This is a genomic window from Methylorubrum populi, assembly GCA_036946625.1.
In the GTDB taxonomy this organism is placed as follows: domain Bacteria; phylum Pseudomonadota; class Alphaproteobacteria; order Rhizobiales; family Beijerinckiaceae; genus Methylobacterium; species Methylobacterium populi_C.
Map to the genome: position 1 here is coordinate 508133 of JAQIIU010000002.1, position 112300 is coordinate 620432.

Sequence of the window (112300 nt, forward strand, 5' to 3'; positions counted from 1 at the left end):
GAGCTCGTGCTTTCCGGAGCGGTAAGTATTTGATCTCGCCCAAGAGAGACCGGGCACTTATCGTCCGGATCTTGGTACTTTTCGTCCGGAGCTACAGATATGCGCCTGTTTCACAGAAAAATAGGCCGGTCGACCAACACTAGGTTGGCCGCAAGCTTGGCCGTTGCTACACGGGTTGCCTACCGGCCGATCACGCGGCCGCCGTGATGCATGTGACCGCATGAGTGCCGACCATCGACCGGACATCATCACCCCGGCGCTCGCGAGGCGACGTTCTGGCCCCTCGCTGCCCCAGGCACGCGTCGTAGTGGCTCCGGAAGCAATCTGCCGGCGTCGGACCGCGAGATGATCACCGACCAAACCTTCGCCCACCTGTCCGACTTCAGAGCCAAGCGGGAGGCATGGATCGAGGCCGCCCATCCGCTGTACCGGGCCGACATCGATGCCGACTGGGGCTTCGACGACGCCGCCTTCATCCGGAACTACAACCTGGGCACGTGCATCCTTGGCGCATGCCATGCGCCGCAGATGAGTTCCGAGCGTACCCTGGAGCAGATCTCCAGGCAGGCCATCGACCACCTGTCGTTCCGCGTCTTCCTGGCCGGCGCCTCAGACCTGCACGTCGACGGCCGGGCGCTCGACATCCGCGCCGGTCACCTGCAGGTGCTGGACATGGCCCAGCCGATGCGGTCGCACTCGCGCGGCTCGAAGCCGGTGATCCACCTGATCGTGCCCCGGCGCGCCTTCGAGCGCCGCCTCGGCGACCTGGCGTCGTTCCATGGGGCCATGCTGGATCCCGCCGGCAGCCCGGTGACGCGGCTGATGCTGGACCACATGCGCAGCCTCGCGTCCTGCATCGATGCCGCCGATGAGGGCCAGCGAACCGCGCTCACGGCGGCCTCCATTTCAATGGTGAACGCGGTCCTCACACCCGCCGGCGGCGACAGCCCGTACACGCCGGCATCCGTCCAGGGCATCGCGATCCGACGCTTCATCGAGGACAACCTTTCGAACTTCGACCTCGGCGTGGACATGCTGCGTGTCCGCTTCGGCCTGTCGCGCACGACCCTGTACGAGCAGTTCGAGGCGGATGGTGGGGTGGCGAGCTACATCCGCGACCGGCGCCTCGCCCGGGCCATGCGCATCCTCGCCGGTTTGGAGGGCGAGGGACGCCGACGGATCTCCACGGTTGGCTATGCGGTCGGGTTTGGCACGGAGAAGCAGTTCAGCCGGGCGTTCAAGCGCAAGTACGGCGTGAACCCGAGCGAAGTCGATGCCGGCTACCGACCACAGGCACGTCTCGAATACGGTGCGACACTGATGTCCTGGATCAACTCACTCTGACGGAGGGCCTTGATGTCGGAGATGCGCCCTGCCGTCCGGAACACCGCAATCGACCACGCCCGGACCGCGAGCGAAGCTCGCCTGGAAATCGCCGGGCGGATCCTTCTCGCGACCGGGGAGGAGCTGCCCTGTCTCGTCCGCTGCATCGCCGGGGATTCCTTCGAGATCACGGGCGTGGGACATGTCGCGGTCCAGGGCACCCGCGTGGTTTGCCGGACGACGGCGCTTGGCACGGTGGCAGGCAGCGTCCGCGATGCGTTGGACGACGGGTTCCGAATGGAGGTCATCGGTGGCCCGCACCTTCGCGCGCGCCTCGCCTCGCGCCTCGCCTGGCACCTCAAGGCGTCCTGTGGCGATACCGACCTTCGCAGCGACGCTCGCATCATCCCGAACGCGCGTGCCGTACGGGTTCGCACCCAAGACGGCGTGGAGGCGGACGCGGAGCTGATCGACGTCTCGTCGACGGGCGCCGCGCTCCGCATGTCGCGACCGCCGCCGGCAGGCAGCCGGATCACGGTGGGTAGGCGGAGGGCGGATGTGGTGCGCCACCTCGATGGAGGCATCGCCGTCCGCCTCGTGTTGCCCCTTCGCCCGGACGACGTCACCACGGACCTCGTGCTGTAACTGGGGCCGCCTGTCGGGGTTGCCGCGACAGGTCCGCTCGGGAGCCGCGACGCCCCGCGGTCCTAGGCGCCGCGCCTGGACATCGTCCAGGCCAGGAGGCGGCCGACCTCCCACAGCAGCGGGTCGGTCAGCGCGCGGAGGCGCGACGAAGAAAGCGTGCGCGCGATCTCGCTGGCCGCGATGACGTGGTCGGCGAGCATGGTCACCTCCCGCGACAGCGCCGCGTCGGGCACCCGCGACGCGGCCACCTCGACCGCGGCCTCGGCCGCGTTGCAGGGCCGGGTGCGGGTCGCGTCGATGACGATGCCCTGGCCACGCATCGGCCTTCCGTGCCCATCAAGGGAGAAGCTGCCGTAGTCACGGACGAAGCGCACGCCATCGCCGGTCCGCACCCGATACTCCAGCGCGAAGGGCATCCCGCGCCGGCTGGCGCCCTCGACCTCGGCGCAGAACCCGCCCCGGTCCGCGGGATGGATGGCCTCGACGTACGCGGCCAGGGGATCCCCGCTGCAGGCGTCGGCTCGCACGATGCCGAACAGGGAGGCGACGTCCTTGTCCGCGACGATGCGGTCGCTGGCGACGTCATGGGTCCAGGCGCCGACGACGCCGGCGGCCGCCAGGCAGTCGGGAAGGTGGAGCCTCGCCCGTTCGGTCGTCATCCCCATAGGCGCTCCGCTCGCTGTCCGTTCCAGGAGGATCGATGCAGGAAGCCCGAGAGTGGTCGAAGTCGACCAGCCACGCAACCTAAGGGCGAGCGACCGGCAGCCGCATGCACTACGTATCCTGCAGGCGACGAGCGAGGGTGAGCACCGTCGCCCGGCCTTCCGTGTCCAGCTTCGAGTACAGCCGGATCAACTCGGGTATGTCCTCGCCGGGTGGCGGGGCATCTCCGCCTCGGCCGGTCCGGTCTGCGGAGCGGAAGAAGGCCGCGACCGGGACGTCGAGACGGCGCGCGATCCTGGCGAGTTGGCCGGACGTGCCGGCGGGCAGTCTCCAGGGTTCCTCCTCAACCGATGCACGCACGGTGCAATCTCCATGTCAGCGCGGCCATGACACGACGGCCTTGGCGCCAGCATCGACAGGACATCGGCCGAAATGGGACGGCGCGACAATCGGGCATTGCGGCCTGAGCCGAAGCCCGTGGATTGGCGCGAATCGTCAGGCTGATTCAGAATCCCCCGGCCAAGCCTTGGCGTGGGGACACGGGACGGATGTCGACGGCATTGATTTCGGATCGTACCCTCGGGCAGGTGCTTGCCCTCGCGTCGTCCGACCAGGACAGGACCCTCGCGCATCTCCTGGAATGGTGGAACCTGTCGCGCGAGAGCCGAGGCGCGTCGGCCGACCACTTGGCCATCTACATCGCGAAGGCCGGCGGATCCTGGCGGAACGCCCTGCGGGACGATCCCACGTCGTACCGTATCGCGTGGCTGGAGGCTGGGCGGTCCTGCGTGCGCTGGCAAGACGTGATCTTCGAGTTCAGGACGCTGCTCACGGTGGATGGCCGCTCGCGTTCCTACCCTGCGGCAGCTCCCGACGAGCACTACCTGCTGATCGAACCCTGCGATGCGTACGAGTGGTCCTGCAGCGCCCTCCGCGAGGCCGTGCGGCACCTCGGCCTTCCCATGGCCGGTTAAGCGGCCTGGGCGGTCAGGCAGGGCCGGTGAGGAAGCAGGCCAGGCGACCGTCATCGACATGGAACAGCGTCGCGTCGCCGGGATCCTGCGTGCCGAGGAAGAACAGGAGGATCTTCTCGCCGGCACCCTCGTCCCTCATCGCCATCTGGCGCTCCTTCGCGCGCCTGAGTTCGGCGAGGAAAGCCACGCGACGTCGGTCGGTCCACCCGTGCATGTCGAAGTGAACCCTGAACCGCCCGGCGACCGCTCTCCTGCCGTTCTCGACGTGTCGATAGGCGCTCGGCCCCAGGAGGACGTCGATCTCCATCATCGCGTCGTCGACGTCGTACCTCTGGAACGAGATGGCATCGTAGTAGACCTTTCGCTCGTACGCCTGACCGGCGTTGGCCTCCAGGAGTTCGAACAGCCCGCGGTAGGTTCCCGGGACGCATCCTGGCAAGGTTAGCGGAGGGTCCTCATCGTCGAGCAGCTCAAGGAAGCATTGCGCGATCCTGTGCAACGTTCTCGCCACGTTGTCCTGGCGTTCCGGACCGGCCTCGCCGCCAAGACCACCGACCGCGTGTCCCTGTGCGGCACCGGGATCCTCGGGCCCTACCCCCAGTCCAGCCTGGGGGTTCTCGTTGGCCAGCATGAGCCGCGTGGGCGTAAGGCCCGGCTGGTTTCGGCGGGCCTGCCCGTGCCGGCGCGCGGCGGGAGCGGCGACCGGCGTGCCGTCACCGTCGCAGTCGCCGTCGTGCAGTCCGCGGACCCGGAAATGCGGGGCCACCCAGTACGCCTCTCCCGGTGCCACGGCGACCGGCCGCATCTCCGCGGTGCAGCCGACGCAGGTGAAGGCATCCTCGCGGATGTCCTCCCGGATGTCGCGCTCGGCCGCGGAGCAGATTTCCCCCGTTCGAACGTTCCTGGCGATGTCCGTCATCAATCGCTCCGAGATATCGTCACGGCCTCCGATCACGAACCGAGGGCTGAGGCAAGCTGCGTCTGGCGAGCGGGTCTCCCGGTGGCAAGAAAGCAGGCGGAGCCCTCATGGACGATGTCCGCGGGGGACACGGCGGTCCGCGAGCGACGGCTGTCGAAGGGCCCGTACCAACCGGGCCGTTGCGACGGGACAGAGTTGGCGTCCTCACAAGGCAAGCGCGCTACGTCAGCGGCAGCCCCCAGATGTCCGTCAGGCCCCACAGGGCCCAGGCTCGGTCACGATCCCTGGCCGCCGCGGCCTCGATGCGAGCGACGGCCTCCCGGGCACGCATGGCGGCCGCTTCATAGCCGGGTCCCGGACGGAGCTTGTTCAGACGCCGGCGGAGGATAAGACGCTGGTCGGGGCCACTCGCACGCAACCGCTGCAGGGCATCGCCCGGAGCGTCGTCGCGACGTCCGCCACGGCCTCCGTCAGGTCGGCCAGCGTCTCCACTAGGTCGTCGTACCCCGTCCCCTCCGAATCTGTCGGCTCCGGCGCCAGCGCGCCGACGATGAGGTGCAGGAGCCTCTCCTGGGCGTCGAGGCGCCGCACGATTTCGCTCACGTCCATGCGTCGCCTCCTTTGATGCCAGCGCTGCGAGCCGTGCGTGGACGTCCGCCGCGAGAATTCGTTGGCCTTCGAAGCGCCGGGCGGCCGCACCCACGACCCGGGTGGCGAGATGGGCCGTCCCCCGTCCATCCACGATGACGGCCCCCACCCGCCCGGCACGAAGCTCGTACCCGCGGTCGCGCAGGGCGGTGGCGAAACCCGGGCCATCGTCGGAAGCATGCCATGCTTCCAGGGCGGCCCGCCGCATGCCGTCCAGGGACGCCCCGGTTCGTTCCTGTATCGCCCGCTCGCGTGGCGTAGAGGCGGCGATGGGCCGGGGCGCCGCCATCGTACCTGACCGCTCCAACCAGTCGGCGACCTCGACATGCCCTTCAGCGCGCAGGCGGCGCTCGACGGCCCGGGCATGCTTCGACGCGACCGGTCGCATGCCGAACTCCGCTTCGACGATGCGTGAGCACTTCTCCCTGCGCGCGTAATCCCAGGCCAGGTCGGCCACCCCGCCAGAAGGGAGGACCAGGGCGTAGACCCGGTGTTCGTGGGCTCGCCCGCGTTTCACGTGCTCGACGCCACAGTACGGCTGGCCCGACAGTCCGAATTCACCCTCGAATAGGGTCCACCACCGAGTCCGAGCCGCTGCCTCGTCGACGATGCCGGCGTCGGGATCTAGGTGGACATGGTAGATGGGCCGGTCCGTCCGGCCGCCGGCGGAGAGGGCGACGAGCTCGCGAACCTGCTCGACGAGCTCCGCACTGCCCAGACCACGCGCCGGGATAACCGTCACGGTCTCATTCTCGGCCTTGAGCAGGTGCAGCGCGAGAGCGTCGCCGACGCCCTGGCCGCGCGTGGCACCGGAGATCACTCCGGCCGGCGGACGACCAGGGGGATCAGGAGCCCCCGGGCGCGCTGCAGGGCGTCCTGTGCCGCGGACCGGTTTCCGACCGACACGGCGCCGCTCACGTCCGCGAGATGGCGAATGGCATTCGAGATCGCGACGACATCCTCGGCGGCCCGTCGGACGGGCCGGCCGCTACGCTCGTCGGATGGCGAGATCATCGCGAAGCGGTCGAGCAGCAGGCGACGGACCCAGGCCGCCGCCGTGATGCCGTCCTCCTTCGCCGCGGCCGCGATGGCGTGGTTGAGGTCGACGCTCATGCGCGTGACGAAGCGCACCGGCAGCCCGCGCGGGGCCACGCGGCGCATGCCGGGTTCCGGAGGCGGGACGCCGGCGTCCTCCCGCCTGGCTGCCATCGGCACTGGGTGTGGCTGGTTCATGGATCGCTCGTTCGACCTTAGGGTAGGGGCCCGGCGATCAGACCGGCTTGCCCGGGAATGGCGGGCGCGCCACCCCGTCGCTCGGGACTGGAGCGGGGCCGGAGCCGCCGTCGCCCGGCCGATCCCGCCTCCGCGCGGCCCGCTCCAGCGCCGCCTGCAGGCGTGCCTCGATGGCACCCTGGACGGCGACCGGCAGGACGAACGGCGGCGGGGCCGGCCTCCCGTTTCGCCGGGCCCTCTCGATGTCGGCCTGGTAGGCCGCGATGGCCCGTTCCCAGGTCCCGACGTCCTGCATCATCTCGCGGTCGCCCCTGCTACGCTCGTGCCGCTCGTCCAGGCCTGGGGCGGCCCGCCACGGGGGCTGGCCGGTCAGGCGCCTGGCATACTGCCAGGCCCAGAGGTCAGGCCCCATGGCGATGGAGAGCAGCGCCACGTCGCGCGGCCGGCGTCGGGCGAAGGTCCCGTCCGCGACGGCCCGCGCGTAATCCCGGGTCGCGGACGCGAGCGAGGGCACCGTCGTGCCGCCGCCGGCGGGACCGGGGGCAGGTGTCCGCGCCGGGCCGTTGTCGTTCGCCGGCAGCGCGGTAGGTGCCGGCGAGCCGACCGACCAAGGCACCCATCTGTACAGGCGACCGAGCATAGGAATCCCGATGCAAGCCGAATCCGCCGGCTGCGCAACGGCGATTAGAATCCCATAAAAAGTCTATTTCCAGTGGGATGCCAAGTTTTCTTGATCGGCATGCCAAGTCGATTTGTTTAGATCAAATGCAAGATAACCATATCGACCAGTCTATCTTGCAACAACCTGTGGATGATGCTTCGGATAGCGTTGCCTGCCCCGCTGCCGGCTCAAGGTCGCTCGTGAAAAAATCTTGCGATGCAGTCGAGATCGATTCGTCGTCAAACGGGGGGGGGAGGCTTGCTGGCTGCCATGGAGGGATGCCAGCCATGGCCTGTGTCGGCACCGTTTTGCGGCACGGAGTGGGCAAGGTTTGGCCGCCCGGCCTGTCGGGAGAACCATGGGGTCCGATACGAACGGGACCGGATCCATGCGTGCAGCGCTCGACTACCTCCTGAGAAAGGCCGGCATCGTCCGGCGGACGGCCCTAGCGCCGGTCAAGCCGCAGACCCAGATGCCGGCGTCCGGCCCGGCCTTCGTTGCCTCGGAGCCAGCGCCGCCCACCGGGGATGCCAACGGGGACACAGGAAAAGACGAAGAGCCAGCCATGGCCGGCATCCCGGAGGATGCCGTCCAGATGCCGACGCCGGCGGCGCCGTCACCAGGGCTGCCGCCCGTGGACCCGGTGGAGGAACGGAAGCCGTCCGTTGCCAGGACGCGGGGAGCGAAGGTGAAGGCGCCGTCATCCCGGCGCAGGAAAGGCGGCCAGTCCGATCTGGTCGGCCGCAGGGCGCCCCCAGCCGGCCTCCGCAACTGGCAGGATGCCAGGTACCGCGTCGAGGACTGAGGGGTTCGGGCGTTGGCTTGGGGCATGCTGGCCGGGGCGGCTTGCCTGCACGGGATCCCCGCCCATGCACATCGGGGGACATGCCGGCGTGGCGAAGGGGACTGGCTCGCCATCAGCCACTGGCAGCCCCTCCCGCGCATCGGAGGCCGGCGCGGCCTTGCCTCGGTCCGTGTTCGAATTCGTCGGAGCCTTCATCCGTTGCCGGCTGGGGCAAAGCCCCGGCCGGCGATGACGGCGTCCTAGCGAACGCCTGGCCGGTTCTCCGCCGGGACGGGCAGTTCGTCATCAAACGCCTCGTCGATGCCGCTGCCCAGCGAGACCTTGCGTCCGACTTCCCTGATGGCTTCCGTCGTGAAGCGGCCCAGGCGGCTCCTCACGTCCCGGATGTCGACGGCATCGCCGAACTTGTCCGCGATCAACTGGGCGACCATGTCGGCCATCGCCAAGCGGATCTTCGTGTCGGCGTGCTCGCGCACGCTCCTGATGTTGTCGAGGTCGACGTGGATGTTCATGACCTTTCCCTCTCTCTCCACGACGTCGCTGGCGCCTCTCAGTTCCGCGAGGAACAGCAGGCGCCCGTAGGCGCGCTCGACCGCATGTTGGTCCAGGCCGTCGAGCCGCGCCAGGATGCGGAGTATTCTAACGGGTGCCGTGCCATCGCGGCAGAGGATGGCGAGGATGGCATCGCCCATGGCCTCGCCGGCAAGCAGGTGATCGGCGTCGATGGAGCGGACGTCGATGGCGGCGTAGCCATGTTGTAGCGAGTGTGTCCTTATTCCGTCGGGCATGGCCAGGCGGTCGCGGCCACGTAGACGAGCGTCGAACGGATGTCCGGGGAGACCGGTGGCTCCTTCAGCCGCTTCTGCTTGACGCGTGCCCGTGCCATCTCGTCCTGCATGACGCGTTCGCCGATCTGGCCGGCGTAGATCAGCATCCGCACGCTCATGAGCGTGTCGTTCCCGACCTGGAACTCGATGTGGTAGACGATGCCCGTCCTGGCATCTCGGCCCACGTAGTCGACTTCCCGTGCGGACACCCTGGGGATCTTGATCGGAAGGGGTTTGGCGTCATGGTGTATGCCGAGCTCATCCATGAACGTGGAGCATCCCTCGTTCAGGATCGTGCGTATGGTCGTGTCGTACTTTCCCACGGGCGCCTCCGTGGTCGAGGAGACCGTTCGCGCGCGCGACGCACGAGCCTGGCCTGGATCGGCCCCGCTTCCGACCGGCCGGGCCGGGGGCCGCGGTGACGGGTGCGGCGAAGGGCGATACGCCGCTCGATGCGGTGGTCCGGTTCCTCGTCAGCGAGACCGCCTTCGTCGGCATCGGGCCGGCGAGCGCCCACCGTCTTCGCGATGGGCTGGGGGATGACCTGCCGCGTGCGCTGGCAGACGGGGACGTCGCCGCCCTTGCGACGGTCCTCGGGGAGGGACGCGCCGCCGACCTCGCGTCGGCTTGGCGGGAGCGCCAGGGGCTTGCGGACATCGTCCTCTGGCTCGCGGAGGCGGGGTTCGACCGGCGGCTTGCCGGGCGCGTGCTGGCGCTGTGGGGCGCCGGTGCCGCCCGCCGGCTGCATGGCCGTCCCTACGACCTGATGGCCCTGGCGCCCTGGGCGACAGTGGACCGGGCGGCCCGGCGGATGGGCGTGGGCCCGCGCGCTCCGGAGCGCCTGGTCGCGTCCGTGGAGGGGGTACTCTACGAGCGCTTCGAGGAGCACCACACCTGGATCCCGCGCGCCGCGCTCCTCGCCGAGGTCGCGAGGCGGCTGGGCCCGAAGACGAACGATGCTGCGCGGGCCCTGGACCTCGCCCTTTCGGAAAAGGCGGCGTTCGAGGTCGACGGGGGCTACCAGCCCGGCGGCGCGTACATGATGGAGCGCTACGTCGCCGACCGTCTCCGGAAGATGCTGTCGTCGGGGGCCGGCGGGGATCTCGTATCGAGGCCGGTCACCGACGCCGGCATCGACGCCTGGCTCGACGGTCCGGAGGCCTCGGACGTTCCCGCCCTCGATCCCGAGCAGCGACGGGCCGTGCTGCTCGCCCTGCGGGCGCCGGTGGGCCTGCTCGTCGGCGGCGCCGGCGTCGGGAAGACGACGGTGCTCCGCGCAGTGTGCGGGGCGGCCGCGCGCCATGGCCAGGCCGTGCACCTGATCGCGCTGGCCGGCCGCGCCGCCGTCCGCATGGCCGAGGCCACCGGGCATCCCGCCTCGACCGTCGCCGCCTTCCTCGGGCGAGTGGAATCGGGCGAGGTCACCCTGGGCGGCCAGTCCCTGGTGGTGGTCGACGAGGCCTCCATGATCGATCTCCCGACCTTCTACCGCCTGCTCAGGCGCATGCCCGGGGGATGCCGCCTCCTGCTGGTCGGAGACGACGCCCAGCTTCCGCCCATCGGCTTCGGCCTGGCCTTCCACGAGCTCGTCTCGTTCCCGGACATCCCGAAGGTCACGCTCGTCAGGGTCCATCGGCAGGCCGAGGCCACCGGCATCCCGCAGGTCGCCGCGGCGGTCCGGGCCGGGACGCTGCCGGCGATGGGGCGGACCCTGGAGGGGCCGGGCTTCGGCGTCACGTTCCTCGACGGATCCGCCGGCGGGGTCGCGACGCTGGACGACGTCGTGGATGCAGTCGCCACGTGCGGCGGATGGCGGGATGACCTGCGCATCCTCTGTCCGACCAAGGGCGGGACCGTCGGCGCCGACGCGGTCAACGCGCGCCTGCACGCCCTCCTGACCCACGGTCGCGAGCGCATGCCGGGACGCGGCTTCGCCGTGGGCGAGCCGGTGATGTTCCTGCGCAACGACTACCGCCTCGGGCTGCGCAATGGCTCGCTCGGGACCGTGACCGGGATCGCCGACGGGATCCTGGAGGCCGATTTCGACGGCGTGACGCACGGTCTCACGGGGCCGAGCCTGGACGACACCGCGCTCGCCTACGCGGTGACCGTCCACAAGGCCCAGGGCTCGGCCTTCCGCCGGGTGGTCGTGCCGGTGGCCCAGACCCGCCTGCTGGACCGGTCGCTGGTCTATACGGCCATCACCCGCGCCCGCGAGCAGGCCGTTCTCGTGGGCGACCGGAAGGCCTTCGCGAGGGCCGTCACGTCGACCGCTCACGCGCATGCCCGCATGACCGGGTTGCGGGCTGCCCTGCTGGCGTGAGGCCCGACCGTCGGCGACCGCTGGCTGCCGTGCAGGTACGGACCCCACTGGCGGCGATGGCGGCTAGCGGGGCATCGGGCCGGCGGTGAAGCCTGTTCAACGTTGTCCGTTGCATGTCGACCTGTAGGATCGACCGACATAAGGTCGTTCTGCCGGCGGGCGGATTCGACCGTGTTGAAAACGGTGCCGGTCCCGGCGCCGTCCGGCTTACTCGCGCGTTCTCCCTGGGCCAAGCATCGCCGCGAGCTCGCGGCCGCAATTCCGAACCTCACCGCGCCTGAACGATGACCTCATCCCCGAAGCCGAACTCACCAGCCGAGAGGCCCGAAGCGAGGTCCGGCGCCACGAGCGCGTCCGACGTCTCTCCGCGTTCGAAGGAACTCGTGATCGGAGTCGTCGGCTTCGCCGGCGCGGGTTGCTCCACCGCCGTCAAGAGGCTGCGCAACCTCCTGGCCAAGGCCGGTTACGAGGTTAAGGTCGTCAAGCTCAGCACCCTGATCGCCCGGCGGTTCGAGGGCGAGCCCGTCCCGGCGGTCTCGGACGACGAGAGGGAGGGCCAGTCGAAGTTCGACCGCGTGACCGTTCTCCAGGACCTCGGTGACAGGCTGCGCAAGGACTTCGGCCACCATGCCGTCGCGTCCCTGGCGGTCAGGGAGATCCTGCGCCTTCGCGAGGACGCGGCCGCCGGCGAACGGAAGATCGCCGTCGTGCTCGACTCGATCAAGCACTCGGAGGAGGTCCTCCTGCTGAGGCGGGTCTACGACCAGTCGTTCCGCCTTGTGGCCGTCCATTGCGAGCACGCCATCCGGGAGGGCCGCCTCATCGGCGACCTGACGAGCTCCAGCAAGTACAGCGGCGTCGAGCCCGCCAGGGTGCTCGCCTACATGGACCGGGACGAGAAGGACCAGGGCAGGAAGCACGGGCAGCAGGTCCGCGACGCCTTCTACCTCGCCGACTTCTTCATCGACAACAATGCCCACAGCAGCGGCGGCGAGCACCTGAACGACGACCTCGGCCGGTTCCGCGACCTGCTGCTCGGTACGGGCCTGGTCCGCCCGAACAGGCACGAGCGGGCGATCTTCCACGCGCACGCCGCCTCGATGCAGTCGGCGTGCCTGTCGCGGCAGGTGGGCGCCGCGCTGGTCAAGGACGGTACGGTCGTTGCCACCGGCACGAACGACCCTCCGCGCTTCGGCGGGGGCGTCTACGAGGAGGACCATAGGCCCGACCGCCGGTGCTTCGCCTGGGAATGGACGGACGGGAAGATCACCTTCACCGGCTGCCACAACCAGCGCAAGAAGATCGGGCTGCGCGAGGACATCGCGAGGTGGATGGCCGCGCGCCTCAGCCCGGGGCTCGCCGCCGCGGTCCATCCCGTGAAGGACGGCGACGCGGGCGAGTCGGCCCGGGCCAGGGAGGCCGCGGAGGCGGCGATCCGTGACTTCTTCGCCGGGGAATCGGCGCTCATGGAGGAGATGCCCGGGGTGAAGGACATCATCGAGTATTCCCGCTCGATCCACGCCGAGATGAACGCGCTGTTCTCCGCCGCCCGCCAGGGCGTCTCCCCGGTAGGGTCCACGCTCTACTGCACGACCTATCCCTGCCACAACTGCGCGCGTCACATGGTGACGGCCGGGGTCAAGAGCGTCCAGTACATCGAGCCCTACGTCAAAAGCCTCGCCATGGAACTCCACTCCGATGCCATGGCCACCGTGCTGCCGGGTGTCGACGCCGAGGGCAAGCCGCTTGCCCAGACCCACATGACCGTAGTGCCGTTCACGGGCGTCGGACCTAGGATGTACGAGGATTTCTTCGTTAAGCGGAAGGAAGTGAAAAAGGCGGATGGGACGTTCGACCCGCCCGTCGGGGGCGTGCCCGACTTCGCCGTACGCCTCCTCGACCTGAGTTCCGTCGAGGTCAACGCAGCCGAACTCGTGCCTGAGCAGTCCGATGCCTGAGACGAAGATCCTGCCCTTCCCGGGCACCTACGAGGGTGGTTACGGTGCCGGGATGCCCGGCGTCGACGCTGGCGTCGGCCATCTGGCATGCCGCGGCGGTCGCGGGCTCGTCGCCTACGTCGATGTCGCGACGCTGGACGAGGAGAGCCTGCTGGCCTTGGTCTCGGAGAATCAGGTCAAGGCGTTCGTGGACGCCCGTCCCTGTCCGGTCTTCGCCAAGCCGCGCTTCCGGCACAAGGAGGTCGTGTTCTACCTCTTCCACCGCCGCATCCCTTACATCGAGATGGCCATGCTCTCGATATGGCCGGCCAGCGAGCGCCGGCTGGGCACGTTCATGCAGTCCGAGACCTATTCGGCGCTTGAGGACGGCCTCGGCCGCGGCTTGACGGTCTGCGTCTACGACGACGACGCCCGGGAGGACGGCTGGCTTGAGGAGACCCGCAGGATGATCCGTCATTCCCGTGGCTACGTCGCCGAACTCCTGCCGACCGCGCTGACCGGGCAGGGCTGACCTTCGGGCGCCGGCCGTCGCCGGCACACGTGGTCCGGGCGCTTCGTGGAACCCGCCTTCGCATGCCCCGGGGCGACCGCGTCGTGCCGCGTGGCCACGCATTGCGTACGACAGCGTCCGCGGCCTCGCCTTGGAAAGGGGACGCTGGCGACCGGTCCGCGGCTCGCCTATCTGTCGGGGCCAGGCAGACGGCACGAGGGCTACCATGGACGACGACCGCAAGGCTCCGGACGCACCGAGGCCTCCTGCCGCCGCCTCAGCGGAATCGGAGGTAAGAGGGCGCGGGAAGGCCGCTCCCAAGCCCCCGTCGGGCGACTATGACCACTTCCTCCTGGGACGGCTGTACCCGGAGGCGCACAACGTCTTTCAGCCAGCGGCGGCGCTCGATCCGACCTCTGGCGACGTTCTGATCGCGCTCGACACCAACGCCCTGCTGCTGCCCTACCAGATGGGAAAGGGCGACCTCGCCGATCTGGCTGGCGTCTACTCCCGGATCGCGGGTGAAGGGCGGCTGTTCATACCGGAGCAGGTCGCCCGGGAGTTCATCAAGAACCGGGACCGCAAGCTCGCCGACATGGTCCACGCCCTCGACGAGCGCATCTCCAAGATGACCGGCTGGGACGCGCAGGTCAGCCCCTTGCTGTTGGAGGGGTTCGCGGATGGAGATGCGCTCGACAAGGCGGCCGCCGGCCACCGCGAGGCCGCGAAGGCCTACTTGGAGCAACTGCGCCGCCTGACGGGGCACATGAAGGGCTGGCGGGGCGATGATCCAGTCACGAGGCTCTACGCAGGCGTCTTCGGGAGCGGGCAAACCGTGGCGCCGGCCGAGTCCAACGAGCAGGTCATCGAGGAGCTCGAATACGGCATCCGTCATAGGGTGCCGCCAGGGTACAAGGACGCGGCCAAGGAGGACCAGGGCATCGGCGACGTGCTGATCTGGCTCTCCCTCCTCCATCTCGGGCGGACGCAGAGGAAGGATCTCATCTTCGTCACGGGCGAGGAGAAGGCCGATTGGTTCGTGCGGTCCGGTGGCAAGCGCCTCTATCCGCGGCCCGAGCTCGTCGACGCCTACCGGCGCGTCTCCGGCAGGTCCCTTCGGTTGTCGAGCCTGCACGACCTCCTGAAGGAGATGGCCGCGCCGGCAGGGCTCGTCGCCGACGTGGCGGACGCCGAGGCAACGGCCAACAGCGCGATCCAGGCGGCGGCCGTATCGGCCCCCGCCTCTTTCGCGACCACGGCGCACGCAACGGTCCGGCCGGCCCCGGTCCGGTTCGCCGGGGGCGGGACGGCCATGCCGACGGGCCGCAGGTCCTTCGACTACTCGACGCACAACGGCATGTTGCGGGTGGAGGCGGGCGGACAGGCCGTCGATATCGCCTTCTCCAAGGCCAGCGATACTTCGATCCATCTCTACAGGCGAGGGGCGACGCGTCGGATCGCCCGGGTCAAGGGCCTGGAGACGGGCATGTTCACGTCCATCGACGCCGTCGACACCACGTCGGATCACTACGTCATCCAGCTCGGGGAGGGCTTCCTCGTCGAGAACGAGGCCGGCAGCGTCCTGGCCTGCCGGATCGTCGGCATCCTGGACGACACCCGTGGGGCCGAGCGGGACGAGGTGACCTTCGAATGGGTCCTCAATCCGGCCGGCGACAGGGTCTACATGCCCTGACCATCGGCTCCGTCAGGTTTGCGCCGGAGGGGGGCGGCGACCTGCATGGATGGGGCGATTCGTAGGTTCAGGCGCTCCAGCCTGAGCCTCACGCCACGGAGGCTCCCCGCAATGTGGCCTTCCGCGGTCGCCGGGATTGTCCTTCGCCGGCATCGGTCTTCCAATCAATCCATGCGAGATCGGCCCGGGGAGGGCCGTCCAGGGACCAGTTAACGTGGCTATGAGCGTCCTCCGGAAAAAATTCTTGGGTGACAGTGGTTTCACACACACACTTGGCTTTCATGCCCAAGATAAACAGTTCTGAGATGCGGGCCCCTTCCGACAGCGCCGGAACGCGGGACTGGGCGGATTTCGCGCGCCGGTTCGTCCGAATCGGCATCGGCCTGCTCGCCGGCTATCTCGCGCTCGCCGCCCTCGTCGACCCCTACGACAGCGGTCGTTCGACGCTGCTCTCGGCCGGCGCCGTGCGCCCGCAGGGCCCGCGCACCGCCGCGGCCCTGCGCGGCCGCGATCCGGCCTTCGAGGCGGCGGTGTTCGGCAATTCGCACATCCAGTTGGTCGAGCCCCCCCGGCTCGGCGCGGCGACGGGCATCTCCTTCGTGCAGCTCTCGGTGCCGGCGACCGGACCGGGGGAGCAGCTCACCCTGCTCGCGTGGTTCCTGCGCCATCACCCGGCGCCGAAGGCCGTCGTGCTCGCGGTGGACGACCTGTGGTGCACCGACGATCCGGCGCTGCCCAACGACAAGCCGTTCCCGTTCTGGCTCTACAGCCACGATCCCCTCGCCTACCTGCGCGGCCTCCTGCGATTCTCGGTCGCCGAGGAGGTCGTCGGCCGCCTCGGCTGGTTCCTCGGCCCGCGCCGCAAGCGGTCGGCCGCGGACGGCTGGTGGGACTACGAGCCGGATTATCTCAGGCTCGGCGAGATCGACGACGAGCGCTTCCGCGCCGCCCGCGAGACGCCGGTCCCCGACGAGGCCGCGCCCGGCAAGGCGGGGCCGGACTTTCCCGCCGCCGGCCGTCTCGGTGCCGCCCTGGCCGCGCTGCCGCCGCAGACCGCCGTGGTCATGGTCTTCCCGCCGGTCTACGCCGCCGGCCTTCCCCGCCCCGGCACGCCGCGCGCCCGCGCCGAGGCCGCCTGCCGGGGGGCGATGACCGCGGCCCTGGCCCGGCACGGGCGCAGCGCCGTCATCGACGGGCGCCGCGACCGGCCGGCGCTGCACGACCCCGGGGGGTTCTTCGACCAGACCCATTACCGGCACGCCCTGGCGCGCCCGCTCGCCGATGCGATCGCCGCCGCCGTCACCCGGCTGCGCGGGACGCCCTGAGCGCCGACCGGGAGGGCCACCTGAGCGTGTCGTCTTTGCCGCATCGCGGCAGCTTTTCGCACGAGTGTGTGCAAGGCGGCATCCGCGCGTTGTAGAGCTTGCCCGGCTCGATTATAGCCTCGCGCAAGATCGCCGCTGACCGGCAGGGAGCGCGAGGACAGACAATGGCGAAGGTCACGATCGAGGACGGCTACAGGCCCTCCGACGACGAGCCCTTCATGAATGAGCGGCAGCGCGAGTATTTCCGGCGCAAGCTGCTCAGTTGGAAGGGTGAGATCTTGCGCGAGGCGCAGGATACTCTGACCGCTCTTCAGAGCGAGAACGAGAACCACCCGGACCTCGCAGACCGCGCCTCGTCCGAGACCGACCGGGCGATCGAGCTGCGGGCCCGCGATCGCCAGCGCAAGCTGACCGGCAAGATCGACGCGGCCCTGGCCCGGCTGGAGGACGGCTCCTACGGCTTCTGCGAGGAGACCGGCGAGCCGATCTCGCTCAAGCGCCTCGATGCGCGGCCGATCGCGACCCTCTCCCTGGAAGCCCAGGAGCGGCACGAGCGCCGCGAGCGTGTCTACCGCGACGACTGATCGGACTTTCTGGAGCATCGTCTTTTCAGAGCCTGTTTGACCGGCCGCCGTGTCTTCGTCAGGCCACGGCAAGGCGAGAGGAAAGCCCTGCTCCCCTCCCCACCCTCATCCTGAGGTGCCGGAGCGCAGCGGAGGCCTCGAAGGGTGCTCCAGATCCCGCGCGATTCCTGGAGCATCCTTCGAGGCCGCTCACGCGGCACCTCAGGATGAGGGTCGAGATGGGAGCACCGCAGTCAAACAGGCTCTCAGACAAGCCGGCAACCGCCTTTCGGGACGCTGCGCTAGCGCCGGCCCGCATCGATTCGGACGAAGCTGCGCACCGGCCCGACATCGGATTCGCTGCGCGTATCGACCGAGATGCGGCCCTGCACCGGCGCTGTGGCGCGGCCCGCGCCCACATCGACGCCCGCTGCGACCCGGCCCGACAGCCGCAGGCAAGTCGCCGTGCCGGGAATCCGGACGAAGCCGGCTCCCTGACTCGGGCACGGCTCCATCGCCGTCTCGGACGGCGACGGGGGGCGCTCGAACGCGCCCGCGGAGAGCGGCGCCAGCGCGATCAACGAACCGAGAATCCGTACCGCTCGCCTCATCCCGCCCTCGTTCCACCCCATGCGCCGCCGACACGCTTCGGCTCACGCGAGCATGACCCCGGTCCGGGTCAGTAATGCGGCGGAGGCGGTTCCGGTGCGCCGCCGGCCGCGCGGAACGCGTTCTCCTCGACCTGCTCCTGCACCCTCGCGAGCTGCCGGGACAGCCTGTCGATCACCGTCCACTGCGCGGTGATCGCCGCGTTGAGATCCTCGATCACCGCCTCCTGCTCCGTCAGGCGGATTTCGAGGCGGGCGATTCGGTCGGCGTCGGAGGGCGTCTCGCTCATCCCCCGACCATGCCCGGCATGCCCCGAACCTGACAACCGGCCCCGGCGCGCCGTCTTCGCGGACGGGCCCGCGATCGTGCCGGGCCGACGGCACACCGGGACGCGAACGCGATGACGCTGCTCAGGCCGTCGCAACGCGGGCGCCCAGGCTGCCCATAGCATGAACATGCGGCTGGAGGGCCATGTTCTGACCGCATCCCTCATCCGTCGATCGGCGGACATCAGTCCTCGGATCGGGTTTTCGCGGCGGCAGCCTTGAACCGACGCTGATTTTCGCCTCGGCTGAAGTAAGGATCAATGCGGAATTTTTCTCGATACTTTTTGATTTTCATAAATATCGAGCGGGACCATGGGAGCATCGCGGCCGATCGCCGAAAGCTGCCGGACATCGGGGCTGTATTCTCCGGCCTGGGCGGTGAACGCGCGAGGCCGAAATTCACCCGGCAAAATATCGAAAAATCGAGGGATTAAGTCCGGCTTCCCTTCAGGGCTGCGCCGCCAAGGTCGCGCAAAGACGATACGTGCCCTGATGACCGAGCGACGCGCACCCGACCCTCGAACCGTCTTCCTCCCGGCCCTGTGCTGGGGTCGGCATCAACCCGACTTCTATGCGGTCACGCAGGAGATCTCTCGGAACGGCATCGCTCTCCGCTCGGCGGTCGAGCCGGAGATCGATCAACTGCTGACCTGCAGCATCCGCTACATCGGCATGCTCGAAGCCCGGGTCGCCAGCACCGAGGACAACCTGTTCGTCATCCGTCTCCTCGTGTCGCCGCAGCGGGCGGCCGAGGTCGCCCAGACCATGCTGGCGCTGGCCCGGGAGCAGGGACGCACCTTCGAGGCGGCGCGGACCCATCCGCGCATCAGCCCGGCGCGCAAGGATGTTCTGGTCACCCTCGAAGACGGGCGCGTCCTGCCGGGCCGCCTGATCAACGTCTCGGCCTCCGGCGCGGCGCTGGCCCTCGACCATACGCTCGCGAGCGGAACGCCCATCACCATCGGCACCACCCCCGCGCGGGTGGTGCGCATCTTCCGCGACGGCATCGGCGCCGCCTTCGCCCTTCCCCTCGACCCGGCGCAGGTCCATGCCGGACTGAGGCTCTGAGAGCCATGCCTTTTAAGGTGTTTTCTTAGCCATTAGCTTGGCCTTTTCGAGGACCCTGGCGGTGGCGACGTGTTTTCGGGCCGTAGCCGCCGCTACATAGGGCTTGTCGACCTTGCGCTTGGGACCACGCGGGCTGGTTGCAATCCGCCCTGGGTCGACCCGCTCCGCCAAGGCGAGCAAGCGGGCCGCGACGCTCGCCGCATCCTCCTGGCCCGTCAACACAGAGCCGTGTCCGAGCGCCACCATCAGCCCCTCGTAGCCGGCACCGATCTGACGGCTCAGGTGGAACACCGAGACCCGCGGCTCGGGCCCGTGCACCTGCTCGATGCACGCGCTCAGCAGGCTCAGCACGTTGTGGGCCAGAACGGCAGCGGCAAACCCCAGCAGGGCCGCCCGCGGACGACCCAGGCGACCGGCCTCGCTGTGCAGCACCCGTTCCATCTGCAGGAACAGACCCTCGATCCGCCAGCGTCGCCGATACACCTGCGCGATCTGCGCCGCACTGACGCTCGCCGGCAGGTTGCTCCACAGCCAGATCGTCCGGTCTCCCTCCGTCGTTGGCGCCGTCAAGCTCAGCGCGATGCGCCGCCACGCATCGCCGCTCCCCTCCAGCGTAATGCTCTGCTCACACAGTGTGCCGGTCTCGCAGGAGCCGCACGCCTGCCAATCCCCCTGCGCGCCCAGGCGGGGATGGTTGCCGTGCCGACGCACCACGAAGTGGCTGCCTGCCTCAACCAGACCCTGCAGCCAGGTCCGGACACAGAAGTGCCGATCGGCGACCCAGACCTGACCGGGCGCGGCAGCGTCCAGGAGGGCCCGGGCCAGCGCCCGTTCGTCGGCATAAGCATCTTCGGCCGCCACCAGATCGACGGCCAGGCCGGTATCGGGATCGTAGACGACCAGGGTCTGCCCCGGCAGGGCGGCGCCGCGATGCGCGCGCAGAGGCTTCAGGCGCTTGTCGCTGCCGGGCAGATGGTTGCCGTCCAGCACGCGCAGTGCGTAGCCCGGCAGGCTCGGATGGCCGGTGCCCGCCGCGGTCATCACCGGGGCCAGTCGGGTCGCGCTGCCGCGCACGAGGGCGCGCAGCAGGTCGGGCTCGGTGCGGTTGACCTTGTCGTAGAGGGCGGGCAGCGAGACGGTCAGGTCTTCGGCTTCGCGCGCAGCGGCGTGCAACGACGAGCGCAGGCCGAGAGCGACGAGCATCGTCAGCCTGACGACAGTGGAGAACAGCAACTCCCGCGTGTATTGCCGCTGGCGATGCTGCTCGAACACCTCGTCGATCCAGCCGGCCGGCAGCGCGTGTTCCAAGGCCGTGCGGGCCATCAGGCTCGTCGGCGCATAGTTCTCGAACCGTTCAATGACGGCAGACCAGACTGGATCGGATCCTTGCAATGCTTCGCTCATTGCAAGGATATAGTTAATATAAACGAACCTTAAAAGGCATAGCTCTCAGAGCCTGTTTGACAGCGGTGATCCCATCTCGCCCCTCATCCTGAGGTGCCGGAGCGTAGCGGAGGCCTCGAAGGGTGTTCCAGGGATCGCGCGGGATCTGGAACACCCTTCGAGGCCGCTTCGCGGCGCCTCAGGATGAGGGTGGGGATGGGAGTTATGGCTTTCCTCTTGCCTTGCCTTGCCGTTGCCTGACGAAGACACGGCGGCCGGTCAAACAGGCTCTGAGGCATCCTCGGCCCGCGGGGCATCCCCTCGCATCCTGGCCGCCGAAGGTCTAAGTCCCGGGTGAACCCTGCCCCGTTGACGCGGCCGAAGGCCTGCCCGTGACCGACTACATCAAGAAGATCCTCTCCGCCCGCGTCTACGACGTGGCGATCGAGAGCCCGCTCGATCCGATGCCGCGCCTGACCGAGCGGCTCGGCCGTCCCGTGCTGCTGAAGCGCGAGGATCTCCAGCCGGTGTTCTCGTTCAAGCTGCGCGGCGCCTACAACAAGATGGCGTCGCTGCCGCGCGAGCAACTGGAGCGCGGCGTGATCTGCGCCTCGGCGGGCAATCACGCGCAGGGCGTGGCGCTCGGCGCGGCCAAGCTCGGGGTGCGGGCGGTGATCGTGATGCCGCGCACCACGCCCGCCATCAAGGTCGATGCCTGCCGGGCGCGGGGCGCCGAGGTGGTGCTGCACGGCGACGCCTTCGACGAGGCGCTCACCGAGGCACGGCGCCTCGAAGCGCAGTGGGGACTGACCTTCCTGCATCCCTTCGACGACCCGGAGGTGATCGCCGGCCAGGGCACGATCGGCATGGAGATCCTGCACCAGCATACCGGGCCGATCGAGGCGATCTTCGTGCCGATCGGCGGCGGCGGGCTCGCCGCCGGCATCGCCACCTTCGTCAAGTACCTGCGGCCGGAGACCAAGGTGATCGGCGTCGAGCCCGAGGACGCCGCCACCATGGCCGAGGCGATCCGGGCCGGCGACCGGGTGATGCTGGGAAGCGTCGGGCTGTTCGCCGACGGCGTCGCCGTGCGGCAGGCCGGCGAGGAAACCTTCCGCCTCTGCCGCGAGCATCTCGACGCGGTGATCACCGTCGACACCGACGCGATGTGCGCGGCGGTCAAGGACATCTTCGACGACACCCGTGCGATCTCCGAGCCGTCGGGGGCGCTGAGTCTGGCCGGCGCCAAGGCCTGGGCTGCGGAGAATCCCGGTGCGGGGCCGCTGGTGGCGATCTCGTCCGGCGCCAACCTCAACTTCGACCGCCTGCGCCACATCGCCGAGCGGGCGGAGATCGGCGAGGAGCGCGAGGTGCTCCTCGGCGTCACCATCCCCGAGCGGCCCGGCGCCTACCGTGCCTTCATCGGCGCGCTCGGCCCCCGCGCGATCACCGAGTTCAACTACCGCTACGCACAGGGCGGCGACGCGCGCATCTTCGTCGGCATCAACCTTCCCGGCGGGCGGCCCGAGAAGCGCGACCTGATCGCGGCCCTGGAGAGCGCCGGCTACCGCGTCGCCGACATGAGCGACAACGAGATGGCCAAGGTCCATGTCCGCTACATGGTGGGCGGGCGCGCGGTCGGGCTCGCCGACGAGCGGCTCTACCGCTTCCAGTTCCCGGAGCGGCCCGGCGCGCTGATGAAGTTCCTGGAGGCGCTCGGGGACGGCTTCAACATCAGCCTGTTCCACTACCGCAACCACGGTGCCGATTACGGCCGGGTGCTCGCCGGGATCGAGGTGCCGCAGGCCGAGCGCGCCCGCTTCGACGCCGCTCTCGACGCCCTCGGCTACCCGTTCGTGGACGAGACCGACAATCCGGCCTACCGCCTGTTCCTCGACAACGGCACGGGGGCCGGGTCGGGCCATCGCTAGGACGTGTTCCGGCGCGATAGCGCGTGACGACGGCATGCGGACCGCTTCCGGTCGCTCCGCGATGCGCCGGCGTCCGAAGCGCACCGTTCCGACACGGGCGATCCCCCGGGCATCGGATCGGCCGATGAGCGGGGCGCGTCAGGCCACGGTCGCGGGGTGGCTGCGGAACAGGGCGGTGCAGCCGGCATCCCGATGCATGCTCAGGATCGAGGCGCGGTCGATCTCCGAATGCTCGCCGAGAACGCGGCGCACATCCTCCACGACGCACGCGTAGCGGTGCGCGTCGTAGTTCTTCTCCAAGGGGCTGACGGCGATGTAGGTCTCGACCACGAGGACTCGCTCGGTGCGGTCCTGTGTGATGTCGACGGCGACCCAGGCGGCTTTGATCAGGCGGTTGGCTGCGAGCACGGGACGATCCTCCGATGCCGCCGCGTTGCCCGGCGGCTTTCGTCAGGCAAACATGAACCCGGCCGAAGAGGTTGCCAAGAGATAAGGCAAGAGATTCCGGCCGGTTTCCAAGAGAAGCGCCGGCAGCCTCGGCCACGAATCACATGAACGTCCGATCCGTGTCGAGCACGACTGATGAGGCGATGCGCGTTCCTTGCCGGACGCCGGCCTCGACACGGCCGACGCCGGCGCGAGCCCGGTCAGGTCTCGGACACGATCCGCAGGCCGGTGAAGCCTTTGGGCCGGGTGCGCTCGGCCGGGCCGGGCCCGCCGTCGTCCGTGTCCGTGTTCTTGGGGCCCCCCTTCATCAGGGTCGGACGCGCGATCCAACGCACCACCTTGTCGCCGCCGTAGCGGCCCGCCCGCCGCTCGTCCCTGCGTTGCACCCAGCGCGGATGAACCGCTCCGTTCCTGACCATGACTATTCCCCCCTCGATGGGGCTCACGGCCGGCATCGGCGCTTCGCTGGCGCCCCGCAGCCCGTGTCCCCGAGGGCCGAGGAGGCAACGGATTCGAGCAAATTGCATCCTCCAAATTAGGGATATTCCGCATGTTTTTATCTTAAGTAGCCGATGGAATCCTGAGCGTGCGGTCCGTTCCGGCCTCAGGTCCCGGTCGCGGCCGGAGCATCGTCCCGAAAGGTGGTTGCCGGCTTCCGGGAAAAGGCGATGCGTCAGGCAAGTCCTCCGACGATGCGACGCCTCGGCATGACCGTCCGCTCGCCCGAACGGACCCCGAAGCGGCGCGGGAGCGGAGGCCCGCATCGCACTTGACGTCGGCGCCGGCTTACGCGCACGAGGGGGCATGCTGACGCTGGTTCGCCTGATGGCGTGGATCGTGGCCCTCGGCCTCGTCGTGGTGACGCTCTCGCCGATCGAGGCCAGACCCGTCCTGGCCTCGCCCAACCTGGAGCGGGCCGGCGCCTACATGCTGTTCGGGTTCCTGCTCGCCCTCTCCTATCCGCGGCGCTGGGGACTGGCGCTCACGGTGGCGGTCGTCCTCGCGGGGACACTGGAAGCGGCGCAGGGCCTGACCGCGAGCCGGCACGGCCGGGTGTTCGACTTCCTCGTCAAGGGCGGCGGCGCCGTGATCGGCGGCATGGCCGCCCACGCTCTCCACCTCCTGCTCGCCCGGCGCGCGGCGCGCTGAAGCCGGTTCAATCGCCGCGGCGGGCCAGGTCGCCGACGCTGCGCAGGCCCTGGCGACGGGCATCGTCCGGCGCGCGGACGCTGCGCAGATCGACCAGTACCGGCGCCCGCATCACGCTCTTCAGCCGGGCGAAGCGGGCGCATTCGGATGAACCGTCAGAGCCTGTTTGACCGGCCGCCGTGTCTTCGTCAGGCAACGGCAAGGCGAGAGGAAGATCCTACTCCCATCCCCACCCTCATCCTGAGGTGCCGGAGCGTAGCGGAGGCCTCGAAGGGTGCTCCAGATCCCGCGCGGAACCTGGAGCACCCTTCGAGGCCGCTCACGCGGCACCTCAGGATGAGGGGCGAGATGGGATCACTGCAGTCAAACAGGCTCTCAGACACGAATACGATGCTGGGGGCGTGCCGCGAAAGCCAAAGGAAGCGGAGCGGTTTCAGCGCATCGTCCCGGATGCGCCGGAGCCGGCGAGGCTCACGAATTCCCGTAATATTCGAGGTACCACTTCACGAAGGCGGGGATGCCGGTCTCCAGCGGCGTCTCGGGCAGGCTGCCGACGAGGTCGCGCAGCAGGTCGGTGCTCGCATGGGTGCGGATCACGTCGCCCGGCGGCAGGGGTTTGAGCACGCGTTCGGCCCTGCGGCCGAGAGCCGTTTCGAGCGCGCCGATCATCGCGTCGAGCCGCACCGGCCGTCCGCCGCCGATATTGACGAGGCGGTAGGGCGCGACCGCGCTCAGGGTGTCGGCCTCCGAGACCGGTCCGCCCTCGGACGGGCGCGGCGGCGGGCGGTTCGACAGCGCCGCGATCGCGTCGATCAGGTCGTCGATATAGGTGAAGTCGCGTTCCGCCGCGCCCGCGCCGAACACCTCGATCGGCTCGCCCGCCAGGATCTTCCGGGTGAACAGGAACAGGGCCATGTCCGGCCGCCCCCACGGCCCGTAGACCGTGAAGAAGCGGAAGGCGGTGGTCGGCACGCCGAACAGGTGGGCGTAGGAATGCGCCATCGCCTCGTTGGCGAGCTTGGAGGCGGCGTAGAGGGTGAGTGGCGAGACCGCGCGATCGGTCTCGCGGAACGGCAGGCCGGCATTGCCGCCATAGGCCGAACTGGTCGAGGCCACCAGCAGGTGCCGGACCGGATGGGCGCGCACCGCCTCCAGCAGGTTGGCGAAGCCGACGAGGTTCGCCTCGACATAGGCGCCGGGATCGATCAGGCTGTAGCGCACGCCGGCCTGGGCGGCGAGATGGAACACGCGATCGGGCTTCGCCCGCGCCATCGCCTCGGTGAGCGCACCCGGCGTTTCGAGCCGCGCCTCCACCGCCTCGAAACCGGGATGCCGGGCGAGGTCCGCGTGCCGGGCCCGCTTCAGGGCGACGTCGTAGTAGGACGACAATCCGTCGAAACCGGTCACCTCGTGGCCCGCCGCGAGCAGACGGCGGCTCAGCGCATGGCCGATGAAACCGGCCGAGCCGGTGACGAGAGCGCGCATGCGGGGTCCGGTGCGAGGATTCCTTCGAAGAACAGCCGGATACTCTTGCCGCACCCCCGTCGCAAGGACGGCCCGTCACCGGACGGCAGGCAGGGGTCATCCACGACATCGGCGAGGCATGATCCCGACATCGAACGTCGCCCTCGCAAGAAAAACGGCATCGGCCATCCGCTCGGCGGATGCGGCAAGCCTGCTTGCAGCGCGCACCTGTCGCGCCGGCTCGGGGCTTGTTTATCAGGGAATCGGGTATACTTACGCCGGACTATCAGCCGATCTACGCCTTGTGCTTGCCCGCGCCGCCGGTTCCGTCGTCCCGTCGGGGCCGGATGTCGTCGCACCGGCGAGACATGAAGGCAAGGCCGGCCGAGACATCCATCCAGGCCCTGGGCGCCGTATCGCCCCTCGCTTGGGTCCAGCGCGTTCGAACACCGAGTGTCCGCCCGATGAACCAGCTTTTCCGCCTGCCGCAAGTCGGCGAGGCCGATGCGATTGCCGAGCCCTCCGCCGATCTTCGCGTTCCGTTCGCGCAGTCCGGCACCTTCGTCTGCAAGTTCATCATCGGCGAACCCAACGATCAGGCCGTCTGTTGCGGTGCCCCGGTGGCCGACGGCAAGAGCTGGTGCGCCTATCACCGCCGCGTCGTGTTCGAGCCGGCCCGTCCCGGCCGGATCCGCTGAACCGGCGACACACGCCGGTGTGATTCGGTGTTGCGCGAGGCGTCGGACCGGGTCGTCCTGCGATTTCGTGAAGAGCCCGGCATCGAAAGCGGTGCCGGGTTTCCTTTGCCGTCGGATTTTCTCGACTTGGACGGCACGCCTTCATTCGTCCTCGAACGCATCGGGCGGGGCCGGTTCGGCGATCGTGTATCCGAACGGCAGGATCGGTCCGCGCCAGCGCATGACGCGGGGGCCCTCCGGCTCCGCGCGGACGATGCGGTAGGTCGGTCCCATCGCCGAAGGGAGGCCGAGGCCGCCCGGCCCGCTCCCCACCGTTCCGAAGCGGCGCCGCGCGTAATAGGCGGCTGCCGGCGCTTCGGGCTCGATATAGCCGTAGACCGGGCGCCAGCCGCCCATCCGCCCACCCGCCTGTCGCGGTGGGGCGGCGACGCGCGGCGGAACCCGCGCCGCCGCGACCCGACGGGTCTTCGGCTCCGAGACCCTGGCCTGCCGAACGGCATGTGCGCGGCTCGCCGTCTTCCGGATTTCCTGGCGCCTCAGCTTGGCCGAGCGCCGGACCGATCGGTGATCCGCGCGCTTGGGTCCGGTGGGCTCATCGATCTTGGCGGGTGTCGAGACCGGTCGCGGGGCGGCGGCGTTGGTCGGTGCGGGTTCCGGCCGGACGGGCGGATCGGTCCAGTTGCCGGACGCCTTGGTCTCGGACGGTTCGCGGGGCTTGCCGCCCGGCCCGTCCTCGGCCGCGGCGGGGCCGGCGGCCAGGATCGTGCCGAGAAGGACGAGAACGGTTCGGATGCGGCTGCCGCTCGACATGGGAATTCCCCTCGGGATCGGAGAAGGATCAAGCCCGCCGTCGGCTCCGTTTTCGGGCGCATTCGAGCACCGCGCGGAAGCCGAGGGTGAGGTTAACGGCCTCGGTCCGACGCGTCCATAGATCCTTGTATCCCGGATGTGCGAAATCGAAAGCGTTCCGCCGCACGATCCGCTTCTCCTCGCACCGCACAGCGGTCCGGCCGGAGCCGCTTCAACCCCGACACGGCGCGCGCGTCACTACGAGCGCTGAAGCGGGCGGCGGCAGGCGGCCTCTGCCCGTCACTCGGCGGCGGGCGGCCTGCGCGGCAGGGTGCGATAGCGCCGGTCGGCGTAGAGCAGCCCATGGGCGTCGCTGGCTTCGGCGAGCGCCACCACGGCGCCGATCAGCACGTCGTGGGTGCCGATCGGATGGCGGTCCACGATCCGGCAATCGAAGGCGATCAGGGCGTCCGGCAGGATCGGGGCGCCGGTCCGCAGGCGGTTCCAGCTTCGGCCGCCGAAGCGTTCGGCCGGCGGCAGGCGTCCGGCGAAGTCGGCGGCGAGGTCCGCATGCGCGTCCGACAGCGTGTTGACGCACAGGACCCCGTTGCGGAGCAAGGCGGGATAGGCCGACGCGTTGCGGTTCAGACAGACCAGCAACGTCGGCGGCCCGTCGCTGACGCTGCACACCGAAGAGGCCGTCAGGCCCGCCCGGCCGCCGGGCCCGTCCGTGGTCACGAGATGCACGGCGCTCGCGAGCCGGGACATCGCCTCGCGGTAGGCCGAGGCGGAAACGGCGGCCTCGGTATCGTGTGCGGTCATGGCAGTCGCCTCTCGGGGCCGGCTCGGGTCCCGATCGTTGGGTGGAAAGTCGTCGGGCCGGGGTGAACGCTCACGAAGTCCGCACGGCCCCCGTGGAAGTCCATCGCGCGGGTGCCACGCAAAGTCCATCGAGGCCGACATCCGCCCATGGGGATGGACCGGAGGTCGTCGAACGCGGTGGGTGTTCGTGCGGCACCGGTCAAGACGCGACGGGCCGTCGATGGCTTCATCGGACGCCGGGCATGCCGACAATCGGTGCGGGATGGCACCGCAGGGCAATCGCTTTCAAGCGATTGCCCTGGTTTTTGCCGGCCTCATACGCCATCCGGTTGATGAGTTCGGCCTCTCCTGCGTCATCGCGAGGCGAAGCCGTGGCGATCCAGGGCGCGCCCTTTCCGGACAGGGCGCGCCCTGGATCGCTTCGCGGCCGCTCGCGATGACGGAGGGGGGCCAAACCCGAAGCCATCAAGCGGAAACGGCCTCAGTCGCCGGCGCCCGCCTCCGCGGACATCTCGGCCCCTTGGGCTTTCGCTCCGCTCGATGCTTCTCAGGACCAGGGTCCTGAGAAGCCCGCTCCGCGCGGCGCTCTTGGCCGTGTCCCTTGGCGCCGCGAAGCCGCTCGAGCGGCTTCGAGCGACGGCTCTGGGATGGCACCGCGCCCGCTCCCTTGCGGACCGGCCGGCCGCTGGCCGATGAAGCTCGGACGATCCATCCGAGGCCACGCCATCTCCGCCGCCGATCCGCTCCGCCTTCCCCCGTCCCGTCAGCGCTCGCACGGTGCGGTGCGCCTGCGCGTCGCCCCGGCCGGCGGCGAGGGCGGCCCGACGCGGATCGTCGATCTCGCCGAGAGCGGCCCCTTGCGCCTGCGCCTGCCCCGCCAGGGGGCCGAGCCGATGCTGGAGGGCGTCCTCGTCAACACCGGCGGCGGCATCGCCTGCGGCGACGTCTTCGAGGTCTCGGTCGTGGTCGATCCGGGCGGAGCCTGCCTGCTGACCACGACCGCGGCGGAGAAGGTCTACCGCTCGGACGGGCCGCACGCCGAGATCGTCAACCGCGTGACGGTCGCGTCCGGCGGGCGGCTCGACTGGCTGCCGCAGGAGACGATCCTGTTCGACCGCGCCCGCCTCGTCCGCCGCCTCGAGGCGGATCTCGCCCCCGGCGCCGCGCTGCTCGTGGCCGAGATCGCGGTGCTCGGCCGCGCCGCCCGCGGCGAGAGCCTGGAGGAGGCCTTGTTCGAGGATCGCTGGCGCATCCGCCGCGACGGGCGCCTCGCCTACGCCGACACGCTGCGTCTCGAAGGGGCCGTCACCGCCGTCATGGCCCGGAAGGCGATCGGCGGCGGCGCGCGGGCGCTCGCGACGATCCTCGATCTCTCGCCCGGCGCCGAAGCGCGCCTCGACGAGGCCCGGGCCCTGCTCGACCCGTTGCCGGCGGGCGTCGAGGCCGGCGCCAGCGCCTGGAACGGCCACCTCGCCGTGCGCATGCTGGCCCCGACGATCGCCCCCTTGCGCGCGGGCGCCGCCCGCTTCCTCGCCGCGTGGCGCGGGCGGCCGATGCCGCGCGTCTGGCAGGGCTGACCGGCTTGACCCGCGCCCGCGCATGATCCTTGCTCCAGCGCACCACGTTCGAGCGCAACGCCTTCGACCGACCCTCATCCCAGGACGCGTCCCTTGCTCCTCACGCCCCGCGAGAAAGACAAGCTCCTCGTCGCCATGGCGGCCCAGGTCGCCCGCAACCGGCTGGCGCGGGGGGTGAAGCTCAACCATCCGGAGGCCGTGGCCCTCATCACCGACTTCGTAGTGGAGGGCGCCCGCGACGGGCGCTCCGTCGCCGAGCTGATGCAGGCGGGCGCCGCCGTGCTCGACGCCTCCCGGGTGATGGAGGGGGTGCCCGAGATGATCCACGACATCCAGGTCGAGGCGACCTTCCCCGACGGCACCAAGCTCGTCACCGTCCACCATCCGATCCGCGGCGCGCCCTCGGCCGACGTGCCCGGCACGGTGACGACGCGGCCCGGCGAGATCGTCTTCAACGCCGACGCGCCGCGGACGGTGATCGAGGTGGCCAATACCGGCGACCGGCCGATCCAGGTCGGCTCGCACTACCACTTCTTCGAGGCGAACCCCGGCTTGCGTTTCGACCGCGAGAAGGCGCGCGGCCGGCGCCTCGACATCGCACCGGGCACGGCGATCCGCTTCGAGCCGGGCTCGACGCGGGAGGTGACGCTGGTGCCGCTCTCGGGTGACCGCACGGTGTACGGTTTCCGCGGCGACGTGATGGGTCGGCTGTGACGCTCGCGCGCCGGGATGTCCGCTTCTTCGTCAACGCGGTCGTCCCGGTCGAGACCGTCCGGGTGCTGGCCAAACCCCTTGAAAGGCGCGAGGCCGGGTTTTCCGATCACCCGATCGGCACGATCGACCGGCTGCAAAACCACGCCGACCTTCGACCGCAAGGCGATCATTCGGCGAACTTCACTGGCCTGAGCGGGAAAGCGTGAGGCACATGTCCGACACCCCCAAGCCCGCCGCCCTCCCCCGCGCCGCCTATGCCGACATGTTCGGCCCGACCACCGGCGACCGCATCCGGCTCGCCGACACCAGCCTGGAGATCGAGGTCGAGCGCGACCTCACGGTCTACGGCGAGGAGGTGAAGTTCGGCGGCGGCAAGGTGATCCGCGACGGGATGGGCCAGTCGCAGGTCACCAATGCGGAAGGCGCGGTCGATACCGTCGTCACCAACGCGGTCGTGCTCGACCACTGGGGCGTGGTGAAGTGCGATGTCGGCCTCAAGGCGGGCCGCATCCATCGGCTCGGCAAGGCCGGCAACCCGGACGTCCAGCCGAGCGTCGACATCGTCGTCGGCCCCGGCACCGAAGTCATCGCGGGCGAAGGAAAGATCCTCACCGCCGGCGGCTTCGACAGCCACATCCACTTCATCTGCCCGCAGCAGATCGAGGAGGCGCTCTGCTCCGGCGTCACGACGATGCTCGGCGGCGGCACCGGGCCGGCGCACGGCACCTTCGCCACCACCTGCACGCCGGGACCCTGGCACATCGCCCGGATGATCGAGGCGGCCGACGCCTTCCCGATGAACCTCGCCTTCGCCGGCAAGGGCAACGCCTCGGTGCCCGGCGCGCTGGAGGAGATGGTCCGGGCCGGCGCCTGCGCGCTCAAGCTCCACGAGGATTGGGGCACGACGCCGGCGGCGATCGACACCTGCCTGTCGGTGGCGGACGCCCACGACATCCAGGTCATGATCCATACCGACACGCTCAACGAGTCGGGCTTCGTCGAGGACACCATCGCGGCCTTCAGGGGGCGCACCATCCACGCCTTCCACACGGAGGGCGCCGGCGGCGGCCACGCGCCGGACATCATGAAGGTCGCCGGCCTCGCCAACGTGCTCCCGTCGTCGACGAACCCGACGCGGCCCTTCACGAAAAACACCATCGACGAGCATCTCGACATGCTGATGGTGTGCCATCACCTCGACCCGTCGATTCCCGAGGATCTGGCGTTTGCCGAGAGCCGCATCCGCAAGGAGACCATCGCGGCCGAGGACATCCTGCACGACATCGGCGCGCTCTCGATGATGTCCTCGGACAGCCAGGCGATGGGCCGGGTCGGCGAAGTGGTGATCCGCACGTGGCAGACGGCGGACAAGATGAAGCGCCAGCGCGGCGCCCTGCCGGGCGATGCCTCCGGCAACGACAACCTGCGCGCCCGGCGCTACGTGGCGAAGTACACGATCAACCCGGCCATCGCCCACGGCGTGTCGCGCCACATCGGCTCGGTGGAGCCGGGCAAGCTCGCCGACCTCGTGCTGTGGACGCCGGCCTTCTTCGGGGTGAAGCCCGACCTCGTGCTCAAGGGCGGCATGATCGCCACCGCACCGATGGGCGACCCCAACGCCTCGATCCCGACGCCGCAGCCCGTGCACTATCGCCCGATGTTCGGCACCTACGGCCGCGCCCCGTTCGCGACCGCGCTCACCTTCGTCTCGAAGGCGGCGATCGAGGACGGCCTGCGCGCGCGGCTGCGGATCTCGAAGGAACTCGTTGCGGTGGAGAACGTGCGCGGCGGCATCTCGAAGAAGAGCATGATCCTCAACGACGCCACGCCGGTCATCGAGATCGACCCCGAGACCTACGACGTGCGTGCCGACGGCGAGCTTCTGGTGTGCGAACCGGCCGAGGTCCTGCCGATGGCGCAGCGCTACTTCCTGTTCTGAGCTATGATCGGCCGCCGAAAGGAGGCGACGCGATGACCGAGGCCGCGCCGAAGCCGCCGCTGGCGGCCGATCTTCATGAGATGGATTTCCATGCCTGGGCTCGCAGGCAGGCCCAGGCCATGACGGCGCGCGAGCCGGGCGCGCTCGATGTCGCGAATCTGATCGACGAGGTCGAATCCTTGGGGCGGAGTCAGCGGGCGGCGATCGAGTCGCATCTGAGCGTGTCGATCCTCCACCTGCTCAAGTTCCGGGTCCAGCCCGGTCGAGCCACCGTGAGTGGGCACGTCACCCTGCGGAACCAGCGGCGGGATATCGGGCGTCTCACCACGCGAAGCCCGAGTCTGCGCGGATATCCGGCCGAGATCCTGGCTGAAACCTATCGCGACGCGAGGCGCCGGGCGGCTCAGGAAACCGGGATGGACGAGAGCGCTTTCCCGGACGGTCTGCCCTTCACCCTGGCCCAGATCCTCGACCCGGATTTCGTCCCCTGATGTCCCGACCCGAGTCCACGCCGTCGGACACGCTGTTTTCCGCCGATCTCGCCGCCTGGGCCGACGCGCAGGCGGAGGCGCTTCGCGCGCAGCGCCTGGATGCGCTCGATTTCGACCATCTGTCCGAGATCATGGATGAACTGGCGGTCGAATATGAGAACGAGTTGCGGGCCCGGCTCGGTGTGTTCCTCACCGGACTCCTGCGCTGGGCCGAGCAGGTGGACCTGCGCGGCCACTCCTGGGCCGCAACCATCGACATCCAACGCCTTCGCGTCGAACGCCTCCTTACGGAAAGTCCGAGCCTGCGTGCCGCCTTGCCGAGGCTGATCGCGGCGACCTATCCGGAGGCCAAGGCGCGTGCCGTCTTGGAAAGTGCCCTGTTCGACGACAGCTTTTCGGAGTCCAGCCCCTTCACGGAAGACGAGGTTCTGCGCAGCGGCTTCTTCCCGGACCCGTACGGTGACGATGCGATCCGCGGCGAGGGATGGTGGAGGCGTGCGCCATGATCCGCGCCACCCGCGTCATCCGCCGCGACCGTCTCGGCCCCGGCGAGATCGTCGACCGCGTCGTGCTCGATTCCGGCGACCGGCACCGCCGCCGGATGGCGATGCGCGGCGTCGGCGGCACCGCGTTCCTGCTCGATCTGGCCGAGGCGACCGTCCTCGACGACGGCGACGCCCTCGCCCTGGAGGACGGGCGGCTCGTCTGGGTCGAGGCGGCGCCCGAGGCCCTGCTGGAGATCCGCGCGCCCTCCCCGCTCGCGCTCAAGCGGCTGATCTGGCACATCGGCAACCGGCACATCCCCGCCGAGATCGGCGAGGCGGCGGTGTGGATCGGATACGATCACGTGCTCGCCGAGATGGTGCGGGGCTTGGGCGGCAGCGCCGAGCCGGTGACGCGCCCGTTCCGGCCGGAGGGCGGCGCCTATGCCGGCGGCCACTCTCACGATCACGCGCATGACCACGGGCACCCTCACCACCATGATTGACGCCCTGCGGCTGATGGCGTGGCTGTCGCCGACCTACCCGGTCGGCGCCTTCGCCTACTCGCACGGGCTCGAAGGGGCGGTGGAATGCGGCGACGTGCGTGACGCCGCCAGCCTCGCCGAATGGCTCGCCGACGTGCTGGAACTGGGGGCGGGCCGCAACGACATGATCCTCTGCACGTGCGCATACCGCGCCGCCGCCGCGGGCGACGCGGCGGATCTCGCCGGGATCAACGACCTCGCCCTGGCGCTCAGCCCCTCGCGCGAGCTTCATCTGGAGACGAGCCAGCAGGGTCGCAGTTTCCTCGACGCGACCCTCCATGCGTGGCCCTGCTCGACCCTCGCGGGCGCCGCGGCCCGGCTCGACGGTGCCGTGGCCTATCCCGTCGCCGTCGGCGCGGCGGCGGGCGCTCACGGCGTCGCCCGCGAGGCGACGGTGGCGGCCTACGGCCTCGCCTTCGTACAGAACCTCGTCTCGGCCGCGCTTCGCATCGCGCCGATCGGCCAGAGCGCAGGCACGACTGTGCTCGCCGGGCTCACGCCCCGGGTCGCGGCGCTGGCCGAGTCCTTGCACGGGGCCGGTCTCGATGCGCTCGGCAGCGCGACCCTGCGGCTCGACCTCGGTTCCTTCCGGCACGAGATGCAGTATTCCCGCATCTTCCGCTCCTGAGGATCGTTTCGCAGTCATGGCATCCCTGAACGGCCCCTTGCGCGTCGGCATCGGCGGACCCGTCGGTTCCGGCAAGACGGCGCTGATGGAGCAGCTCTGCCGCCGCTTCCGCGACCGTTACGAGATCTGCGCGATCACCAACGACATCTTCACCAAGGAGGATGCGCGCATCCTCACTGTGGCCGGCGCCCTGCCGGAAGAGCGCATCCTCGGCGTCGAGACCGGCGGCTGCCCGCATACTGCGATCCGCGAGGACGCTTCGATCAACCTCGCGGCGGTGGCCGAGATGCGCCGCCGCTTCCCCAGGCTCGATCTCGTGCTGATCGAATCCGGCGGCGACAACCTCGCGGCGACCTTCTCGCCGGAACTCGCCGACCTCACCCTCTACGTCATCGACGTGGCAGGCGGCGAGAAGATTCCCCGGAAGGGCGGGCCCGGCATCACCCGCTCGGACCTGCTCATCGTCAACAAGACCGACCTCGCCCCCCTCGTCGGCGCCGACCTCGCGGTGATGGAGTCCGATACGCAGCGGATGCGGGGCAGCCGGCCCTATGTCTTTGCCTCGCTGCGCGAGGGGCACGGAGCGGACACGGTTGCCCGCTTCATCGTCGAGGCGGGCGGGCTGGCGTGAGCGCCTCGTCCCCTTCCTCCCGCAAGGGGAAGGAGAGACGCGCACCCGTTCCGTCGCGGCCTTTTCTCGCGCCGCCGAGAGCATCGTCCCGAAGGGCGGCTGCCGGCTTGTCTGAAAAGACGATGCAAAGACAAGGGTCTAGAGCATCGTCCTGGATCCGGTATCCAGGACGATGCTCGAGCGGCGGAACGCGTCGCGCTCTTCCAGCGCCTCGATCAGGTCGAGGACGTGCACGACCTGCCCGGAAACATCCCACCACGACGGCAGGCGGCGCCGGGCCGGCACCGGGTGATCGAGCACGGCTGCGACGAGGAAGGTCGTCTCCGGCAGCGGCGGCGCGGCGAGCCCGGGCGATCGGAACACCGGCAGGGCCGCGCGGGCGAGGAGCGCGGCCTTGCGTCCACCGTCCACGCGCGCCCGGCGGGTGATGGAATCGAGATCGTTCGCCTCCACCGCGCGGCCGATCTCGGCGTAGATCGCGCCGGCGGCGCGGATCGCCGGGCGGCAGGCGGGGGGAAGCGCGGCGATGCCGGGTTCGGCGCGGGCGTAGAGCCCGTCGGCCGCCGCGAGCAGGCGGGCCACGACCCGTCGCAGACCCGGACCGGGCCGGGGATCGCTGAGGAAGGCGCGCGCGTCGATGCCCTCCGCCGCGAGCCACGCCCGCGGCAGGTAGAGGCGTCCGGCGCGCGCATCCTCGCCGACATCGCGGGCGATGTTGGTGAACTGCATGGCGATGCCGAGATCGCAGGCGCGGGCCAGGGCGTGGCCGTCACGCACGCCCATCGCCAGGGTCATCATCGCCCCGACCGTGCCGGCGACCCGGGCGGCGTAGGCGGCGAGATCGGAGAGCGTGTCGTAGCGTCGGCCGCGCGCGTCCCAGGCGAGCCCTTCGAGCAGCGCCCGCGGCAGCGCCTCGGGGATGGCGTGGCGGGCGAGCACCTCGGCCAGCGCCCGGTCGGCCGGGTGGTCCTCGGGGCGGCCGGCGCAGGCCGCCGTCAGCCGCCGTTCCAGCCGTGCGAGCGCCGCGGCGCGGTCGCCGCCGGCCTCGTCCACCGCGTCGTCGGAGAGGCGGCAGAAGGCGTAGAGGCCGTAGGCCGAGCGCCGCACCGAGGGCGGCAGCAGCAGCGAGGCGGCGAAGAAGCTCTTCGAGCCGGCGCGGATCGCGGCCCGGCAGGCGGCGCGATCCGCCGCCGAGGCGTGCGGCGGGTCAGGCGGGAACACGGGCATCCGGCACCACGGAATCGAGGACTCGGGCCGAGGACAGCACGCCCGGCAGGCCCGCACCGGGATGCGTGCCCGCACCGACGAGGAACAGGTTCGCCACGTCCTCCGAGCGGTTGTGCGGGCGGAACCACGCCGATTGCGTCAGCACCGGCTCCAGCCCGAAGCCGGAGCCGCGAAAGCTCAGGAAGTCGGTCTCGAAATCCTGCGGCGTCGTCACCTTCGAGGTGACGAGGGCGTCCGTGAATCCCGGCAGCACCGAGCCTTCGAGGACGCGGGCGATGCGCTGGCGGTACGGTTCGGCGAGCTGCGCCCAGTCCTGGCCGCCGGCCAGGTTCGGCACCGGGGCGAGCACGTAGAACGCGTCGCAGCCCGGCGGCGCGAGCAGCGGATCGGTCGCGGTCGGGCGGTGGAGGTAGAGGCTGCAATCCTCCGCCAGATGCTTGCGCTCGAAGATGTCCCGCAAAAGGCCGCGATAGCGCGGGCCCATCAGGATCGTGTGGTGATCGACCGCCGGGTATTTCCTGCGCGTGCCGAAATACCAGACGAACAGGCCCATGGAGGAGGCGGCCCGGGCCAGGCGCCGCGCGCTCCAGCGGCGGGTCGTGCCGCCGAGCAGCGTGCCGTAGGTGAAGGCGGAATCGGCGTTCGAGACGAGGATGTCGGCGGGAATCGTCTCACCGCCGGCCAGGATCGCGCCGGTGGCGGTTCCCCGCTCGACGCGGATGCGCGCGACCTCCGCCCCGCAGCGGATCGCGCCGCCCTGCCCGCGGATCAGCCCGACCAGCCCGTCGACCAGCCGCCCGGTGCCCCCCATGGCGAAATGGACGCCCCATTGCCGTTCGAGATGGGCGATCAGGCAGTAGATCCCGCTGGCGCGGAACGGGTTGCCGCCGATGAGCAGCGGGTGGAAGCTGAAGATGGTGCGCAGGCGCTCGTCGCGGATGAAGCGGGCGACCACGTCGTAGACGCTGCGGTGGCCGGAAAGCCGCAGCAGGTCGGGCGCGATGCGCAGCATCGCGCCGAGGCTGTCGAAGGGAACGTGGCCGAGTTCCTCGAAGCCGACCCGGCACACCGCCGCGCTGTGCGCCATGAAGCGCTCGTAGCCGGGCACGTCGTCGGGCGCGAACCGGGCGACCTCCGCCCGCATCGCGGCGCGGTCGCCGCTGTAGGCGAAGCTCCGGCCGTCCTCGAAACGGATGCGGTAGAACGGCTGCATCGGCACCAGGGCGATGTCCTCACGCATCTCCCGCCCGCACAGGCGCCACAACTCCTCGAACAGGAACGGCGCGGTGACGATGGTCGGCCCGGCATCGAAGGTGAAGCCGTCCTGCCGATGGACCCGGGCGCGTCCGCCCGGCTGGCCGAGCCGTTCCAGCACGGTGACGCGGTAGCCGCGGGCGCCGAGCCGCACGGCTGCCGCCAATCCGCCGAAGCCGGAGCCGATCACGACCGCGTGCGGCCGGCGATCCAGTTCCGGCACGTCAGTCGGCTTGACGGCGAGTGTCAACATGACTTGACACTATGGACGGGATTTCCGGCGGCGCAAGAGGCGTCCCATACGGTATGTGCTTGATCGCCTCTGTCCCTCCCCATCGTTGCGAGGCGAATGGCGAAGCGATCCGGGAGCGGGACGCAAGCCGGTTCAGGCTTTCGCGGTCCGGCACCATTCGCCGGCCGTATCGCGAAGCCGAAGCGCTCCAGGTCGCAGCCCTCTCCGGACCTGTCGCGCCGCTGGATCGCTTCGCTGACGCTCGCGATGACGGCGTGTGACACGATCCGAGGTGATCGACCGGAGCCCGATCAGGCTGGTGAAGCCTGCCCCGCCCCGGCTTCCGCGAGAATGATCTCCGCCACGCGCTCCGGCGCCTCCTCGTGGGCGAGGTGGCCGAGACCGCGCAGCAACTCGACGCGGGCGCTCGGAAGACGGTTGCGCAGGGCGAAGGCGTCGTCCGGCTTGATCGCCTTGTCGTCGCCGCCGACGATCAGCAGCGTGCGGGTCGTCAGGCGCGGCAGGTCGCGGGCCAGGGCCGGCAGGTCCCAGTTCGCCATCATGCCGAGCGCCCCCGCGACGTGTCCGGCGCGGGTGAAGAGGCGGCGGTAGAGATCGAGCCCCTGCGGGTCGAGGCGCGAGCCGGTGCCGTCGATGAGCCGGCGCACCGCGGCCCGGTCGGCCCCCCAGGCAAAGAATTTCGGCGTGACGGGGTTGAGGAACAGCATCCGGGCGATGCCGGGAAACAGGATGCTGGCCACGCCCGGAAACGGGGTCAGCGCACCGTTCAGTGCCACCAGCAGGTCGGGCGCGATCCGGCGGTCGAGGCACATCCGGGCGAGCAGGGCGGCGCCGGCCGAATGACCCACCGCGAGGCGCGGGCGCAGGCCCAGGTGGGCGGCGAGGCCGGCGACCGCCTCGGCCATGCCCGGCAGCGAGAGCCGCCGGGCGGGCAGCGGATCGGTGAAGCCGTGGCCCGGCAGATCGGGCGCCACGACCCGGAACCTTTGCCCCAGCAGCGGCGCCAGCCCGCGCCACGAGTGGGTTGCGGCTCCGGTGCCGTGCAGGAGCAGCAGGCCGGGCGCCTCGGCCTCGCCGAATTCCTGCATGTGCCAGCGCAGGCCCGCCACCTCCACGAAGCGGCTCGCGGCGTGGTGCGGCCAGTCGCGGCCGTCGCGTTCCCAGTCCGGCCGGTCTTCGTCGAGGAGGGGCACGAGCAAGGGGCCTCAGGCTGTGGCGGCGCGCACCGCCGCGCTGACGCTGCCCGCGTCCGCATGGGGCAGCGGACAGTAGCGTGCCCGCGCCGCTTCGGCGAGGCGGCGGGCGCCGTCGGGCCGCGCCCCGGTATCGATCACCAGGGCGGGCAGGCTCTGCGCCCGCAGCAGGCGCGCGGCGGCGAGCGCCTCCTCTCCGGCGAGCGCCCTGCCGCCGAGACCGGAGCGCGCCACGTTGGCGCGCCCATCCGTCAGCAGGACGATCACCGGGCTGCCGCCGGCCCGGCGCACGCCGAGGGCGAGCGCTGCGGCGGCGTCGAGGCCGGCGGCCAGCGGCGTGCCGCCCCCGCCCGGCAGGCCGGCGAGCACGCGCTTGGCCCGCACCAGCGAGCGCGTCGGCGGCAGCACGGTCTCGGCCCCCGCGCCGCGGAAAGCGACGAGGGCGATGCGGTCGCGGCGGACGTAGGCCTCGGCGAGCAGCAATTCGACCGCGCCCTTGGCTTCGGCCAGCCGCTCCAGCGCCGCCGAGCCGGAGGCGTCGACGCAGAAGATCGTCGTCGTTTCGCTGCGCCGCTTCAGCCGGCGGATCCGAAAATCCTCCGGCGCGACGCGGATGCGGCGCGTCTCGCCCCCGCCCCGGCGCAGGCCCTGCCAGGGTGCTGCGGCGCGCAGGGTCGCGATCAGGTCGAGCCGCCCCCGGCGCGGATCGCCGGGACGGCTGCCGACGGGGCGACCCGTCAGGGGCGAGGCCGAAGCCGCACCCATCCGCCCGGCCGCGCCGGCACGAAGCGGCGGACCGCCGGCAAGCAGCCGGGCCAGCAGATTGTCGGGGAGTGCGGCGCGGACCGCATCGAGCACGATCTCATCGGGCCTTCGTGAGGCGTCCGCCGGTTCGGCCGCGGCATCCGGCGCCGCGCCCGGTTCGCGCTCGGGCCGCGCCTCCGGCGGCGGGGGCTCCGCGGCGTCCGCCTCCTCCGGTTGCGGCGGTCCGGGCAGGCGTGTCGCCCGGGGCGCCAGGACGAGGCGGGCCGCCTCGATCAGGTCGGCCTCGTCCGGCTCGGCGCGCCCCGCCCCGGCCGCGATCCGCCGGGCGACCCGCAGGGCGAGGAGCGGCGCCCGCAGCGAGGCGATGCCGAGCGCTTCCGCGACGGTCGAGAGCGTGGCGGCGGGGTCGGGCGCGGGCCGGTCGGCACGAAGAGGAGCGAGACCTGCCGCATCACCACCGTTCCCCTCAGCGAAGGCAGGAGAAAAACCCCGCGCATCCCGCAGGCTCACGCCGGTCAGGTCGATGCGGAAGGCCAGCCGGTCGGCGAGCGCCGTCGGGACGGTCTCGTCCTCCTGTCCCTCGTCCTCTTGCCCCTCGTCCAGCAGCACGAGCCCGAACCGGGCGGGCAGGCGGGCGGCGAGGCCGTCGCGTTCCAGCGCCAGCGTGCCGGTATCGAGGGCGGCGGCGAGCCGGGCGACGGTGCCGCGTTCCAGCCGCTCGGCCATCGGCACCACGACGGCGCCGCCATCGGCCTCCGCGAGCAGCCCGCGCTGGATCACCGGGCGGCCGGCGCGCAGGGTCGCGGGCAGGTCGAGCCCGCCGATCAGCCGGTCGTCGGCGATGCCCGGCGGCATTCGCCTCACCGGGCCGGCGAGGTTCTCACGAAGCGCATCGAGCCAGAGGTCGCGCACCGGGCCCGCCCCGGCCCGCAGGACGAGGCCGCCGAGCCCGTGCGGATCGGCGGCGAACAGGGCGGCCGCGCGCAGGCCATCGATCCAGGCTCCGGCCGGATCGTCCCGTGCCGGGGCCATCGCGGTCGTCAGCGCCTGAACATGCCGTGCTCGACCCGGTCGCCGGCGCGGATGCCGAGCTTGGCAGCGGTGCCGGCGTTGAGTTCGAGCACCGCGAGAACCGGTTCGCCCGAGGGGATGACCTTGGTCGAGAGCGGCTCCGTATCGGCGGCGATGCGGGCGACCGTGCCGTCGGAGCGGATGAACACCATGTCGAGGGGCAGGTAGGTGTTCTTCATCCACATGGTGACCGGCATCGGCCGCTCGAAATCGAACAGCATGCCGTGATCGGCCGCCATCGAGCGGCGATACATCAGGCCGCGGGCGCGCTGCGCGTCGTCGCGCATCACCTCGACCTGGAAGGGGTGGCGGCCGTTCTTCGCGACGATGCCGAGCGGCTCGGTCGCGGCCTGGGCGGCCGGCGCCGCTCCCTGCGCCCGGACGGACGAGACCGGGCCCGCCGCCAGGACGACGAGGCAGGCGGAGAGACGCAGCAAGAGACGCAGCAGCTTGGACACGGGCACGGGGGTCACCGTCAGTGGGAGGCCGGAAGCGCCCCGTCGACGAGGCGGACCTCCGCCGCCATAGCACCCTTCGAGCCGTCGCCGTAGCGCACCAGCACCTGCTCGCCCGGCTTCAGCTCGGCGATGCCGTAGCGGCGCAACGTCTCCATGTGGACGAAGATGTCCGGCGTGCCGTCGCCGCGGCTGAGGAAGCCGAAGCCGCGCAGACGGTTGAACCACTTCACCACCGCGACCTCCAGGCCGCTCGTCGGCGTCACGCTCTCGTGGGTGCGCGCCACCGGCAGTTCGGAGGGGTGGAGGGCGGTGGACTGGTCCAGCGAGATCACCCGGAAGGCCTGCCAGCCGCGGGCGCGCTGCACCGCCAACACCACGATCCGCGCGCCCTCGCTGGCCGCTTGGTGCCCGTCGCGGCGCAGGCAGGTGATGTGCAGCAGCACGTCCGCCGCGCCGTCGTCCGGCACGATGAAGCCGAAACCTTTCGAGACGTCGAACCACTTGATGCGGCCGGCGATCTCCACGAGCTCGGCCGGTTGCTCGCTCTCGCTCTCCATCGCGCGGTCCCGCGTCCCCGCGGTGCGAAACCCGACGGGGCTCAGTTCGTAATCGTTCGACATGTAAGCAACCCGTGCCGAATCGCGCCGCGCAATTCCGGACCTACGTTAACAAAGTCCCGATTCCCGGGAAGCCCGTTTGACCGGCAATGAGACACAGCGGGGGAGCATTTTTTCAGCCGGCATGGCGTGGAAGCCGCAGGGCCGAACCGGACCCGGCCCCGCACGGATTTCCAGTGTCGCCCTTCCAGCGTCGCCCTTGCCGCGGAAGGGTGGTAGGGCGCGGCCATGCCTGCTTCCTCGCCCGTCCTGCCGCCCGCGCCGAGCCGGCGGATCGATGCCCTCGACCTCGCCCGCGGCGCGGCGCTCGCGGCGATGGCGGCCTACCACGCCCTGTGGGATCTCGGCTTCCTGCAGCTCACGCCGCAGAACCTCGCGCTGACGCCGCCGGGGCGTCTCGCGGCCCACGGCATCGCCGGTTCGTTCCTGCTGCTGGTCGGGATCGGCCTCGTGCTCGCCAACGGGAACGGCGTGCGCTGGCGCCCCTTCGGGCTTCGCCTCGCGCGGATCGGCGGGGCGGCCCTCCTCATCACGGCGGCGACCTGCGTCGCCTTTCCGCACAGCTACATCTTCTTCGGCATCCTGCACTGCATCGCCGTCTCGAGCCTGCTCGGATTGCCCTTCGTGTTCCTGCCGGTCCCGGTGACGGCACTGGCCGCGGGCGCCGTGATGCTGGCGCCACGCGTCTTCGCCCATCCCCTGCTCGACGCGCCGCAACTCTCTTTCCTGGGCCTCGGCCGAGGTCTGCCGGACACCAACGATTGGGTGCCGCTGTTTCCCTGGTTCGGGCCGGTCCTGGTCGGGATCGTCCTCGCCCGGCTCGTCCGGCCGGCGCTGGCCGGCTCGGCCCTCGCCCGCTGGAGGGCCCGGAACGCGGTCGCGCGCGGGGCGGCCTTGGCCGGGCGGCACAGCCTCGCCGTCTACCTCGTGCACCAGCCGGTGCTGCTCGCGCTGTTCACCGGCCTCGTCGCGCTCACCGGGCCGCACCCGAAGGCGGGGCTGGCGGGCTTCCGCAAGGACTACGCGGCGAACTGCACCCGCACCGGCGGCGAGGCGAACGCCTGCCGCATCGCCGCCCGCTGCACGGCCGACGCGCTTCGCCGCGAGGGCTTGTGGGGCTCGGGCAAGCCCTATTCCGGAGAGGAGCGGGTGAAGGCGCAGAACCTGTCGCAGCTCTGCTACGAGGCTGCGGAAGGCACCGCGGCTGCGCCGTGAGGCGGTGGGCGGGAGATGCGCGATCGGACGGAAAAATCTCAGTCCTTGGCGCGCTCCACGTAGGAGCCGTCGGCCGTCATGATGACGACGCGGGTGCCGGTGGTGACGTGCGGCGGCACCGAGGTCTTCAGGCCGTTCGAGAGGATCGCCGGCTTGTAGGAGGAGGAGGCCGTCTGGCCCTTGGTCACCGGCTCGGTCTCGACGATCTCCAGGGTCACGCGCTGGGGCAGCTCGATGGCCAGCGGCACGCCGTTATGGGTCGAGAGGGTCACCGCCATGCCCTCCTGGAGGTAGGGGGCGGCGTCGCCGATCACGTCCTCGGGAACCGCGATCTGCTCGTAGTTCTCGGGGTTCATGAAGTGATACCCCTCGCCGTCCTGGTAGAGGAAGGTGTGCTCGCGGTCCTCGACGAAGGCGCGCTCGACCTGCTCGGTGGTGCGGTAGCGCTCGGAGATCTTCACGCCGTCGGTGATCCGGCGCATGTCGAGCTGGGTGACCGGCGTGCCCTTGCCGGGGTGGATGTTCTCCGCGGTCAGGATGACGTAGAGCTTGCCGTCCTTCTCGACGACGTTGCCCTTGCGAAGGGTACTGGCGATCACTTTCACGAGCGTGGACCTTGGCTTGACGAGAACGGCGGCTCTTTCCCGGCGCATCGGCCGGACGAGCGGAATCATCCGCGAGGCCCTACCCTATCCGCGGCCCGGTTGCCAGCGGGAGGCTGGTTTCGCGTGAGCACCGAAACCTCGCCCTGGTGGCATCCCGGCATCCACGCGGATCGCCGGCCCCTGCTGCTCACCCGCAACCGCATCCTCGCGAGCCTGCGTGCGTGGTTCTCCCGGCACGACTTCGTGGAGGTGGAGGCCGCCGCGCTCCAGGTCTCGCCCGGCAACGAGGCGCATCTCTCGGCCTTCGCCACGGAGGCGATCCTGCCGGACGGCGGGCGCGAGCCGCTCTACCTGCACACCTCGCCGGAATTCGCCTGCAAGAAGCTTCTGGCGGCGGGCGAGCCGCGCCTCTTCAGCCTCGCCCACGTCTTCCGCAACCGCGAGCGGGGCGCGCTCCATCACCCCGAGTTCACGATGCTCGAATGGTACCGGGCGGGGGAGACCTACGACGCGCTGATGGCCGATTGCTCCGCGCTGCTGGCCCTGGCGGCGGACGCGGCGGGCGCGAGGCGGCTGACCTTCCGCGGGCGCGAGGCCGACCCGCTCGCCCCCTTCGAGCGGCTGACCCTGGCCGAGGCCTTTCGGCGCTACGCCGCGATCGATCTCCTCGCCACGATCGCGCCCGACGGCACCACCGACCGGGACGCGCTCGCCGACGCGGTGATGACCCGCGGCCTGCGGGTCGCGCCGGACGACACCTGGGCCGACCTGTTCAGCCGCGTCCTCGTCGGGCTGATCGAGCCGCATCTCGGGCAAGGGCGCCCCACCATCCTGTGCGAGTATCCGGTGAGCGAGGCGGCGCTGGCGCGGCCGAGCCCCCGCGACCCGCGGGTCGCCGAGCGCTTCGAGCTCTATGCCTGCGGCGTCGAACTCGCCAACGCCTTCGGCGAACTGACCGACCCGGCCGAGCAGCGCCGCCGCTTCGAGGCGGAGATGACGGAGAAGGTGCGCGTCTACGGCGAGCGCTATCCCGTGGACGAGGAGTTTCTCGACGCGCTCGCGGTCATGCCCGAGGCGAGCGGCATCGCGCTCGGGCTCGACCGGCTGGTGATGCTGGCGACCGGCGCGCCGCGCATCGACGACGTGATCTGGACGCCGGTGGCTCGGGGCCGGTCGCGGTGAGCGTCGCCCTGAAGAGCCCCGCGGCGCTGGCCCGTGCCGGGCTGGCGGAGGCCGCCGCCCTGCCCGCTTTGGAGCGGGTCGCGGCGCGCTACGCCGTTTCGGTGACCGCCGACATGGCCGAACTGATCGATCGGGGCGACGCCGACGATCCGATCGCCCGCCAGTTCGTGCCCCGGGCGGAAGAACTGGAGACGCAGCCGCAAGAGCGCGCCGACCCCATCGGCGACGACGTGCACGCGCCGGTGCCCGGCATCGTCCACCGCTATCCCGACCGGGTTCTGCTCAAGCCGCTGCACGTCTGCCCGGTCTATTGCCGGTTCTGCTTCCGTCGCGAGCGCGTGGGGCCGGAGGGCCAGGGCTCTCTGAGCGAGGCCGAACTGGCCGGCGCCTTCCGCTACGTCGCGGAGCATCCCGAGATCTGGGAGGTGGTGGTGACGGGCGGCGATCCCTTCGCCCTCTCGCCCCGGCGCCTGGCCGCCATCGCCGAAGCGCTCGGCGCGATCCCGCACGTGCGCGTGCTGCGCTTCCACACCCGCGTCCCGGTGGTCGAGCCCGCGCGCGCGGATGAGCGGCTCGTCGCGGCCCTGAAAAGATTTCCCGGCGCGGTGTTCGTGGCGCTCCACGCCAACCACCCGCGGGAGTTCACGCCGGCCGCGCGCGCGGCGATCGCGCGGCTCATCGATGCCGGCATCCCGATGGTGAGCCAGAGCGTGCTGCTGCGCGGCGTCAACGACGATGCCGAGACGCTCGAAGCCCTGATGCGCCGCTTCGTCGAGAACCGGATCAAGCCCTACTACCTGCACCACGGCGACCTCGCACCGGGCACCGGCCACCTGCGCACCGGCCTGCCGGAGGGACGGGCGCTGATGCGCACCTTGCGCGGCCGTCTTTCCGGCCTCGCCCAGCCGCTCTACGTGCTCGACATCCCCGGCGGTCACGGCAAGGTGCCGGTGGGGCCGGGCTATCTGGAGGAATCGGGCGGCGCGTGGCGGGTGACCGATCCGAACGGCGCGGTTCACGCCTACCCGCCCGAAACGGACCACGAGGACAAGCGATGACACGCAGGCTGTGGGGACGGGCGAGTTCCGGCAACGTCCAGAAGGCGCTCTGGGCGCTCGACGAGCTGGGCCTGCCCTACGAGCCTATCGAGGCCGGCGGCGCCCACGGCATCGTCGGCGATGCGGCCTACCGCGCGCTCAACCCGAACGGCCTCGTGCCGACGCTGGAAGAGGACGGCTTCGTGCTGTGGGAATCGAACGCGATCCTGCGCTACCTCGCCCAGACCCATGGCGGCCCCTTGGGCCTGCCGGAGGCACCGCGCGCCCGTGCGCTGGTGGATCAATGGCTCGACTGGCAGGCCACCGCCTTCACCCCGGCGATGCGCGACGCCTTCCTCCAACTCGTGCGCGTCGCCCCCGGCAAGCGCGACGCGCGGGTGATCGAGGCCTCGCGGGGCCATTCCGAGCGCTGCGCCGCCCTGCTCGATCGGCACCTCGCCGACACGCCGTACGTGGCGGGGGAGACCTTCTCCATCGCCGACATCGCCGTGGGACTCGCGGCGCATCGCTGGTTCCAGTTGCCGCTGGAGCGGGAGGAGCGGCCGAACATCCGGCGCTGGCACGATGCGCTCGCGAAACGATCGGCCGCCTCGGCCGTTCTGTCGCTGCCGCTCACCTGAGCCGTTTCCGGCGGAGGTCGGACCGTGACGGACGCCGTGCCCGCCCCCGGACGAAAGAAGACGATGTTCTTCCCGCTCTCGAAGCTGATCTTCTTCATCCTCACGCCGTCGAACTTTCTGATCCTGCTCGGGCTGCTCGGCTGCCTGCTGCTGTTCACCGAGTTCGGACGGGGCTGCGGCCGCGTTCTCACCGTCGCCGGCTTCCTCGGGCTGCTCGTCGCCGGGCTCTCGCCGCTCTCGGCCTGGATCCTGATGCCGCTGGAGAACCGCTTCCCCGCCTTCGCCGATGACGACCGGCCGGTCACCGGCATCGTCGTGCTCGGCGGGGCGGTGGAGGCGGATACATCCGTCGGCCGCGGCCAGATCACCGTCAACGACGCGGGGGAGCGGGAGATCGCGCTGGGCGACCTCGCCCGGCGCTATCCGCAGGCACGGCTGGTCTTCTCGGGCGGTGCCGGCAGCACACGGGCGGATGCGGTCTCGGAAGCCGATGTCGTCAGCCGATATGCCGATACGCTCGGCGTGCCGCGCGACCGCCTGATCCTCGAACGGCAATCGCGCAACACGCATGAGAACGCCGTGTTCTCCGGGCGCTTGGCGCAGCCGAAGCCGGGGGAGCGCTGGCTGCTCGTCACCTCCGCCTGGCACATGCCGCGGGCGATCGGCTGCTTCCGCAAGGCGGGTTTCTCGGTGGTGGCCTACCCGGTGGATTACCGCACCAACTGGCCCCGCGACGCCACCCGCTTCGCCAGCTTCGCCTCGGACGGCCTGTCGGAACTCGACATCGGCGTGAAGGAGTGGATCGGAATGATCGCCTACAGGATCGCCGGCTACACCGACGCGGTGATGGCGGCGCCCTGAGGCCGGCTCACGCCCGCGGCAGGCTCAAGCGGTAGATCCCGCGGAAATCGTCCGGGTCGGCCACCGGCTTGCCTTTCCGAAGGATCCGGACGCGGCCCGCCTTGGTCAGCTGCACCGCGACGCGGCGCACCGGCTGCATCAGCGGCCCCCAGCCGTCCGGATGCGGACCGCCGAGCGCGCGGGCGACCTCGGAGGGGCAGCAGGTTCTGTCCGCCCCGCGCTCGGTCACGAGGCGCAGCATCGTTTCTTCGATCGCGGCCTCGTCGGCCCGGTTATCGGCCATGAGAATCCTCCTCGACGAGCAGGAAGGCGCGGATCCGCGACGAGAACTGGCGCCGCCACATCACCCAGACGACGCTGGCGGTGGCGAGCATCAGCACCGGCGCACTCACGAACCAGCCGAGATAGGCCAGCGCGAACAGGAAGGCACGCTGGCCCTTCGCGAAATGCGAGCCCGCCGCGACGTTCATGGCGCCGGCCCGTTCGGCCGCGCGGAGCATCACCGCCTCGGAGGCGCCCGAGCCCTTGGGCGGCACCGCGCCGATCAGGATGGCGCCGTAGTTGAACAGCCGGTAGGCCCAGGCGAACTTGAAGAAGGCGTAGACGAACACCACCGCCAGTCCGGCGACCTTGATCTCCCAGGTCTGGCGGGTGGTGCCCGCGCCGAAGGGCAGCGCCGAGAACAGGTTCAGCACGTCGTCGCCCGAGCGCGAGAGCGTCAGCACCGAGCCGAGTGCGATCAGCGAGGTCGAGGCGAAGAAGGCGGTGCCGTTCTGGAGCGAGGCGTTGATCGTCGTATCCACGACGCGGTTGTCGCGGGCGATCATCTGGACGGCCCATTTGTGCCGCTGCCGGTTCATGATCTGGCTGAGGCTCAACCGGGCGCCGCGCCGCCGCTGGACGGCGAAGCTGTAGCCGACCCAGGACGCCACGAAGAAGACGAGGGCCGCCAGATCGAGCGGGGAGAAGGCGCGGATGTCCCACATGGTCAGGGGGTCGCCTCGCCGGTCGGTTCGAAACGCATGACCGGCGGCTACAGGCGGGAGGCCCGGCGGGCAAGCCCCGGCGGTTTCTACGCGCGGATCTCGAAACCCGCCCCCGGGGCCGGCTCGGCTTCCGTCACGTCGATGCCGTCGACCCGGGCGGCGAAGGGACCGCGCCGGCACTCGGCGAGCAGGGCGTCGACCGCCTCCGCCGGGCCGGAGAACAGGGCCTCGACGGTGCGGTCGGGCCGGTTGCGGACCCAGCCCGCGACGCCGTGGCTGTCGGCCCGCTTCTTGGTCCAGGCGCGATAGGACACGCCCTGAACGCGGCCGCGGATCACCGCGCGGATCGCTTTCGTCGGATCGGTGCTCAAGGCGGACCGGGCTCCCAGGTTCGGATCGAACCGGGAGCCCTGTCGCTCCCGGCTCTCGCGCATCGTCTTGGAAATCGGCTCCAGGACGATGCGCTCGACTCTTGTTCTTGCATCGTCTTTTTCCGAAAGCCGGAGGCCACCTTTCGGGACGATGCACTAGCGGGTGGCCATCGCGGCCGGGGCCGGCGTGGCCTCGGCGCGGCTCGCGGCAGCGGCTTTCGGCCGGTAGGTGAGGTACCACGCCAGCGAGATGAAGAGCACGCCGCCGACGAAGTTGCCGATGGGAGCCATGGCTTTCCTCTCGCCTTGCCGTGGCCTGACGAAGACATGTCGGCCGGTCAGACCGGCTCTCATACCGTTTCCGATTGATCGCTTCGGGTTTCGCCCCCCTCCGTCATCGCGAGCGGCCGCGAAGCGATCCAGGGCGCGACGGGTCCGGAAAGGGCGCGCCCCGGTTTGCCACGGCTTCGCCTCGCAAGGCCGAACGCATCAACTGGATATCGTATCAGTGCCAGGGCATTGTCGGAGCCCTGCGGCAAATGCGGGTCAGGCCGGAGCCCGGCGCTGCCATCCGCGAATCTCCTGAAGGTAGGGACCGGGCAACTGCGCCGCCTGCCCCGCCGCCAGAACGGCTTCGAGATAGCCGGGCCGCGGCAGACCGCCGGCTTGGCTGCGGCCGAGATAGATCAGCGCCCGCTTCACGCCCGCCTCCGTGACGATCGGCTGGCAGGCCTTCAGGTAGAGGCCGCCCGCGACGCCCTCGTAGCGGTCGAGCGTCGGCACGTCGGAGAGCGCCAGCTCCCACAGCACGCCCCAGACGGTGGCGCCGGGCGCACGCACTACCGAGGCCCAGCCCTCCTTCATGATGATGAAGCGGTGCCGCGGCAAGCGTCCGCGCCCGATCAGCCTGGAGGCCGGGCAGCGCAGGGCCATGGCGGCGGCGTCCATGTTGGCGCCGTAGGCGAAGTAGAGCGGCATGTTCGGAGGGGAGCGATCAGCGGAGTCTGCCAATCGTGGCAGGCTGGATTGCCTTGGCTGTCGCCGCGCGACGACGAAGAGGCAAGCTCTGTTGCCAGCCGGCGATGCGGGCCGCTCGTCGTCGGCCGGTACGATCCGTCATCGCGCGGGAGAGCCGAGACTGGCGGCGAAAGACGACGGACCGCTCGAACGTGTCCTCCGGCTCTCGTCGCGCTCCGGGTTGCTTCGCCTGACGGCTCGCAATGACGGTGTGAGACGACATCCGGTTGATGTCTTCGGCCTCTCCTGCGTCATCGCGAGGCGAAGCCGTGGCGATCCAGGGCGCGCCCTTTCCGGACCCGTCGCGCCCTGGATCGCTTCGCGGCCGCTCGCGATGACGGAGGGGGGCCAAACCCGAAGCGATCAATCGGAAACGGTGTGAGCGTCCCTCTTCGTCATTGCGAGGCTCGGCGCAAGCAATCCGGAGCGCCGTCGTCTCCGGAGAGGGTGCGCCGCCGGATCGTCTTGCGTCGGTCCGCGAAGATCGAAGCACCGCGTCGATCAGGCGAACTCCATGATCACCGCGTCGACCGCGAGGCTGTCGCCCTCCCTGGCGGCGATCTTCGAGACGGTGCCGTCGCGCTCGGCCCGCAGCACGTTCTCCATCTTCATCGCCTCGACGATGGCGAGCGGCTCGCCGTTCTTCACCTCTTGGCCCTCCGAGACCATGATCTGCTTGACCAGACCCGGCATCGGGCAGAGCAACTGCTTGCCGGAGCCGGCGCTCTCCTTGATCGGCATCAGCGCGGCGAGGTCGGCCTCGCGGCGGGTGAAGACGCGGGCTTCCGCCGCCGCGCCCGCGTGCTGCAGGAACACGCCGTTCAGCAGCGGGCGCACCTGGATCGCCACGGCGTCGGCGCCGACCGTGCCGGTCCAGACCGGCTCGCCGGGCCGCCAGCCGCTGCGCACCGGCACCACGGTGCCGTCCCCGGCCGTCACCAGCAGATCGTGGCCGACCGTGTCGACGGTGACGTCGAAGCGCTGGCCGGAGAGCACCACCACGCGCTCGCGCTGGAAGGTCAGCAGGCTCGGGTCGCGCATCTGGCCGGAGATGCCGCGCTTGCGGATGTTGAGCTTGTGGTCGATCGCCGCCGCCACCGCCGCGAGCCGCAGGGCGACCGGCCCCTCGGGCCCGGGCGCGGTGAAGCCGTCCGGGAACTCCTCCTTGATGAAGCCGGTCGAGAGCCGGCCCTCGCGCCAGCGCGGATGGGCCATCAGGGTCGCGAGGAAGGGGATGTTGTGGCGGATGCCGTCGATGGCGAAGGCGTCGAGCGCGGTCGCCTGCGCCTCGATGGCCTCCAACCGGGTCGGCGCCCAGGTCACGAGCTTGGCGATCATCGGATCGTAGTGGATCGCGATCTCGCCGCCCTCCTCCACGCCGGTATCGTTGCGCACGATCCCTGCGCCGAGCGCCCCCTCCGCCGGCGGCAGGTAGGTGGTGAGCCGGCCGATGGAGGGCAGGAAGTTGCGGGTCGGGTCCTCGGCGTAGACGCGGCTCTCCACCGCCCAGCCGTCGAGCTTCACGTCCGCCTGCGCCAGCGGCAGCGCCTCGCCGGCCGCCACCCGGATCATCAGCTCGACGAGGTCGAGCCCGGTGATCATCTCGGTGACCGGGTGCTCCACCTGCAGGCGGGTGTTCATTTCGAGGAAGTAGAACGACCTGTCCTGGCCGGCGACGAACTCGACGGTGCCGGCGGAATCGTAGTTCACCGCCCTGGCGAGGGCGACCGCCTGCTCGCCCATCCTGCGCCGGGTCTCCTCGTCGAGGAGCGGCGACGGGGCCTCCTCGATGACCTTCTGGTTGCGGCGCTGGATCGAGCACTCGCGCTCGCCGAGATAGATCACGTTGCCGTGCTTGTCGCCGATCACCTGGATCTCGATGTGGCGCGGATCGGTGATGAACTTCTCGACGAACATGCGGTCGTCGCCGAAGGAGGACGAGGCCTCGGACTTGGCGCGGGCGAAGCCCTCCGCGACCTCGTCGGCCGATTCGGCGATGCGCATGCCCTTGCCGCCGCCGCCGGCGGACGCCTTGATCATCACCGGATAGCCGATCTCGTCGGCGATCTTCACGGCGTGCTCAGGGCTCTCGATCACGCCGAGGAAGCCCGGCACCGTCGAGACCTTCGCCGCGGCCGCGGCCTTCTTCGATTCGATCTTGTCGCCCATCGCGGCGATGGCGCCGGGATTCGGGCCGATGAAGACGATGCCGGCTTCCGCCAGCGCCTTCGCGAACGCCTCGCGCTCGGACAGGAAGCCGTAGCCCGGATGGACCGCCTGCGCGCCGGTCCGCTTGCAGGCGTCGATGATCCTGTCGATCAGAAGATAGGACTGCGCGGCCGGGGCCGGGCCGATATGCACCGCCTCGTCGGCCATCGCCACGTGGACCGCATCGCGGTCGGCGTCGGAGTACACGGCCACCGTCTTGATGCCCATCTTCCGGGCCGTCTTGATGATACGGCAGGCGATTTCGCCCCGGTTGGCAATCAGGATTTTTTCGAACATCGCAGCCGCTTCTCGAGGGGACCGTTCCGGCCCGCTCCTCCCGAAGGCAAGCCTGATCGCATCCCGATAAAGCAGTTGTGCGGGCGACGGAAGCTGCGCCGCACCCGCCGAAAGGCCGGCTTCGACGAAATTCGATCGACGGCTCCTCGATTCGGATTTCGGTCCGGCCCGTGCCGTCCCCTTCCGTCGAGATCCGGCCCATGTCCGGTCTCGACACCGAATTCATCATGCAGCGCAGGGCAGGCGTCCGGTGGGAATCTCGATCGGCTGGCGGGCCGTGCTCCTGGCCCGCAGGGCGAAGGCGATCAGGGTCTCGTCGCTGGTCTCGGCCTCGCGCACGATCTCCATGGCGATGCGGCTGCCCAGCGCGGTCGGGCCCTTGCGGCCGGCGATGGAGGCGGAGAGCCAAGCGGCCATCTCGCGGGTGACGATGCCGGTGGGCCGCTCGCCGTAGACGGCGAAGTTCACGACTTCCGCCGTGACGAAGGCGGAAAAGCCCTCGTGGGTGTCGGCGACCGCCCGGTCCAGCGCCAGCAGCAGGTCGGCGTCTTCCCGGCCCACGATGCCGTCGGGCAGGATGTCCCGGGCGAGTTCGCGGACATCGTCCTGGTTCAGGCAGCCGGCATCGACGATGCGGGTGCAGAACAGTTCAAGCGCAGTGTTCGTCATGGTTCGATACCTCCCCGGCCCGATGTCGCCGGTGTTTGTCCGTGTCTGTACAGACATTACGGACCGACAACGCCCAAACAGGTTAATGGCCAAATCTGAACCCGTGTTCAGGTAAACGCGTGCTCACGAATGAGCCTTTCGAAAAGCTTGCCTTCGAGACGTAAGACTCTCTTCATCGCACCAGCACCCGCGTCCCGACCGGCACGCGCTCGTAGAGGTCCATCACGTCCTCGTCGAGCTTGCGGAGGCAGCCGGCCGAGACCGCCTGTCCGATCGTCTCCGGCTCGTTGGTCCCGTGGATGCGGTCGAGCGAGGGAAACCACCGGGGGGGAACCCGGTTCGGCCAAGCTTGGGCCGTGCCTGCCGCAGCCGAGTGGGGATTCGGCCGTCTCGGGGCGTCGTCTTCGCCTGCCCCGTTGCGCGCGGGCGACAAGATCGACAAGTTCGAAAGAAGAACGTCGGTGCGTCCGGCCGCGAGCCGAGACGGGTGCACCGCCGCAGCGCGGCGTCACCGCGCCCCGCGCATCCGGGAGGAACGGCCCTGAGCACCCTGTACGTCACGCATCCGAGCGCGCTCGAACACGCGGTCCCGACCGGCCACCCGGAGCGGCCCGCCCGCATGCAGGCGGTCGAGCGTGCCCTGGAGGATGAGCGCTTCGCCGCCCTCGTCCGCTGCCACGCCCCGAAGGCGGAGGCCGCGACCGCCGAACTCGCCCACCCGGCGGCCTATGTCGAGACCATCGTCGCGGCCTCGCCCGACGAGGGCTTCTTCCAGATCGACGGCGACACGCTGATGTCGCCGGGCACGCTCGACACCTGCCTGCACGCGATCGGCGGATCGATCCACGCGGTCGATGCGGTGATGAGGGGCGAGTGCGCCAACGCCTTCGTCGCCATGCGCCCGCCCGGCCACCACGCCGAACTCACCCGCGCCATGGGCTTCTGCCTGTTCAACCACGCGGCGATCGCCGTGCGCCACGCGCAGAAGGCGTTCGGCGCCGCGCGCGTCGCGCTGGTGGATTGGGACGTCCACCACGGCAACGGCTCGCAGGACATCTTCTGGGCCGACCAGTCGGTGATGTACGCCTCGACCCATCAGATGCCGCTGTTTCCGGGCACCGGCGCGGCGGGCGAGCGGGGCGACCACGACACCATCGTCAACGCGCCGCTCGCGGCCTTCGACGGCAGCGCGGCGTTCCGCGAAGCGTTCGAGGCGCGGATCCTGCCGCGGCTCGACGCCTTCGCTCCCGACCTGATCGTGATCTCGGCCGGGTTCGACGCGCACAAGCTCGACCCGCTCGCCAACATCCAGCTCGAAGAGGCGGATTTCGGCTGGGCGACGCGCCGGCTGATGGAACGGGCCGACCGCCATGCGGGCGGGCGCGTCGTGTCGATCCTGGAGGGCGGCTACAGCCTCGACGGCCTCGGCCGCTCGGTCGCTGCGCACATGGATGCGCTGATGGGGCGGTGACGGGCACCGCCCCGCCTATCGGTGGGTCAGGATCAGGGTGACGCCGCACGGCGGCGGCGCTCGGAAACATCACGCTGCCGAGAATCGCCCCGGTCGCTGCGTTCACGGACACGTCGGCTCCGGCGACGCGGCCGAGGGCCGACGCGACACCGTGCCGGTCCGGCTGATGCGAGGGATGCCCGCAAGGCGGGCAGGCGACCGCCTTCTCGGAGATGCGGTGTTCGCAGGCAGGACAAGCAGCGAGAACCATGCGCGCTCCCTTTCCTCATACGCCATCCGGTCGATGGGTTCGGCCTGTCCTGCGTCCTTGCGAGGCGAAGCCGTGGCAAACCAGGGCGCGACCTTTCCGGACCCGTCGCGCCCTGGATCGCTTCGCGGCCGCTCGCGATGACGGAGGGTGGCCAAACCCGAAGCGATCGATCGGAAACGGTCTCAGAGCCTGTCTGACCGGCCGACGTGTCTTCGTCAGGCAGCGGCCAAGCGAGAGGAAAGCCCTGTTCCCATCCTCATCCTGAGGTGCCGGAGCGCAGCGGAGGCCTCGAAGGGTGCTCCAGGGATCGCGCGGGATCTGGAACCCCCTTCGAGGCCGCTCACGCGGCACCTCGGGATGAGGGTCGGGATGGGATCACCGCAGTCGAACAGGCTCTCAGAGGCGGCCGGGGGACCGCTTCACGAAAAAACTGGGAACGGCTGCGCTTGCCCGCAAGGGCCTCAGCCCTCCAGGGGCTCCTCGCTGACGAGTTCGATGCCGAAGCCCGACAGGCCGACATAGGCGCGCGACGAGGAGGACAGATTGCGGATCGAGACCACGCCGAGGTCGCGCAGGATCTGCGCGCCCAGCCCCACCTCGCGCCACTGGCGCACACGCTGGGCCTCGGCGCCTTCTTCCGCGTAGCGGTTGAGCGGCACCCCGGCGGTGCCGTCGCGCAGGTAGACGAGGATGCCGCGGCCCTCCTTGGCGAAGCGGCGCATCACCGCCTCGATCTGCCCCCCGCCCTCGATCACGTCGGCGACCACGTTCGAGCGGTGCAGCCGCACCGGCACGTTGCGGCCGTCGCCGATCGCGCCGTGCACGAAGGCGAATTGCTGGATCGGCTCGAACGGCGTGACGTAGGCGTAGCCCGTCATCGCGCCGAACCCGGTCTTCACCGGGAAGGAGCCGACCCGCTCGACCAGCCGGTCGCGGGCCTGCCGATAGGCGATCAGGTCGGCCACCGAAACCCGCTTGAGGCCATGCCGCTCCGAGAACGCGTCGATCTGCGGCCCCTTCATCACGGTGCCGTCATCGTTGGCGAGTTCGCAGATCACGCCGACCTGCGGCAGTCCCGCGAGCTTGCACAGATCGACCGCGGCCTCCGTGTGGCCCGAACGCATCAGCACGCCGCCGTCGCGGGCGATCAGCGGAAAGACGTGGCCGGGCCGCACGAAGTCGCCCGCCCCCATGTTGCCGTTGGCGAGCGCGCGCACCGTGTTGCAGCGCTGCTCGGCGGAGATGCCGGTGGTGAGGCCGTGGCGCACGTCCACGGTCACGGTGAAGGCGGTGCCGAGGGGGGCGTCGTTCGAGGCCACCATCGGGTCGAGATGGAGGCGGCGCGCCTCGTCCAGGGTGATCGGCGCGCAGACGATGCCGCAGGTGTTGCGGATGATGAAGGCCATCTTCTCCGGGGTGCAGAGCGAGGCGGCGACGACGAGGTCACCCTCGTTCTCGCGGTCGTCGTCGTCGGTGACGACCACGATCTCGCCGCGGGCGAAGGCCTCGATGGCTTCGGTGACAGAGCTGTTTGACACCTTCGTCTACCTGTATGCTAGTGATGCTAACTGTGATCGATAATCGGATGCAAAAGCAAAAACTGGGTCTGCATCGAAGAAGAACACTTGCGCATCGATGCCTTGCTCGTGTGTTAAGTTGCAGGCCTCAAGTACTTTCCTCATGTCATTTCTCGACATTTGCCGAGACCATCCTGGAAATCCAATTTTGCAAACCCGTTGCGAATCGCTAATTCGTACTATATCTGCATAGTTTCTATCTGGATTTGCAATTGAAAACCCGTAGTTATGCAATCTTCTATCAAGCTCTCGATATGTAATAAAATAAGTCCTTTTGTCGATCGGGCGTGTGTTTTTGCGAAAGTACTCTGCTAAAAAGTGTATAGGCCCATCATCCAAATCTTCATACTCAGCAAAACTATCAATCAGATGAAGCTTGTCATCGGCAAGGTAGACAATTATATCCTCAAGATCCGATTTATCGGCCACAACATACATACCGAAGTAATAAAAGGCATATAGTAGGACGAGGAGTGCTGTTCTTTTGTTTGCGTCATGAAATGGATGATTTTTGACTATTCCATATACGAGTGTTGCGATTTTTTCATGATTTGTAGGCCACTTGAATTGTTGACCAAGGGAAACGGACTGTCGATCAACGGCCGATACAAGTAGATCGAAACTTCTTGGACCAACTCCCCCGATACCCTCACCTATTCTTTCAGAAAGGCAAAAATCAACTACGACGTAATGAGCCCGTAAAATATCGATTGGATCGACGGCCTCAACGTTATCTGACCCCTGATAATTGATTAAGGATCTGGCATCTCGCTCATAGTCTTTGACCAGTTCGGGAGAAATGGTAGGAATTTTCAAATCCGAGTTCATTGCCCCTGTTCCTTAAAAACCGACCTGTCCGCGATGGCGGAGCGTGTGATCGGCCAGCACGCAGGCCATCATCGCCTCGGCGACCGGCACCGCGCGGATGCCGACGCAGGGGTCGTGGCGGCCCTTGGTGACGAGGTCGATGTCTTCGCCCCGACGGTTCACGCTCCGGCGCGGCGTCAGGATCGAGGAGGTCGGCTTCACGGCAAAGCGAACGACGACCGGCTCGCCCGACGAGATGCCCCCCAAGATGCCGCCGGCATGGTTGGCGAGGAAGCGCGGGCGCCCGTCGTTGCCGGCGCGCATCTCGTCGGCGTTGTCCTCGCCGCGCAGCGCCGCCGCGGCGAAGCCGTCGCCGATCTCGACGCCCTTGACCGCGTTGATCGACATCATCGCCGCGGCCAGATCCGCATCGAGCTTGCCGTAGACCGGCGCGCCGAGGCCGGGGGGCACGCCCTCGGCGATCACCTCGATCACCGCACCGACCGAGGAGCCGTCCTTTCGGATCTCGTCGAGATAGGTTTCGTAGAGCTGCGCCGCCTTCGCATCCGGGCAGAAGAACGGATTCCTTCCGACGTCTTCCCAGTCCCAGTTCGCCCGGTCGATGGCGTGCGGGCCCATCTGCACGAGGGCGGCGCGGACGGCGATGCCGGGGATGACCTTGCGCGCGACCGCGCCCGCCGCGACGCGGGCCGCGGTCTCGCGGGCCGAGGAGCGCCCGCCGCCGCGATAGTCGCGAAGCCCGTACTTGGCGTCGTAGGTGTAGTCGGCGTGGCCGGGGCGGTAGCTGTCGCGGATCTCCGAATAGTCCTTCGAGCGCTGGTCGGTGTTCTCGATCATCAGCGCGATCGGCGTGCCGGTCGTGAACGGGCGCCCGCCGGTGCGGTCGTCGGCGAAGACGCCGGAGAGGATCCTGACCTGATCCGGCTCGCGGCGCTGCGTGGTGAAGCGCGACTGGCCCGGCTTGCGCCGGTCGAGCTCGGCCTGGATCTCCTCCGCGTCCAGCGGAAGGCCGGGCGGGCAGCCGTCCACCACGCAGCCGAGCGCCACCCCGTGGCTCTCGCCGAAGGTGGTGACGCGGAACAGATGGCCGAAGCTGTTGTGGGACATGGCGCGTGTGCCTTAGCGCGGCTTGGAAGTCGGTACAAACCCGAGTGATCGTAGGCCGGCCGGAAGGTGCAACGGGGCGCTGTGCAACGACGCGGGAAGGAACGACAGGAAGGAACGGAGACATGACGGAGACCGGCCCCTACGATTCGGCCGAATTCCTCGACAGCGGAGGCCGTCGCCGCGTATCTCGCTGCGGCTATCGAGGAGAGTGACGCCCTGCTGTTTCGCCGGGCGCTCGGCGTGGCAAGCCCACACGCCGGCCGCATAACGGTTGCTTCAGCATGAGGAACGCCATGGGTGCCATGATCGGTCGATCAAACGGGCTGCAATACCCGGATTTAAGCCGAGCCATCGAGCCCGCCCCGTGCCTTCAGCGCCCGGTAGGCCGCGACGCCCGTGGCGAGGTCCGCGCGCAGGCGCCGCTCGTCGCCGAGCGCGTCGAGATCGTAGGTCACGCCGAGGATGTGGGCGGCCTCGTAGCCCTCGGGGAGTTCGCCCGCGCTGCCGAGCGTGATCGACGCCTCCGGCAGGTCATGGGCGAAATCCGAGAGGCGTTGCCGCAGGTGCGCGCCGCTCGCCCGCAGGTGCGCCCCGGCTCGGGGCCCGTGCTCGCGAATCGCGGCCACGGTCCCCTGCGCCAGCGAGAGATGCACCGCCTCCCGATGGGCCGGAAACAGGTAGACGAGGTAGAAGCCGCGCGTCGCGCTCGTCGTCACGGCGGGATCGAACACCGCGAGCCAGGGCACCGCCGCCCAGTGGCTGCCGCGGCCCGGGCTTCCCTTGACGAGGAACGGGCCGCCGAGGGGGTCGAGCGCCCGGCGCAACTCGTCCGGCGCGCCCCTGCGGATCACGTGGGCGAGCGGATGCCCGGCCGGCGGATCGAGCCGGGCGAGCGGATAGTCCTCGACGATGCGGCGCAGGGCGTGGCCAAGGCTCACAGTCGAGACTCACGGTCGAGGCTCACGGCTCGGAGACGATTCCACCCGAAACGGGTGTGCCGACCCCGGTCGTGGTCGGATAGGTCAGCGGCAGCCCTTCCAGCGAGCGGAGTGCGAGGTAGGCGAAGGCCTGCGCCTCAAGGAAATCCGAGGACCAGCCGATCGCGTCGGCGTTCATCACCTCGACCCCGAGGAGCCGCTCCAGCATCGCCATCAGCGTGCCGTTCTTCGCACCCCCGCCGCCGACGATCCAGCGGCTCGGCGGCTCGGCGGCGAAGGCGAGGCTGCGGGCGATCGCGTGGGCGGTGAAGGCGGTGAGCGTCGCCGCGCCGTCCTCCACGGTGAGATAGCCGGCGAGCCGGTGCGAGAACCAGTTGCGGTCGAGCGACTTCGGTGGCGGGCGCAGGATCAGCGGGTGGCCGAGCAGGTTTTCGAGCAGCGCCTCGTCCACCGTCCCGCGGGCGGCGGTGGCGCCGTCGGCGTCGAAATCCTGTCCGACGCGCTCCTTCATCCAATCGTTGATCGGTCCGTTGCCCGGGCCGGTGTCGAAGGCGAGCACGCCGCCCTCCGAATCGATCAGGGTGACGTTGGCGAGGCCGCCGATGTTCAGGATGGCGAGCGGCCCGAAATATCCCGCGGCCTCGGCCAGCGCCTTGTGGAACACCGGCACCAGAGGCGCGCCCTGGCCGCCCTGCGCCACGTCCGCGGCGCGCAGGTCCGACACCACGCGGATGCCGAGGCGCCGGGCCAGGGCCGCGCCGTCGCCGATCTGCACGGTGAGGCCGAGCCTGGGCCGATGGATCACCGTCTGCCCGTGGAAGCCGACCACGTCGATGTCGTCCGGCCTCAGGCCGTTCTGCGCGAGAAAGGTTTCGATCGCCTCGGCATGGGCGCGGGTGACGAACTCTTCCGCCTGCACCAGGCGTCCGGGCCGGTCGGAGCGGGCCCGGACGCCCTCGGCGTCGCGCGTCGCCTCGCGCAGCAGCGCCTTCTCGGCCTCGCCGTAGCTGCGGTAGCCCGTCGGCCCGAGCGGCGCGACGAAGCCGTTGGCGGACTTCACGACGCGCACCTGCTCGCCGTCGCTCTCGATCAGCGCCACGTCGATGCCGTCGAGCGAGGTGCCGCTCATCAGGCCGATCGCGCGCCTCATCGTCATGGCCGCCCCACTCCCCGTGCCTTTCGCGGTTCGCCCTGCTAAGAGCGCGCGAGCGCTTCCCCCGCCCGGGATAGCATCCCGGCCGCGCCCTTGTCGCGCCGCTGAAAGATCCGAGACCGAGCCCGACCATGACCGCCGAGAGCTTCGCGCCGAAATCCGATTTCATCCGGGTGCTGCGGGAGCGCGGCTACATCCATCAGGCCTCGGATCTCGCCGGCATCGACGCCTTGGCGGCCGAGGGCGGGCTGACGACCTATACCGGCTACGACTGCACGGCGGCCTCGCTCCATGTCGGCCACCTGCTCTCGATCATGATGCTGCACTGGCTGCAGAAGACCGGCGGCAAGCCGGTCGTGCTGATGGGCGGCGGCACCACCCGCGTCGGCGACCCGTCCGGCCGCGACGAGACGCGCAAGATCCTGACGCTGGAGCGGATCGAGGCCAACAAGGAGGGGATCAAGCAGACTTTCTCGCGCTTCCTCTCGTTCGGCGAGGGCGGCGACGGCGCGATCATGGTCGACAACGCCGAGTGGCTGACCCGGCTCAACTACATCGAGATGCTGCGCGACATCGGCCGCCACTTCTCCGTCAACCGGATGATGTCGATGGACAGCGTGCGGATGCGGCTGGAGCGCGATCAGGAACTCTCGTTCCTGGAGTTCAACTACATGATCCTCCAGTCCTACGACTTCGTGGAGCTGAACCGCCGCTTCGGCTGCCGCCTGCAGATGGGCGGTTCGGACCAGTGGGGCAACATCGTCAACGGCATCGATCTCGGCCGCCGCATGGGCACGCCGCAGCTCTACGCCCTGACCTGCCCGTTGCTGACGACGGCCTCGGGCGCCAAGATGGGCAAGACCGCCGCTGGGGCCGTCTGGCTCGATGCCGGGATGCTCTCGCCTTACGATTACTGGCAGTTCTGGCGGAACACCGAGGACGCCGATGTCGGCCGCTTCCTCAAGCTGTTCACGCTGCTGCCGCTGTCGGACATCGAGCGCCTGGCCGTGCTCCGGGGTGCCGAGATCAACGAGGCGAAGGCGGTGCTGGCCACGGAGGCGACCGGGCTGATGCACGGCGCGGAAGCGGCGGCGGCGGCCGCCGAGACCGCCCGGAAAACCTTCGTCGAGGGGACGCTGGCCCCGTCGCTGCCGAGCGTGTCGGTGCCGCGTTCGGTGCTGGAGGCGGGCCTCGGCGTGCTCACCGCCTTCGGGCCGGAGCACGCGGGGCTGGTGCCCTCGACCAGCGAGGCGCGGCGCCAGATCAAGGGCGGCGGCTTACGGGTCAACGACGTGCAGGTGAGCGACGAGAAGGCCGTGCTGAGCCTCTCCGACCTGACGGCGGAGGGCGTGATCAAGCTCTCGTTCGGGCGCAAGAAGCACGTTCTGCTGCGGGCGGAGTAAGCGTCCTCGGCGCGTTCTCCCGAGCCGTCACGCTTCCGGATCGCTTCGCCTGACGGCTCGCGATGACGGTATGGGTCTTCACGCACCGTCATCGCGAGCGTCAGCGAAGCGATCCAGCGGCGCAGCGTTGGCCGAAGGCCCGCCGCGCCCGAACGCGCCGAAACCCAAGGATGCCCCCTTTCGGAACGATGCTCTAACGCTCCGGCCCCTCCTGCTGGACACCGTTGGCGAGGGCGTCGCCGCCGCCCGCTCCGAACAGCTTGCGCAGGAAGCCGGGGGCGACGGCCGAGAGAGGGTTCACGTTCACCGTCGGCTTGGCGATCGGCCCCGAGACGTTGAAGTTGACCGCGAACAGGCCCTCGTTGCTGCCGCCCGCGAGCAGCGGCCCGAACAGCGGCACCTGCGCCACCACGTTGTTGAGCCCGTAGAGCGGCACGAAGGTGCCGTCGATCTGCGTGCGCTCCCTGGCCGTGTCGAGCCAGCCGCCGGCGGTGAAGCCCATCGCTGCGTTGGAGATCGCCGCGTCCGAAAAGCTCACCCGCGCGCCGTTTCGGGTAAAGTTCGCCCGCATCTTGTCGAAGCCGACATCGTTGGCGTTGGGGGCGGCCCGCCTGCCGTCCGCGGGCGGCGGCGCCTGGGCGACGATGCTCGACAGGGCCGGCTCGTTGCGCAGCGCGAAGTCCTTGATCTGGACGACGCCGGCCTGGGGGCCGTCGTTGAGATAGACGCTGAGGGCGAGCCGCCCGCCATACATCCGCTTGTAGATGTCGAGGAAGCGCAAGGTGGCGCCGGAATCGGCGGATTCGAGGGTCAGCAGCGGCTGCCCGCGCTCGCTCTTCGCCACGGCGGCGTTGAGGGGGGCGGCGCCGAACCGGCCCTTGAACTGGGCGCTGCGCAGGTCGCCGTTCTTGAAGCTCGCCTTGAGCGTCGCGTTGGTGAGCGATTCGCCGTTGAAGCCGGACAGGATGCTGGCGGCGACATCCGCCTCGATGTCCTTGCCCGGATCCTTGCCGCCCTTGTCGTCGCCGGTCATGCTCTTGAGGAACGGGCGCGCATCGACCACGGCCCCCTTCACCGCGACCTTGTAGGTCGAGCCGGCCCGGTCGAGGCTGACGCGCATGTCGTCACCCGGCGAGAGCTTGAGCGTGGTGAGGTCGGCCCGCTCCAGATTCCCCTCCGCCGAGATGGCGGCGCTGCCGCGAGCGAGCGCGGGGGCGGCGTCGAGGGCGATGTCGCGCAGCTCCATCAGGCCGCCGGCGCCCTCCATCAGGGTGAAGGCGAGGCGGCCGGCCTTGCCCGCGGGCTTGCTCCAGCCGGGGAGCAGGCCGTTGATCGAGGCGCGGGTCAGGTCGGCCTCGATCCGGGCCGGCGGCTTGCCGGCGGAGGCCGGGCGCCCGACCGGCACCACGACGCGGGCGGGAATGACCCCGCCGAGCTGCGGTGCCGTCGGCAGGCCGCGCTTGGCCCGGAAGGCATCGTCGAGGGAGAGCGTGACCACGGCCTCGCCGGGGCTGCCGGGCTTGGACTGCCTGAGGTCGATGGCGACCGGGGCGCCGAGCAGACGGCCGTCCCCCTTCAGGGCGAAGCCCGAGCGGTCGAACGAGACCGCGAAGCGGCCGCCCTCGAACCGGTCCTTGCCGACCGCCTTCTCCATCGAGAGATCGGTGATCGAGCCGGTGAGCGTCACCGGCATCTCGGCGAGGTTGGGCACGTGCTTGAGGTCGAGCGGCACGTCGAGGCGCAGGTCCGCCTTCCCCTTGATCGCGCCGGGGTCGATGTCGGCGCCCGTCAGCCCCCTGAACATCGGGGTTTCGAGCAGCGCCGCCAGCGAATCGGCCGAGCCGGCCAGGCGCAGGCCGAGCTGGGCGACGACCTTGTCGGGCTGCGGATCGCGGATCAGGAAGGAGCCGTCCGAGAGCGTCAGCGCCCGCGTGTCGGACAGGCGGATCTCCGCGGTCGCGTTCCGGATCGTGGTGCTGCGCCCGGTGATGGTGCCGGCGACGCGGGCGGCGCTCAGGGGCGGCGCGTCCTGCGAGATCGAGAGCGCCGCGTTCGACACCGCGAAGGTGGCGTTCAGTCCGCTGTCCGGCATTGGATCGCCGCGGGTCGCGGCGGCGAGTTGCGGGCCGCTCAGGTCGACCTGGATGTCGGCCCGGTCGAGCCGTCCGCCGCGCAGTTCGTCCACGAGGTAGTTGCGCACCGCCGGCGCGATGTTCTCGGGCCAGAGCCGCAGAGCCTTGCGCCCGTCCGTCTCGCCGGCCTCGATGCGGAGCGTGATGCCGTCGTCGTCGGCCCGGGTGCCGACCGTGCCGCTGAGGCGGCCGCTCAGGCCGTCGCCGGAGATCGCGATCGACTCGATGTTCACCCCGCCGGCCCGGCCGGTCACCCGCCCCTTGATCTCGCCGAGGCGGAAGGACGGATCGGTGCGGGCGGCGCCGCGCAGCAGCGCGTCCCGGCCGCCGAAATCCAGGGTCCAGGCCTCCTCGGCGCCGGGCGGACCGATGGCGAAGGCGCCGGTCAGATGCGCGGCGTTGCCGCCGCCCTTGTAGTCGATGGCCGAGATGTCGAGGGCGCGCCGACCCTCGTCCCAGCGCGCCTCGGCCCGCAGCGCGTCGACGACGACGGGGTTGAAGTCCTTCTCGTCGATCAGGAACAGGCCCTCGCCGGTCTTCACCTCCGCCTGCATCGTTTCGATGCGCCCGCCCGTCAGCGACACGTCGGCCTTGGCCGACACCTTCAGGTCGGTCTCGACCGGCAGCTTCGAGTGACCGGACAGCAGCAGCAGATCGGTGACGGGCAGGTCGTCCAGGGTGATGACGCCCGCGCGCCGCCCCTCTCCCGCCTCGTGGACGCGGCCGCCGAAGCGCCACTCGCCGTTGGGGCCGTCGATGCGCAGTTCGAACACCCGGGCGCCGTCGCTGGCGCCGCGGCGGAACAGGCCGTTCACCCGCTCGAAGGTGGCCCGATGGTCGGCGTCGTCGATCAGGGTCAGGCGCCCGCCGGTGATCCGCGCCCGGTCGAGAGCGCCGATGACGCCGGCCGGATCGAGCACGACGCCGAAGATCGAGGCGACCGCCGCCGAGACCGGCGAGACGGTGCCGCGGGCGGCATCGACGCTCGGCAGGGTGTGGGGCTTGGCCGCGTCGGCCTGGGCCGGCGCCGAGGCGGCGAAGGCGATCGAGCCGTCGCCGTGCACCAGCGCCGTCATCTGGATGTCGCGGAACTCGATCGAGCGCGGCTGCACCGAGAGGCGCAGCAGCCCCCAGGTATCGAGGCTGACCACCGCCAGCGGCGCCCGTACCACCAGGGCGCCCTCCGGATTGTAGACGTCGAGCCCGCCGACCCGTAGCGCCAGGGAGGATTCGGAATCGAGTTCGAGGGCGCTGTCGCGCAGCTCCACCCGCCAGCCCGAGCCGACGCTGCCGGCGATCGCCTCCGCGACGCGCTGCGTCAGCCCGTCGATGCGCAGCGGTCCCTGCGACAGCCGGAGAAAGACGAGGCCGCCGCCGAGCCCGAACAGGAAGACGAGGAGCATCGCGCTCCACAGCAGCGGCCGGCGGCGCCGTCGCCGCGCCTTGGGCGGCGGCGTGCTCTCGACCGCCTCCTGGAGCAGGGTCCTGGCCGTTTCCTGATCCATCACTCGTTCGCTGCTGCACCCTCGGGTTCGGGCGGAGGTCCGTTTGCCGCGGCGTCTGTCCTCAGGATTTCCGCCTCTCCGGCATGGCGTGCCCGGAGGGATGCGTGCATGGGATCAGGCACACCATCAATCGGCCGAAAGGAAGGCGAAATGCCGCTCGAACCCGGCGAACCCGCACCCCTGTTCTCGTTACCCGGAGCGGGCGGGGAGACCCTCTCCCTGGAGGATCTGCGCGGTCACAAGATCGTGCTTTATTTCTACCCCAAGGACGACACGAGCGGTTGCACCCTGGAGGCCCAGGACTTCAACGCCCAGGGCGAGGCCTTCGCCGCCGCGGGCGCGCGGGTGATCGGTGTTTCGCCCGATTCCGTGAAGAGCCACGACAAGTTCCGCGCGAAGTACGGGCTGACCTTTCCGCTCGCTTCCGACGAGACCAAGTCGATGCTGGAGGCCTACGGCGTCTGGGTCGAGAAGAGCATGTACGGCCGCACGTACATGGGCGTGGAGCGCACCACCCTGCTGATCGACGGCGAGGGCCGCATCGCCCGGATCTGGCGCAAGGTGAAGGTGCCGGGCCATGTCGAGGAGGTGCTGGAGGCCGCCCGCGCATCCGGCGGATGGCCGCCGCCCCGCGGTCGCGGGGGCAGCCGACGATGAGTGATCCTCATCGCCGGCTGGTATCAGCCTTCGTTAACCTTGATCGGCTGTGATCGTCGGACGTTACCGAGCGCCCGACGCATCATGCCGACGATTGCCAGGGCCGGCCGTGCCGCCGGCGTCCCCGCCCCCTTCGCCAGCCGGCTCGTGCTCGGCCTCGGCACCGGGCTCGCCCTGTCCACGCTCTGGGCTGCGGCGGCGAGCTACTATCTCGTCTTCCACGACGAGATGCTGGCCCGCTTCGTCTCGCGCCAGAGCGCGATGCAGTTCGCCTACGAGGAGCGGCTCGGCGTGCTCCAACTCGCCCTCGACCGGTCGGCCGCCGAGCGCAGCGCCGCCCGCGGCAGCATCGAGAGCCGGCTCGCGGCGCTCGCCGAGCGGCAGTCGCTGATCGAGACGCGACAGGGCCAGCTCTCCGGCCTCGCCGGCGCCGCGGCGCAGGTCGATTCTCCGGCGCCGCGTGTCCGGAAGCCGTTCCCGACGCCGGAATTGCGCAAGGGCGGCGAGGACCGGGCCGAGGCCGGACAGGGGGCGGCCGCCCGCATGACGCGGCTCGAAGACTCCCTCGACCGGCTCGCCGAGAACCAGTCCCGTGCGGTGGCCGGCGCGGCCCGGCAGGCCGGGCTCAGCGCCGAGCGGTTCCGGGACCTGATCGCCCGGACCGGCCTGTCGCCCGCCCGGTTCGATCCGCCGAAGGACGGCGTCGGCGGCCCGCTCGTGCCGCTCGGCGGCGATGCCTTCGACCGCGCGCTTGCCGATGCCCGGCGCCGGATCGAGGAGGAGGCGCATCTGCGCCGGGTCGCCGCCGCCCTGCCCTTCCGCCAGCCGCTGCCGGGCGAGATCGCCTTCACCAGCAGCTTCGGTGCCCGGCTCGACCCGTTCACCCGCGGCTACGCCCTGCATACCGGCGTCGACATGCGTGCCGAGACCGGCGCCCCGGTCCGCGCCGCCGCCGCCGGACGCGTGACGGCGGTCGAGTCCGCCGGCGGCTACGGCAACATGGTCGAGATCGACCACGGCCGCGGCCTCGTCACCCGCTACGCGCACCTGTCGGGCACCGCGGCCTCGGTCGGTCAGCGGGTCGAGGCGGGGGCGGTGGTCGGCTTCGCCGGCTCGACCGGCCGCTCCACCGGCACCCACCTGCACTACGAGACCCGCATCGACGGCGAGCCGATCGATCCGCAGCGGTTTCTGCGCGCGGGGGCAGAGCTCGTCTTCGCGAACTGATCGGCCGCCGAGGTTCAGGCGTCGTGCGAGGCGAAGCCGATCCTGCCGGCGAACGGAACGGCGGCGAGGTGAGCGGATCGTTCGGCTCTCGTCGCGGTCTGGATTGCTTCGGCTGAAGCCTCGCAATGACGGATGAGGCAAATTCACCCCGTCATTGCGAGCCGCCAGGCGAAGCAATCCAGGATCGCGACGCAAGCCGGACAACGCTTTCGATCGGTCCGACACCGTTCGCCGGCAGGATCGCGAAGCCGAAGCGATCCAATGCGCAACGGGGGCCGGACAGGGCTGTCGCGTCCGGCAGCCTTCCGGGATCGCGGAGGATGTCAAAAAATCAGTCGATATCCTCGACCGCCTCGCCGCCGCCGTAGACGCGTTGCGCCAGCGAGGCTTCCATGAACGGGTCGAGGTCGCCGTCGAGCACCTCGTCCGGGTCGGTCGATTGCGTGCCGGTGCGCAGGTCCTTCACCAACTGATAGGGCTGGAGCACGTAGGAACGGATCTGGTGGCCCCAGCCGATATCGGTCTTCGAGGCGGCCTCGGCGTTGGCCTTCTCCTCGCGCTTCTTCAGCTCGGCCTCGTAGAGGCGGGCGCGCAGCATGTTCCAGGCGGTGGCCCGGTTCTTGTGCTGCGAGCGCTCCTGCTGGCAGGCCACGACGATGCCGGTCGGGTTGTGCGTGATGCGCACCGCCGAATCGGTCGTATTGACGTGCTGCCCGCCCGCGCCCGACGAGCGGTAGGTGTCGATGCGGCAGTCCGATTCCTTGATCTCGATCTCGATCCGGTCGTCGATGACCGGATAGACCCAGACCGATGCGAAGCTGGTGTGCCGCCGCGCGTTCGAATCGTAGGGCGAGATCCGCACCAGCCGGTGCACGCCCGACTCGGTCTTGAGCCAGCCATAGGCGTTGTGGCCCTTGATCAGGAGCGTGGCGCCCTTGATCCCGGCCTCTTCGCCGTCGGTCATCTCGACGATGTCGACCTTGAACTTCCGCCGCTCGGCCCAACGGCCATACATGCGCTGGAGCATGTTGGCCCAGTCCTGGCTCTCGGTGCCGCCGGCGCCGGCATGGACTTCGAGATAGGTGTCGAAGCCGTCGGCCTCGCCCGAGAGCAGGGTCTCGACCTGACGGCTCGCGGCCTCCTTCTCGATCGCCTTGATCGCCGCCTCGCCCTCGGTGATGGAGGCTTGGTCGCCCTCCATCTCGCCGAGTTCGATCAGGGTCGCGGCGTCCTCGAGATCCTGTTCGAGCTTCCTGATCGCGGTGACGGCCTCGTCGAGCTCCTGGCGCTCGCGCATGACCTTCTGTGCGGCCTCCGGATCGTTCCAGAGGTCGGGGTTCTCGGAAGCCGCGTTCAGCTCCGCGAGACGTTTATCGACGGTATCCCAGTCAAAGATGCCTCCTCAGCAGCCCTATAGACTGCTTGGCGGCATCCGAGGCCTGCTCGATCTCGGCGCGCATCTGGTGTGAAACCCGTATGTCGGTGTGGCCGGGGGTGATACCGGGCGGCTCCCGCCCTGTAAACCGCCGCACCGCGATGCCGAGCCTCCGATCCCGCCGCCTCCCCCTGCTCGTATGCGGGAAGGCGGGACCATTCGGCCGGCTCGCGGGTTGGCCGGCGGCGAGGCGCGCTCCGCCGATCCGGTCTGGCTACGAGCAGGAGCCGTCTTCGCTGTCGGGCGGGCGGAGGGGCGCGACAGGCGACGGCTCCGATAAGGGGCATCAGCGCGCGGAGATCGCCTTCACCACCGCCTGATTCGGCGCGATGTAGCGCTGGAAGTAGGTTTTTCCCCGCGCCTGCGCCTCCTGGATCTGGGCCCGGTCGAGCAGGCCCGCGGCCTGGATCGCGTTGGCCATGGCGGATTCGTCCATGATCGAGGCGTGGGTGGCCGGGTAGATCCAGGCCATGCCCTCGACCGGATCGCGCGGCACGCCCTTGCCCTCGATGGTGAGGATGCCGAGTTCGTTGCCGGCCTTGTAGTGGCCGCGCTTGGCCGCCCACTCGTACCAGCGGGCGGCCTGGGTGGGGTCGGGCGCGGTGCCCTGCCCCTTGCGATAGGCTTGGCCCAAGTTGAAGGCGGCGAGCACGCTGCCGCCCTCCGCCGCCTGCCGGTAGTAGTCGAAGGCGCGGGCCGGATCAGCCGGCACGGCGCGTCCCTCCGCGTAGGCGACGCCGAGATTGTAGAGCGCCTGCGGGTCGCCCTTCGCCGCGCCCGCCTCGAAGGCGCGCATCGCCGCCGGATAGTCGCCCCGGGCATAGGCCTTGATGCCCTGCCCGACCTGCGCCGAGGCGGAACTGCCGAACAGGGCGGCGAGGATGCCGAAGATGCCTGCCGATGCCCTCATCCGACCCATGCCGCCCCACCCCATGCTCACTCAGCCGCGGCCTTGCGGTCCGTCAGGAAGGCCGCGTGCTCGGCCACCAGCGCGCCGCTCAACGCCTTCTCGATCAGTGCCCGGGTGCCGGCCACGCCGTAGAGCGCGATGAACGAGCCGAAGCGCGGTCCCTGCGCCTCGCCGAACAGCACGGTGTAGATCGAGGCGAACCACGTCTTCGACACGCCCGGCCGGCCGTCCGGGCTCTTGGCCTTGCCCGAGAGGTCGGGGAAGTGGCGCCGGCCGACCTCGTAGACCACCGCCTGCAACGCCTCCGGATCGGTCGAGCCCTCCTGATTCTTCAGCGTGTCGGCGAGGTCGCGCAGGGCCGCGGCCTCCTCCTCGGTCGGGGCGCGGTACTGCTTCTGCGGCCGTACGAAGTGGCGATAGTAGGCGAGCGCCCGCGTCACGAGGCCGGCGAGCCGCGGATGCGTGTCCGGCCCGACGCTCGGGGCGTAGCGGCGGATGAAGCCCCACAGCACCGCCTCGTCCTCGGCATTGGCCACGGCGACGAGGTTCAGGAGCATGCCGAACGACAGGGTGGTGCCGGCATCGTCGATCGTCTCGACCGCCGGCGGTGCGCCCGCGTGCAGGTGCCAGACCGGGTTGCCGAGCCGGTGCTTCGCCTCCTGGCCGGCGAAGCGGCCCAGGAAATTGTCGTACTCGTCGACGTGGCGCGGGATCACGTCGAAGAACAGGCGCTTGGCCTCGCGCGGCTTGTTGTACATGAACAGCGCGAGCGACTCGGGCGTGGCGTAGGTGAGCCACTCGTCGATGGTCAGGCCGTTGCCCTTCGACTTCGAGATCTTCTGGCCCTTCTCGTCGAGGAAGAGTTCGTAGTTGAAGCCTTCCGGCGGCTCGGCGCCGAGCGCGCGGGCGATCTGGCCCGAGAGCTTGACCGAATCGATCAGGTCCTTGCCGGCCATCTCGTAATCGACGCCGAGCGCGACCCAGCGCATCGCCCAGTCGGGCTTCCATTGCAGCTTGGCGTGGCCGCCGGTCACCGGCGTCTCGTAGGCCTCGCCCGTCGCCGGGTCGCGCCAGACGATGGTGCCGGACGAAGGCCGCACCGCGTCGATCGCCACCTGCATGACGTGGCCGGTGACGGGGTGGACGGGCAAGAACGGCGAGTAACTCGCCGAGCGCTCGGCCCGCAGCGAGGGCAGCATGATCGCCATCACCGCATCGTAGCGTTCCAGCACGAGGCGCAACGCGTCGTCGAACACGCCGGAGCGGTAGCATTCGGTGGCCGAGCGGAACTCGTAGTCGAAGCCGAAGGCGTCGAGGAAGCGGCGCAGCTCCGCGTTGTTGTGGTGGCCGAAGCTCTCATGCGTGCCGAACGGATCGGGCACCTTCGTCAGCGGCAGGTTGAGCGCGTCGCGCAGTTGCTCGCGGTTCGGCACGTTGTCCGGAACCTTGCGCAGGCCGTCCATGTCGTCCGAGAAGGCGATCAGCCGGGTCGGCACCGCGTCCCTGGTCAGCACGCGGAAGGCGTGGCGCACCATCGAGGTGCGGGCGACCTCGCCGAAGGTGCCGATATGCGGCAGGCCCGAGGGGCCGTAGCCGGTCTCGAACAGCACCTCGCCCTTCGGCTTCCTCTCCAGCCGCGCCACGAGCTTGCGCGCCTCCTCGAACGGCCAGGCGGCGGCGGAGACGGCAGCCTCCAGGATATCGGGGTCGAGACGAAGGGGCGCGGACATCGGACAAGGCTTTTCGGGGTCGAGACGGGCGCCGCGCCGGCCATCCGGGCCGGGGCGCGAGAGCGGGCAACCTATGGAGCGGGCGGGCCGGGGTCAACGCGATTGCCCCGGCCCATTGCTGCGAAGGGCTTGTCAGAGACGATCGTCCCCTCCGCCGCCCTCATCCTGAGGGCGAGGGTTGGATCGAGCGAACTCCGGAAAACTATCCCCGCCCGAGCGCCAAGAGCCATCCCACCGTGGTGGCGGCGGCAGCCAGCGTCGAGACCAGCACGGCGGCGGCGACGAGGCCCTGCTCGCTCCTGTAGCGCATGGCGAGCAGGTAGGCGTTGATGCCCACCGGCATCGCCGCGAACAGAACGGCGACACCGGCATAGGCCGGCGGCATGGTGAAGACGTGGAAGGCGAGGAGGTAGACCGCGAGCGGGTGCAGCCCGAGCTTGAGCGCCGCGACCACGCTCGCGCCGGCGAGATCGTGCAGCACCTTGTAGCGGGTCAGCCCGGCACCCAGCGCGATCAGCGCGCAGGTCGAGGCGGTGCCGCCGAGCGAGTCGACCAGCGCCTTCGGGATGCCGGAGAGCGAGAGCCCCGTCGCCTTCATCGCCATGCCGACGGCGAGCGCCAGGAAGATCGGGTTCTTGGCGAGCACGAGGCCGAGCGCCTTCAGCCGCTGGCCCAACGGGCGACCGCCCTCCGATTCGATCAGGAAGGTCGCCGCACCCATCATCAGCGGCAGGTGGACGGCGAGCAGCATGAACAGCGGGAAGGCACCCGATTCGCCGTAGGCCTGGAGAATCATCGGCACGCCGACGAAGACCGTGTTCGACTGGCTGGCGGCGAAGCCGTGCAGCACGGCGCCGCGCCGGTCCACGCCCTCGGTGCGGCGCCCGATCAGCGAACCGGCGGCCCAGGCGACCGCCGCTCCGCCGAAATAGCTGACCCAGTAGCCCCAGGCGATCTCGCCGGTCAGGCCCGGCCGCGTCAGCGTCGAGACGATCAGCGCCGGCACGGCCAGGGAGAAGACGTATTCCGACAATCCCTCCCCGACCCGCTCGGAGATGATCTTCGCCAGCGAGGCCAGCCAGCCGACGAGCACGAGGCCGAAGATCGGGATGATCAGGGTGAGCGCCGTCATCGGTCGGACATGTCCTGTCGACAGGTGCCTCGTCGAACGGAAAAGGCCACCGGGCGCCCGTGCGCGACCGGTGGCCTCCCGAATTTTCCGGACGGATCGGGCTGCGACGAGCCCGGGCGCTTACGCCGCGGCGGGCGTCGCGGCCTCGGCGAGCTTCTTCTCGATGTCGCGCTTGAGCAGGCGGGCGGTCTGCGACAGCTCGATCTCGCGGGCCTTGATGAGGAAGGCGTCGAGGCCGCCGCGGTGCTCGACCGAGCGCAGGGCGTGAGCGGTCACCCGCAGGCGGACGCGGCGGTTGAGGGCCTCCGACTGCAGCGTGACGTTGCAGAGGTTCGGCAGGAACCGGCACTTGGTCTTCCGGTTCGAGTGGCTCACGAGGTGACCGACCTGAACGGCCTTGCCCGTGAGTTCGCAGCGACGCGACATCGTTACAGTCCTGTCAACGTTGGGCCGGGTCTCGGCGCTGAAGCGTTTCGGCAATGCCACACGGCTCTCGCGCCGAGGGCGTCGAACCCTCGCGACAATCGATACCGGCGGAGTCCCATGGAAGTGGCGAGCCTATAGGAGAGACCCACCGGATTCGTCAAGGTCGGAGGGCGAAGATCTTCCGCTTACCGGATCGCCGTCCGCGCAAGCTGCCGACCGGGGGGCTGGTCGAGGGGCTGGCTCGATGCCTGCGCCGTCTTCGGGCCGCTGCGCCGGGCAGCCATGGCGCGCAGTTCCGCCACGTTGGCCGCCGCTTCCGCCGGACCGAGATCCTGCGTCAGCACGCGCTCGGCCTCGTCGTAGCGGCCTTTCAGGCCGAGCACGAGGGCGAGGTTCTGGCGGACCCGGGCATCGGCCCCGGGCTGGGCGGCGGCCAGGCGCAGGGTCGTCTCCGCCGCGTCGAGATGGCGGGCGAGCGCGTAGGACAGGCCCAGATTCGACAGGACGCGCGGCTCGTTCGGGACGATCTTGAGGGCGGCGTCGTAGAGGCCCTGGGCGCGGGCGTGATCGCCGGTCTGGTCGGCCACCATGCCCTGCGCCGAGAGCACGCGCCAATCGGGCTGGGCCGGGCTGTGGGCGTTCTGGAGAACCTCGTTGGCCTCCTGATAGCGCCCGGCATCGGCGAGGCTCTTGCCGTAGGCCGCGAGCACCGCCTTGTCCTTCGGATTGCGCAGGGCGACCTGCTGCATCACCGCGGCGGCCTGGGATTTCTGGTCGGTCGCCCGCAGGGCCGCGGCGTAGCGCATGGCGTTGCGCACGTCCCCCGGCTCCGACGCGTAGCGCGCGGCCAGGGCATCGATCTCGGCGCGGGCCGAGCGCCCGGGGCGGTCCGCCCCGAGCAGGCCGAGGCCGCCGATCGAGCCCGTGGTCTCGGGCGAGCGGCTCTGGCAGCCGGCGAGGCCGAGTCCGATCAGGGCGAGCGCGAGCAGGCGCCGGGTCAGGACTGCGCCGGGCCGGCTCGGGAGCGCGCCGCAGGTGCCGGTCATCTCGATCGTCTCCGCAAACAGGCGGCGCTTGCGCCGTGCCGATGGCGGGGTGATAGAACGTTAACCCTAATGGCCGGTTAAGCTTGTTTTCCATGACGGACACTCGCGTTCAGGAGGAGCCCGCGCTCCTCGATGCCGCTGCCGACGCGGTTTCGATCCGCTGCGTGACGGCCGAGGATTGGCCGGCCGTCGAGGCGGCGCTGCCGTCGCTTCAGCGCCGCTTCGCCGCCGCCACCGGCTTCGCGCCGCAGGCCGGCAGCGTGGCGCTGCTGCCGGGCGAGACCGGCGCACTGGGACTGGTCCTGCTCGGCCTCGGCGAGGGGCAGGCGCCGGCCCGCGACCGCTTTCTCGCCGGCAAGCTGCCGGCCGCCCTCCCCTCCGGCGATTACCGCTTCGAGCCGTCCGACGGCTTCGACGCGGGCGAGGCGGCCCTGGCGTGGCTGCTCGGCAGCTACCGGTTCGAGCGCTACCGCAAGCCGGGCAAGCCGCGCCCGCGCCTCGTCGCCCCCGAGGGCGTCGATGCGGCGGCGCTCGGGCGGGTCGCGGCGGCGGTCGCATCCGGACGCGACCTCGTCAACACACCCGCGAACGACCTCGGACCGGCCGAACTCGAAGGGGCCGTCCGGGCCCTCGCCGAGCGGTTCGGCGCGGCGGTCTCCGTCACCCTGGGCGCGGACCTGGAGAAAGGATTCCCTCTCGTCCACGCCGTCGGCGCCGCCTCGCCCCGGGCGCCGCGGCTCATCGACCTGACCTGGGGCCCGGCCGAGGCGCCGCGGGTGACGCTCGTCGGCAAGGGCGTCGTGTTCGATACCGGCGGCCTCGACGTCAAGCCCGCCTCCAACATGCTCCTGATGAAGAAGGACATGGGCGGGGCGGCCGCGGCGCTCGCCGCCGCCGAGATGATCATGGGCGCCGGCTTGGCCGTCCGGCTGCGGCTGATCGTGCCGAGCGTCGAGAACGCGATCGCCGGCGACGCCTTCCGCCCCGGCGACGTGATCCGCTCCCGCGCCGGCCTCACCGTCGAGATCGGCAACACCGACGCGGAGGGCCGGCTGATCCTCGTCGATGCCCTGACCCTGGCCGACGCGGACGCACCGGACCTCCTCATCGATTTCGCGACGCTGACCGGAGCCGCCCGCGTCGCGCTCGGTCCCGACCTGCCGGCTTTCTTCACCGAGGACGCGGCGCTGGCGCAGGCGGTGGCGGCGGCGGGCGAGCGCGTCAACGATCCGGTCTGGCGCCTTCCGCTGCACGCCCCCTACGCGAGCCTGCTCGATTCGAAGGTCGCCGACCTCAACAACGCGCCCGGCGGCCCCTTCGCCGGAGCGATCACCGCCGCCCTGTTCCTGCGCCGCTTCGCCCCCCGGACCCGGGCGCACGTGCATTTCGATCTCTTCGGCTGGAACCCCGCGACCAAGCCCGGCCGCCCGGAAGGCGGCGAGGTCCAGACCGCCCGCCTCGCCTTCGCGCTGGTGTCCGAGCGACACGCCCGCAGGGGCTGACGGCACCGAGCTCGCCCCGCCGTCGAGGCGAGGTGTGGCCGGCGTTGCCGGCAGGCAGGGTTTCGGTGACGTGACGGCCTCATTCTGCACTCGGCGCGGTGCTGGATTGCTTCGGCTTCGCCTCGCAATGACGGAGGAACAGACCCGCACCGTCATTGCGAGCCGTCAGGCGAAGCCATCCAGGACCGCAACGGTTTCGGTTTCGCGCACCCGCATCGGTGGGATAACCCGAAAACCGGATCGATCGGTGAGACTCAGCGTCCGCGGGCCGATTTCGAGGGGTCCGGCAGCCGGTGCTCCTGCATCCGCGCCACGCTCGGCGGCAGGCCCTCCTCCGGTCTCGCCGAGCCGGTGAGGCCAGGCCCGGTTTCCGAAGGTGCATCGCGACCGCGCTCGAACGCCCAGCCCGCATTCACGCCAGCGTAGAAGCCGGTGAAGTCCTCTGCCGCAGCCGGAATCGCCATCGACAGGAGCAGGCCGACCGCGCTCGCCATCCGCCGCATCGCATCCCCTTCGCCATCGAAGCCTGCCACGACCGGGCCAAAAGAAAACGGCGGCCCCGAGGCCGCCGCTTCCGTCGTCCGGGATACGTCGATCAGTAATCGACGCTGATGCTCTGTGCCTCGCGGCCCTTCTGGCCCTCGACCACGCCGAGGGTGACCTGCTGGCCCTCGGCGAGGGAGTCGAGGCCGGCGCGCGACAGGGCGGAGCGGTGCACGAACACGTCCTTGCCGCCGTCGTTGACCGAGACGAAGCCGAAGCCCTTGGCCGGATCGTACCACTTCACGGTGCCGGTCATCTCGACCGACGGGCCGGACGCGAAGCGTCCGCCGCCGCCACCGCCGCCACCGAAGCGGTCACGGCCGCCGCCGAAGCGGTCGCCACCACCGAACCGGTCGCCGCCGCCGCCGCCGAAGCGGGGGCCCGCCTCGCGCCGCGGCGGAGCCGCCTCGGCCGTGGAGGTGTCGACGCTGTTCACGGCCGTGACCTGCGGGCCCTTCTGGCCCTGAGCGGTCTGGACCGTCAGGCGGGTGCCGGGCAGGAGGTCGTCGTGACCGGCGGCCTCGACCGCGCGGATGTGGAGGAAGGCATCGCCGGAGCCGTCGCCGAGCTCCACGAAGCCGAAGCCCTTCTCCTTGTTGAACCACTTCACCGTGGCGTCCCGCTCCGGGCCCGTCGGGGCCGCCGGCGCGCCGCGGGCCGGACCGCGGTCGAAACCGCCGCCGCCACCGAAACCGCCGCCACCACCGCCGAAGCGGTTGCCGCCGCCGCCGAAGCGGTCACCGCCGCCACCGTATCCACCGCTGTTCGGGGGCAGTTCGTCCGGCCACCGCGGCTCGGCACCACCCTCGTCGAAGCCGCGCTTCTGCGGCCCCCTGAAATCACGACCACGTCCCATTGAAAGCTCGCAAAAACCGTCCGCCCGCCAAGTTCTCGAATACCGCGTGCGCGCTATCTCGAGACAGCCCACGCCCCGCACTATCATCCCCCCGGCTGCGGCCACCGGGAGCAATGCCTCAGGTCTGACGCAATCCCGTCCATACCGCAAGGATCTTCTAACCGATCCGTGCTTCGGGCTCCGCATTTTCGCGGTGAAACTGCGATAAGTCCCCCCTTTGGGCCGTGCGAGAGCGGCGAATCCGGATTGTCCGCAAGCTTGACGGGCGCGTTCGATTCTCCGCGAAGGATTCCGGGGCGGCGGCAGCGCCTTAGGAAAGCGCAAACCGGCGCGTGCCTAGGATGGGATCCGAAGCGCTGCCGATGATCGCAACCCCGACCTTCCCGGATCTCTCCGCCCTCGTCGTGGACGAGAGCCTCTACATTCGCCGCATCGTGCGCGACATGCTGATGCGCGTCGGCATCAAGCGCGTGCTGGAGGCGCCCGACGGCGCGGAAGCGCTCGGCGTGCTGGCCGAGAGCAAGCCGGACCTCACCATCATCGATTGGGATCTGGCGATCCTGTCGGGGGAGGAGTTCATCCGGCTGGCCCGCACGCCGGCCACCTCGCCCTCGCCGACGGTGCCGATCATCCTGATGCTGGCCCAGCCGCGCCGCAACGTCGTCGACCGGGCGATCGCGCTCGGCGTCAACGAGATCATCGCCAAGCCGTTCTCGCCCAAGACCCTGTGGTCGCGGCTCGACGAGGTGATCAACCGGCCGCGGCCGTTCTCGCAGGTGAAGAGCCTGCTGCGCCCGTTGCCCCGCGCCAGCGGTCTCGCGAAGATGGGGCTCGGCTGAGCGGAGCGCGAATTCCTCGACCCGCACGAAGCTCAGGCACGGGGCAGGCGCGGCCGATGAACCCGACCGAAGCGGTCGGCCGGCGGCGTCTCGATGTCGAAGCCCGACAACGCACCGATGCCGCCCGCCTCGTCGAGGCCGCGCTCGGTCACGCCGATGCGGTAGGCGTTCTCACCCGGGACGATGGTGTAGAGGTAGTAGGAGGCGCGCCGGTTGGTGAGCAGGGTGCGCGCCGAGGCCGAGGGCGCGCCCACCACCGGCACCCGCCGACCCTCCGGCCCGGCGATATGGGCGACCGTGCCGACATGATTGTGCCCGTGCAGGATCAGGTCGGCACCGGCCCGGCCGATCATCGCCGCGAAATCGGCCGCGTCCTTCAGTTCCCGCCCGGAAGCCGCGCCGCCGGGATGGGGCGGGTGGTGGATCATCACCACGCGGCAGGGGCGTTCCGGCATCCCGGCGAGATCCCGCAGCAGGCGCTCGGCCGCGGCGATCTGAACCGGGCCGAGCCGCCCGCTCGCCACGAACGGCTTGGTCGGGATCGCCGAGGACAGCCCGATCAGGGCGAGCGGCCCGCGCCGGCGCAGATAGGGGAAGGTGCGGGCCTGCCCGTCGTCGGCCGCGGTCCACTCGCCGCAGGCCGTGAGCAGACCCTCCAGCGAGCCGCGGACATAGGCGTCATGGTTGCCCGGCACGAAGCTGACCCGCTCCGCCGGGCCCAGGGCTTCCAGGAAGAGGCGGGCGGTCGCCCACTCGTCCGGCAGGCCGAGATTGCACAGGTCGCCGGTGCAGGCGACGTGATCGGCCCCCTGGCCGTGCAGATCGGCGACGAGGGCGCCGAGGAGGTCCATGTCGTGGTGGCGCCCGCGGCCCCGGCGCCAGTTGACGTAGCCGGTCGCCCGCTTGCTGAGGAGCTGGCGCAGGCGAGGCCGCGGCAGCGGCCCGATATGCGGGTCGGTGAGGTGAGCGAGGCGGAACATGGGGGCCACCGCATCGCGGCAACGCGCGTCCGCGTCAACATTCGGTCACCCTGCCGCAGCGATGTGGGTGACCGGCCGCGCCGAACATGTCATAACTTAAGTTAAGCTGAGACGTCGGGTCCGTTGCCCGGCCGCAGGGCCGGGGCTAGACAGCCGCCGTCCGACCGACCCGCGCCGCATCGGCGCGGAGAACGGCCGGCCTCGGGCAACCAGTGAAGCGGGGCAGAGCGGTCCGACCCATGGGCCTGATCAAGACCATCGGCCGCAAGCCCGGCGTCCAGCGGGTGCTCGGCATCGCCGCCTCGGGCTATCTCCGGCTCGTCCGGCGCACCAACCGCTTCACCGTCGAGCCGGCGGACGCCTATGCGCGCCTCGACGCGTTCGGGCCGTTCATCGCCGCGATGTGGCACGGCCAGCACATCATGATCTCGTTCATGCGCCGGCCGCAGGACCGGGTCGCGACGATCATCTCCCGCTCGCCGGACGGCAACATCAACACCATCGCCCTGACCCGGATGGGGGTGCGGGTGATGCGCGCCTCCGGTGCCCGCGGGCGCGCGGTGCGCGACGCCCGCGCCAAGGGCGGCGCCGAGGGATTGCGCGCCATGGTGAAGGCGCTGAAGGGCGGCGAGACCGTCGCCTTCTCGGCCGACGTGCCCAAGGTCTCGCGGGTCTGCGACGCGGGCATCGTCATGCTCGCGCGCTTCTCCGGCTGCCCGATCGTGCCGGTGGCGGTGGTGACCAGCCGGCACATCCGCTTCAATTCCTGGGACCGGGCCTGCCTCGGCCTGCCCTTCGGCCGGGGCGCCATGGTGTTCGGCGAGCCGGTCTTCGTTCCGCGCGAGGTCACGCCCGAGGCCGCCGACGCCCTTCGGCAGCGCGTGCAGGCGGAACTGAACCGGGTCCACGACCGCGCCTATACCCTGGTCGGCCGGCCCGACCGGGTCGGCCATCGCCCCACCCCGCTTCCCGAATCGCAGGGCAGCCCGGCGTGAGGGTGCCGAAGCTGCCCGTTGCGCTGCGCGCCTACCGCTACGGGCTGTATCTCGGCGAACCGGCGATTGCCGGCCTGCTGGCGTGGCGCTCGCGCCGGGGCAAGGAGGATCCCGGCCGGCTGCGCGAGCGCCGCGGCCTGCCGGGCCGGGCCCGGCCGGTGGGGCATCTCGTCTGGATGCACGGGGCGAGCATCGGCGAGGCGCTCTCCCTCGTCGGGCTGGTCGAGGGCATGATCGCCCGCGGCTGCTCGGTGCTCGTCACCACGGGCACGCGCAGCGCCGCCGACCTCCTGAGCAAGCGCCTGCCGGCCGGTGCCGTGCACCAGTACATGCCCCTCGACGCGCCGCGCTGGATCGAGCGCTTCCTCGGGCACTGGCAGCCCGATCTCGCCATCGTCGCCGAATCCGAGATCTGGCCCAACACCATCGTCTCGCTGCACCGCCGCGGCATCCCGCTGGTGCTCGTCAACGGCCGGATGTCCGAGCGCTCGTTCAGGGCCTGGACCCGCTCGCCCGGCACCGCCCGGGCGCTCCTGTCGCGCATCGCCGTCTGCCTCGTGCAGACCCGTCAGGACGGCGAGCGCTTCGCCCGGCTCGGCGCGCCGCGCATCAGCGTGGTCGGCAACCTCAAATACGATTCGGCCGTGCCGCCGGCGGATGCCCAGCAACTCGCCTATCTCGGCGACATGATCGGCGACCGGCCGGTCTGGGTCGCGGCGAGCACCCATGCCGGCGAGGACGAGATCGTCGCCCGCGTCCATGCCCGGCTGAAGCCGCGCTTTCCCCGCCTGCTGACGGTGATCGTGCCGCGCCATCCCCGCCGCGGCGAGGAGGTGGCCCAGGTCGCCGCCGACGCCGGGCTGCGGGTGAGCCGGCGCGCCAAGGGCGGGCGCCCGCTGCCGTCGATCGACATCTACGTCGCCGATACGCTGGGCGAACTCGGCCTGTTCTACCGCCTCTGCCCGCTCGTCTTCCTCGGCGGCTCGCTGGTGCCGCATGGCGGCCAGAACCCGATCGAGCCGGTGCGCCTGGAAAGCGCGATCCTGCACGGGCCGCACGTTCACAATTTCCACGAACCCTACGGCGCCCTCGACACCGGGGGCGGGGCCCGTCCGGTCACCGACGAGGAGACGATGGTCGCGAGCGTGGCCGAACTGGTCGCCGACCCGCATCGCCTCGCGGCGATGGCCGCCCGGGGTCAGGCCGCGCTCCTGCCGTTCGAGGGGGCCGTGGGGCGCACCTTCGCCGTCCTCGAACCCTACGTCGCGCAGATGAAGCTGTCGGCGCGCGAGCGCGGCTGAGGCTCGCGGATGCGCCCGCCCGGCTTCTGGTCCCGGCCGCCGAGCCATCCCCTCGCCCGGCTGCTGGCGCCGGCCGGGCACCTCTACGGCGGCCTCGCCGCCAACCGGATGGACCGCCCCGGCAAGGCGGGCCCCTGCCCGATCCTGTGCGTCGGAAACTTCACCCTCGGCGGGGCCGGCAAGACGCCGACCGCGCTGGCGCTCGCCCGGTTCCTGCAAGATCTCGGGCGCCGGCCCGCCTTCCTCAGCCGCGGCTACGGCGGACGGCTCGCCGGGCCGCTCGTCGTCGATCCGGCGCGGCACGGCGCGGAGGAGACCGGGGACGAGCCGCTTCTGCTCGCGGCCGCCGCCGCCGCCATCGTCGCCCGCGACCGCCCGGCCGGCGCCCGGCTCTGCGCGGACGCCGGCGCCGACGTCATCGTCATGGACGACGGGTTGCAGAATCCGAGCCTGACCAAGACGCTCTCGCTCGCCGTCGTCGACGGCGGCGCGGGCCTCGGCAACGGCCTGCCCTTCCCCGCCGGACCGTTGCGGGCGCCGCTCGCGCGGCAATGGCCGCACGTCGCCGGGCTCGTGCTGATCGGCGACGGCGCCCCCGGCGCGGCCCTGGCCGCGGAGGCGGAACGCCGCGGCCTGCCCGTGCACCGGGCCCGTCTCGTCCCCGAGGGTGTCGAGGGCTGGGCCGGGCGCCGGGTCGTCGCCTTCGCCGGGATCGGGCGCCCGGAAAAGTTCTTCGACACCCTGCGCGGGCTCGGCGCCGAGATCGTGGCCGAACGGGCCTTCGCCGATCACCATCCCTTCCGGCCAAGCGAGCTGGCGGCGCTGGCGGCGCTCGCCGCGCGCGAGGAGGCCGGCCTCGTCACCACGGCGAAGGATGCGGTGCGTCTGCCGGCCGAGGCGCGTGCCGGGGTGCAGGTGCTGCGGGTCGCCCTCGCCTTCGACGACGAGGCGGACATCCGCCGACAGCTCGCCGCGGCGTTTCCGCCGCCCGCCTGACGGCTTTGCTCACCGGCGGGGACCGGGCGCGATCCGATACCAGCGAGAGACGACGTTGCCGGCCACCGACACCGGTGTCGCATTGCAGGTCGCCGTGCGCGCGCAGCACGGCCCGTCCCGCGAGCAGGTACGGGATCGTCAGCGGAACGCAGGTCGGCGCTGCCGCCATGAGCCGGGCGTCGCCCCGCGGCGTCCCGTTCCGTCGCAGCCGGCGCGTGGCTCGACGGGTCGATGGGCTCGGTGCCGGCCCGGAGGCCGACGCGCCGTCAACGGGCCGCACCGGCCTCCTTGAGCCGCTGCATCGCCGCCTCGGGGGTGGCGTAGGCCTCCTGCCGGTCGACGTCCCAGTAGCGCAGGGCGTCGAGGGCGATCGGCTCGCCGGTCACCGCGCAGCGCACGTAGGAGCCGGGCTTGGTCACCCGCATGGTGCCGTCGCCGTACTCGACCTTGGCCTCGCCGCCGGCCGATCCCCGATCGTAGCGTCCGAGCATGAGTTTCGCGCTCCCGGTGCCGCGCCCCTGCGCGTCCCGCCTGCCTTAGAAGGCGCGTGCCGCGCTGTCGACCATCTGCCCTCTCGACAGGCATGGGCACATCGGGCCAAACGAGGATCATGCCTCGCTCCCTGCCCCACGGTCCGCGCCCGTGACCGAGCCCGATCTCGACGGCCTGTTCCAGGCGGCCGCGGCGGTGCGGGGCCGGGCCCACGCGCCCTATTCCGGCTTCGCCGTCGGCGCGGCGCTGTCGGACGAGGCCGGGCGCATCCATGCCGGCTGCAACGTGGAGAACGCCGCCTACCCGGTCGGCACCTGCGCCGAGGCCGGCGCCGTCGCCGCGATGGTCGCGGCCGGCGGCAGGACGATCCGCGCGATCCTCGTGCTGGCCGACGGCCCCGCCCCGGTCACGCCCTGCGGCGCCTGCCGCCAGCGCATCCGCGAGTTCGCCGGCCCGGAGACGCCGATCCTCGCCGCCGGGCCCGAGGGCCTTCGCGCCCGGTTCACGCTGGAGGCGTTGCTGCCGGCCTCCTTCGGCCCGGAGCATCTCGCGCCATGACGGCCGAGGCGTCCGCCGTCGCGCATCTGCGGGCCGAGGGCTTCGCCGGGCCCTACGCCTGCGCCCTCGTCACGGGAACCGGGCTCGGCGCCCTGGTCGAGGCGGTCGAGGATCGCTTCGGCCTCGCCTACGAAGAGATCCCCGGCTTTCCCGCGCCCGGCGTCAGCGGGCATGGCGGGCGGCTGCATCGCGGGCGCCTCGCGGGGCGGCCGGTGCTGGTGTTCGAGGGCCGCGCCCACGCCTACGAGCGGGGCGATGCGGCGGCGATGCGCGTGCCGCTCGCCGCCGCGCGGGCTCTCGGTGCGGGCGCGCTCCTGCTCACCAATGCCTCGGGTTCGCTGCGGCCGGAAGCCGGCCCCGGCAGCCTCGTGATGCTGGCCGATCACATCAACCTGTCGGGCCTGCACCCGCTGATCGGCGAGCCGAGCGACGCCCGCTTCGTGCCGATGACGGACGCCTACGATCCCCGCCTGCGCGCCCATCTCCGGGCGGCGGCGGACGCGATCGGCCTGCCGCTGCCCGCCGGCGTCTACGCGTGGTTTTCCGGCCCGAGCTTCGAGACGCCCGCCGAGGTGCGGATGGCCGGCATCCTCGGCGCCGACCTCGTCGGCATGTCGACGGTGCCGGAAACGATCCTGGCCCGCTTCCTCGGCCTGCCCGTGGCCGCCGTCTCCGTGGTGACCAACCTCGCGGCGGGGATCGCGGGCGGCACGCCGCACCACGCCGAGACCAAGGCGGTGGCGGCCCGCGCCGGGGCGGATCTCGCCCGGCTCGCCGCCGCCTTCGTCGCCCGCCTGCCCGCCCCCCGAGGACACGGATGACCGCACCCGCTTCCCTCCCCCCGCAGGAGGCGGCCCGCGTGGCCCGCCGCGCCCTGCCGCTCCTCGATCTCACCGATCTGCGCGAGACCTGCACCGCCACTGCGGTCGCGGAACTCTGCGACAAGGCCCGTGCCGGCGGCGTCGCCTCGGTCTGCGTGTGGCCCCGCTTCGTCGCCGACGCGGTACGGGCGCTCGCCGGCAGCGACGTGCGTGTCGCCACGGTGGTCAACTTTCCCGATGGCGGCGAGGATCGTGCGAGCGCCGTCGCGGAGACGCGGGAGACGCTCGGGGCGGGCGCCGACGAGATCGATCTCGTCCTGCCCTACCGCGCCCTGATGCGCGGCGAGGCGGAGACCGCCCGCGCGATGGTCCGCGCCGTGCACGGGGCCTGCGGCGGACGGCTCCTCAAGGTCATCCTCGAGACCGGCGTCCTGGACGATCCCGACACCATCGCGGCGGCGAGCCGCCTCGCCCTCGAAGCCGGGGCCGACTTCATCAAGACCTCCACCGGCAAGACCCCGGTCTCGGCCACGCTCCCCGCCGCCGGGATCATGCTTTGCACGATCCGCGAACAGGGCGCTGCCCGGCCGGCCGGGCTCAAGGTGTCGGGCGGCCTGCGCCGGGTCGAGGACGCCGCCGCCTACCTCGCCCTCGCCGACCGGGTCATGGGGCCGGACTGGGTGAGCCCGGACACCTTTCGCATCGGTGCGAGCGCGCTGCACGCCGACCTCGTGCGCGCCGGGGAGGCCGCGCCGTGAGGCTCCCTCAGGAAATCATCCGCGACAAGCGCGACGGGCGCAGCCTGTCGCCGGACGACATCGCCGGCTTCATCGAAGGCCTCGCGCGGGAGCAGGTCACCGAGGGGCAGGCGGCGGCCTTCGCCATGGCGGTGTTCTTTCTCGGCCTCTCGCGCGACGAGCGCGTCGCCCTGACCCGCGCCATGACGCATTCGGGCACGGTGCTCGACTGGGATCTGCCCGGCCCGGTGCTCGACAAGCACTCCACCGGCGGCATCGGCGATACGGTGAGCCTCGCCCTGGCGCCGATGGTGGCGGCCTGCGGCGGCTACGTGCCGATGATCTCGGGGCGCGGGCTGGGGCATACCGGCGGCACCCTCGACAAGCTCGCGAGCATCCCCGGCTACGACGTGGCGCCCGGGCTCGATCGCTTTCGCACCGTCACCGCCGAGACCGGCTGCGCCATCATCGGCCAGACCGCCGATCTGGCGCCGGCCGACCGGCGCCTCTACGCCATCCGCGACGTGACCGGGACGGTGGAATCGCTCGATCTCATCACCGCCTCGATCCTCTCGAAGAAACTCGCGGCGGGGCTTCAGGGCCTCGTCATGGACGTGAAGACCGGTTCCGGCGCCTTCATGGCGCGGCCGGAGGAGGCGCGGGCGCTGGCCGAGAGCATCGTGACGGTGGCCAACGCCGCGGGGCTCACCACCCGCGCCCTCGTCACCGACATGGACGCGCCGCTGGCCTCGGCCGCCGGCAACGCGGTCGAGGTCGCCTACGCGGTCGATTACCTCACCGGACGCGCCCGCGAGCCGCGCTTCCACGCGGTGACGCTGGCGCTCGCCGCCGAGATGCTGGTGATCGGCGGCCTCGCCGGGGATGTCGCGGAGGCGGAAGGGCGCCTGACCGCGGCGCTCGATTCGGGGCGGGCCTGCGCGGCGTTCGCGCGGATGGTCGCGGCGCTCGGCGGTCCGGCCGACTTCGTGGAGGCGGCCGACCGCCACCTGCCGTCCGCGCCCGTGGTGCGGCCGGTGCGGGCCGGGGCGGCGGGCGTGGTCGAGCGCGTGGACACCCGCGCCATCGGCCTCGCGGTGATCGCTCTCGGCGGCGGCCGAACCCGGCCCCAGGACCCGATCGACGCCCGCGTCGGCTTCACCGCCCTCGCACGGCCCGGGGACCGGCTGGCCCCGGGCGACCCGCTCGCCACGGTGCACGCGGCCGACGAGGCGGCGGCGGATCGGGCGGAAGCGGGGCTGCGCGCGGCCTACCGGATCGGCGGGACGCCGCCGACGGTCCCTGCGGCGGTGATGGAGCGTCTCGGCTGAGCGCGCCGGCTTCGGCAGACGATGCCTCCGGGGAGGCGCCGGGCCGGCCTGCGCCCGGAGGGCGAGGCGTCATGCGAATGCTGTTTCCCGCGACGGAACGGTCTCATTCGGCTCGCGTCGCGATCTGGATCGCTTCGGCTCCGCCTCGCGATGACGGACAGGGTTCACCCACACCGTCATTGCGAGCCGTCAGGCGAAGCGATCCAGAAAGCGCGGCGGTCGCCGGCGTCTCGTCCTCCGCCTTCGCCAAGCACCGTGCCGTGGCACGATCGAAACCATGCCTACCAGTGACGGTGGTGGCCCCGGTGGCCGTGGTGATGGTGCCGGTGGCCCCAGTGGCGGCGGTGGTGGCCCCAATGACCGTGGTGGTGATGGCGGTGGCCCCAGTGGCGGGGATGGCGGCGGTGACCGAAATGGTGACGGTCCCACTGCACGGTTTCGACCGTCGCGTCCGAGGCGAGCGCCGCGGCGGGCGCGAGCGGGGCGGCCTCGGCGGCTCCGCCGAGCAGGCCGCCGGCCATCAGGGCGAGCGCGGCGAGCGCGAAGCGAGAGCGACCGGTCGAGGGGGTGTTCGACATGGTGTTGCCTCCTTTCAGACCGTTTCCGACGGCCTTGGAGGCGAAGCTAGAACGCGCCGTATGAACAACCACTGAGCATGCCGGGCACAACCGGACACACGCCGGCTCGGGCGCGCAAGGCTCTTGTTTTTGCATCGCCTTTTTCCGAAAGCCGGCAGCCACCTTTCGGGACGATGCTCTAGACGCTGCGAAGCTCCGGCCGCCGATAGACCCAGACGCGGGCCGGCGGCAGGTTGAGCCAGACCCGGTTGGAACGGCTCGCCGTGTAGCTGCCCGCCTCGCACTTGGCCGGGATCGGCGGCACCACCGCGTAGGTGAACTGCACGAAGGGCGCACCCGGATGCATCAGGTCGTGCGCCCCCTGAAGCAGGTCGAGGCGCTGCTCCAGCGGCTTGGTGAACAGCGGCAGGCTGGAGATCGTCGCGGCGCAGAGGCTGCCGAGCCGGTCGCGCAGCGTGTCGCGGATGCGGTAGGCGTCGCCGCAGATCACGGTCGCACCGGGAAAGCGGCGGCGCAGCAGCGTGCAGAAATCGGGGTTGAACTCGACGAGGACGAGCCGCTCCTGATCGAAGCCCCGGCGGACCAGCGCCTCGGTCACCGGTCCGGTGCCCGGTCCCAGCTCGATCACCGGGCCAGCCATCGCCGGGTCGGCATAGGCCGCCATGGTGCGGGCCAGCATCCGGCCCGAGGGTGTCACGGCACCGGTCACGAGCGGGCGCTCGAACCATGAACGCAGGAAGCGCGCCTCGTCCTCCAGGGGGTCTTTCCGCTCACGGATGACGCGTGTCGCGGCGACGGCTCGGGCGCTGGATCGGCGAAGCGGCGGCACGTCCGATGGTCCTCGGGTCATCATGGAAGGGACAGGCTAGACGACGAAAACCCGCGCTCAGTCAAGCTTCGCTGCACGGCGCGGCAGGCATACCCGCGGGCCATGAACCGTGGACCATGAACCGCGGGCATAACCGGCCGGGACACCGGTTCGATCCCAAGTCGACGATCGAGGTCCACGATCAAGCCCGGGTCGAACCGCTCACGAAGAAGTCACGCACCTTCGAGAAGAAGCCGGCGCTCTCCGGATGGTTCTCGTCGGAGGCCGACTGGTCGAATTCCTGCAGCAGTTCGCGCTGGCGCTTGGTCAGGTTCTGCGGCGTCTCGACCGAGACCTGGATGTAGAGGTCGCCGACTTCGCGCGAGCGCAGCACCGGCATGCCCTTGCCCTTGATGCGGAACTGCTTGGCGGTCTGCGTCCCGGCCGGGATGCGCACCTGGGTCTGCGAGCCGTCGATCACCGGCACCGTGATCTCGCCGGCGAGCGCCGCCGTCACCATCGAGATCGGCACGCGGCAGAACAGGTCCGCCCCATCGCGCTGGAAGAACGGGTGCGGCTTGATCGAGAGGAAGACGTAGAGGTCGCCCGGCGGGCCGCCGCGCAACCCGCTCTCGCCCTCGCCCGCGAGCCGGATGCGCAGGCCGTCATCGACGCCCGCCGGCACGTTGATCGAGAGCGTGCGCTCGCGGTTGACCCGGCCGGCGCCGGAGCAGGCCGTGCAGGGATCGTCCACCACCTCGCCGCGGCCGTGGCAGTTCGGACAGGTCCGCTCGATGGCGAAGAACCCCTGCGCCGCCCGCACACGGCCGTAGCCGCCGCAGGTCGAGCAGGTCCGCGGCTTCGAGCCGGCCTTGGCGCCCGTGCCCGAGCAGGCCTCGCAGGCGATCGAGGTCGGGATGCGGATCGTCTCGGCCTTGCCCGCGAACGCCTCTTCGAGGCTGATTTCGAGGTTGTAGCGCAGGTCGGCCCCGCGCTCGCGGCCCGGAGCGCCGCCCCGTCCGCGACCGGCGCCCGCCGCCCCCCGGCCGTCCCCGAAGAAATTCTCGAAGATGTCCGACATGAAGTCGCCGAACTCGTTGCCGAATCCGGGGCCGCCCGCCCCTCCCTGGCTGAAGGCGGCGTGGCCGAAGCGGTCGTAGGCCGCGCGCTTCTGGCCATCGGAGAGGCACTGATAGGCCTCGTTGACTTCCTTGAACTTGATCTCGGCTTCCTTGTCGCCGGGATTGCGGTCCGGGTGATGGACCATGGCGAGCTTGCGGAAGGCGATCTTCAGCTCGCTCTCGGTCACGGTCTTCGTGACGCCCAAGACCTCGTAGTAGTCCCGCTTCGACATTCCGGCCTCTGGAGCCTCTCGTTCGGGTCGGCGGCCGCTCGTCGGCGCCATGATCCGCTCTCCCGACTCGAACGGGACGGACCGGATCGATCAACCGCGCGCACCGTGTGCCCGGCAGCGGTGTTCCCCGAGCCTTGCCCGAGGATCAAGCCGTCCGCATCGGCACGGAGCGAAAAAAATCAAGGGAGCGGCGCTCGGGCACCGCTCCCGACGTCCGGCGAGACCTTACGCGCGCTTCTTGCGCTCGTTCTCGTCCACTTCCTGGAAGTCGGCGTCGATGACGTCGTCCTTCTTCTCGCCCGAAGCCGCGGCTCCCTCGGCGCCCGGCGCGCCCTCGGCCTGGGAGGCCGCGTACATCGCCTCGCCGAGCTTCATCGAGGCCTGCATCAGGTCGTTGGTCCTGGCCTTGATGCCCTCGGCGTCCTCGCCCTCCAGCGCCGTGCGCAGCGCGGCGACGGCGGACTCGATGGCGCCCTTGTCGGCGGCCGAGACCTTGTCGCCGTATTCCGACACCGACTTTTCGGTGGCGTGGATCAGGCTCTCGCCCTGGTTCTTCACCTCGACCAGTTCGCGGCGCTTCTTGTCGGCCTCGGCGTTCGCCTCGGCGTCCTTGACCATCTTTTCGATGTCGGCGTCCGACAGGCCGCCCGAGGCCTGGATGCGGATCTGGTGCTCCTTGTTCGTCGCCTTGTCCTTGGCCGTGACGTTGACGATGCCGTTGGCGTCGATGTCGAAGGTCACCTCGATCTGCGGCATGCCGCGGGGCGCCGGCGGGATGCCGACGAGGTCGAACTGACCGAGCAGCTTGTTGTCCGCCGCCATCTCGCGCTCACCTTGGAAGACCCGGATGGTGACCGCGTTCTGGTTGTCCTCGGCCGTCGAGAAGACCTGGGACTTCTTGGTCGGGATCGTGGTGTTGCGGTCGATGAGCCGCGTGAACACGCCGCCGAGCGTCTCGATGCCGAGCGAGAGCGGGGTCACGTCGAGCAGCAGCACGTCCTTCACGTCGCCCTGGAGCACGCCCGCCTGGACCGCGGCGCCGATGGCGACGACCTCGTCCGGGTTGACGCCCTTGTGGGGCTCCTTGCCGAAGAACGACTTCACGACCTCCTGCACCTTGGGCATGCGGGTCTGGCCGCCGACGAGCACGACCTCGTCGATCTCGGCAGGAGACACGCCGGCATCCTTGAGCGCCTTGCGGCACGGCTCGATCGTGCGCTGCACGAGGTCGTCGACCAGCGACTCGAACTTGGCGCGGCTGAGCTTGAGCGCGAGGTGCTTCGGGCCCGAGGCGTCGGCGGTGATGTAGGGCAGGTTGATCTCGGTCTGGGTCGCCGAGGACAGCTCGATCTTGGCCTTCTCGGCGGCCTCCTTGAGGCGCTGGAGGGCGAGCTTGTCCTTGGTCAGGTCGATGCCCTGCTCCTTCCTGAACTCGGCGGTCAGGTACTCGACCACGCGGTTGTCGAAGTCCTCGCCGCCGAGGAAGGTGTCGCCGTTCGTGGACTTCACCTCGAACACGCCGTCGCCGATTTCGAGGATCGACACGTCGAAGGTGCCGCCCCCGAGGTCGTAGACCGCGATGGTGCCGGACTTCTTCTTGTCGAGGCCGTAGGCGAGCGCGGCGGCCGTCGGCTCGTTGATGATGCGCAGGACTTCGAGGCCGGCGATCTTGCCGGCATCCTTGGTGGCCTGGCGCTGGGCATCGTTGAAGTAGGCGGGTACGGTGATGACGGCCTGCGTCACCGGCCCTCCCAGATGCGACTCGGCGGTCTCCTTCATCTTCTGAAGGGTGAAGGCCGAGATCTGCGAGGGCGAGTACTTCTTGCCGTCGGCCTCGACCCAGGCGTCGCCGTTGTCGCCGCGGGCGATCTTGTAGGGCACGAGGCCCTTGTCCTTCTGGGTCAGCGGATCGTCGTAGGTCCGGCCGATGAGGCGCTTGATGGCGAAGAAAGTGCGTTCCGGGTTGGTCACGGCCTGCCGCTTGGCGGGCTGGCCGACGAGGCGCTCCCCGTCGTCGGTGAAGGCGACGATGGAGGGCGTGGTGCGGGCGCCTTCCGCATTCTCGATGACCCGCGGCTGCGTGCCTTCCATGACGGCCACGCAGGAATTGGTGGTGCCGAGGTCGATACCGATCACTTTACCCATGGTGGGATCCCTCTGTTGGATTTTTTCAAGCAGACCGCCGAGCCCCGAAGCAGCTCGACCCATGGCGGTTCAAAACGTCAGGTTTGAGAACGGGATGGATCCGAAGCGCGTGGCCCTCGCGGGCTGTGCTTCCCAGGCCTCGTCCCGTGTCCCGCCGCATATAAGAAGACGGCTACGCCGCCGCAAGAACGCGAATCCGACGGTTGGGCGGCCGCCGTCGTCCTGCGCGCCGGAGCGGCCTTTTTTCCGGCGTCGGCAACCTGGGGACGGCCGGCTTGTTGCCAGGCTGCCACGTCCGCGCCACGGGTCGCGTGCTAGGACGGCGGGATACGGCCCGTGACGGGGCGCCGAACCGGGATCACGACCGCCTGATGTTTCCGCCCGACTCCGACAGGACTTCCGCCGAGGGGGCTTCCGCGATGGCTTCGGCCGTGCAGGCCCGCCGGCCGCGCGCCGCGGCGGGGGCATTCCTTTCCCTCGCCTGCCTGCTGGCGGTCCCCGCCACGCCCGCGCGGGCCCAGTCGTTCTTCGAGGAACTGTTCGGCATCGGGCGGGCGGCGCGGCCGCCGCGCAACGTACCGGTTCAACCGCCGCCTGCGCCCGCCGACCCCGGTGCGCCGGGCGCAGGGCTCCCCGGCGAGGGCGCCGAGACGCGGCCGAGCGTGCCGGCCCAGCCGCGCCAGCCGGTGGTGCTGCGGGTGCCGGCCGAGGACAACGTGGCGGGCCAGGATCTCTTGTTGAACGGACTCAACGGCTCGCTGAAGATCGAGCGCGCGGGGGCGGGCTACACCGCGTCGATGACCCTTCCGGGCACCAGGATCTCGCAGCCGACCGAGAGCTGCACGGTCAAGCTCGACGGCGGCAAGCCGGTGCCGCTGAGCGCGGAGGGACGCGCGCAGGGCGTTTCCCGCTTCTCGGCGGCGAGCGCCGAATGCCCGCTGCGCTTCGAGATCCTCGACGGCAGCGTGCTCGCCACCCCGCTCGGCTCCGGCCCGGCCTGTACCTTCGCCGCGGCCGATTGCGAGACCACGCCCGCCGGCCTGTGGGGACCGGGCGCCGCGAGCCTGATCCCGCAGGCGGGCGAGTTCGACGGCGCCCGCGGCGTCGCCGACAGGGCGGTGCGCGACAACTACAAGATCATGACCCAGCGGGCGCGGGGCGGCGACGTCCGGCCGATCGTGCAGGAGCAGGCCGCCTTCTCCTCGGACCGGGAGCAGGCCTGCCGCACCTATGCCCGGGAGGGCGCGCACGGCTATTGCCACCTGCGCTTCACCGAGGCGCGGGCGATCGCCCTCGCGGCACGCCTCGGCGCCGGCACCGCGACGCCGACCGCGGCCAACGCGCCGCCGCGGCCCCGCCGCAGCCGCGGTCCGGTCGAGGGGATGAATCCCGACGGGCCCGGGGCGGAGCCCTTCGCCGACCAGTAGGCATCGTCGCACGGGCGGAACCGCGCATTTCACGCCGATGTTGGGCCGAGGTTCACGCAGAAGCGAGCCCGGCATGCCCGACCAGAAGATCGAAGCCTACACCGACCCGGCCGGCGGCTGGGGGTCGGCCCGGTCGCTGGTCGACATCCTGACCCGCGAGGAGATTCCGGCCTCCGGCGCGGCCATGCTGATGAAGCAGAACAAGCCGGGCGGCTACATGTGCGTGTCCTGCGCGTGGTCGAAGCCGGCCAAGCCCTCGACCTTCGAATATTGCGAGAACGGCGCCAAGGCGACCGCCTGGGAACAGACCCGCAAGCGGATCGGCCCCGACTTCTTCGAGCGCTACCCGGTCACCGAACTCCTGACCTGGGCCGACTACGATCTGGAGGAGAAGGGCCGCCTGACCCATCCGCTGCGCTACGATCCGCAGTGCGACCGCTACCTTCCCGTCTCCTGGGAACAGGCCTTCGAGGAGATCGGCCGCGAGCTGAAGGCGCTGCGGCAGACGGACCCGAGGGCGGCGGTGTTCTATGCCTCGGGCCGGGCCTCGCTGGAGACGAGCTACATGTACGCGCTGTTCGCGCGGATGTACGGCAACAACAACCTGCCCGACTCCTCCAACATGTGCCACGAATCGACCTCGAAGGCGCTGCCGCAATCGATCGGCGTGCCGGTCGGGACCACGGTGCTGGAGGATTTCGAGTCGACCGACCTGATCCTGTTCTTCGGCCAGAACGTCGGCTCGAACGCGCCGCGGATGCTCCACCCGCTGCAGGGCGCCCGGCGCCGGGGCGTTCCGATCGTCACCTTCAATCCGCTGCGGGAGCGCGGGCTGGAGCGGTTCACCAACCCGCAATCGCCGATCGAGATGCTGACGCGCGCCTCGACGCGGATCTCGACGCAGTACCATCAGGTGAAAGCGGGCGGCGACATCGCCGCGCTCGGTGGCATCTGCAAGGCGCTGTTCGCCGCCGACCGGCAGGCGCAGGAGGAGGGGCGCCCGCGCATCCTCGACGTCGATTTCCTCAGTGAACACACGCACGGCTTCGAAAAGTTCGAAAAATTCTGCGACCGGCTCGACTGGCCGGCGCTCGAAGCCAAGTCCGGCCTCAAGCGCGAGGGGATGGAGGCCGCCGCCGCCGTCTACGCCCGCTCGCGGGCGGTGATCGGCATCTACGGCATGGGCCTGACCCAGCACCGCCGCGGCACCGAGACGGTGCAGATGCTGGTCAACCTCCTGCTCCTGCGCGGCAATATCGGCCGTCCCGGTGCCGGGATCTGCCCGGTGCGCGGCCACTCCAACGTCCAGGGCCAGCGCACCGTCGGCATCGCCGACGAGCCCTCCCTGGTGCCGCTCGACCGGCTGAAGGCGCTCTACGGCTTCGAGCCGCCGGCCGAGAAGGGGATGAACACCGTCGAGACCTGCGAGGGCGTCCTGTCCGGCAAGGTGAAGGCGTTCGTCGGCCTCGGCGGCAACTTCGTGCGGGCGATCCCCGACACGCAGCGGATGGAGGAGGCGTGGCGCGCGCTGCGGCTCACCGTCCAGGTCTCGACCAAGCTCAACCGCTCGCATCTCGTTCACGGCGCGATCGCCTACATCCTGCCCTGCCTCGGCCGCATCGAGATCGACGAGCAGGCAAGCGGGCCGCAGGCTGTCTCGATGGAGGATTCGACCTCGTGCTTCCACGGCTCGCGGGGCGTGGCCCGACCGGTCAGCGAGCACGTGCGCTCCGAGCCGTGGATCGTGGCGCACTTGGCCAAGGCGACGCTGCCGGCCAACCCCAGGGTCGATTGGGACGCCTGGGTCGGCGACTATGCGAGGGTGCGCGACGCCATCGAGGCGACCTATCCCGAAAAATTCAAGGACTTCAACGCGCGCCTGTTCGAACCCGGCGGCCTGCACAAGCCGCTCGCCGCCCGCGAGCGCAAATGGGAGACGGATACGGGCCGGGCGAACTTCGTCGTGCCGCCGGATGGGCTCGACATGGACCCGGACATGAAGAGCGACCGACGCGACGTGCTCGACCTGATCACCCTGCGCTCGAACGATCAGTTCAACACCACCGTCTACGGCTACCACGACCGCTTCCGCGGCGTGAAAGGCACGCGGCAGGTGCTGTTCATGAACGGGAACGACATGGAGCGCCTGCAACTCGCCGACGGCGAGAGCGTCGATGTGGCGACGGAGGCCGCCGACGCGTTCGCCCGCGAGGTGAAGGGCCTGCGGATCGTCAAATACGACATCCCGGAAGGCAATTGCGCCGGCTACTACCCGGAGCTGAACGTGCTGATCCCGCTCTGGCACCACGACGCCCAGGCCAAGGTTCCCGCGGCCAAGGCGATCCCGGTCCGCATCGCCAAGGCGGTGGAACGGGCGGTGCGGGACTGATACGATATCCGGTTGATGAGTTCGGCCTCTCCCCTGTCCTTGCGAGGCGAAGCCGTGGCGATCCAGGGCGCGCCCTTTCCGGACCTGTCGTGCCCTGGATTGCTTCGCGGCCGCTCGCGATGACGGAGGGGGGCCAAACCCGAGGCGATCAATCGGAAACGGTATGAGATCCGTCTGTTCATCGACTCGATCGAGGCCTCTGCCGCGGGCATGGAGATCCTCACGATGCGAAGATCGCATCCTGCATCCGCCGCGCTTCCGGATGGCCTCGCCTGACGGCTCGCAAGGACGGCGTGAGCTTTTCCTCTCCGTCGTTGCGAGGCTTCAGCCGAAGCCATCCAGACCGCGGCGGTTGCCGATTTCGCACGAGCCTTCGTATCCGCCAGCAACCTGCGAGCATCGCTGCAAACGGCGACCCTGCCGCGCCCGATGCCAAAGACTCGACGCGCGCCCGCGCCGGTCCATATTCCGCTTCATGGACAGCCAGGATGGAGCCCACGCGCGACGGCAGGCGATCATCGATCGTCTGCTCAGCGACGCCCTGCGCCCGTCGGGCGGGGTCGTGCTTCCGAGCCACGATGCCCTGCCGGCCGACATCCGCATGACCGTCGACCGGCTGCTCGCCAAGGCGGATGCGGAGCGGCGGCGCTCGCTCACCTACGACGACCTGGAAGAGGCGCTGCCGCCGCGCGACGTGACGGCCGACGACCTGGAGGCGATCTTCTGGGTGCTGGCCGAGTACGGGATCGAGCTGGACGAGGGGGAGTAGCCCCGCATCGGCGCGCCCGCCGGGGGCGGATGCATCAGCCGTCCGCCCCCAGGAGCAGCCGCGCCGCGGCGGCCCGCGCTTCGTCGGTGACGGTGGCCCCGGCCAGCATCCGGGCGATCTCTTCCCGGCGCGCGTCCGCCGCGAGGCCGACCACCCGGGTCGTCACCCGCTCCCCGTTCCCGACCGCCTTGCCGCCCTTCACGCTGTCCTTGGCGATGCGGAAATGGGTCGAGGCGCGGGCCGCCACCTGCGGCGCGTGCGTCACCGCCACGACCTGAACCTGCTCCGAGAGCCGGCCGAGCCGCGCGCCGATGGCGTCGGCCACCGCTCCGCCGAGACCGGTGTCGATCTCGTCGAAGATCAGGGTCGGGGCCGAGCCCTTGCCGGCGAGCACCACCTTCAGGGCGAGCATGAAGCGGGACAACTCGCCGCCGGAGGCGACCTTCATCATCGGGCCGGCGCGGGTGCCGGGATTGGTCTGCGCCCAGAACTCGACCCGCTCGGTGCCGGCGGCGTCGCGCGAGGCCTCGTCCACGCCGATCCGGGTGATGAAGCGGGCGCCCTCCAGCTTCAGCGGCGGCAATTCCGCCTGCACCGCCGCGTCGAGCGCCTTGGCCGCCTTGCGCCGTCCATCGCCGAGCCGCTTCGCGGCCTGGCCGTAGGCTGCCTCCGCCGCCGCCTGCTCGGCCTCCAGGCCGGCGAGGGCCTGCTCGCCGGCATCGAGTGCGGCGACGTCCGAATCGTAGCGGGCGCGCAGGTCGGCGAGATCGTCGGCCGGAACGGAATACTTGCGGGAGGCGGCGCGCAGCGCGAACAGCCGCTCCTCGACCCGTTCCAGTTCGCGCGGATCGAACTCGGCGGCGAGCACCGCGGCGTCGAGGACGGCCCGGGCCTCGTCCAGGGCGACGAGGGCGGCGTCGAGCGCGGCGATGCCGGGATCGACCAGGGCCGGGACCGTGGCGCCGCGCCGCTCCAGGCGGCGCAGCGCCGAGGACAGGTGCGGCACCAGCGAGCCGGAGCCGCCGACGATGTCGAGCGCCTCGTTCAGCTCGCGGGCGACCTTCTCGCCCTGCTGCATCACCGTGCGGCGCTCGGCCAGCGCCGCCTCCTCGCCCGCCTGCGGATCGAGGAGGCCGAGTTCCTCCACCGCATGGCGCAGGAAGTCCGCCTCCTTCCGCGCGGCCTCGACCCGCTCGCGCTGCCCGGTGAGGGCCGAGCGGGCGGCGCGCACGCGCTTGGCTGCGGAGGCGACCGCGGCGAGCGGACCCTGGAGCCCGCCGAAGGCATCGAGGATGGTGCGGTGCGCGGTGGGGTCGGCCAGCGCCCGGTCGTCGTGCTGGCCGTGGATCTCGACCAGGGCCGTGCCGATCGCCCGCATGGTCTGCACGCCGACCGGCTGGTCGTTGACGAAGGCGCGGGTGCGCCCGTCGGCGAACTGCGTGCGCCGCAGGATCAGGTCGCCGTCGGTGTCGATCTCGGCCGCCGCCGCCACGGCGCGGGCGGGATGATCGAGGGGCACGTCGAACACCGCGGTGACGCCGCCCTGCGCCTCGCCCTGGCGCACGAGGCCGCCGTCGCCGCGTCCGCCGAGCGTGAGGGCGAAGGCGTCGAGCAGGATCGACTTGCCCGCGCCGGTCTCGCCGGTGAGGACGGTCAGTCCCCCGGAGAAGGTCAGCTCAAGCCTGTCGATCAGAACGATGTCGCGGATCGCGAGCTGGACGAGCATGAAGCGGCGCCGGAGCCCCTCGTTGGATTGCGCGCCGGTTTAGCCGCAAGCCACGGGGACTTCACCCGGAAAGTGCGGGGTCGTGGCCGAGGATGGCACAGAGCCGCCGGTACTCGACCTCGAAGGCTGCGTCGAAGGCGCGGATGGCGTGATCCTCGGTCTCGTTGCGATCGAGCGCCTCGAATCGCGCGAGCGTATCGTCGCGCAAGCGGCCGGGATGGTCGTTGGGATAGTTCGCATCGCCGCGCCGCATCCGCGCCTGGAACTCCGGCAGCGTCTTGCACTGGTAGTGGTTGACCTGCACGCCGTCGTAGACGACCCGGTCCGACGTCCCCTCCGAGGTGTCGGCGAAGACCCCTCCGTCCGACAGGACCCGCCGGCCGCGATCGTGGCGCACATCGTGGATCCGCACGGCGGTGATGCCTCGGGCCCGCGCCAGCGTCTTGAAATGGTAGTGGTTGCTCCAGCCGTGCGGGGCGCAGCGGGTGAAGGCGCGCGTGATCCGCCCGTAGCCCGGCCCGGCATGGCCGGAGGAGCCGAAGCCGCGCCAGTTCACGTGCAGGCTCGACACGTCGTCGGGCAGGGAGCCGATCAGGCCGGCCATGTCGGCATGGCCGAAGGGCACGAGGAACTCGTCGAGGTCGAGATACATCACCCAGGGCGTGGCGAGACCCGCCAGGGCGTGGTGATAGGCCAGCACCTGCGCCGAATCGTCGAGCGGAGACGGCCAGGGGACGCGCCGCAGCCGCAGGTCGCGGGGGCTGAGCGCCTTGAACAGGGCGCGGGTGTCGTCGGTGCTCTCGTTGTCGTAGAGCACGATCCGATCGAACCCGACCGCGAGATGATGGGCGAGCCACTCGACGAGGTAGGGGCCCTCGTTGCGGGCGATCGCCACCAGGGTCGCCGCGTGGGGCTTTTTTCGCAGCGCACGGTCGGCGAGGGCTCTGCGCCAGCGCAGAAGGGCCTTCATGGTGAGCGGCGTATTCTGGAGCCTGCCGACGGGTCGAGGCTGGAAGCGGGTGGGACGGCTTCACCGTCATCCCGCGAGCCCCCCTCCCCTCCACGTGACGGTGGAAGAGCCTTCGACGCGGCTCCGCGGCAACTCGTACGGTTTCCGGTCGATCGCCTCGGGTCTTGCCGCACTCCGTCATCGCGAGCGTCGGCGAAGCGATCCAGCGGCGCGACTTTTCCGGAAAGGGCACGCACTGGATTGCTTGCGCCGAGCCTCGCAATGACGGATGGAGGGACCGAAGCGATCAAGCGGATGTCGTCTCGACAGAGGCGAAGGGTGAGGCGGCCCGCCGTAGGATCGGGCCGAGCGCATCGTCTTTTCAGACAAGCCGGAGGCCACCTTTCGGGACGATGCTCCAGCGCCGTCACTCCGCGGCGGCGGTCCGTCCGATCACGCCGCGGTAGATCTTGCTGAGCCACGAGGACTTCTCCTCGCGCGGCTCGAGGCCGCCGGTCTGCAGGAGCGCGTAGGCGTCCTTGTACCAGGGGCTGTCGGGGAAGTTGTGGCCGAGCACGGCCGCCGCGGTCTGCGCCTCGGAGGTGAGGCCGAGCGCCATGTAGGCCTCGACCAGACGCTCCAGGGCCTCCTCGGCGTGACGGGTCGTCTGGTACTTGCTGACCACGTCGCGGAAGCGGTTGATCGCCGCCGGGAAGGCGCGCTTCTCCAGGTAGAAGCGGCCGACCTCCATCTCCTTGCCGGCGAGCTGGTCGCGGGTGATCTGGATCTTGGCCTTGGCGTCGGCGGCGTATTCCGAGGTCGGGTACTTCTGGACGAGTTCCTGAAGGGCGACGAGGGCACGCTCGGAGCGCTCCTGATCGCGGGTCACGTCCGGGATCTGCTTGTACTGCGACATCGCCATCAGGTACTGGGCGTAGGCTGCATCCTTGCTCGCCGGGTGGCGCTGGAGGTAGCGCTTCGAGGCGGTGATCGCGTCGTCGTACTTCTGGCCCTCGTAGTTCGCGTAGGCCGTCATCAGCAGGCCTTTCCGCGACCAGTCGGAATAGGTGTACTGCTTTTCGAGCTTGTCGAAGCTCTTGGCGGCGTTCTCGTAGTCCTTGTCCTCCATCTTCGCCAAGCCCTCGCTGTAGAGCTTGTCCGCCGGCGTGTCGGGGATCGCTTCCGGCTTGTACTTCTCGGCGAAGAGGTTGGTCGGGTCGAGGGCATCGCAGCCGCCGAGCCCGACGCCGAGGCTGAGGAGCACGGCCGCCATCGCGCCACGGGTCGGGAAGGTCAGAGGCATCGCGGTCAAATCCCTGTCAGGCCCCGCCGCCTTGCGTGCGACGCGCGACCTACGCGCAGGCTTTCACGGGTGGCGGTCGATTCGGGCGTGAAAACGGCAGCGCGCACGGAACCGTTAACGTCATCCGTCCGCCGTGCGGATCGCCCGCGGATGTGGCGCGCCGGTTACAGTTCGGCGGCGAAGGCGGCGAGGCCGAGGCCGAACTCGGCGCGGGCGGACTCGCGGCGGGTGCCCTGGCCCTCGACGATGGCGTAGTTCGCGCGGTCGGCGAACAGGGCTTCGAGGATGCCGACATTCATGCGGTGGCCGCCGCAATAGGAGCGGTAGGCGCCCTGGATCGGCAGGCCGGCCAGCGCGAGATCGCCGACCGCGTCGAGGAACTTGTGGCGGACGAACTCGTCCGCGAAGCGCAGGCCTTCCGGGTTGACGATCGCCGTCTCGCCGACGGCGACCGTGTTGTCGAGGGAGGCGCCCAGCGCGAAGCCCGCCTTCCAGTAGCGCTCCACGTCCTTCATCATGCCGAAGGTGCGGGCGGGAGCGATCTCGCGGCGGTAGGCGGCCGGGGTCAGGTCCATGGCCTTGCGCGAGCGGCCGATCACCGGGGATTCGAAGTCGATCTCCACGTCGAGGCGGAAGCCGCGGTCGATCGGGCGGAGTTCGGCGAAGGCGCGGCCGGCCTCGATGCGGACCGGCTGGAGAACCTTGATCCAGCGCCGCGCCGCGCCGCAGGGGACGATCCCGACGCCGTCGACGGCTTCGACGAAGGGGCGTGCGCTGCCGTCGAGGATCGGCATCTCGGGGCCGTCGATCTCGACCAGCGCGTTGTCGACACCCAGCCCGTAGAGGGCCGACATCAGGTGCTCGATGGTGGCGACGGCGCCGGTCTCGGCATCACCGATGACGGTGCAGAGTTCGGTGGCGGAGACGCAGGCGACGTGGGCCTTGATGAGCCGGTCGTTGCCGGTGGCGGTGCCCGTTCGGAGGAAGGCGATGCCGTGGTTGGCTTTGGCGGGGTGGAGCGTGATCTCCGCCGGGTTTCCGGAGTGGACTCCGAGACCGGTGAGGGTCACGGACGTTTTGAGCGTTGTCTGTTGGTTCGTCCGCATACCTTAGCCCTCGGCCAGGATCCTTCCCGCGCAAGCCCCGGATCGGGGCGCGGTGTGGAAAGTCCGTCCGCTGCTCGAAGCCTCTGCGAGCGCTGCCGGCCTGAGGGCCATCCGCGCCTTCTGTCGTTCCGGCAGTGTGTATAGCTGCGGCAAAACGGGGGGCCAAATCACGGATTCTTACGATCTGTTACAGCCACGGTTTCGCCACGATCTTTGAAAAGCATTTTTTGCTCAATGTCTTAACAAGCAACGAAACCCGGGACCTCACGGTCCCGGGTCTGTGGCCGAAATCACGCAGTGCGGGGCGATGGAGGCCGGTTCGCCCCCATCGATCCACAGCCGGTCCGCTGCTCAGTTGGCCTGACGGCGGAGGAAGGCGGGGATTTCGAGCTGGTCGTCTTCCATCATCCGCGGCGGCAGGGCGCGTCCCTGCGCGTCGAGGTTGCCTTGCGCCGGGCGGTACTGCGGCACCTGGGGCGCCGGAGCCCGCAGGGCCGGCTCGACGCGGGGTGCGGCGGCCGGCGTCGGCGCGGCGGCCCGGGGGGCCGGCGGCGGGGCGGCCGCCTCGGCCTCCTCGCGGCGACCGCCGAAGCCGACGGTGGCGAGCCGGCGCAGCAGGGTCATGCGCTTGGAGTCCTGGCTCGGCTCCGAGGGGGCTTCCTCGCCGCGGCTCCTGAGGATCTGCGCCTGGGTGTGGGGCGGCAGGTCCGAGATCTGCGGCATGCGCGGCGGGCGGGCGAGCTGCGGGCGCGGCGGCACGTAGGGGCCGTTCGCGACCGGGGCCGGCTCGTGGGCCGGGGCCGGCGGCTCGTAGGCCGGAGCCGCGGCGCGGGCGGGCGCCTGGGTCAGCACCACGTCGTGGTGGTGCATGGCCGGGGCGGGCTCGGCGCGCATCGGCTCCGGGGCGAGCGGCTCGGACAGCACGGCCCGCGGCGCCGCGTTCGGGGCGAGCAGCGGCTCGGGAGCGGCGGCGCGGGGGGCCGGCTGGTGCAGGGGCTGGCTGACCGGCTGATGCGTCGCGGCGGGGCTGAGCGCGGCGGAAGCGCGGGCCCGGGCCTCGGAGCGCAGGCGCTCGGCGACCTCGGCGATGCGCTGCTCGGTCTGGGCGATCTCCGGGTTGTTCGGGGAATCGGCCGAGATCAGCGCCGGCTCGATGCCGGTGGCGACCACGGAGACGCGGATGATGCCGTCGAGGCTCTCGTCGAAGGTGGCGCCCAGGATGATGTTGGCGTCCTGATCGACCTCTTCACGAATCCGCGTCGCGGCTTCGTCGAGCTCGTAGAGGGTGAGATCCGAGCCGCCGGTGATCGAGATCAGCAGACCGCGGGCGCCCTTCATCGACACGTCGTCGAGGAGCGGGTTGGCGATGGCCGCTTCCGCCGCGCGGTTGGCGCGGTTCTCGCCCGACGCCTCGCCGGTGCCCATCATCGCCTTGCCCATGCCGCGCATGATCGCGCGCACGTCGGCGAAGTCGAGGTTGATGAGACCTTCCTTGACCATCAGGTCGGTGATGCAGGCCACGCCCGAGTAGAGCACTTGGTCGGCCATCGCGAAGGCGTCGGCGAAGGTGGTCTTTTCGTTCGCAACGCGGAAGAGATTCTGGTTCGGGATGACGATCAGGGTGTCGACCGCCGCCTGAAGCTCCTGGATGCCGGTCTCGGCCGTGCGCATCCGGCGCATGCCCTCGAACTGGAACGGCTTCGTCACGACGCCGACCGTGAGGATGCCCATGTCGCGCGCCGCGCGGGCGATGACCGGGGCCGCGCCGGTGCCGGTGCCGCCGCCCATGCCGGCGGTGATGAAGGCCATGTGGGCGCCCGAGAGCTGGTCGCGGATCTCGTCGATCACCTCCTCGGCCGCGGCCGAGCCGACCTCGGGGTGCGAGCCGGCGCCGAGACCCTGCGTCACGCCGATGCCCATCTGGATCACCCGCTCGGCCTTCGAGGAGGTGAGCGCCTGGGCGTCGGTGTTGGCCACGACGAACTCGCAGCCGAGCAGCCCCGACTCGATCATGTTGTTGACGGCGTTGCCGCCCGCGCCGCCGACGCCGAAGACGGTGATGCGGGGCTTGAGTTCCCGGATGTCCGGAGCCTGAAGAGAGATGGCCATGTGGTCGAACCCTTCGTGACTTTCGATTGCCTGATCGACGCCTCGCGACGCCTGCCCTGTCTTGCTTGCCCCGCGCTGGCCTCGCTCCGGCGCGGGATCGTTGATCAGAAACTTTCCCGGATCCAGCGACCGACCCGCGAGAAGTATCCGTCCGTTCCCGTGCCGGCGAAGACGCCCTGTCCCCGCGGCTCGAAATGCTCCGCATGCGCCACCTGCGGGTAGACCAGCAGGCCGACCGCGGCCGAGAAGGCCGGCCCCTTGGCGGCCTCCGGAAGGCCGCGGATGCCGAGCGGGCGCCCGATCCGGACCTGTCCCTGGAGGATGCGGCGGGCCGTCTCCGGCAGGCCGACGAGCTGGCTGGCGCCGCCCGTGAGCACCACCCGCCGCCCGGCCTGGGCGCCGAACCCGGCGTTGTGCAGGCGGTCGCGCACCAGTTCGAGCACCTCCTCGACCCGCGGCTTGACGATGCGCACGAGCTGCGAGCGCGGCACGTGGCCCGGCGCCTCGCCCTCGTCCTCGCCGACACCGTGCACGGCGATCATGTCCCGCTCGTCGGAGGCCGTGGCGATGGCCGATCCGTAGAGGGTCTTCAGCCGCTCGGCGACGGAGACCCGGGTGGAGAGGCCGCGGGCGATGTCCATGGTGACGTGGTGGCCGCCGACCGCGACCGCGTCGCAATGGACGAGATGGCCGCCCATGAACACGCCGACGCTGGTGGTGCCGCCGCCCATGTCGACCACGGCGCATCCGAGTTCCGCCTCGTCGTCCACCAGCGCCGAGAGGCCGGCGGCGTAGGGCGTGGCGATCACCGCGTCGACGCCGAGATGGCAATGCTCCACCGCCAGCATCAGGTTGCGGGCGGCGGCCGCTTCCGCGGTGACGACGTGCAGGTCGACGCCGAGCGCGCTGCCGATCATGCCCGAAGGATCGATCACCGCGCCCTGGCCGTCGAGCGCGTAGCCGGTCGGCAGGGCATGCAGCACCGCCCGGCCGGGGCTGACGCCGTGGGCGCTCGCGGTCTCCAGCACCCGCTCGACGTCGGAGCCGGTGACGGTGCCGGAGCGGACGTTCACCCGCGCCTCGAAATGCTGCGAGGCGATGCGCCCGCCCGAGATGTTGACGATGACCGACTGGACCTCGGCCCTGGCCATCCGCTCGGCGGCGTGGACCGCCTGACGGATCGCGCCCTCGGCGGCTTCGAGGTCGACGATCGCACCCCCCTTGAGGCCGAGCGAGCGCTGGTGGCCGATGCCGATGATGCGGGCGAGATGGGTGCGCCCGCGCAGGGTCGAGAGCGCCTCGGCCGGCTGAAGCTCGGCGATGAGGCAGACGACCTTGCTGGTGCCGATGTCGAGCACCGACAGCGTCGCGCTCCGGCGGGCGGAGAGCGGCTTCAGGCGGGGCGTGAGGCCGTGATGGGTCTGCATCGGACGCTACTCGGCGGATACGCGACGGGACACGGAGGAGAGTGCGGCGGGACGGTGCGCGCTCATGTCGCCGTCCCCTTCTTCGTCTTCTTGCGGCTCTCGGCCCGGGCGGCCGCGGCCTCCTCGGTCAGGCGCACCACGACGCGGTCGGCCATGCGCAGGTCGACCGCGATGATGTCCTTTTCCAGAAGCCTGCTCTCCCGCTCCAGCCGGACGAGACGGGCGAGCGCCTCGGCGGGCTCGGTCTCGGGCAGGCGGATGTCGACGCCGTCGAGCTTGAGCGTCCAGCGCCGGCCGGAGACGTAGGTGCCGGCACGGATGCGGGAGCCGAGCGGGCCGGCCGCCTCGATCAGTCCGAGATATTCCTGGAGCCGCTCGTTGGCGCCGGCGCCGACGACGAGGGGCAGGTTGACGTAGCGCTCGTCGCGCAGGTCGTCGACGACCTTGCCGTCGGCGGCGATGACCTGGATCTCGCCGTTCTGCTGCCAGAGGGCGGCGGGCTCGCGCTCGACCTGACTGATGACGATCTCGTTGGGGTAGAGCTTGCGCACCGAGGCGCCGGCGATCAGCTTCTCGGCGAGCAGGCGCTCGCGCGCCGCATCGACGTCGAGGAACGGCACGGAGGAGCGCCAGTCGATCCCGGCGGCGCTCAGAACCTCGCGCTCGTACATCCGCGACAGGCCGGTGATGGTGACCCGCTCGACCCCGAAGCCGGCGAGCCGGGCCAGGATGTCGAGGGGACGGCCGTTCTCGGCGACGAAGGCGTCGTAGCGCCCGCTCACGACGAAGCCGGTGAGCGCGACGCCGCCGGCGAGCCCGGCGACCAGAGCCGTGCCCGCGAGCCGCGGCAGCCGTGCCTCGATCGGCACCGCCGGCCGGAGGCGGCGCGCCGACGAGAACCGCCTCAGGAACCTCGGGAGCCGCAAGCCCGCGAGGAACCCGCCGCCGCCGGGGGGACCGGCGGCGTTCAGCGGTCGAGAGAAGCGTCCTCCACCATCCATCGGACGAGTTCACCGAAACTCAGGCCTGCGTGGGCCGCGATCTCCGGCACAAGGCTCGTCTGGGTCATCCCTGGCTGCGTGTTGACCTCCAGGACGACGAGGGCGCCGGTTCCACCCGGCGTGTCGTCGTAACGAAGGTCGGCACGGCTGACGCCACGGCATCCCAGTGCTTGATGCGCCGTTAACGCCAACTCTTGGACACGCTGGTAAACATTTAGTTTAAGATCCGCCGGAAGGACGTGGATCGACCCCCCGCCCGCGTACTTCGCGTCGAAGTCGTACCACTCCCCCGAGACGGGCTTGATCTCGGTCACCCCGAGCGCCCGGTCGCCCAGTACGGCGCAGGTCAGCTCGCGGCCCGCAACGTAAGTCTCCGCAAGGACTTCCTCGCCGTAGACCCATTCGTCGGAGGCCAGGATCTGGGGCGGATGGGAGCGCCCGTCCCGCACGATGACGACCCCCATGGAGGAACCCTCGGCGATCGGCTTCACGACGTAGGGAGGGGTTAACGGGTGTGACTTCGCCGCATCATGACGGTTAACGACCCGGCCCTCCGGAACGCTCACGCCGGCCGCGCGCATGACCGTTTTGGCACGCTCCTTGTGCATGGCGAGCGCCGAAGCCAGCACGCCGGAATGGGTGTAGGGGATCTTCAGGATCTCCAGGAGGCCCTGGATCGTGCCGTCCTCGCCCGCCGGCCCGTGCAGCGCGTTGAGCGCCGCGTCGGGCCGCAGATCGGTCAGCACGGAAGCGATGTCGGGGCCGACATCGACGCGGGTGACGCGATACCCCTCCCCTTCGAGCGCCCCGGCGCAGGCATGGCCGGAGCGGAGCGAGATCTCCCGCTCGGAGGACCAGCCGCCCATCAGGACGGCGACGTGCTTGGACATCGGCTGGAGCCTTTCAGGGCTGGTTCGGCGCCTCGGGCGCCCGGTGATGCGCGAGAGACGATCAATCAGGCGTCCTCGCCGAGGAGCCGGCTGCCGCGCATCGCGACGCCGTCCTCGACGGTGATGCCGTGCCGCCGCAGCCCGGCGAAGAAGCGCGCGAAGTCCGGGCGGCGGAAGGTGATGCTGCCGGGTCGGTCCTGCGACGTCGCGTCGAACAGCACCACCGACGGTTCGGGAGCCTGCCGAGATGGTCGGCGAGGATTGAGGGGGCGGTCGGGGCCATGGGCGATCCTTCCTCCGGTCTCGACGGGTTCGATCCGTCAGGCGGGCGACGCCTCGACGCCGATCCGCTTGATCTCCCAGTGCAGCGCGACGCCGGAGGTCTCGCGCACCCGGCGGCGGACCTCCTCGCCGAGCCCCTCGATATCCGCGGCGGTGGCGCCGCCGCGGTTGATCAGGAAGTTGCAGTGCATCTCCGAGACCTGGGCGCCCCCCCGGGTCAGCCCGCGGCAGCCGGCGGCGTCGATGAGTTGCCACGCCTTGCCGCCGTCCGGATTCCTGAAGGTCGAGCCGCCGGTGCGCTCGCGGATCGGCTGCGCCGCCTCGCGGGCCGCGGTGACCCGCTCCATCTCCGCCTCGATCGTTTCGCGATCTCCGGTGTGGCCACGGAAGGTGGCGCCCGTGAAGATCACGTCGTCCGGCGCCGAGGCGTGGCGATAACGAAAGCCCATCTCGGCGTGGCTGAAGCTGCGGACGTTCCCCTTCCGGTCGATGCCGCGGGCCTGCGTCAGGACGTCGGTGGTCTCGCCGCCATGGGCCCCGGCATTCATGCGCAGGGCGCCGCCGACCGAGCCCGGAATGCCGCGGAAGAAGGCGAGCCCGTCGAGGGCGGCCTCCGCCGCCGCCTTGGCGAGCCGCATGTCCGGCACGGCGGTGCCGGCGCTGATGGTCTCGCCGTCGATCCCAACCGAGCCGAACGCCTTGCCGCCGAGCCGGATCGTCACGCCGGGAATCCCGCCGTCGCGCACGATCAGGTTCGAGCCGAGGCCGATCACGGTGACCGGCACGGACGGGTCGAGGGCCGCGAGGAAGCTTGCAAGGTCCTCCTCGTCGGCGGGGCTGAACAGCACCTGCGCCGGCCCGCCGACGCGGAACCACGTGAGGTCGGCGAGCGACTGGTTTTCGAGCAGCCGGCCGCGGAGGTGAGGCGCGGCGGCGCGGATGTCGTCGATGAGGGAATGTGCGGTCATATCCGTTTCCCCCCTCTCCCCGCACGCGGGGAGAGGGCTTTGCCGACCTCGTCGTCGGCAAAGCGAGGCGGCAGCCGAGGGTGAGGGGGCGGATCAGGAGAAGGCTCCGCATGAGAAGCCCCCTCACCATCGCCCTGCGGGCTTGTCGCGCCGACGACGAGGTCGTCGCGACCCTCTCCCCGCGTGCGGGGAGAGGGGGGAAGCGCGGCGAGAATCGTATTGAGCACGCCAATGGTGTTGGTCATGACCTCGGCATTCCAGAAGCGCAAGACGCGGTAGCCACGTTCGGTCAGCCAAGCGTCCCGAACCAGATCGTACGCGTTCTCCGCATGCTGGCTGCCATCGAGTTCGACGATCAGCCTCGCCTCGCGGCAGCAGAAATCCGCCACGTAGGGGCCAACGCTCTCCTGGCGCACGAACTTGAACCCACCCAGACGCCGGTCGCGCAGGCGATACCAGAGGCGGCGTTCCGCCTCCGTCTGGCCGTGCCGCAGCCGTTTTCGAAAGTGCTTCCGCTCGTCGTCTGCGGACACGCACGCCTCACCCCTTCAAAGCCGCCAGTTCCCCCGGCAGGGCGTAGGCCCACTGGGTGATGGTGCCGGCGCCCAGGCACACCACGTAATCGCCGGCCTGCGCCCGCCCCCCGACGAGGCGGGCCAGATCCTCCGGGCGGTCCAGGGCGACCGCGTCGCGGTGGCCGCGGGACTTCAGGCCGGCGATCAGGGAATCCCGGTCGATCCCCTCGATGGGCGCCTCGCCCGCCGCGTAGACGGGGGCGACGATCACCGTGTCGGCGTCGTTGAAGCAGGTGCAGAAATCCTCGAACAGCGATTGCAGGCGCGAGTAGCGGTGCGGCTGCACCACGGCGATGACGTTGCCGTCGGTGGAGGAGCGGGCCGCGCGCAGCACCGCTTGGATCTCCACCGGGTGGTGGCCGTAATCGTCGAAGATCGCCGCGCCGTTCCACTCGCCCGTGCGGGTGAAGCGGCGCTTGACGCCGCCGAAGTCGGCCAGCGCCTTGCGGATCGCGTCCGCCGGGACGCCGAGCTCGTGCGCGACGGCGAGGGCCGCGGTGGCGTTGAGCGCGTTGTGACGGCCGGGCATCGGCAGGACGAGATCCTCGATCTCCATGCGGAAGCCGGGGCGGCGGTCGCGGATCATGACCCGGAAGCGGCTCTGGCCCCCCTTCAGGTCGATGTCGATCAGGCGCACGTCGGCCTGCGGGTTCTCGCCGTAGGTGACGATGCGGCGATCCTCGATATGGCCGACCAGATCCTGCACGATCGGGTGGTCGATGCACATCACCGCGAAGCCGTAGAAGGGGATGTTGTCGATGAAGCGCCGGAAGGCGTCCTTGATCGCCTCGAACGAGCCGAAATGGTCGAGATGCTCGGGATCGATGTTGGTGACGATGGCGACATCCGCCGGCAGCTTGAGGAAGGTGCCGTCCGACTCGTCGGCCTCCACCACCATCCAGTCGCCCGCGCCCATCCGGGCGTTGGTGCCGTAGGCGTTGATGATGCCGCCGTTGATCACCGTCGGGTCGAGGTTGCCGGCGTCGAGCAGGGTGGCGACGAGCGAGGTCGTCGTGGTCTTGCCGTGGGTGCCGGCCACCGCGACGCAGGACTTGAAGCGCATCAGCTCGGCCAGCATCTCGGCGCGGCGCACCACCGGCAGGCGGCGCTCGCGCGCCTCGACCAGTTCCGGGTTGTCGCGGCGGATCGCGGTCGAGACCACGACGAGGGCGGCGTTCGCGACGTTCTCGGCCCGGTGGCCGACGAAGGTGCGGATGCCGTTCTCGGCGAGGCGACGGACGTTGGCGTTGTCGTTCGCGTCCGAGCCCTGCACGGTGTAGCCGAGATTGGCCATCACCTCGGCGATGCCGGACATGCCGATGCCGCCGATGCCGATGAAGTGGATGGGGCCGAGCTTTTCGGGCAGCTTCATGTCGAAAACCTTTCGAGTCCGGGGCGCTGACGAGCCCCGGCCGTCTCGTTCCGGACTTCGCCGATCGTCAATCGTCGAAGTCCGCCCCCGCGGCTGCGGGGCGGCGGTCGGCCGCCGGACGCGGCAGGCCCTTCGGGCTTGCCGCACATGTCATGTCATGTCGCGGCCGCCGTCTCGGCGACGAGCGCGGCGAGGCGGTCGGCCGCGTCGAGGATGCGGGCGGTTCTGGCGGCAGCGGCGGCTTCGGTCAATTTTCGCGGCGCCTCGAACAGGTCCACCAGTTCGGCGGCGAGCCGGTCGGGGGTGAAGGCGCTCTGCGGGATCGAGAGCGCGGCGCCGATCTGCGCCAGCGTCGCGGCGTTGGCGGCCTGATCCTGATCGAGGGCGCCGGGCAGCGGCACGAGGATCGCGGGCCGGCCGATGGCGGCGAGTTCCGAGACCGTCGAGGCGCCCGAGCGCGCCACCACGAGATGGGCGGCGGCCATGCGGCCGGGCAGATCCTTGAAGAAGGGCGCGGCCTCGATCCCGCCGAGCCCCATGGCGAGATACCGGTTCTGCACCGCCGTGAGATCCTCGGGACGGGCCTGCTGGACGAGATGGAGCCGGGCGCGCAGATCCGCGGGCAGCTTTTCCAGCGCCGCCGGCACGACCTCGCTCATCACGCGGGCGCCCTGGCTGCCGCCGAAGACGAGAAGGCGCAGGGGCGAGCCCGCGTCGAGCGCCGGATAGGGCGTCTCGGCGACCGCGAGAACCGCCGGGCGGATCGGGTTTCCGGTGTGGACGCGTCGCGCGGTGGCCTTCTCGGGGACGCCGCGCACCTCCTCGAAGCCGGTGGCGATGACCCGCGCGCCCCTGGCGAGGAAGCCGTTGGCCCGGCCCATCACCGCGTTCTGCTCGTGCAGGACGGTCGGCACGCGCAGCAACTGCGCGGCCAGCATCGGCGGCACGGTCGGATAGCCGCCGAAGCCGACCACCGCCGCCGGGTTGAGGCGCCGCACGGCGCGGGCCGCCTGCCCGAAGCCGCGCCCGAGCGTCATCGCGGCGCCGGCCCGGCGCAGCATCGAGCGGCCGGAGGGCGTCGCCGAGGCGATGGTGACGATCTCCTCGGCCGGGAAATCGCCGGCGATCGCGTCGACGCGGGCGTCGGTGGCGAGCGCGACGCGGATGCCGCGCGCCTTCAGGGCGTAGGCGAGGCTCTGGGCGGGGAACAGGTGGCCGCCGGTTCCGCCGGCACAGACCAGGACGAGGGGCGTGAAGACGGTCACTGCATCAGCCCCGGAACGGTCGAGGGCATGGTGCCGGGCGGGCGCTGGCCGGTCGCCGTGGTGCGCGGGCGCTTGCGGGTGAGCGCCACGAGGAAACCCATGCCCAGCGCCAGCGAGATCAGCGAGGAGCCGCCGTAGGAGACGAACGGCAGGGTCATGCCCTTGGCCGGCATGAGCTGCGTGTTCACCGCCATGTTGATGCAGGCCTGGAGGCCGAAGAGCGTGGTCAGACCGGTGATGGCGAGCCTCGTGAAGGTGTCGTCGGTGCGTCGCGCGAGCTTCAGCCCGCGGATGACGATGTAGGCGAACAGGGCGACGAGGCCCAGGCAGACCAGCACGCCGAATTCCTCCCCCGTCACCGAGAAGATGAAGTCGGTATGCGCGTCGGGCAGGTGGCGCTTGGCCACGCCCTCGCCGGGACCGGTGCCGAACCAGCCGCCCGAATTGAACGACTCGCGCGACCAGAACTCCTGGAAGCTGTCGCCCGAATCGCGATCCATGAAGCGGTTGATGCGCTCGCGCACGTGGTGGAGGAAGGTGTAGGCGGCGAACACCCCGGCGAGGCCGCTGACGCCGAGGCCCGCCACCCAGAACCAGTGCAGGCCCGCGACGAAGAACAGGGCGCACCACACCATGGTGATCAGCATGGTCTGGCCGAAATCGGGCTGCAGGATCAGCGGCACGATCGTCACCGGCAGGAGCAGGATCGCCAGCAGGCCGCCGGGCATGTCGCGGCGCTGGGCCCCTTCCGAGAAGGCCCAGGCGGCGACCACCACGAAGGCGGGCTTCACGAATTCCGAGGGCTGGAGGCCGAAGGAGCCGAACTGGATCCAGCGGTGCGCGCCCTTGATCTCTGGGCCGAACTTGCCGGCCAGGACGCAGAGCGTCACGCCGAGCAGCCACGTGACCAGCGCGAAGCGGCGGATGTGGCGCACCGACAGGAACGACACGGCGACGATGAGCAGAATCGTCGGGGCGAGGTACATCGCCTGCCGGTTCAGGAAGTAGAAGGTCGGCAGGCCGATGCGCTCGGCCACCGGCGGGCCGCCGCCCATCAGGAAGACGAGGCCGGCCACCATCAGGCAGCCGAGGCCCGCGAGCAGGCCGCGATCGACGGTCCACCACCAGTCCGCCAGGGGGCTGCGTTCGGCGCGCGACATCATGGCGAGGGCTCGTCTCCAGCCGATCCGGTCCCGCACCAGGACGCGGGCGGTCCGCTCGGATCGTGGATCGTAAGGGTTAACGGTGCGTTGCTCCGAGCATCGCTCCGTCCGCCGAAGCCTGCCGCCGAAGCCTGCGCGGAGGCGGATTTGCCGGTCAGCCATGCACCGCGAAGACCCGCGGCGCCTTTGCGTGCGCCGGGCGCCCGTGATACTGGCCCCTGCCAACCCGATCCCGCTGCCGGTCCGTTCCGTACCGTTGCTGCCCCTGTCTCCGGAGTTGGTTTCCATGGCCCGTATCAGCGCTGACTCGATCATCGAGGGCCTGACCTTCGACGACGTGCTGCTGCGCCCCGCCGCCTCCTCGGTGATGCCCACCGAGGTCGATGTCGCGACCCGCCTCACCCGCACGATCCGGCTCAACCTGCCGATCATCGCCTCCGCCATGGACACCGTCACCGAGGCGCCGATGGCGATCGCCATGGCGCAGAACGGCGGGCTCGGCGTGATCCACCGCAACCTGGAGCCGGCCGAGCAGGCCGAGCAGGTCCGCCTCGTCAAGAAGTACGAGTCGGGCATGGTGCTCAACCCCATCACCATCCACCCCGACGAGACGCTCGCCGACGCCTTCGAGGTGATGAAGAAGAACCGGATCTCCGGCATTCCGGTGGTCGAGCGCGGCCCCAACGGCTCGCGCGGAAAGCTCGTCGGCATCCTGACGAACCGCGACGTGCGCTTCGCCACCGATACCGGCCAGCCCGTGGCCGGGCTGATGACCCGCGACCGGCTCATCACCGTGCGCGAGGGCGTGACGCAGGACGAGGCCAAGCGCCTGCTGCACCAGTTCCGCATCGAGAAGCTGCTCGTCGTCGACGACCACTACCGCTGCATCGGCCTGATCACGGTCAAGGACATCGAGAAGCAGGTCGCCTACCCGAACGCGGTCAAGGACGAGCAGGGCCGCCTGCGCGTGGCGGCGGCGACCACCACGGGCGATTCCGGCTTCGAGCGGGCCGAGCGCCTGATCGATGCGGGCTGCGACGTGGTCGTGGTCGATACCGCCCACGGCCATTCCCGCAAGGTGCTCGACAGCGTGGCGCGGGTGAAGCAGCTCTCCAACGCGGTTCAGATCATCGCCGGCAACGTCGCCAC

General features: G+C 70.5%; 110 protein-coding genes (1 of these 110 only partly in view). 45 read left to right on the forward strand and 65 right to left on the reverse strand.

The features are described 5' to 3' along the window. Positions 1 to 345: 345 nt before the first annotated feature. Positions 346 to 1344 (forward strand): helix-turn-helix domain-containing protein, encoded by a 999-nt coding sequence (locus PGN25_04150; GenBank protein MEH3116803.1) that lies wholly within the window; start codon positions 346 to 348, stop codon positions 1342 to 1344. Between the two features lie 12 nt (positions 1345 to 1356). After that, on the forward strand, positions 1357 to 1968 hold the full coding sequence (locus PGN25_04155; GenBank protein ID MEH3116804.1) for a pilus assembly protein PilZ: 612 nt from the start codon (positions 1357 to 1359) through the stop codon (positions 1966 to 1968). Positions 1969 to 2030: 62 nt separating this feature from the next. Here the strand turns inward: PGN25_04155 and PGN25_04160 are convergent, their stop codons facing one another. Then, the gene (locus PGN25_04160; GenBank protein MEH3116805.1) at positions 2031 to 2627 is read right to left on the reverse strand and encodes a PAS domain-containing protein; all 597 of its coding nucleotides are present in this window, start codon (positions 2625 to 2627) and stop codon (positions 2031 to 2033) included. A 552-nt stretch (positions 2628 to 3179) separates the two neighbouring features. Here PGN25_04160 and PGN25_04165 point away from each other — a divergent pair. Continuing rightward, positions 3180 to 3605 (forward strand): hypothetical protein, encoded by a 426-nt coding sequence (locus PGN25_04165; protein ID MEH3116806.1) that lies wholly within the window; start codon positions 3180 to 3182, stop codon positions 3603 to 3605. A 13-nt stretch (positions 3606 to 3618) separates the two neighbouring features. Here PGN25_04165 and PGN25_04170 read toward each other — a convergent pair whose 3' ends face one another. The 4 genes from PGN25_04170 to PGN25_04185 form a co-directional block, all read right to left on the reverse strand. Then, on the reverse strand, positions 3619 to 4524 hold the full coding sequence (locus PGN25_04170; GenBank protein MEH3116807.1) for a hypothetical protein: 906 nt from the start codon (positions 4522 to 4524) through the stop codon (positions 3619 to 3621). 369 nt (positions 4525 to 4893) lie between these two features. Continuing rightward, positions 4894 to 5133: a hypothetical protein gene (locus PGN25_04175; GenBank protein ID MEH3116808.1), complete on the reverse strand. Its 240-nt coding sequence runs from the start codon at positions 5131 to 5133 to the stop codon at positions 4894 to 4896. Between the two features lie 855 nt (positions 5134 to 5988). Then, positions 5989 to 6333, reverse strand: a complete 345-nt coding sequence (locus PGN25_04180) for a hypothetical protein (protein ID MEH3116809.1) — start codon at positions 6331 to 6333, stop codon at positions 5989 to 5991. Between the two features lie 109 nt (positions 6334 to 6442). Next, complete coding sequence (locus tag PGN25_04185) at positions 6443 to 6919, reverse strand: hypothetical protein (GenBank protein ID MEH3116810.1); 477 nt, start codon at positions 6917 to 6919, stop codon at positions 6443 to 6445. A gap of 535 nt (positions 6920 to 7454) precedes the next feature. Here PGN25_04185 and PGN25_04190 point away from each other — a divergent pair. Continuing rightward, positions 7455 to 7871, forward strand: a complete 417-nt coding sequence (locus tag PGN25_04190; protein ID MEH3116811.1) for a hypothetical protein — start codon at positions 7455 to 7457, stop codon at positions 7869 to 7871. A 239-nt stretch (positions 7872 to 8110) separates the two neighbouring features. Here the strand turns inward: PGN25_04190 and PGN25_04195 are convergent, their stop codons facing one another. Next, a complete protein-coding gene (locus PGN25_04195; GenBank protein MEH3116812.1) occupies positions 8111 to 8659 on the reverse strand; it encodes a hypothetical protein in 549 nt (182 codons plus the stop codon). Next, positions 8644 to 9021: a hypothetical protein gene (locus PGN25_04200; protein ID MEH3116813.1), complete on the reverse strand. Its 378-nt coding sequence runs from the start codon at positions 9019 to 9021 to the stop codon at positions 8644 to 8646. Before PGN25_04200 ends, PGN25_04195 begins: the two co-directional genes overlap by 16 nt. A 95-nt stretch (positions 9022 to 9116) precedes the next feature. Here PGN25_04200 and PGN25_04205 point away from each other — a divergent pair, with 95 nt between their 5' ends. From PGN25_04205 to dksA, 6 genes are all read left to right on the forward strand, one after another. Further along, the gene (locus PGN25_04205; GenBank protein ID MEH3116814.1) at positions 9117 to 11021 is read left to right on the forward strand and encodes an AAA family ATPase; all 1905 of its coding nucleotides are present in this window, start codon (positions 9117 to 9119) and stop codon (positions 11019 to 11021) included. Between the two features lie 383 nt (positions 11022 to 11404). Then, entirely contained in the window at positions 11405 to 12979 is a 1575-nt protein-coding gene (locus PGN25_04210) for an anti-phage dCTP deaminase (GenBank protein MEH3116815.1), read from the forward strand. Continuing rightward, on the forward strand, positions 12972 to 13490 hold the full coding sequence (locus PGN25_04215) for a hypothetical protein (protein MEH3116816.1): 519 nt from the start codon (positions 12972 to 12974) through the stop codon (positions 13488 to 13490). Before PGN25_04210 ends, PGN25_04215 begins: the two co-directional genes overlap by 8 nt. A 205-nt stretch (positions 13491 to 13695) precedes the next feature. After that, entirely contained in the window at positions 13696 to 15162 is a 1467-nt protein-coding gene (locus PGN25_04220) for a PIN-like domain-containing protein (GenBank protein ID MEH3116817.1), read from the forward strand. A gap of 305 nt (positions 15163 to 15467) precedes the next feature. Then, positions 15468 to 16487, forward strand: coding sequence for a hypothetical protein (locus PGN25_04225; GenBank protein ID MEH3116818.1), 1020 nt, complete (start codon positions 15468 to 15470; stop codon positions 16485 to 16487). A 164-nt stretch (positions 16488 to 16651) separates the two neighbouring features. Continuing rightward, positions 16652 to 17071, forward strand: a complete 420-nt coding sequence (gene dksA / locus PGN25_04230; GenBank protein ID MEH3116819.1) for an RNA polymerase-binding protein DksA — start codon at positions 16652 to 16654, stop codon at positions 17069 to 17071. Positions 17072 to 17352: 281 nt separating this feature from the next. Here dksA and PGN25_04235 read toward each other — a convergent pair whose 3' ends face one another. After that, positions 17353 to 17661, reverse strand: a complete 309-nt coding sequence (locus tag PGN25_04235) for a porin (protein MEH3116820.1) — start codon at positions 17659 to 17661, stop codon at positions 17353 to 17355. 68 nt (positions 17662 to 17729) lie between these two features. Then, positions 17730 to 17948 (reverse strand): SlyX family protein, encoded by a 219-nt coding sequence (locus tag PGN25_04240; protein ID MEH3116821.1) that lies wholly within the window; start codon positions 17946 to 17948, stop codon positions 17730 to 17732. Positions 17949 to 18477: 529 nt separating this feature from the next. On the opposite strand from PGN25_04240, the gene PGN25_04245 reads away from it, so the two are divergent. Next, the gene (locus PGN25_04245) at positions 18478 to 19053 is read left to right on the forward strand and encodes a PilZ domain-containing protein (protein ID MEH3116822.1); all 576 of its coding nucleotides are present in this window, start codon (positions 18478 to 18480) and stop codon (positions 19051 to 19053) included. Positions 19054 to 19065: 12 nt separating this feature from the next. Here PGN25_04245 and PGN25_04250 read toward each other — a convergent pair whose 3' ends face one another. Then, positions 19066 to 20376 (reverse strand): IS4 family transposase, encoded by a 1311-nt coding sequence (locus PGN25_04250; protein MEH3116823.1) that lies wholly within the window; start codon positions 20374 to 20376, stop codon positions 19066 to 19068. Positions 20377 to 20828: 452 nt separating this feature from the next. On the opposite strand from PGN25_04250, the gene ilvA reads away from it, so the two are divergent. Further along, a complete protein-coding gene (gene ilvA, locus PGN25_04255) occupies positions 20829 to 22367 on the forward strand; it encodes a threonine ammonia-lyase, biosynthetic (protein ID MEH3116824.1) in 1539 nt (512 codons plus the stop codon). A gap of 138 nt (positions 22368 to 22505) precedes the next feature. Here ilvA and PGN25_04260 read toward each other — a convergent pair whose 3' ends face one another. Then, on the reverse strand, positions 22506 to 22775 hold the full coding sequence (locus PGN25_04260) for a hypothetical protein (protein MEH3116825.1): 270 nt from the start codon (positions 22773 to 22775) through the stop codon (positions 22506 to 22508). A 239-nt stretch (positions 22776 to 23014) separates the two neighbouring features. Further along, positions 23015 to 23260, reverse strand: a complete 246-nt coding sequence (locus PGN25_04265) for a hypothetical protein (GenBank protein MEH3116826.1) — start codon at positions 23258 to 23260, stop codon at positions 23015 to 23017. Positions 23261 to 23618: 358 nt separating this feature from the next. On the opposite strand from PGN25_04265, the gene PGN25_04270 reads away from it, so the two are divergent. Next, on the forward strand, positions 23619 to 23963 hold the full coding sequence (locus PGN25_04270; protein MEH3116827.1) for a hypothetical protein: 345 nt from the start codon (positions 23619 to 23621) through the stop codon (positions 23961 to 23963). Between the two features lie 7 nt (positions 23964 to 23970). Here the strand turns inward: PGN25_04270 and PGN25_04275 are convergent, their stop codons facing one another. Together PGN25_04275 and PGN25_04280 are read right to left on the reverse strand one after the other, a co-directional pair. Beyond that, positions 23971 to 24165 carry a hypothetical protein gene (locus tag PGN25_04275; GenBank protein MEH3116828.1) on the reverse strand — a complete coding sequence of 65 codons (195 nt, stop codon included), beginning with the start codon at positions 24163 to 24165 and terminating at the stop codon, positions 23971 to 23973. A gap of 269 nt (positions 24166 to 24434) precedes the next feature. Then, positions 24435 to 25448: an NAD-dependent epimerase/dehydratase family protein gene (locus tag PGN25_04280; protein MEH3116829.1), complete on the reverse strand. Its 1014-nt coding sequence runs from the start codon at positions 25446 to 25448 to the stop codon at positions 24435 to 24437. 443 nt (positions 25449 to 25891) lie between these two features. On the opposite strand from PGN25_04280, the gene PGN25_04285 reads away from it, so the two are divergent. Next, positions 25892 to 26125, forward strand: coding sequence for a hypothetical protein (locus PGN25_04285; protein MEH3116830.1), 234 nt, complete (start codon positions 25892 to 25894; stop codon positions 26123 to 26125). Positions 26126 to 26266: 141 nt separating this feature from the next. On the opposite strand, the gene PGN25_04290 is transcribed toward PGN25_04285, so the two are convergent. Both PGN25_04290 and PGN25_04295 read right to left on the reverse strand, forming a co-directional pair. Then, positions 26267 to 26935, reverse strand: a complete 669-nt coding sequence (locus PGN25_04290; GenBank protein MEH3116831.1) for a hypothetical protein — start codon at positions 26933 to 26935, stop codon at positions 26267 to 26269. A 279-nt stretch (positions 26936 to 27214) separates the two neighbouring features. Beyond that, positions 27215 to 27736, reverse strand: coding sequence for a flavin reductase (locus PGN25_04295; protein ID MEH3116832.1), 522 nt, complete (start codon positions 27734 to 27736; stop codon positions 27215 to 27217). A 647-nt stretch (positions 27737 to 28383) separates the two neighbouring features. On the opposite strand from PGN25_04295, the gene PGN25_04300 reads away from it, so the two are divergent. The 9 genes from PGN25_04300 to ureG all read left to right on the forward strand — a co-directional run bounded on the left by PGN25_04300 (position 28384) and on the right by ureG (position 34743). Beyond that, complete coding sequence (locus PGN25_04300; protein MEH3116833.1) at positions 28384 to 29313, forward strand: urease accessory protein UreD; 930 nt, start codon at positions 28384 to 28386, stop codon at positions 29311 to 29313. 93 nt (positions 29314 to 29406) lie between these two features. Further along, positions 29407 to 30027 carry an urease subunit gamma gene (locus PGN25_04305; GenBank protein MEH3116834.1) on the forward strand — a complete coding sequence of 207 codons (621 nt, stop codon included), beginning with the start codon at positions 29407 to 29409 and terminating at the stop codon, positions 30025 to 30027. After that, a complete protein-coding gene (locus PGN25_04310) occupies positions 30024 to 30233 on the forward strand; it encodes a hypothetical protein (GenBank protein MEH3116835.1) in 210 nt (69 codons plus the stop codon). The genes PGN25_04305 and PGN25_04310 overlap by 4 nt, the downstream gene beginning before the upstream one ends. Before the next feature lie 5 nt (positions 30234 to 30238). Next, positions 30239 to 31966 (forward strand): urease subunit alpha, encoded by a 1728-nt coding sequence (gene ureC / locus PGN25_04315; GenBank protein ID MEH3116836.1) that lies wholly within the window; start codon positions 30239 to 30241, stop codon positions 31964 to 31966. 32 nt (positions 31967 to 31998) lie between these two features. Continuing rightward, positions 31999 to 32457, forward strand: a complete 459-nt coding sequence (locus PGN25_04320; protein ID MEH3116837.1) for a DUF29 domain-containing protein — start codon at positions 31999 to 32001, stop codon at positions 32455 to 32457. Further along, complete coding sequence (locus PGN25_04325) at positions 32457 to 32963, forward strand: DUF29 domain-containing protein (GenBank protein ID MEH3116838.1); 507 nt, start codon at positions 32457 to 32459, stop codon at positions 32961 to 32963. Before PGN25_04320 ends, PGN25_04325 begins: the two co-directional genes overlap by 1 nt. Further along, entirely contained in the window at positions 32960 to 33445 is a 486-nt protein-coding gene (locus PGN25_04330; GenBank protein MEH3116839.1) for an urease accessory protein UreE, read from the forward strand. The genes PGN25_04325 and PGN25_04330 overlap by 4 nt, the downstream gene beginning before the upstream one ends. Then, positions 33414 to 34112, forward strand: coding sequence for an urease accessory protein UreF (locus PGN25_04335; GenBank protein ID MEH3116840.1), 699 nt, complete (start codon positions 33414 to 33416; stop codon positions 34110 to 34112). The genes PGN25_04330 and PGN25_04335 overlap by 32 nt, the downstream gene beginning before the upstream one ends. A gap of 16 nt (positions 34113 to 34128) precedes the next feature. Then, positions 34129 to 34743: an urease accessory protein UreG gene (gene ureG / locus PGN25_04340; GenBank protein MEH3116841.1), complete on the forward strand. Its 615-nt coding sequence runs from the start codon at positions 34129 to 34131 to the stop codon at positions 34741 to 34743. Positions 34744 to 34881: 138 nt separating this feature from the next. Here the strand turns inward: ureG and PGN25_04345 are convergent, their stop codons facing one another. The 6 genes from PGN25_04345 to PGN25_04370 form a co-directional block, all read right to left on the reverse strand. Next, positions 34882 to 35970 carry a phytoene/squalene synthase family protein gene (locus tag PGN25_04345; protein ID MEH3116842.1) on the reverse strand — a complete coding sequence of 363 codons (1089 nt, stop codon included), beginning with the start codon at positions 35968 to 35970 and terminating at the stop codon, positions 34882 to 34884. Further along, complete coding sequence (locus PGN25_04350) at positions 35951 to 37477, reverse strand: phytoene desaturase (GenBank protein MEH3116843.1); 1527 nt, start codon at positions 37475 to 37477, stop codon at positions 35951 to 35953. Before PGN25_04350 ends, PGN25_04345 begins: the two co-directional genes overlap by 20 nt. A 290-nt stretch (positions 37478 to 37767) precedes the next feature. After that, on the reverse strand, positions 37768 to 38670 hold the full coding sequence (locus PGN25_04355; protein ID MEH3116844.1) for an alpha/beta fold hydrolase: 903 nt from the start codon (positions 38668 to 38670) through the stop codon (positions 37768 to 37770). A 12-nt stretch (positions 38671 to 38682) separates the two neighbouring features. Beyond that, complete coding sequence (locus PGN25_04360) at positions 38683 to 40467, reverse strand: magnesium chelatase subunit D (GenBank protein MEH3116845.1); 1785 nt, start codon at positions 40465 to 40467, stop codon at positions 38683 to 38685. Positions 40468 to 40475: 8 nt separating this feature from the next. Beyond that, the gene (locus PGN25_04365) at positions 40476 to 40985 is read right to left on the reverse strand and encodes a DUF192 domain-containing protein (protein MEH3116846.1); all 510 of its coding nucleotides are present in this window, start codon (positions 40983 to 40985) and stop codon (positions 40476 to 40478) included. Beyond that, positions 40982 to 41521 (reverse strand): cold-shock protein, encoded by a 540-nt coding sequence (locus PGN25_04370; GenBank protein ID MEH3116847.1) that lies wholly within the window; start codon positions 41519 to 41521, stop codon positions 40982 to 40984. The genes PGN25_04365 and PGN25_04370 overlap by 4 nt, the downstream gene beginning before the upstream one ends. Positions 41522 to 41809: 288 nt before the next feature. Between PGN25_04370 and PGN25_04375 the strand changes: the two genes are divergently transcribed. Beyond that, positions 41810 to 42796 carry a heparan-alpha-glucosaminide N-acetyltransferase gene (locus tag PGN25_04375; GenBank protein MEH3116848.1) on the forward strand — a complete coding sequence of 329 codons (987 nt, stop codon included), beginning with the start codon at positions 41810 to 41812 and terminating at the stop codon, positions 42794 to 42796. Between the two features lie 38 nt (positions 42797 to 42834). On the opposite strand, the gene efp is transcribed toward PGN25_04375, so the two are convergent. Further along, on the reverse strand, positions 42835 to 43401 hold the full coding sequence (gene efp, locus PGN25_04380) for an elongation factor P (GenBank protein ID MEH3116849.1): 567 nt from the start codon (positions 43399 to 43401) through the stop codon (positions 42835 to 42837). Between the two features lie 123 nt (positions 43402 to 43524). Between efp and epmA the strand changes: the two genes are divergently transcribed. From epmA to PGN25_04400, 4 genes are all read left to right on the forward strand, one after another. Beyond that, on the forward strand, positions 43525 to 44583 hold the full coding sequence (gene epmA, locus PGN25_04385; protein ID MEH3116850.1) for an EF-P lysine aminoacylase EpmA: 1059 nt from the start codon (positions 43525 to 43527) through the stop codon (positions 44581 to 44583). After that, on the forward strand, positions 44580 to 45641 hold the full coding sequence (locus PGN25_04390) for a lysine-2,3-aminomutase-like protein (GenBank protein MEH3116851.1): 1062 nt from the start codon (positions 44580 to 44582) through the stop codon (positions 45639 to 45641). The genes epmA and PGN25_04390 overlap by 4 nt, the downstream gene beginning before the upstream one ends. Then, positions 45638 to 46261, forward strand: coding sequence for a glutathione S-transferase family protein (locus PGN25_04395; protein ID MEH3116852.1), 624 nt, complete (start codon positions 45638 to 45640; stop codon positions 46259 to 46261). The genes PGN25_04390 and PGN25_04395 overlap by 4 nt, the downstream gene beginning before the upstream one ends. A gap of 63 nt (positions 46262 to 46324) precedes the next feature. Beyond that, the gene (locus PGN25_04400) at positions 46325 to 47122 is read left to right on the forward strand and encodes a YdcF family protein (protein ID MEH3116853.1); all 798 of its coding nucleotides are present in this window, start codon (positions 46325 to 46327) and stop codon (positions 47120 to 47122) included. A 7-nt stretch (positions 47123 to 47129) separates the two neighbouring features. Here the strand turns inward: PGN25_04400 and PGN25_04405 are convergent, their stop codons facing one another. The 8 genes from PGN25_04405 to PGN25_04440 form a co-directional block, all read right to left on the reverse strand. Continuing rightward, a complete protein-coding gene (locus PGN25_04405; GenBank protein ID MEH3116854.1) occupies positions 47130 to 47405 on the reverse strand; it encodes a DUF3253 domain-containing protein in 276 nt (91 codons plus the stop codon). Next, entirely contained in the window at positions 47395 to 48108 is a 714-nt protein-coding gene (locus PGN25_04410; protein MEH3116855.1) for a DUF599 family protein, read from the reverse strand. Before PGN25_04410 ends, PGN25_04405 begins: the two co-directional genes overlap by 11 nt. 86 nt (positions 48109 to 48194) lie before the next feature. Then, complete coding sequence (locus PGN25_04415; GenBank protein MEH3116856.1) at positions 48195 to 48479, reverse strand: acylphosphatase; 285 nt, start codon at positions 48477 to 48479, stop codon at positions 48195 to 48197. A 156-nt stretch (positions 48480 to 48635) separates the two neighbouring features. Then, the gene (locus tag PGN25_04420; protein MEH3116857.1) at positions 48636 to 48770 is read right to left on the reverse strand and encodes a hypothetical protein; all 135 of its coding nucleotides are present in this window, start codon (positions 48768 to 48770) and stop codon (positions 48636 to 48638) included. 255 nt (positions 48771 to 49025) lie between these two features. After that, positions 49026 to 49457, reverse strand: coding sequence for a gamma-glutamylcyclotransferase (locus PGN25_04425; protein MEH3116858.1), 432 nt, complete (start codon positions 49455 to 49457; stop codon positions 49026 to 49028). Between the two features lie 540 nt (positions 49458 to 49997). Continuing rightward, positions 49998 to 52001, reverse strand: a complete 2004-nt coding sequence (locus tag PGN25_04430; GenBank protein ID MEH3116859.1) for an acetyl/propionyl/methylcrotonyl-CoA carboxylase subunit alpha — start codon at positions 51999 to 52001, stop codon at positions 49998 to 50000. 225 nt (positions 52002 to 52226) lie between these two features. Next, positions 52227 to 52670: a hypothetical protein gene (locus tag PGN25_04435; GenBank protein ID MEH3116860.1), complete on the reverse strand. Its 444-nt coding sequence runs from the start codon at positions 52668 to 52670 to the stop codon at positions 52227 to 52229. A gap of 172 nt (positions 52671 to 52842) precedes the next feature. After that, positions 52843 to 53103 carry a L,D-transpeptidase gene (locus PGN25_04440; GenBank protein MEH3116861.1) on the reverse strand — a complete coding sequence of 87 codons (261 nt, stop codon included), beginning with the start codon at positions 53101 to 53103 and terminating at the stop codon, positions 52843 to 52845. A gap of 108 nt (positions 53104 to 53211) precedes the next feature. Here PGN25_04440 and PGN25_04445 point away from each other — a divergent pair, with 108 nt between their 5' ends. Beyond that, the gene (locus tag PGN25_04445; GenBank protein MEH3116862.1) at positions 53212 to 54141 is read left to right on the forward strand and encodes a histone deacetylase family protein; all 930 of its coding nucleotides are present in this window, start codon (positions 53212 to 53214) and stop codon (positions 54139 to 54141) included. Between the two features lie 711 nt (positions 54142 to 54852). Here PGN25_04445 and ribB read toward each other — a convergent pair. From ribB to PGN25_04470, 5 genes are all read right to left on the reverse strand, one after another. After that, complete coding sequence (gene ribB, locus PGN25_04450; protein MEH3116863.1) at positions 54853 to 55929, reverse strand: 3,4-dihydroxy-2-butanone-4-phosphate synthase; 1077 nt, start codon at positions 55927 to 55929, stop codon at positions 54853 to 54855. 6 nt (positions 55930 to 55935) lie between these two features. Beyond that, entirely contained in the window at positions 55936 to 56796 is an 861-nt protein-coding gene (locus tag PGN25_04455) for a type II toxin-antitoxin system death-on-curing family toxin (protein MEH3116864.1), read from the reverse strand. A gap of 12 nt (positions 56797 to 56808) precedes the next feature. Then, positions 56809 to 57903 carry a chorismate synthase gene (aroC, locus tag PGN25_04460; GenBank protein ID MEH3116865.1) on the reverse strand — a complete coding sequence of 365 codons (1095 nt, stop codon included), beginning with the start codon at positions 57901 to 57903 and terminating at the stop codon, positions 56809 to 56811. Between the two features lie 338 nt (positions 57904 to 58241). After that, entirely contained in the window at positions 58242 to 58841 is a 600-nt protein-coding gene (locus tag PGN25_04465; protein ID MEH3116866.1) for a DUF3578 domain-containing protein, read from the reverse strand. 22 nt (positions 58842 to 58863) lie between these two features. Beyond that, positions 58864 to 59997: an anhydro-N-acetylmuramic acid kinase gene (locus tag PGN25_04470; protein MEH3116867.1), complete on the reverse strand. Its 1134-nt coding sequence runs from the start codon at positions 59995 to 59997 to the stop codon at positions 58864 to 58866. 128 nt (positions 59998 to 60125) lie between these two features. Here PGN25_04470 and tyrS point away from each other — a divergent pair, with 128 nt between their 5' ends. Beyond that, positions 60126 to 61397, forward strand: coding sequence for a tyrosine--tRNA ligase (gene tyrS / locus PGN25_04475; GenBank protein MEH3116868.1), 1272 nt, complete (start codon positions 60126 to 60128; stop codon positions 61395 to 61397). A gap of 193 nt (positions 61398 to 61590) precedes the next feature. Here tyrS and PGN25_04480 read toward each other — a convergent pair whose 3' ends face one another. Beyond that, complete coding sequence (locus tag PGN25_04480; GenBank protein MEH3116869.1) at positions 61591 to 65034, reverse strand: DUF3971 domain-containing protein; 3444 nt, start codon at positions 65032 to 65034, stop codon at positions 61591 to 61593. 150 nt (positions 65035 to 65184) lie between these two features. On the opposite strand from PGN25_04480, the gene PGN25_04485 reads away from it, so the two are divergent. Together PGN25_04485 and PGN25_04490 are read left to right on the forward strand one after the other, a co-directional pair. After that, positions 65185 to 65691 (forward strand): peroxiredoxin, encoded by a 507-nt coding sequence (locus PGN25_04485; protein ID MEH3116870.1) that lies wholly within the window; start codon positions 65185 to 65187, stop codon positions 65689 to 65691. A gap of 84 nt (positions 65692 to 65775) precedes the next feature. Continuing rightward, positions 65776 to 66918, forward strand: a complete 1143-nt coding sequence (locus PGN25_04490; protein ID MEH3116871.1) for a M23 family metallopeptidase — start codon at positions 65776 to 65778, stop codon at positions 66916 to 66918. A 331-nt stretch (positions 66919 to 67249) separates the two neighbouring features. Here the strand turns inward: PGN25_04490 and prfB are convergent. The 6 genes from prfB to PGN25_04520 form a co-directional block, all read right to left on the reverse strand. Beyond that, positions 67250 to 68378 (reverse strand): peptide chain release factor 2 gene (gene prfB / locus PGN25_04495; GenBank protein MEH3116872.1). Its coding sequence is split into 2 segments (ribosomal slippage): positions 67250 to 68308 and positions 68310 to 68378, totalling 1128 coding nucleotides; the frame shifts between segments, so codons are not numbered across the junction. Positions 68379 to 68639: 261 nt separating this feature from the next. Next, a complete protein-coding gene (locus PGN25_04500; protein MEH3116873.1) occupies positions 68640 to 69263 on the reverse strand; it encodes a tetratricopeptide repeat protein in 624 nt (207 codons plus the stop codon). 26 nt (positions 69264 to 69289) lie between these two features. Next, positions 69290 to 70993 carry a lysine--tRNA ligase gene (locus PGN25_04505; GenBank protein MEH3116874.1) on the reverse strand — a complete coding sequence of 568 codons (1704 nt, stop codon included), beginning with the start codon at positions 70991 to 70993 and terminating at the stop codon, positions 69290 to 69292. Between the two features lie 202 nt (positions 70994 to 71195). Then, positions 71196 to 72125: an AEC family transporter gene (locus PGN25_04510; GenBank protein ID MEH3116875.1), complete on the reverse strand. Its 930-nt coding sequence runs from the start codon at positions 72123 to 72125 to the stop codon at positions 71196 to 71198. Positions 72126 to 72245: 120 nt separating this feature from the next. Next, positions 72246 to 72551 carry a 50S ribosomal protein L28 gene (rpmB, locus tag PGN25_04515; protein MEH3116876.1) on the reverse strand — a complete coding sequence of 102 codons (306 nt, stop codon included), beginning with the start codon at positions 72549 to 72551 and terminating at the stop codon, positions 72246 to 72248. A gap of 185 nt (positions 72552 to 72736) precedes the next feature. Continuing rightward, positions 72737 to 73597: a hypothetical protein gene (locus PGN25_04520; GenBank protein MEH3116877.1), complete on the reverse strand. Its 861-nt coding sequence runs from the start codon at positions 73595 to 73597 to the stop codon at positions 72737 to 72739. Between the two features lie 92 nt (positions 73598 to 73689). Between PGN25_04520 and PGN25_04525 the strand changes: the two genes are divergently transcribed. Continuing rightward, positions 73690 to 75099 (forward strand): leucyl aminopeptidase family protein, encoded by a 1410-nt coding sequence (locus tag PGN25_04525; GenBank protein MEH3116878.1) that lies wholly within the window; start codon positions 73690 to 73692, stop codon positions 75097 to 75099. 254 nt (positions 75100 to 75353) lie between these two features. Here PGN25_04525 and PGN25_04530 read toward each other — a convergent pair whose 3' ends face one another. Then, complete coding sequence (locus PGN25_04530) at positions 75354 to 75602, reverse strand: hypothetical protein (protein ID MEH3116879.1); 249 nt, start codon at positions 75600 to 75602, stop codon at positions 75354 to 75356. 92 nt (positions 75603 to 75694) lie between these two features. Further along, positions 75695 to 76498: a cold shock domain-containing protein gene (locus PGN25_04535; protein MEH3116880.1), complete on the reverse strand. Its 804-nt coding sequence runs from the start codon at positions 76496 to 76498 to the stop codon at positions 75695 to 75697. A gap of 362 nt (positions 76499 to 76860) precedes the next feature. Here PGN25_04535 and PGN25_04540 point away from each other — a divergent pair, with 362 nt between their 5' ends. Next, a complete protein-coding gene (locus PGN25_04540) occupies positions 76861 to 77337 on the forward strand; it encodes a response regulator (protein MEH3116881.1) in 477 nt (158 codons plus the stop codon). Positions 77338 to 77369: 32 nt separating this feature from the next. Here PGN25_04540 and PGN25_04545 read toward each other — a convergent pair whose 3' ends face one another. Next, complete coding sequence (locus PGN25_04545; protein MEH3116882.1) at positions 77370 to 78317, reverse strand: metallophosphoesterase; 948 nt, start codon at positions 78315 to 78317, stop codon at positions 77370 to 77372. 239 nt (positions 78318 to 78556) lie between these two features. Here PGN25_04545 and PGN25_04550 point away from each other — a divergent pair, with 239 nt between their 5' ends. From PGN25_04550 to lpxK, 3 genes are read left to right on the forward strand one after another with little or no spacing between them, the layout of a single operon-like run. Then, positions 78557 to 79312: a lysophospholipid acyltransferase family protein gene (locus PGN25_04550; GenBank protein MEH3116883.1), complete on the forward strand. Its 756-nt coding sequence runs from the start codon at positions 78557 to 78559 to the stop codon at positions 79310 to 79312. After that, entirely contained in the window at positions 79309 to 80613 is a 1305-nt protein-coding gene (locus PGN25_04555; protein ID MEH3116884.1) for a 3-deoxy-D-manno-octulosonic acid transferase, read from the forward strand. The genes PGN25_04550 and PGN25_04555 overlap by 4 nt, the downstream gene beginning before the upstream one ends. 9 nt (positions 80614 to 80622) lie before the next feature. Continuing rightward, entirely contained in the window at positions 80623 to 81609 is a 987-nt protein-coding gene (lpxK, locus tag PGN25_04560; protein MEH3116885.1) for a tetraacyldisaccharide 4'-kinase, read from the forward strand. 266 nt (positions 81610 to 81875) lie between these two features. Here lpxK and PGN25_04565 read toward each other — a convergent pair whose 3' ends face one another. Next, a complete protein-coding gene (locus PGN25_04565) occupies positions 81876 to 82100 on the reverse strand; it encodes a DUF2093 domain-containing protein (GenBank protein ID MEH3116886.1) in 225 nt (74 codons plus the stop codon). A gap of 151 nt (positions 82101 to 82251) precedes the next feature. Here PGN25_04565 and PGN25_04570 point away from each other — a divergent pair, with 151 nt between their 5' ends. From PGN25_04570 to deoA, 4 genes are read left to right on the forward strand one after another with little or no spacing between them, the layout of a single operon-like run. Next, positions 82252 to 82659, forward strand: coding sequence for a cytidine deaminase (locus PGN25_04570; protein ID MEH3116887.1), 408 nt, complete (start codon positions 82252 to 82254; stop codon positions 82657 to 82659). Continuing rightward, complete coding sequence (locus PGN25_04575; GenBank protein ID MEH3116888.1) at positions 82656 to 83480, forward strand: purine-nucleoside phosphorylase; 825 nt, start codon at positions 82656 to 82658, stop codon at positions 83478 to 83480. The genes PGN25_04570 and PGN25_04575 overlap by 4 nt, the downstream gene beginning before the upstream one ends. Beyond that, on the forward strand, positions 83477 to 84238 hold the full coding sequence (deoC, locus tag PGN25_04580) for a deoxyribose-phosphate aldolase (protein ID MEH3116889.1): 762 nt from the start codon (positions 83477 to 83479) through the stop codon (positions 84236 to 84238). The genes PGN25_04575 and deoC overlap by 4 nt, the downstream gene beginning before the upstream one ends. Then, a complete protein-coding gene (gene deoA / locus PGN25_04585) occupies positions 84235 to 85545 on the forward strand; it encodes a thymidine phosphorylase (protein MEH3116890.1) in 1311 nt (436 codons plus the stop codon). Before deoC ends, deoA begins: the two co-directional genes overlap by 4 nt. Positions 85546 to 85826: 281 nt before the next feature. On the opposite strand, the gene PGN25_04590 is transcribed toward deoA, so the two are convergent. The 4 genes from PGN25_04590 to dnaK all read right to left on the reverse strand — a co-directional run bounded on the left by PGN25_04590 (position 85827) and on the right by dnaK (position 90430). Then, the gene (locus PGN25_04590) at positions 85827 to 86123 is read right to left on the reverse strand and encodes a hypothetical protein (protein MEH3116891.1); all 297 of its coding nucleotides are present in this window, start codon (positions 86121 to 86123) and stop codon (positions 85827 to 85829) included. 178 nt (positions 86124 to 86301) lie between these two features. After that, positions 86302 to 86952: a phospholipid methyltransferase gene (locus tag PGN25_04595; GenBank protein ID MEH3116892.1), complete on the reverse strand. Its 651-nt coding sequence runs from the start codon at positions 86950 to 86952 to the stop codon at positions 86302 to 86304. A gap of 181 nt (positions 86953 to 87133) precedes the next feature. Then, on the reverse strand, positions 87134 to 88285 hold the full coding sequence (gene dnaJ / locus PGN25_04600; protein MEH3116893.1) for a molecular chaperone DnaJ: 1152 nt from the start codon (positions 88283 to 88285) through the stop codon (positions 87134 to 87136). 225 nt (positions 88286 to 88510) lie between these two features. After that, positions 88511 to 90430 (reverse strand): molecular chaperone DnaK, encoded by a 1920-nt coding sequence (gene dnaK, locus PGN25_04605; protein ID MEH3116894.1) that lies wholly within the window; start codon positions 90428 to 90430, stop codon positions 88511 to 88513. A gap of 371 nt (positions 90431 to 90801) precedes the next feature. Between dnaK and PGN25_04610 the strand changes: the two genes are divergently transcribed. The 3 genes from PGN25_04610 to PGN25_04620 all read left to right on the forward strand — a co-directional run bounded on the left by PGN25_04610 (position 90802) and on the right by PGN25_04620 (position 95015). Then, entirely contained in the window at positions 90802 to 91857 is a 1056-nt protein-coding gene (locus PGN25_04610) for a hypothetical protein (GenBank protein MEH3116895.1), read from the forward strand. Positions 91858 to 91930: 73 nt separating this feature from the next. Further along, positions 91931 to 94246, forward strand: coding sequence for an FdhF/YdeP family oxidoreductase (locus PGN25_04615; protein MEH3116896.1), 2316 nt, complete (start codon positions 91931 to 91933; stop codon positions 94244 to 94246). Between the two features lie 475 nt (positions 94247 to 94721). Further along, positions 94722 to 95015 carry a hypothetical protein gene (locus tag PGN25_04620; protein ID MEH3116897.1) on the forward strand — a complete coding sequence of 98 codons (294 nt, stop codon included), beginning with the start codon at positions 94722 to 94724 and terminating at the stop codon, positions 95013 to 95015. Between the two features lie 34 nt (positions 95016 to 95049). On the opposite strand, the gene recN is transcribed toward PGN25_04620, so the two are convergent. The 14 genes from recN to PGN25_04690 form a co-directional block, all read right to left on the reverse strand. After that, a complete protein-coding gene (gene recN, locus PGN25_04625; protein ID MEH3116898.1) occupies positions 95050 to 96741 on the reverse strand; it encodes a DNA repair protein RecN in 1692 nt (563 codons plus the stop codon). 61 nt (positions 96742 to 96802) lie between these two features. After that, positions 96803 to 97711 (reverse strand): glycosyltransferase family 2 protein, encoded by a 909-nt coding sequence (locus PGN25_04630; GenBank protein MEH3116899.1) that lies wholly within the window; start codon positions 97709 to 97711, stop codon positions 96803 to 96805. A gap of 406 nt (positions 97712 to 98117) precedes the next feature. Next, positions 98118 to 98993, reverse strand: coding sequence for an outer membrane protein assembly factor BamD (locus PGN25_04635; protein ID MEH3116900.1), 876 nt, complete (start codon positions 98991 to 98993; stop codon positions 98118 to 98120). 164 nt (positions 98994 to 99157) lie between these two features. Beyond that, positions 99158 to 100099, reverse strand: a complete 942-nt coding sequence (lpxC, locus tag PGN25_04640; protein MEH3116901.1) for a UDP-3-O-acyl-N-acetylglucosamine deacetylase — start codon at positions 100097 to 100099, stop codon at positions 99158 to 99160. Positions 100100 to 100450: 351 nt separating this feature from the next. After that, the gene (gene ftsZ / locus PGN25_04645) at positions 100451 to 102208 is read right to left on the reverse strand and encodes a cell division protein FtsZ (GenBank protein ID MEH3116902.1); all 1758 of its coding nucleotides are present in this window, start codon (positions 102206 to 102208) and stop codon (positions 100451 to 100453) included. A gap of 104 nt (positions 102209 to 102312) precedes the next feature. Further along, entirely contained in the window at positions 102313 to 103635 is a 1323-nt protein-coding gene (ftsA, locus tag PGN25_04650) for a cell division protein FtsA (protein MEH3116903.1), read from the reverse strand. Between the two features lie 62 nt (positions 103636 to 103697). Further along, on the reverse strand, positions 103698 to 104636 hold the full coding sequence (locus tag PGN25_04655; protein MEH3116904.1) for a cell division protein FtsQ/DivIB: 939 nt from the start codon (positions 104634 to 104636) through the stop codon (positions 103698 to 103700). Continuing rightward, positions 104603 to 105526, reverse strand: coding sequence for a D-alanine--D-alanine ligase (locus PGN25_04660; GenBank protein MEH3116905.1), 924 nt, complete (start codon positions 105524 to 105526; stop codon positions 104603 to 104605). The genes PGN25_04655 and PGN25_04660 overlap by 34 nt, the downstream gene beginning before the upstream one ends. A gap of 65 nt (positions 105527 to 105591) precedes the next feature. Next, positions 105592 to 105750: a hypothetical protein gene (locus PGN25_04665; GenBank protein MEH3116906.1), complete on the reverse strand. Its 159-nt coding sequence runs from the start codon at positions 105748 to 105750 to the stop codon at positions 105592 to 105594. Positions 105751 to 105846: 96 nt separating this feature from the next. Continuing rightward, entirely contained in the window at positions 105847 to 106776 is a 930-nt protein-coding gene (gene murB / locus PGN25_04670; GenBank protein MEH3116907.1) for a UDP-N-acetylmuramate dehydrogenase, read from the reverse strand. Beyond that, the gene (locus tag PGN25_04675; protein MEH3116908.1) at positions 106773 to 107309 is read right to left on the reverse strand and encodes an endonuclease domain-containing protein; all 537 of its coding nucleotides are present in this window, start codon (positions 107307 to 107309) and stop codon (positions 106773 to 106775) included. Before PGN25_04675 ends, murB begins: the two co-directional genes overlap by 4 nt. 7 nt (positions 107310 to 107316) lie before the next feature. Beyond that, positions 107317 to 108723, reverse strand: a complete 1407-nt coding sequence (murC, locus tag PGN25_04680; GenBank protein MEH3116909.1) for a UDP-N-acetylmuramate--L-alanine ligase — start codon at positions 108721 to 108723, stop codon at positions 107317 to 107319. Positions 108724 to 108878: 155 nt separating this feature from the next. Continuing rightward, complete coding sequence (gene murG / locus PGN25_04685) at positions 108879 to 109988, reverse strand: undecaprenyldiphospho-muramoylpentapeptide beta-N-acetylglucosaminyltransferase (protein ID MEH3116910.1); 1110 nt, start codon at positions 109986 to 109988, stop codon at positions 108879 to 108881. Continuing rightward, positions 109985 to 111151 (reverse strand): putative peptidoglycan glycosyltransferase FtsW, encoded by a 1167-nt coding sequence (locus tag PGN25_04690; GenBank protein ID MEH3116911.1) that lies wholly within the window; start codon positions 111149 to 111151, stop codon positions 109985 to 109987. The genes murG and PGN25_04690 overlap by 4 nt, the downstream gene beginning before the upstream one ends. A gap of 286 nt (positions 111152 to 111437) precedes the next feature. Here PGN25_04690 and guaB point away from each other — a divergent pair, with 286 nt between their 5' ends. Continuing rightward, positions 111438 to 112300: the 5' portion of an IMP dehydrogenase gene (gene guaB, locus PGN25_04695; GenBank protein MEH3116912.1), read on the forward strand. It continues 631 nt past the right edge of the window; only the first 863 of its 1494 coding nucleotides appear in the window; the start codon lies at positions 111438 to 111440; its stop codon lies off the right edge, out of view.

What these genes read in the sequence shown, in the direction of transcription:
- PGN25_04565 (MEH3116886.1), bottom strand. Translation starts at nt 82,100, where the DNA reads ATGCTCGGACGCTACGATCGGGGATCGGCCGGCGGCGAGGCCAAGGTC.
- PGN25_04190 (MEH3116811.1), top strand. Translation starts at nt 7,455, where the DNA reads ATGCGTGCAGCGCTCGACTACCTCCTGAGAAAGGCCGGCATCGTCCGG.
- PGN25_04225 (MEH3116818.1), top strand. Translation starts at nt 15,468, where the DNA reads ATGCGGGCCCCTTCCGACAGCGCCGGAACGCGGGACTGGGCGGATTTC.
- PGN25_04410 (MEH3116855.1), bottom strand. Translation starts at nt 48,108, where the DNA reads ATGTGGGACATCCGCGCCTTCTCCCCGCTCGATCTGGCGGCCCTCGTC.
- PGN25_04290 (MEH3116831.1), bottom strand. Translation starts at nt 26,935, where the DNA reads ATGTCGAGCGGCAGCCGCATCCGAACCGTTCTCGTCCTTCTCGGCACG.
- PGN25_04470 (MEH3116867.1), bottom strand. Translation starts at nt 59,997, where the DNA reads ATGACGATGAGGCGCGCGATCGGCCTGATGAGCGGCACCTCGCTCGAC.
- PGN25_04325 (MEH3116838.1), top strand. Translation starts at nt 32,457, where the DNA reads ATGTCCCGACCCGAGTCCACGCCGTCGGACACGCTGTTTTCCGCCGAT.
- deoC (MEH3116889.1), top strand. Translation starts at nt 83,477, where the DNA reads ATGACCGCACCCGCTTCCCTCCCCCCGCAGGAGGCGGCCCGCGTGGCC.
- PGN25_04430 (MEH3116859.1), bottom strand. Translation starts at nt 52,001, where the DNA reads ATGTTCGAAAAAATCCTGATTGCCAACCGGGGCGAAATCGCCTGCCGT.
- ureC (MEH3116836.1), top strand. Translation starts at nt 30,239, where the DNA reads ATGTCCGACACCCCCAAGCCCGCCGCCCTCCCCCGCGCCGCCTATGCC.
- PGN25_04525 (MEH3116878.1), top strand. Translation starts at nt 73,690, where the DNA reads ATGACGGACACTCGCGTTCAGGAGGAGCCCGCGCTCCTCGATGCCGCT.
- tyrS (MEH3116868.1), top strand. Translation starts at nt 60,126, where the DNA reads ATGACCGCCGAGAGCTTCGCGCCGAAATCCGATTTCATCCGGGTGCTG.
- PGN25_04455 (MEH3116864.1), bottom strand. Translation starts at nt 56,796, where the DNA reads ATGAACTCGGATTTGAAAATTCCTACCATTTCTCCCGAACTGGTCAAA.
- PGN25_04370 (MEH3116847.1), bottom strand. Translation starts at nt 41,521, where the DNA reads ATGGAGAGCGAGAGCGAGCAACCGGCCGAGCTCGTGGAGATCGCCGGC.
- PGN25_04345 (MEH3116842.1), bottom strand. Translation starts at nt 35,970, where the DNA reads ATGCCCGTGTTCCCGCCTGACCCGCCGCACGCCTCGGCGGCGGATCGC.
- PGN25_04150 (MEH3116803.1), top strand. Translation starts at nt 346, where the DNA reads ATGATCACCGACCAAACCTTCGCCCACCTGTCCGACTTCAGAGCCAAG.
- murB (MEH3116907.1), bottom strand. Translation starts at nt 106,776, where the DNA reads ATGACCGCACATTCCCTCATCGACGACATCCGCGCCGCCGCGCCTCAC.
- ftsZ (MEH3116902.1), bottom strand. Translation starts at nt 102,208, where the DNA reads ATGGCCATCTCTCTTCAGGCTCCGGACATCCGGGAACTCAAGCCCCGC.
- PGN25_04220 (MEH3116817.1), top strand. Translation starts at nt 13,696, where the DNA reads ATGGACGACGACCGCAAGGCTCCGGACGCACCGAGGCCTCCTGCCGCC.
- PGN25_04535 (MEH3116880.1), bottom strand. Translation starts at nt 76,498, where the DNA reads ATGGGACGTGGTCGTGATTTCAGGGGGCCGCAGAAGCGCGGCTTCGAC.
- PGN25_04395 (MEH3116852.1), top strand. Translation starts at nt 45,638, where the DNA reads ATGACACGCAGGCTGTGGGGACGGGCGAGTTCCGGCAACGTCCAGAAG.
- PGN25_04405 (MEH3116854.1), bottom strand. Translation starts at nt 47,405, where the DNA reads ATGGCCGATAACCGGGCCGACGAGGCCGCGATCGAAGAAACGATGCTG.
- PGN25_04155 (MEH3116804.1), top strand. Translation starts at nt 1,357, where the DNA reads ATGTCGGAGATGCGCCCTGCCGTCCGGAACACCGCAATCGACCACGCC.
- PGN25_04635 (MEH3116900.1), bottom strand. Translation starts at nt 98,993, where the DNA reads ATGCCTCTGACCTTCCCGACCCGTGGCGCGATGGCGGCCGTGCTCCTC.
- ureG (MEH3116841.1), top strand. Translation starts at nt 34,129, where the DNA reads ATGGCATCCCTGAACGGCCCCTTGCGCGTCGGCATCGGCGGACCCGTC.
- PGN25_04240 (MEH3116821.1), bottom strand. Translation starts at nt 17,948, where the DNA reads ATGAGCGAGACGCCCTCCGACGCCGACCGAATCGCCCGCCTCGAAATC.
- PGN25_04215 (MEH3116816.1), top strand. Translation starts at nt 12,972, where the DNA reads ATGCCTGAGACGAAGATCCTGCCCTTCCCGGGCACCTACGAGGGTGGT.
- PGN25_04180 (MEH3116809.1), bottom strand. Translation starts at nt 6,333, where the DNA reads ATGCGCCGCGTGGCCCCGCGCGGGCTGCCGGTGCGCTTCGTCACGCGC.
- PGN25_04435 (MEH3116860.1), bottom strand. Translation starts at nt 52,670, where the DNA reads ATGACGAACACTGCGCTTGAACTGTTCTGCACCCGCATCGTCGATGCC.
- PGN25_04320 (MEH3116837.1), top strand. Translation starts at nt 31,999, where the DNA reads ATGACCGAGGCCGCGCCGAAGCCGCCGCTGGCGGCCGATCTTCATGAG.
- PGN25_04300 (MEH3116833.1), top strand. Translation starts at nt 28,384, where the DNA reads ATGGCACCGCGCCCGCTCCCTTGCGGACCGGCCGGCCGCTGGCCGATG.
- PGN25_04375 (MEH3116848.1), top strand. Translation starts at nt 41,810, where the DNA reads ATGCCTGCTTCCTCGCCCGTCCTGCCGCCCGCGCCGAGCCGGCGGATC.
- dksA (MEH3116819.1), top strand. Translation starts at nt 16,652, where the DNA reads ATGGCGAAGGTCACGATCGAGGACGGCTACAGGCCCTCCGACGACGAG.
- PGN25_04500 (MEH3116873.1), bottom strand. Translation starts at nt 69,263, where the DNA reads ATGAGGGCATCGGCAGGCATCTTCGGCATCCTCGCCGCCCTGTTCGGC.
- PGN25_04360 (MEH3116845.1), bottom strand. Translation starts at nt 40,467, where the DNA reads ATGGCCCCGGCACGGGACGATCCGGCCGGAGCCTGGATCGATGGCCTG.
- dnaK (MEH3116894.1), bottom strand. Translation starts at nt 90,430, where the DNA reads ATGGGTAAAGTGATCGGTATCGACCTCGGCACCACCAATTCCTGCGTG.
- PGN25_04330 (MEH3116839.1), top strand. Translation starts at nt 32,960, where the DNA reads ATGATCCGCGCCACCCGCGTCATCCGCCGCGACCGTCTCGGCCCCGGC.
- dnaJ (MEH3116893.1), bottom strand. Translation starts at nt 88,285, where the DNA reads ATGTCGAAGCGGGACTACTACGAGGTCTTGGGCGTCACGAAGACCGTG.
- PGN25_04250 (MEH3116823.1), bottom strand. Translation starts at nt 20,376, where the DNA reads ATGGCCCGCACGGCCTTGGAACACGCGCTGCCGGCCGGCTGGATCGAC.
- PGN25_04235 (MEH3116820.1), bottom strand. Translation starts at nt 17,661, where the DNA reads ATGAGGCGAGCGGTACGGATTCTCGGTTCGTTGATCGCGCTGGCGCCG.
- PGN25_04690 (MEH3116911.1), bottom strand. Translation starts at nt 111,151, where the DNA reads ATGATGTCGCGCGCCGAACGCAGCCCCCTGGCGGACTGGTGGTGGACC.
- PGN25_04540 (MEH3116881.1), top strand. Translation starts at nt 76,861, where the DNA reads ATGATCGCAACCCCGACCTTCCCGGATCTCTCCGCCCTCGTCGTGGAC.
- PGN25_04505 (MEH3116874.1), bottom strand. Translation starts at nt 70,993, where the DNA reads ATGTCCGCGCCCCTTCGTCTCGACCCCGATATCCTGGAGGCTGCCGTC.
- murC (MEH3116909.1), bottom strand. Translation starts at nt 108,723, where the DNA reads ATGAAGCTGCCCGAAAAGCTCGGCCCCATCCACTTCATCGGCATCGGC.
- PGN25_04280 (MEH3116829.1), bottom strand. Translation starts at nt 25,448, where the DNA reads ATGCGCGCTCTCGTCACCGGCTCGGCCGGTTTCATCGGCCATGCGCTG.
- PGN25_04620 (MEH3116897.1), top strand. Translation starts at nt 94,722, where the DNA reads ATGGACAGCCAGGATGGAGCCCACGCGCGACGGCAGGCGATCATCGAT.
- PGN25_04550 (MEH3116883.1), top strand. Translation starts at nt 78,557, where the DNA reads ATGGGCCTGATCAAGACCATCGGCCGCAAGCCCGGCGTCCAGCGGGTG.
- ftsA (MEH3116903.1), bottom strand. Translation starts at nt 103,635, where the DNA reads ATGCAGACCCATCACGGCCTCACGCCCCGCCTGAAGCCGCTCTCCGCC.
- PGN25_04350 (MEH3116843.1), bottom strand. Translation starts at nt 37,477, where the DNA reads ATGTTGACACTCGCCGTCAAGCCGACTGACGTGCCGGAACTGGATCGC.
- PGN25_04510 (MEH3116875.1), bottom strand. Translation starts at nt 72,125, where the DNA reads ATGACGGCGCTCACCCTGATCATCCCGATCTTCGGCCTCGTGCTCGTC.
- PGN25_04575 (MEH3116888.1), top strand. Translation starts at nt 82,656, where the DNA reads ATGACGGCCGAGGCGTCCGCCGTCGCGCATCTGCGGGCCGAGGGCTTC.
- PGN25_04425 (MEH3116858.1), bottom strand. Translation starts at nt 49,457, where the DNA reads ATGCCGCTCTACTTCGCCTACGGCGCCAACATGGACGCCGCCGCCATG.
- PGN25_04520 (MEH3116877.1), bottom strand. Translation starts at nt 73,597, where the DNA reads ATGACCGGCACCTGCGGCGCGCTCCCGAGCCGGCCCGGCGCAGTCCTG.
- PGN25_04630 (MEH3116899.1), bottom strand. Translation starts at nt 97,711, where the DNA reads ATGAAGGCCCTTCTGCGCTGGCGCAGAGCCCTCGCCGACCGTGCGCTG.
- PGN25_04285 (MEH3116830.1), top strand. Translation starts at nt 25,892, where the DNA reads ATGAACCAGCTTTTCCGCCTGCCGCAAGTCGGCGAGGCCGATGCGATT.
- PGN25_04590 (MEH3116891.1), bottom strand. Translation starts at nt 86,123, where the DNA reads ATGTCGAACACCCCCTCGACCGGTCGCTCTCGCTTCGCGCTCGCCGCG.
- PGN25_04175 (MEH3116808.1), bottom strand. Translation starts at nt 5,133, where the DNA reads ATGGACGTGAGCGAAATCGTGCGGCGCCTCGACGCCCAGGAGAGGCTC.
- PGN25_04485 (MEH3116870.1), top strand. Translation starts at nt 65,185, where the DNA reads ATGCCGCTCGAACCCGGCGAACCCGCACCCCTGTTCTCGTTACCCGGA.
- aroC (MEH3116865.1), bottom strand. Translation starts at nt 57,903, where the DNA reads ATGTCCCACAACAGCTTCGGCCATCTGTTCCGCGTCACCACCTTCGGC.
- rpmB (MEH3116876.1), bottom strand. Translation starts at nt 72,551, where the DNA reads ATGTCGCGTCGCTGCGAACTCACGGGCAAGGCCGTTCAGGTCGGTCAC.
- PGN25_04295 (MEH3116832.1), bottom strand. Translation starts at nt 27,736, where the DNA reads ATGACCGCACACGATACCGAGGCCGCCGTTTCCGCCTCGGCCTACCGC.
- PGN25_04245 (MEH3116822.1), top strand. Translation starts at nt 18,478, where the DNA reads ATGACCGAGCGACGCGCACCCGACCCTCGAACCGTCTTCCTCCCGGCC.
- PGN25_04480 (MEH3116869.1), bottom strand. Translation starts at nt 65,034, where the DNA reads ATGGATCAGGAAACGGCCAGGACCCTGCTCCAGGAGGCGGTCGAGAGC.
- PGN25_04530 (MEH3116879.1), bottom strand. Translation starts at nt 75,602, where the DNA reads ATGCGGCGGATGGCGAGCGCGGTCGGCCTGCTCCTGTCGATGGCGATT.
- PGN25_04270 (MEH3116827.1), top strand. Translation starts at nt 23,619, where the DNA reads ATGCTGACGCTGGTTCGCCTGATGGCGTGGATCGTGGCCCTCGGCCTC.
- lpxK (MEH3116885.1), top strand. Translation starts at nt 80,623, where the DNA reads ATGCGCCCGCCCGGCTTCTGGTCCCGGCCGCCGAGCCATCCCCTCGCC.
- PGN25_04420 (MEH3116857.1), bottom strand. Translation starts at nt 48,770, where the DNA reads ATGGCTCCCATCGGCAACTTCGTCGGCGGCGTGCTCTTCATCTCGCTG.
- PGN25_04165 (MEH3116806.1), top strand. Translation starts at nt 3,180, where the DNA reads ATGTCGACGGCATTGATTTCGGATCGTACCCTCGGGCAGGTGCTTGCC.
- PGN25_04660 (MEH3116905.1), bottom strand. Translation starts at nt 105,526, where the DNA reads ATGTCCAAGCACGTCGCCGTCCTGATGGGCGGCTGGTCCTCCGAGCGG.
- lpxC (MEH3116901.1), bottom strand. Translation starts at nt 100,099, where the DNA reads ATGCGGACGAACCAACAGACAACGCTCAAAACGTCCGTGACCCTCACC.
- PGN25_04160 (MEH3116805.1), bottom strand. Translation starts at nt 2,627, where the DNA reads ATGACGACCGAACGGGCGAGGCTCCACCTTCCCGACTGCCTGGCGGCC.
- PGN25_04195 (MEH3116812.1), bottom strand. Translation starts at nt 8,659, where the DNA reads ATGCCCGACGGAATAAGGACACACTCGCTACAACATGGCTACGCCGCC.
- PGN25_04400 (MEH3116853.1), top strand. Translation starts at nt 46,325, where the DNA reads ATGTTCTTCCCGCTCTCGAAGCTGATCTTCTTCATCCTCACGCCGTCG.
- PGN25_04545 (MEH3116882.1), bottom strand. Translation starts at nt 78,317, where the DNA reads ATGTTCCGCCTCGCTCACCTCACCGACCCGCATATCGGGCCGCTGCCG.
- PGN25_04610 (MEH3116895.1), top strand. Translation starts at nt 90,802, where the DNA reads ATGTTTCCGCCCGACTCCGACAGGACTTCCGCCGAGGGGGCTTCCGCG.
- PGN25_04490 (MEH3116871.1), top strand. Translation starts at nt 65,776, where the DNA reads ATGCCGACGATTGCCAGGGCCGGCCGTGCCGCCGGCGTCCCCGCCCCC.
- recN (MEH3116898.1), bottom strand. Translation starts at nt 96,741, where the DNA reads ATGCTCGTCCAGCTCGCGATCCGCGACATCGTTCTGATCGACAGGCTT.
- PGN25_04170 (MEH3116807.1), bottom strand. Translation starts at nt 4,524, where the DNA reads ATGACGGACATCGCCAGGAACGTTCGAACGGGGGAAATCTGCTCCGCG.
- PGN25_04335 (MEH3116840.1), top strand. Translation starts at nt 33,414, where the DNA reads ATGACCACGGGCACCCTCACCACCATGATTGACGCCCTGCGGCTGATG.
- PGN25_04655 (MEH3116904.1), bottom strand. Translation starts at nt 104,636, where the DNA reads ATGGATGGTGGAGGACGCTTCTCTCGACCGCTGAACGCCGCCGGTCCC.
- PGN25_04615 (MEH3116896.1), top strand. Translation starts at nt 91,931, where the DNA reads ATGCCCGACCAGAAGATCGAAGCCTACACCGACCCGGCCGGCGGCTGG.